Annotated in this window: 96 protein-coding genes, 1 tRNA gene and 2 pseudogenes (2 of these 99 running past the window's edge); 60 read left to right on the top strand and 39 right to left on the bottom strand. The window is 61.9% G+C overall.

The window, feature by feature from the left end; genetic code table 11:
- The 3 genes from L6D64_RS04320 to L6D64_RS04310 form a co-directional block, all read left to right on the top strand.
- A protein-coding gene (locus L6D64_RS04320) for a (2Fe-2S)-binding protein (protein ID WP_176508818.1) crosses the window boundary here: on the top strand, positions 1–340 show its 3' portion. 146 nt of this gene lie to the left of the window's left edge; the window shows 340 of its 486 coding nt (coding positions 147–486); its start codon lies off the left edge, out of view; its stop codon occupies positions 338–340.
- Positions 337–2,637 (top strand): xanthine dehydrogenase family protein molybdopterin-binding subunit, encoded by a 2,301-nt coding sequence (locus tag L6D64_RS04315; protein ID WP_176508819.1) that lies wholly within the window; start codon positions 337–339, stop codon positions 2,635–2,637. Before L6D64_RS04320 ends, L6D64_RS04315 begins: the two co-directional genes overlap by 4 nt.
- A gap of 765 nt (positions 2,638–3,402) precedes the next feature.
- The gene (locus L6D64_RS04310; protein WP_176508820.1) at positions 3,403–4,539 is read left to right on the top strand and encodes an XdhC family protein; all 1,137 of its coding nucleotides are present in this window, start codon (positions 3,403–3,405) and stop codon (positions 4,537–4,539) included.
- Positions 4,540–4,637: 98 nt separating this feature from the next.
- Here L6D64_RS04310 and L6D64_RS04305 read toward each other — a convergent pair whose 3' ends face one another.
- A complete protein-coding gene (locus tag L6D64_RS04305; RefSeq protein WP_176508821.1) occupies positions 4,638–5,588 on the bottom strand; it encodes a GlxA family transcriptional regulator in 951 nt (316 codons plus the stop codon).
- A gap of 398 nt (positions 5,589–5,986) precedes the next feature.
- Positions 5,987–6,970, bottom strand: a complete 984-nt coding sequence (acuI, locus tag L6D64_RS04300) for an acrylyl-CoA reductase (NADPH) (RefSeq protein WP_176508858.1) — start codon at positions 6,968–6,970, stop codon at positions 5,987–5,989.
- 232 nt (positions 6,971–7,202) lie between these two features.
- On the opposite strand from acuI, the gene L6D64_RS04295 reads away from it, so the two are divergent.
- The 4 genes from L6D64_RS04295 to L6D64_RS04280 all read left to right on the top strand — a co-directional run bounded on the left by L6D64_RS04295 (position 7,203) and on the right by L6D64_RS04280 (position 11,382).
- Complete coding sequence (locus tag L6D64_RS04295; protein WP_176508822.1) at positions 7,203–8,702, top strand: aldehyde dehydrogenase family protein; 1,500 nt, start codon at positions 7,203–7,205, stop codon at positions 8,700–8,702.
- Positions 8,703–8,764: 62 nt separating this feature from the next.
- Positions 8,765–9,889, top strand: a complete 1,125-nt coding sequence (locus tag L6D64_RS04290) for an alkene reductase (RefSeq protein WP_176508823.1) — start codon at positions 8,765–8,767, stop codon at positions 9,887–9,889.
- 64 nt (positions 9,890–9,953) lie between these two features.
- A complete protein-coding gene (locus L6D64_RS04285; protein WP_176508824.1) occupies positions 9,954–10,931 on the top strand; it encodes an LLM class oxidoreductase in 978 nt (325 codons plus the stop codon).
- 145 nt (positions 10,932–11,076) lie between these two features.
- Positions 11,077–11,382 (top strand): ArsR/SmtB family transcription factor, encoded by a 306-nt coding sequence (locus L6D64_RS04280; RefSeq protein WP_054571895.1) that lies wholly within the window; start codon positions 11,077–11,079, stop codon positions 11,380–11,382.
- Positions 11,383–11,454: 72 nt separating this feature from the next.
- On the opposite strand, the gene L6D64_RS04275 is transcribed toward L6D64_RS04280, so the two are convergent.
- Entirely contained in the window at positions 11,455–12,330 is an 876-nt protein-coding gene (locus L6D64_RS04275) for an SDR family oxidoreductase (RefSeq protein WP_176508825.1), read from the bottom strand.
- 101 nt (positions 12,331–12,431) lie between these two features.
- On the opposite strand from L6D64_RS04275, the gene L6D64_RS04270 reads away from it, so the two are divergent.
- Positions 12,432–13,268, top strand: a complete 837-nt coding sequence (locus L6D64_RS04270; protein WP_176508826.1) for a helix-turn-helix transcriptional regulator — start codon at positions 12,432–12,434, stop codon at positions 13,266–13,268.
- Between the two features lie 44 nt (positions 13,269–13,312).
- On the opposite strand, the gene L6D64_RS04265 is transcribed toward L6D64_RS04270, so the two are convergent.
- From L6D64_RS04265 to L6D64_RS04245, 5 genes are all read right to left on the bottom strand, one after another.
- Positions 13,313–14,212: an enoyl-CoA hydratase-related protein gene (locus tag L6D64_RS04265; RefSeq protein WP_176508827.1), complete on the bottom strand. Its 900-nt coding sequence runs from the start codon at positions 14,210–14,212 to the stop codon at positions 13,313–13,315.
- 50 nt (positions 14,213–14,262) lie between these two features.
- On the bottom strand, positions 14,263–15,510 hold the full coding sequence (locus L6D64_RS04260) for a CaiB/BaiF CoA transferase family protein (protein WP_176508828.1): 1,248 nt from the start codon (positions 15,508–15,510) through the stop codon (positions 14,263–14,265).
- Between the two features lie 24 nt (positions 15,511–15,534).
- The gene (locus tag L6D64_RS04255) at positions 15,535–17,202 is read right to left on the bottom strand and encodes a GMC family oxidoreductase (protein ID WP_176508829.1); all 1,668 of its coding nucleotides are present in this window, start codon (positions 17,200–17,202) and stop codon (positions 15,535–15,537) included.
- Positions 17,203–17,283: 81 nt separating this feature from the next.
- Positions 17,284–17,919: an acrylate utilization transcriptional regulator AcuR gene (acuR, locus tag L6D64_RS04250; protein ID WP_176508830.1), complete on the bottom strand. Its 636-nt coding sequence runs from the start codon at positions 17,917–17,919 to the stop codon at positions 17,284–17,286.
- 76 nt (positions 17,920–17,995) lie between these two features.
- On the bottom strand, positions 17,996–19,519 hold the full coding sequence (locus tag L6D64_RS04245) for a CoA-acylating methylmalonate-semialdehyde dehydrogenase (protein WP_176508831.1): 1,524 nt from the start codon (positions 19,517–19,519) through the stop codon (positions 17,996–17,998).
- Positions 19,520–19,597: 78 nt separating this feature from the next.
- Here L6D64_RS04245 and L6D64_RS04240 point away from each other — a divergent pair, with 78 nt between their 5' ends.
- On the top strand, positions 19,598–20,596 hold the full coding sequence (locus L6D64_RS04240) for a LysR family transcriptional regulator (protein WP_371870320.1): 999 nt from the start codon (positions 19,598–19,600) through the stop codon (positions 20,594–20,596).
- Between the two features lie 427 nt (positions 20,597–21,023).
- Here L6D64_RS04240 and L6D64_RS04235 read toward each other — a convergent pair whose 3' ends face one another.
- The 3 genes from L6D64_RS04235 to L6D64_RS04225 all read right to left on the bottom strand — a co-directional run bounded on the left by L6D64_RS04235 (position 21,024) and on the right by L6D64_RS04225 (position 23,673).
- On the bottom strand, positions 21,024–21,725 hold the full coding sequence (locus tag L6D64_RS04235; protein ID WP_176508832.1) for an inovirus Gp2 family protein: 702 nt from the start codon (positions 21,723–21,725) through the stop codon (positions 21,024–21,026).
- A 432-nt stretch (positions 21,726–22,157) separates the two neighbouring features.
- Positions 22,158–22,367, bottom strand: coding sequence for a helix-turn-helix transcriptional regulator (locus L6D64_RS04230; RefSeq protein ID WP_061304141.1), 210 nt, complete (start codon positions 22,365–22,367; stop codon positions 22,158–22,160).
- A 70-nt stretch (positions 22,368–22,437) separates the two neighbouring features.
- A complete protein-coding gene (locus L6D64_RS04225; protein ID WP_176508833.1) occupies positions 22,438–23,673 on the bottom strand; it encodes a helix-turn-helix domain-containing protein in 1,236 nt (411 codons plus the stop codon).
- A gap of 313 nt (positions 23,674–23,986) precedes the next feature.
- Between L6D64_RS04225 and L6D64_RS04220 the strand changes: the two genes are divergently transcribed.
- The 3 genes from L6D64_RS04220 to L6D64_RS04210 all read left to right on the top strand — a co-directional run bounded on the left by L6D64_RS04220 (position 23,987) and on the right by L6D64_RS04210 (position 27,649).
- Positions 23,987–24,658, top strand: coding sequence for a hypothetical protein (locus tag L6D64_RS04220; protein WP_176508834.1), 672 nt, complete (start codon positions 23,987–23,989; stop codon positions 24,656–24,658).
- A 483-nt stretch (positions 24,659–25,141) separates the two neighbouring features.
- A complete protein-coding gene (locus L6D64_RS04215; RefSeq protein WP_176508835.1) occupies positions 25,142–25,477 on the top strand; it encodes a helix-turn-helix domain-containing protein in 336 nt (111 codons plus the stop codon).
- Between the two features lie 123 nt (positions 25,478–25,600).
- On the top strand, positions 25,601–27,649 hold the full coding sequence (locus L6D64_RS04210) for a DUF262 domain-containing protein (RefSeq protein ID WP_176508836.1): 2,049 nt from the start codon (positions 25,601–25,603) through the stop codon (positions 27,647–27,649).
- A gap of 47 nt (positions 27,650–27,696) precedes the next feature.
- On the opposite strand, the pseudogene L6D64_RS04205 reads toward L6D64_RS04210, so the two are convergent.
- The 4 genes and pseudogenes from L6D64_RS04205 to L6D64_RS04190 all read right to left on the bottom strand — a co-directional run.
- Positions 27,697–28,042, bottom strand: a pseudogene (locus L6D64_RS04205) (phage tail protein); the annotation flags it as partial.
- A gap of 155 nt (positions 28,043–28,197) precedes the next feature.
- Positions 28,198–28,527 carry a type II toxin-antitoxin system RelE/ParE family toxin gene (locus L6D64_RS04200; RefSeq protein ID WP_176508837.1) on the bottom strand — a complete coding sequence of 110 codons (330 nt, stop codon included), beginning with the start codon at positions 28,525–28,527 and terminating at the stop codon, positions 28,198–28,200.
- Positions 28,524–28,760, bottom strand: a complete 237-nt coding sequence (locus tag L6D64_RS04195) for a type II toxin-antitoxin system ParD family antitoxin (protein WP_176508838.1) — start codon at positions 28,758–28,760, stop codon at positions 28,524–28,526. Before L6D64_RS04195 ends, L6D64_RS04200 begins: the two co-directional genes overlap by 4 nt.
- A gap of 186 nt (positions 28,761–28,946) precedes the next feature.
- Positions 28,947–29,034: transfer RNA gene (locus L6D64_RS04190), tRNA-Ser, on the bottom strand.
- A 132-nt stretch (positions 29,035–29,166) separates the two neighbouring features.
- Between L6D64_RS04190 and L6D64_RS04185 the strand changes: the two genes are divergently transcribed.
- The 8 genes from L6D64_RS04185 (at position 29,167) to L6D64_RS04150 (ending at position 34,937) form a co-directional block, all read left to right on the top strand.
- Positions 29,167–29,838 carry a Bax inhibitor-1/YccA family protein gene (locus tag L6D64_RS04185; RefSeq protein WP_027919754.1) on the top strand — a complete coding sequence of 224 codons (672 nt, stop codon included), beginning with the start codon at positions 29,167–29,169 and terminating at the stop codon, positions 29,836–29,838.
- Between the two features lie 196 nt (positions 29,839–30,034).
- Complete coding sequence (locus tag L6D64_RS04180; protein ID WP_054886803.1) at positions 30,035–31,414, top strand: nucleobase:cation symporter-2 family protein; 1,380 nt, start codon at positions 30,035–30,037, stop codon at positions 31,412–31,414.
- Positions 31,415–31,501: 87 nt separating this feature from the next.
- Positions 31,502–31,894 (top strand): sulfurtransferase complex subunit TusD, encoded by a 393-nt coding sequence (gene tusD, locus L6D64_RS04175; protein WP_176508839.1) that lies wholly within the window; start codon positions 31,502–31,504, stop codon positions 31,892–31,894.
- A gap of 1 nt (position 31,895) precedes the next feature.
- The gene (gene tusC / locus L6D64_RS04170; RefSeq protein ID WP_054886805.1) at positions 31,896–32,255 is read left to right on the top strand and encodes a sulfurtransferase complex subunit TusC; all 360 of its coding nucleotides are present in this window, start codon (positions 31,896–31,898) and stop codon (positions 32,253–32,255) included.
- Entirely contained in the window at positions 32,255–32,551 is a 297-nt protein-coding gene (tusB, locus tag L6D64_RS04165) for a sulfurtransferase complex subunit TusB (protein WP_176508840.1), read from the top strand. The genes tusC and tusB overlap by 1 nt, the downstream gene beginning before the upstream one ends.
- Positions 32,548–32,883 (top strand): TusE/DsrC/DsvC family sulfur relay protein, encoded by a 336-nt coding sequence (locus tag L6D64_RS04160; protein WP_176508841.1) that lies wholly within the window; start codon positions 32,548–32,550, stop codon positions 32,881–32,883. Before tusB ends, L6D64_RS04160 begins: the two co-directional genes overlap by 4 nt.
- Positions 32,880–33,884: a glycosyl transferase family protein gene (locus tag L6D64_RS04155; RefSeq protein WP_176508842.1), complete on the top strand. Its 1,005-nt coding sequence runs from the start codon at positions 32,880–32,882 to the stop codon at positions 33,882–33,884. Before L6D64_RS04160 ends, L6D64_RS04155 begins: the two co-directional genes overlap by 4 nt.
- Positions 33,885–33,977: 93 nt before the next feature.
- A complete protein-coding gene (locus tag L6D64_RS04150; protein WP_176508843.1) occupies positions 33,978–34,937 on the top strand; it encodes a glutathione S-transferase family protein in 960 nt (319 codons plus the stop codon).
- Positions 34,938–34,971: 34 nt separating this feature from the next.
- Here L6D64_RS04150 and cysG read toward each other — a convergent pair whose 3' ends face one another.
- The 6 genes from cysG to L6D64_RS04120 all read right to left on the bottom strand — a co-directional run bounded on the left by cysG (position 34,972) and on the right by L6D64_RS04120 (position 42,598).
- Positions 34,972–36,363 carry a siroheme synthase CysG gene (gene cysG, locus L6D64_RS04145; RefSeq protein WP_176508844.1) on the bottom strand — a complete coding sequence of 464 codons (1,392 nt, stop codon included), beginning with the start codon at positions 36,361–36,363 and terminating at the stop codon, positions 34,972–34,974.
- Entirely contained in the window at positions 36,364–37,644 is a 1,281-nt protein-coding gene (serS, locus tag L6D64_RS04140; RefSeq protein ID WP_176508845.1) for a serine--tRNA ligase, read from the bottom strand. It abuts the gene before it with no gap.
- Between the two features lie 30 nt (positions 37,645–37,674).
- Positions 37,675–38,049, bottom strand: coding sequence for a fluoride efflux transporter CrcB (gene crcB / locus L6D64_RS04135; RefSeq protein WP_176508846.1), 375 nt, complete (start codon positions 38,047–38,049; stop codon positions 37,675–37,677).
- A complete protein-coding gene (locus tag L6D64_RS04130) occupies positions 38,046–39,371 on the bottom strand; it encodes a replication-associated recombination protein A (RefSeq protein WP_176508847.1) in 1,326 nt (441 codons plus the stop codon). Before L6D64_RS04130 ends, crcB begins: the two co-directional genes overlap by 4 nt.
- A 12-nt stretch (positions 39,372–39,383) precedes the next feature.
- A complete protein-coding gene (lolA, locus tag L6D64_RS04125; protein ID WP_060511141.1) occupies positions 39,384–40,007 on the bottom strand; it encodes an outer membrane lipoprotein periplasmic chaperone LolA in 624 nt (207 codons plus the stop codon).
- A 62-nt stretch (positions 40,008–40,069) separates the two neighbouring features.
- The gene (locus tag L6D64_RS04120) at positions 40,070–42,598 is read right to left on the bottom strand and encodes a DNA translocase FtsK (protein ID WP_176508848.1); all 2,529 of its coding nucleotides are present in this window, start codon (positions 42,596–42,598) and stop codon (positions 40,070–40,072) included.
- Positions 42,599–42,960: 362 nt separating this feature from the next.
- On the opposite strand from L6D64_RS04120, the gene aat reads away from it, so the two are divergent.
- The 3 genes from aat (at position 42,961) to infA (ending at position 44,724) form a co-directional block, all read left to right on the top strand.
- A complete protein-coding gene (aat, locus tag L6D64_RS04115; RefSeq protein WP_054886816.1) occupies positions 42,961–43,641 on the top strand; it encodes a leucyl/phenylalanyl-tRNA--protein transferase in 681 nt (226 codons plus the stop codon).
- A 56-nt stretch (positions 43,642–43,697) separates the two neighbouring features.
- Positions 43,698–44,405 carry an arginyltransferase gene (locus L6D64_RS04110; protein WP_054886817.1) on the top strand — a complete coding sequence of 236 codons (708 nt, stop codon included), beginning with the start codon at positions 43,698–43,700 and terminating at the stop codon, positions 44,403–44,405.
- Positions 44,406–44,505: 100 nt separating this feature from the next.
- Positions 44,506–44,724 carry a translation initiation factor IF-1 gene (gene infA / locus L6D64_RS04105; RefSeq protein WP_002553999.1) on the top strand — a complete coding sequence of 73 codons (219 nt, stop codon included), beginning with the start codon at positions 44,506–44,508 and terminating at the stop codon, positions 44,722–44,724.
- A 149-nt stretch (positions 44,725–44,873) separates the two neighbouring features.
- Here the strand turns inward: infA and clpA are convergent, their stop codons facing one another.
- Positions 44,874–47,144 carry an ATP-dependent Clp protease ATP-binding subunit ClpA gene (gene clpA, locus L6D64_RS04100; RefSeq protein WP_054886818.1) on the bottom strand — a complete coding sequence of 757 codons (2,271 nt, stop codon included), beginning with the start codon at positions 47,142–47,144 and terminating at the stop codon, positions 44,874–44,876.
- Between the two features lie 30 nt (positions 47,145–47,174).
- On the bottom strand, positions 47,175–47,537 hold the full coding sequence (gene clpS, locus L6D64_RS04095; protein WP_016488124.1) for an ATP-dependent Clp protease adapter ClpS: 363 nt from the start codon (positions 47,535–47,537) through the stop codon (positions 47,175–47,177).
- Positions 47,538–47,767: 230 nt separating this feature from the next.
- On the opposite strand from clpS, the gene cspD reads away from it, so the two are divergent.
- On the top strand, positions 47,768–48,019 hold the full coding sequence (gene cspD / locus L6D64_RS04090; protein WP_176508849.1) for a cold shock domain-containing protein CspD: 252 nt from the start codon (positions 47,768–47,770) through the stop codon (positions 48,017–48,019).
- Between the two features lie 67 nt (positions 48,020–48,086).
- Here cspD and icd read toward each other — a convergent pair whose 3' ends face one another.
- The gene (icd, locus tag L6D64_RS04085; RefSeq protein ID WP_176508850.1) at positions 48,087–49,343 is read right to left on the bottom strand and encodes an NADP-dependent isocitrate dehydrogenase; all 1,257 of its coding nucleotides are present in this window, start codon (positions 49,341–49,343) and stop codon (positions 48,087–48,089) included.
- Between the two features lie 427 nt (positions 49,344–49,770).
- Here icd and L6D64_RS04080 point away from each other — a divergent pair, with 427 nt between their 5' ends.
- From L6D64_RS04080 to L6D64_RS04045, 8 genes are all read left to right on the top strand, one after another.
- Complete coding sequence (locus tag L6D64_RS04080) at positions 49,771–51,996, top strand: NADP-dependent isocitrate dehydrogenase (protein WP_176508851.1); 2,226 nt, start codon at positions 49,771–49,773, stop codon at positions 51,994–51,996.
- Positions 51,997–52,187: 191 nt separating this feature from the next.
- Positions 52,188–52,628: an NUDIX hydrolase gene (locus tag L6D64_RS04075; protein ID WP_176508852.1), complete on the top strand. Its 441-nt coding sequence runs from the start codon at positions 52,188–52,190 to the stop codon at positions 52,626–52,628.
- 59 nt (positions 52,629–52,687) lie between these two features.
- Positions 52,688–53,812, top strand: coding sequence for a tRNA 2-thiouridine(34) synthase MnmA (mnmA, locus tag L6D64_RS04070; protein WP_176508853.1), 1,125 nt, complete (start codon positions 52,688–52,690; stop codon positions 53,810–53,812).
- Positions 53,809–54,435, top strand: a complete 627-nt coding sequence (hflD, locus tag L6D64_RS04065) for a high frequency lysogenization protein HflD (RefSeq protein ID WP_176508854.1) — start codon at positions 53,809–53,811, stop codon at positions 54,433–54,435. The genes mnmA and hflD overlap by 4 nt, the downstream gene beginning before the upstream one ends.
- 233 nt (positions 54,436–54,668) lie before the next feature.
- Positions 54,669–56,039, top strand: coding sequence for an adenylosuccinate lyase (gene purB / locus L6D64_RS04060; protein ID WP_103448071.1), 1,371 nt, complete (start codon positions 54,669–54,671; stop codon positions 56,037–56,039).
- 81 nt (positions 56,040–56,120) lie between these two features.
- Positions 56,121–57,287 (top strand): ribosomal protein uL16 3-hydroxylase, encoded by a 1,167-nt coding sequence (locus tag L6D64_RS04055; RefSeq protein WP_054886826.1) that lies wholly within the window; start codon positions 56,121–56,123, stop codon positions 57,285–57,287.
- Entirely contained in the window at positions 57,280–57,708 is a 429-nt protein-coding gene (locus L6D64_RS04050; RefSeq protein ID WP_054886827.1) for a GNAT family N-acetyltransferase, read from the top strand. The genes L6D64_RS04055 and L6D64_RS04050 overlap by 8 nt, the downstream gene beginning before the upstream one ends.
- A 141-nt stretch (positions 57,709–57,849) precedes the next feature.
- Positions 57,850–59,802 (top strand): DNA topoisomerase III, encoded by a 1,953-nt coding sequence (locus tag L6D64_RS04045; protein WP_176510085.1) that lies wholly within the window; start codon positions 57,850–57,852, stop codon positions 59,800–59,802.
- A 45-nt stretch (positions 59,803–59,847) separates the two neighbouring features.
- Here L6D64_RS04045 and L6D64_RS04040 read toward each other — a convergent pair whose 3' ends face one another.
- From L6D64_RS04040 to L6D64_RS04030, 3 genes are all read right to left on the bottom strand, one after another.
- Positions 59,848–60,945, bottom strand: coding sequence for an extracellular solute-binding protein (locus L6D64_RS04040; protein ID WP_176510086.1), 1,098 nt, complete (start codon positions 60,943–60,945; stop codon positions 59,848–59,850).
- Complete coding sequence (gene aguA, locus L6D64_RS04035; RefSeq protein WP_176510087.1) at positions 60,945–62,054, bottom strand: agmatine deiminase; 1,110 nt, start codon at positions 62,052–62,054, stop codon at positions 60,945–60,947. Before aguA ends, L6D64_RS04040 begins: the two co-directional genes overlap by 1 nt.
- 93 nt (positions 62,055–62,147) lie before the next feature.
- Positions 62,148–63,035, bottom strand: a complete 888-nt coding sequence (locus tag L6D64_RS04030) for a LysR substrate-binding domain-containing protein (protein ID WP_176510088.1) — start codon at positions 63,033–63,035, stop codon at positions 62,148–62,150.
- Between the two features lie 240 nt (positions 63,036–63,275).
- Between L6D64_RS04030 and L6D64_RS04025 the strand changes: the two genes are divergently transcribed.
- From L6D64_RS04025 to L6D64_RS04005, 5 genes are all read left to right on the top strand, one after another.
- Entirely contained in the window at positions 63,276–64,565 is a 1,290-nt protein-coding gene (locus tag L6D64_RS04025) for an NAD(P)/FAD-dependent oxidoreductase (protein ID WP_176510089.1), read from the top strand.
- Positions 64,558–65,109, top strand: coding sequence for a helix-turn-helix domain-containing protein (locus L6D64_RS04020; protein WP_176510090.1), 552 nt, complete (start codon positions 64,558–64,560; stop codon positions 65,107–65,109). Before L6D64_RS04025 ends, L6D64_RS04020 begins: the two co-directional genes overlap by 8 nt.
- Positions 65,110–65,118: 9 nt before the next feature.
- Entirely contained in the window at positions 65,119–66,471 is a 1,353-nt protein-coding gene (locus tag L6D64_RS04015; protein WP_176510091.1) for a glutamine synthetase family protein, read from the top strand.
- A gap of 192 nt (positions 66,472–66,663) precedes the next feature.
- A complete protein-coding gene (locus L6D64_RS04010; protein ID WP_176510092.1) occupies positions 66,664–67,494 on the top strand; it encodes an alpha/beta fold hydrolase in 831 nt (276 codons plus the stop codon).
- Positions 67,495–67,640: 146 nt separating this feature from the next.
- Entirely contained in the window at positions 67,641–68,420 is a 780-nt protein-coding gene (locus tag L6D64_RS04005) for a TSUP family transporter (RefSeq protein WP_176510093.1), read from the top strand.
- Here the strand turns inward: L6D64_RS04005 and nudC are convergent.
- Together nudC and L6D64_RS03995 are read right to left on the bottom strand one after the other, a co-directional pair.
- Entirely contained in the window at positions 68,388–69,218 is an 831-nt protein-coding gene (gene nudC, locus L6D64_RS04000) for an NAD(+) diphosphatase (protein WP_176510094.1), read from the bottom strand. The genes L6D64_RS04005 and nudC overlap by 33 nt on opposite strands.
- 36 nt (positions 69,219–69,254) lie before the next feature.
- The gene (locus tag L6D64_RS03995) at positions 69,255–70,067 is read right to left on the bottom strand and encodes a crotonase/enoyl-CoA hydratase family protein (RefSeq protein ID WP_176510095.1); all 813 of its coding nucleotides are present in this window, start codon (positions 70,065–70,067) and stop codon (positions 69,255–69,257) included.
- Between the two features lie 161 nt (positions 70,068–70,228).
- Here L6D64_RS03995 and L6D64_RS03990 point away from each other — a divergent pair, with 161 nt between their 5' ends.
- From L6D64_RS03990 to L6D64_RS03980, 3 genes are all read left to right on the top strand, one after another.
- Positions 70,229–70,864, top strand: a complete 636-nt coding sequence (locus L6D64_RS03990) for a dihydrofolate reductase family protein (protein WP_236192340.1) — start codon at positions 70,229–70,231, stop codon at positions 70,862–70,864.
- A 390-nt stretch (positions 70,865–71,254) separates the two neighbouring features.
- A complete protein-coding gene (locus tag L6D64_RS03985; RefSeq protein ID WP_176507514.1) occupies positions 71,255–71,818 on the top strand; it encodes a lipocalin family protein in 564 nt (187 codons plus the stop codon).
- 60 nt (positions 71,819–71,878) lie between these two features.
- Entirely contained in the window at positions 71,879–72,841 is a 963-nt protein-coding gene (locus L6D64_RS03980) for a ribonuclease Z (protein ID WP_176507513.1), read from the top strand.
- 39 nt (positions 72,842–72,880) lie between these two features.
- Here the strand turns inward: L6D64_RS03980 and L6D64_RS03975 are convergent, their stop codons facing one another.
- Complete coding sequence (locus L6D64_RS03975) at positions 72,881–74,164, bottom strand: Zn-dependent hydrolase (protein ID WP_176507512.1); 1,284 nt, start codon at positions 74,162–74,164, stop codon at positions 72,881–72,883.
- 11 nt (positions 74,165–74,175) lie between these two features.
- On the bottom strand, positions 74,176–75,675 hold the full coding sequence (locus L6D64_RS03970; protein ID WP_176507511.1) for an NCS1 family nucleobase:cation symporter-1: 1,500 nt from the start codon (positions 75,673–75,675) through the stop codon (positions 74,176–74,178).
- Between the two features lie 618 nt (positions 75,676–76,293).
- Between L6D64_RS03970 and hydA the strand changes: the two genes are divergently transcribed.
- The 3 genes from hydA (at position 76,294) to preA (ending at position 80,500) form a co-directional block, all read left to right on the top strand.
- Positions 76,294–77,733, top strand: a complete 1,440-nt coding sequence (gene hydA, locus L6D64_RS03965; protein ID WP_176507510.1) for a dihydropyrimidinase — start codon at positions 76,294–76,296, stop codon at positions 77,731–77,733.
- 124 nt (positions 77,734–77,857) lie between these two features.
- Complete coding sequence (locus L6D64_RS03960; RefSeq protein WP_176507509.1) at positions 77,858–79,225, top strand: NAD(P)-dependent oxidoreductase; 1,368 nt, start codon at positions 77,858–77,860, stop codon at positions 79,223–79,225.
- The gene (preA, locus tag L6D64_RS03955; protein ID WP_176507508.1) at positions 79,226–80,500 is read left to right on the top strand and encodes an NAD-dependent dihydropyrimidine dehydrogenase subunit PreA; all 1,275 of its coding nucleotides are present in this window, start codon (positions 79,226–79,228) and stop codon (positions 80,498–80,500) included.
- A 164-nt stretch (positions 80,501–80,664) separates the two neighbouring features.
- On the opposite strand, the gene L6D64_RS03950 is transcribed toward preA, so the two are convergent.
- The 4 genes from L6D64_RS03950 to gnd form a co-directional block, all read right to left on the bottom strand.
- A complete protein-coding gene (locus L6D64_RS03950) occupies positions 80,665–81,285 on the bottom strand; it encodes a TetR/AcrR family transcriptional regulator (protein ID WP_176507507.1) in 621 nt (206 codons plus the stop codon).
- A 94-nt stretch (positions 81,286–81,379) separates the two neighbouring features.
- Entirely contained in the window at positions 81,380–83,176 is a 1,797-nt protein-coding gene (locus L6D64_RS03945; protein ID WP_176507506.1) for a glycoside hydrolase family 15 protein, read from the bottom strand.
- Positions 83,177–83,257: 81 nt separating this feature from the next.
- Entirely contained in the window at positions 83,258–84,763 is a 1,506-nt protein-coding gene (zwf, locus tag L6D64_RS03940; RefSeq protein WP_176507505.1) for a glucose-6-phosphate dehydrogenase, read from the bottom strand.
- Positions 84,763–85,743: a phosphogluconate dehydrogenase (NAD(+)-dependent, decarboxylating) gene (gene gnd, locus L6D64_RS03935; RefSeq protein WP_176507504.1), complete on the bottom strand. Its 981-nt coding sequence runs from the start codon at positions 85,741–85,743 to the stop codon at positions 84,763–84,765. The genes zwf and gnd overlap by 1 nt, the downstream gene beginning before the upstream one ends.
- Before the next feature lie 203 nt (positions 85,744–85,946).
- On the opposite strand from gnd, the gene L6D64_RS03930 reads away from it, so the two are divergent.
- The 9 genes from L6D64_RS03930 to L6D64_RS03890 all read left to right on the top strand — a co-directional run bounded on the left by L6D64_RS03930 (position 85,947) and on the right by L6D64_RS03890 (position 99,630).
- Positions 85,947–86,117: a DUF6026 family protein gene (locus L6D64_RS03930; RefSeq protein WP_219824750.1), complete on the top strand. Its 171-nt coding sequence runs from the start codon at positions 85,947–85,949 to the stop codon at positions 86,115–86,117.
- A 521-nt stretch (positions 86,118–86,638) separates the two neighbouring features.
- Positions 86,639–88,198, top strand: a complete 1,560-nt coding sequence (gene glgA, locus L6D64_RS03925) for a glycogen synthase GlgA (protein ID WP_176507503.1) — start codon at positions 86,639–86,641, stop codon at positions 88,196–88,198.
- A gap of 13 nt (positions 88,199–88,211) precedes the next feature.
- Complete coding sequence (treZ, locus tag L6D64_RS03920) at positions 88,212–89,954, top strand: malto-oligosyltrehalose trehalohydrolase (protein ID WP_176507502.1); 1,743 nt, start codon at positions 88,212–88,214, stop codon at positions 89,952–89,954.
- Positions 89,951–92,020: a 4-alpha-glucanotransferase gene (gene malQ, locus L6D64_RS03915; RefSeq protein WP_176507501.1), complete on the top strand. Its 2,070-nt coding sequence runs from the start codon at positions 89,951–89,953 to the stop codon at positions 92,018–92,020. The genes treZ and malQ overlap by 4 nt, the downstream gene beginning before the upstream one ends.
- Positions 92,017–94,791, top strand: coding sequence for a malto-oligosyltrehalose synthase (locus tag L6D64_RS03910; RefSeq protein ID WP_176507500.1), 2,775 nt, complete (start codon positions 92,017–92,019; stop codon positions 94,789–94,791). Before malQ ends, L6D64_RS03910 begins: the two co-directional genes overlap by 4 nt.
- 17 nt (positions 94,792–94,808) lie before the next feature.
- Positions 94,809–95,075: a DUF2934 domain-containing protein gene (locus L6D64_RS03905; RefSeq protein ID WP_152955953.1), complete on the top strand. Its 267-nt coding sequence runs from the start codon at positions 94,809–94,811 to the stop codon at positions 95,073–95,075.
- 152 nt (positions 95,076–95,227) lie between these two features.
- Positions 95,228–97,381: a glycogen debranching protein GlgX gene (gene glgX, locus L6D64_RS03900; RefSeq protein WP_176507499.1), complete on the top strand. Its 2,154-nt coding sequence runs from the start codon at positions 95,228–95,230 to the stop codon at positions 97,379–97,381.
- A 53-nt stretch (positions 97,382–97,434) separates the two neighbouring features.
- Entirely contained in the window at positions 97,435–98,229 is a 795-nt protein-coding gene (locus L6D64_RS03895) for an endonuclease/exonuclease/phosphatase family protein (protein ID WP_176507498.1), read from the top strand.
- 321 nt (positions 98,230–98,550) lie between these two features.
- Complete coding sequence (locus tag L6D64_RS03890) at positions 98,551–99,630, top strand: autotransporter domain-containing protein (RefSeq protein ID WP_176507497.1); 1,080 nt, start codon at positions 98,551–98,553, stop codon at positions 99,628–99,630.
- A gap of 98 nt (positions 99,631–99,728) precedes the next feature.
- Here L6D64_RS03890 and glgB read toward each other — a convergent pair whose 3' ends face one another.
- The 3 genes and pseudogenes from glgB to L6D64_RS03875 all read right to left on the bottom strand — a co-directional run bounded on the left by glgB (position 99,729) and on the right by L6D64_RS03875 (position 107,290).
- Positions 99,729–101,939: a 1,4-alpha-glucan branching protein GlgB gene (gene glgB, locus L6D64_RS03885; protein ID WP_176507496.1), complete on the bottom strand. Its 2,211-nt coding sequence runs from the start codon at positions 101,937–101,939 to the stop codon at positions 99,729–99,731.
- A pseudogene (gene treS / locus L6D64_RS03880) lies at positions 101,940–105,256 on the bottom strand (maltose alpha-D-glucosyltransferase).
- Between the two features lie 15 nt (positions 105,257–105,271).
- Positions 105,272–107,290, bottom strand: coding sequence for an alpha-1,4-glucan--maltose-1-phosphate maltosyltransferase (locus L6D64_RS03875; protein ID WP_176507495.1), 2,019 nt, complete (start codon positions 107,288–107,290; stop codon positions 105,272–105,274).
- Positions 107,291–107,441: 151 nt separating this feature from the next.
- Between L6D64_RS03875 and L6D64_RS03870 the strand changes: the two genes are divergently transcribed.
- The 4 genes from L6D64_RS03870 (at position 107,442) to L6D64_RS03855 (ending at position 108,696) form a co-directional block, all read left to right on the top strand.
- Positions 107,442–107,603, top strand: a complete 162-nt coding sequence (locus L6D64_RS03870) for a hypothetical protein (RefSeq protein WP_176507494.1) — start codon at positions 107,442–107,444, stop codon at positions 107,601–107,603.
- A gap of 96 nt (positions 107,604–107,699) precedes the next feature.
- Positions 107,700–107,936, top strand: a complete 237-nt coding sequence (locus tag L6D64_RS03865) for a hypothetical protein (RefSeq protein WP_236192339.1) — start codon at positions 107,700–107,702, stop codon at positions 107,934–107,936.
- A gap of 206 nt (positions 107,937–108,142) precedes the next feature.
- Positions 108,143–108,376, top strand: coding sequence for an acyl carrier protein (gene acpP / locus L6D64_RS03860; protein WP_176507518.1), 234 nt, complete (start codon positions 108,143–108,145; stop codon positions 108,374–108,376).
- Positions 108,377–108,435: 59 nt separating this feature from the next.
- On the top strand, positions 108,436–108,696 hold the full coding sequence (locus L6D64_RS03855; RefSeq protein ID WP_176507493.1) for a hypothetical protein: 261 nt from the start codon (positions 108,436–108,438) through the stop codon (positions 108,694–108,696).
- Between the two features lie 51 nt (positions 108,697–108,747).
- Here L6D64_RS03855 and L6D64_RS03850 read toward each other — a convergent pair whose 3' ends face one another.
- Positions 108,748–110,424, bottom strand: a complete 1,677-nt coding sequence (locus tag L6D64_RS03850; RefSeq protein ID WP_176507492.1) for an AMP-binding protein — start codon at positions 110,422–110,424, stop codon at positions 108,748–108,750.
- A 236-nt stretch (positions 110,425–110,660) separates the two neighbouring features.
- On the opposite strand from L6D64_RS03850, the gene L6D64_RS03845 reads away from it, so the two are divergent.
- The 4 genes in view from L6D64_RS03845 to L6D64_RS03830 are tightly spaced (at most 19 nt apart) and all read left to right on the top strand, a layout consistent with a single transcriptional unit that may run on beyond the window.
- A complete protein-coding gene (locus L6D64_RS03845; RefSeq protein ID WP_176507491.1) occupies positions 110,661–111,824 on the top strand; it encodes an isovaleryl-CoA dehydrogenase in 1,164 nt (387 codons plus the stop codon).
- A gap of 19 nt (positions 111,825–111,843) precedes the next feature.
- A complete protein-coding gene (locus L6D64_RS03840; protein ID WP_176507490.1) occupies positions 111,844–113,451 on the top strand; it encodes a carboxyl transferase domain-containing protein in 1,608 nt (535 codons plus the stop codon).
- Between the two features lie 3 nt (positions 113,452–113,454).
- On the top strand, positions 113,455–114,270 hold the full coding sequence (locus L6D64_RS03835; RefSeq protein ID WP_176507489.1) for a gamma-carboxygeranoyl-CoA hydratase: 816 nt from the start codon (positions 113,455–113,457) through the stop codon (positions 114,268–114,270).
- Positions 114,267–115,343: the 5' portion of an acetyl/propionyl/methylcrotonyl-CoA carboxylase subunit alpha gene (locus tag L6D64_RS03830; protein ID WP_176507488.1), read on the top strand. Its footprint extends 876 nt past the window's final position; 1,077 of the gene's 1,953 nt are visible here — the first part of the coding sequence; the start codon lies at positions 114,267–114,269; the stop codon falls past the right edge of the window. Before L6D64_RS03835 ends, L6D64_RS03830 begins: the two co-directional genes overlap by 4 nt.

Below are 115,343 nucleotides of genomic sequence, written 5' to 3'. Positions count from 1 at the left end.
TGTAGGAGAGTCCGCTGTTCGATCTTGCGTGTACCCACTCGCGATGGTTCGAAACCAGTATGTTACAACCATCGAAGGGCTCGGCGACCATCCCCTACAGCGGGCATGGGTGGAGCAGCAAACACCGCAGTGTGGCTATTGCCAGTCTGGCCAGATTATGCAGGCGGCGACATTGCTGAAGCAAATACCCCATCCCACAGAAGACGACATCATCAATCACATGAGTTCTAATTTGTGTCGTTGCATGACCTACCGACGCATCAAAGAAGCCATTAAGCACGCGGGCTCGATTCCGACTCGCTCCCAGGCTTCGGTTGATATGAGGGTGGAGAATAAATGAACATCAAAAAATCGATACTTCATTCCGAGCCGGCCACCTTGTCGCGCCGTAATTTCTTGGTGGGGACGGTGGCCGGAACTTTGATCATGGCTTTCACGTCTGACTTCTCAGTACAAACCGTATTCGCAAGTGAAGCGTTGGAAAAAAAACTGTTCTCCCCTACCGTTTGGTTCCAAATAAACGATGAGGGCGAGATTACTATTAATATTGCTAAGGCTGAAATGGGTCAACATGTGGGGAGTGCCCTTGCACGCATTGTTGCCGATGAGCTTGGAGCCAATTGGGAGCATGTCAAGATCGTCCATGTAGATACCCACCCAAAGTGGGGGTTCATGGTTACCGGTGGATCATGGTCGGTGAATACCTCCTTCGTAACACTCTCTCAGGCAGGAGCGGCGGGACGACAGGCCCTCATTGAGGCTGCGGCAAAGCTCAAAGGAATTCCACCGTCACAATGCGATACCCAAAACGGGTACGTGGTAACGCCTGCGGGTAATCTCGGTTTCGGCGAAGTCGTGCAAAGAGCAACTTTTAATCGTGCATTTACTGCTGAGGAATTGGCCAAGTTCAATCCAAAGCCAAAAAGCAAGCATGTGCTTATTGGGGCTGACCACAAAGCCTTGGACATTCCACAAAAAACTAATGGAACAGCTGTATACGGAATCGACGTCGAAGTCGAAGGCATGGTATACGCTCGCCCTGTCGTCCCGCCAACTCGGTATGGCAGCCGCGTGATCAGCGTCGATGATAGCCGCGCCAAGCCACTGTCAGGCTACTTAGGTCATGTCATTCTCAAAGACCCAAGCGGCCTTATTCAGGGGTGGGTTTCGGTCTTGGCTAAGGACTATCCCACCGCAATAAAAGCGGGCGACCTAATTGACGTGCAATACCAGGTAGGTCCCACAGCCACCGTCAGTGAAAACGATATATTGCAAGAGGGTGAACGCCAGGTTAAGGCCCCTAGTACAGGGTACCTGTTCGTCGACACTGGCGATGTCGATGCAGCGAAAAAGCAGAATCCAAACTCCATAGATGCAATCTACAAGACGCACACAGCAATGCATTTCGCGCTAGAGCCACTCAACACTACTGCGCTGTTCTCGGAAGGTATCTGGCACATTCATGGTGGTAATCAATGGCAGTCGCTCACTTTGCCATCTCTGGCCAAAGCGCTTGAGGTCGATGAAACTCAAGTCGTGATTCATCAGTATTACCTCGGCGGTGGCTTTGGCCGTCGTCTATGGGGGGACTACATGATCCCCGCCGCGCTGACCGCCAAGCAATTCGGGCAACCGGTTAAGTTGATTTTTACACGCGTGGATGACTCGCGGTTCGACCAAGTCAGGTCGGCCTCTGTCCAGCGTTTCCAGGCCAACTTCGACGAAACCAATCAGCTGGTGGCGCTCGATCACGCCTTCTCGGCCGGATGGCCAACTTTAACGATGGCGCCGGACCTGCTGGCTGACAGCATCGACAAACAAGGCAAGCTCGATCCGTTCTCTACCAGTGGCGCCGATCATTGGTACACACTGGAACACCATCGGGCTCGCGCCATCAATAACGCACTTGCACAGAAAACATTCCTACCGGGCTGGTTGAGATCCGTCGGACAGGGATGGATCGTCTGGGGCCTTGAATCCTTTATCGATGAGGCCGCTCATCGAGCCGGAGTTGATCCAGTGGCGTTCCGCTTGCAGATGCTGAATGGCGAGGGCAAGCAAGCGGGCATTCCCCCCGAAACCTCGGGCGGAGCGCTTCGGCTCAGACACGTACTTGAGGTACTCGCAAAGCAGGTCGATTATGGCTCAAAACTGGGGCCTAACGAAGGGCTCGGAATCGCATTGTCCTCCGGTCAAGAGCGTACCAATGCGACTTTGATCGCCACAGCTGCGCATGTTCGTGTCGACTCGGACACTGGGAAAATCCAGGTCAAAAAAGTTGTGATGGTAGTGGATGCGGGCGTCATCATTCACCCAGATGGTGCGCGCGCTCAATTGGAAGGAGCGGCCTTGTGGGGAGTCAGCCTGGCGCTTAACGAGCACACAGAATTTGCCAATGGCCAGGTCCGGGACGTGAATCTGAACACCTATACCCCGATTCGCATGAATGAAGTACCTGAGATCACCATCAAGCTCATCGATAGCGAAGAGTTCCCGACTGGGCTGGGTGAACAAGGCGTGATCGGAATAGCGCCGGCTATTGGAAATGCCATTTTCCAGGCGGTAGGCGTGAGGCTTCGCACGCTTCCGATGAAGCCGGAACATATTCTCAACTCATTGAAAAAGCAGGAGGTTTAATAATGGCTAGACCTCGTGCGGTTTTATGCGCGTTAGCGTTAGTTGGGCTTTCACGCGTAACCTTTGCTGACCCTTTTAAAGATTACGTGGACGCCCCGTCACCCGCGACAGCATTCAAATACATACACCAAGTGACTACACATCAGCGATGCGTGAATTGTCACGGAGTTATCAGCGGTGGTGTTCAACGTCCTACGGTGGGTGAAGAGGGTCGCTTGCACCCCATGAACATCTCCGTCATGCATAACCTTCGCTTGCGGGTCGAAGGCAAGAAGTTCGCTGAAATAGCCAACTCTTCCCAGCCTGTCAATTGCCGAAGCTGCCACCAGGACGTCAATGGTGATGCACCTGGAATGCCTCCCGGCGCCGCAAACGACTTGATGCCAGGATTCGTATGGCATATGCCTCCTCCGACGATGATTCTTAATAGAACCATGAGCGTGCAACAATTATGTGACCAATTCCTAGATCCCGCCAGAAATAGTTTTCTTGCGGTGAGGGGGGGACGAGATGACCTCGAAACCTTTAAGAAAGAGTTTGTTCACCACGTGAGCGACGACCCGCTCGTCCGATGGGCGTGGCAACCTGGCCCCGGACGAAGTCCCGCACCGGGGACTCACGCTCAACTGGTCGAAGCCATGAAGCTATGGACTAGTGCCGGAGCACCGTGCCCCGCTTCGTTAGGCAAGAAAATATAGTTCATCAACAAAAGTTTACGCTCCCAGATTTCAAAGAAGACATCTCTGAATATAGGAATGAGACACTATGCTAACTGGGATAAGTGCTCTGTTAGATGCAGTTGCCACCGTGACAAAATATAATCGCGAGGCCGTATTAGCCACATTGGTCAAGATCGAGGGCTCTTCCTATCGACAGCCGGGTGCTCGCATGCTTGTACCAATCTACGGTGCCTCTATCGGCACCATAAGTGGTGGCTGCTTGGAATCCGAGGTGGCAAAAAAAGCATGGTGGTTGACAGATAGGGCAGAAGCAGTAGTACGTCGGTACAGTACAGACGCTCAGGACGATGACGACGATTCGGCGCAAACCTTCGGTCTCGGCTGCAATGGCACTGTCCACGTGATGCTACAGCGTCATAGCGCGAAAAAACCGCTACCCGCATTCGAGTTGCTGCACCTAGTACGCAGAAGCGGCCGGCCTGGTGTACTGGCCAGCGTGATTGCCTGCCAACAAAACGCCAGCATCCGCGTTGGCGATCAATGGCTACTACACCCCGATCATTCTGGTAGAGCACGTCTGCTAGACTCTACCCTTGACGACCAGGTACAAGCAGACTTGACCGACACGTTGAGCCATGGCCGTTCGATTCTACGCGTTTACAGCACCTCCCAAGGCGAGGTCGAGATTTTCCACGAATACATTGCACCACAACAACGACTGGTGATATTCGGAGCAGGGCACGATGCTCAGCCTCTGGTACACATGGCAAAGTTGCTGGACTGGCACGTAACCGTAATCGACGGCCGCACACACTTTGCCCGCAGCGACCGTTTCCCCAACGCTGACGCCGTGCTGCAAGTGGATGCTCGTCCTCCTTATACCCTGCACAGACTTACCGACCACGCTCTCGTCGCAGTGATGACCCACAGCTATAGCCAAGATCGTCATTGGCTCGAGGGGCTGCTACAAGGTAATCCCACTTATATTGGTCAACTAGGCCCACGCGCTCGTACCGAGCGCTTGCTCGCAGAAATATGCACATCAACTGCCAAGTTATCTGCTTTGAAAAACTTCCACTACCCAATGGGTCTAGATATCGGAGGTGAAACACCAGAAAGTGTGGCCCTCGCCATCCTCGCCGAGATGACGGCAGTATTGAGCCAACGGAGCGGTGGCATGCTTAAGTATCGCAAGACAGACATCCACATATCCATCGAATGAAATTATGTGATTTCCGAAAACTATATCTTCGAACGGTCCTGCCATACCTATTCCGCTCCGCAAGCCTCGGCATCTTAGATTTTTTGTCACATAATTGTTCAGCTGCTGTCAGCGGCAGACTCACAAAGTGCACTACGCATTAATTGTGGAGGCTTGCCAAAGGCTCGAAGGAAAGCTTGTCGCATACGTTCACGATCCTTAAAGCCTGTTTCTCTAGCAATGACCTCTATCGGATGGCGACTTGTTTCCATCATCACTCGTGCAGACTCCACTCGTAGAATCTCGATGGCTTTCGCTGGACTCTTCCCCGTCTCCTCACGAAACACTCGACTAAATTGCCTTGGACTGAGCCTTGCTACTTTTGCAAGCACCGAGACGGAGAGATCACTACTGAGATGATCACGTGCGTAAGCCAACGCTTGTTGTATTCGGTCGGACTTCGGATCGAGATCCAGTAAGGCAGAATGCTGGGATTGTTTGGAGCCTCGCCGCTGAACGATGACCAGCTTACGCGCGATATCGCGGGCTAAAGTCGAACCCAGGTCATTCTCAACCATAGCTAATGCTAGATCCACACCAGCACTCATTCCTGCACCAGTCCAAATCTGGCCATCGACGACGAATAATCGATCCACTTCTAACTGGACCGCAGGATAACGCCTCTTGAACTCAGGTACATGTAACCAATGAGTGGTCACACGTTTTCCCGCAAGGAGCCCGGCTTCAGCTAATGCAAAAATTCCGGTGCATAAGGAAGCTATACGCCTTGATTTACGACTGACTTCCACAAGACTGCTTATCAGCCCTGGGCTGTGTACACCCATTCCAAGGAAGCCGGCGACGAAAATGGTGTCGTAACTGGACCTATCTAGTCGCAGGGTATTCACTGAAAAACCTTCGGAGGACACGACCGCCCCCCCCTCCTCTGATACTAGAGTGAAGACATAAATCGGCTCCCCATATAACAAGTTAGCGCATTCGAACACCGAGCTAACTGCGAGACTCATTGACTGAAACTGCGGGTAAACCACCAACGCCACGGTATGCATTCATTACCTCACTGGAGCTGTACCTCGAGAGTTTCTGAGGTAGTCAGGACACACGCAAGCTTGTAATACGCGTTTGTCCTGAATCATTGCGATAATGACCCTTAACCGACACCATTAATGTATTTCAGTGTGGCGTAAGGCGCAGCGAGCAATCAGCCCCCAAGGTGACAACACCCACATTAACTAAAACACCAACACTTATACCGAAGAGCCTCAATATCAGCCGAGTTTGGGAAACATATTAAGTGCACCAATAGAGAATCAAGATACATAACGCCCATCTTAAACTTACCCTATTTTCATGCACCCCTCAAAAAATAAATCAAGATAGAAATATATTGCTGAGAGTTATGTAACTCGACATTGTCCGGAGCTTCGCTGAAGGCCCGTAAGTAGGTCTAGTGGTTCACGTCAACCACTACACGACCCCTTACCTTCCCTTGCAATAAATCCCGCGCTACCTGAATGCTTTCCGCTAACGTGATCTCACGAGTCATATCGGTGAGTTTTTCCAAGTCCAGTTCGACGGATAGGCGTCGCCAAGCTTCAATCCGTCGTGAGTAGGGCTGCGTGACGCTATTAATACCGAGCAGGCTCACGCCCCGTAGGATAAAAGGTGCTACAGTGGCGGGCAGTTCCATTCCCTGGGCTAGACCGCAGGCAGCAACAGCACCTTCAGCTAAGGTGCCAGCACAGACATTAGCCAAAGTGTGGCTCCCCACCGAATCGATGGCAGCCGCCCAGCGCTCCTTACCCAACGGGCGACCTGGTTCAGATAATTCGGAGCGGTGGATGATCGTTTCCGCTCCCAGTTGCTTGAGGTAATCCGCCTCCTCAGGCCGGCCTGTCGCGGCGATAACTGAAAAGCCATTGCGCGCTAGAAGCGCGATCGCAAAGCTGCCCACCCCGCCGTTAGCCCCAGTGACCAGCACCTTACCCTGCTTTGGGTGGACACCATGGCGCTCAAGCGCCATCAAGCACAGCATGGATGTGTAACCTGCTGTACCGATAGCCATAGACTGGAGCTCGGTAATGCCGGTAGGCAGTGGGATCAACCAGTCACCCTTAACTCTGGCTTTCTGTGCTAGGCCTCCCCAGTGCCCTTCGCCAACACCCCAACCGTTGAGCAGCACCTTATCGCCCGGCTGGTAACGGCTATCAGCGCTCGACTCCACCGTACCGACTAAGTCGATCCCCGGCACCATTGGGAACTGTCGGACCACCGGGCCTTTGCCGGTGATCGCCAGTCCGTCCTTGTAATTGAGCGTGCTGTAGGACACACACACGGTTACGTCGCCATCGGGTAGTTGCTCCTCACTGAGGTCGGCCAGCTGGGCCAGGTACGCAGAAGCGTCCTTGTTAACCATGATTGCCTTAAACACATTCACCTCCATTTAGACCGTTCGTCTATGACATTTTTAGGCTTGCGGGGCCTTTTGGATCAATAATTAGACCGATCGTCTTTAAAGTCAAGCGGAAGCTTCCCTTGGACGGCATGGTGCTGAAGCACTGGGGAAAAATCGCAAGGAAAACCGAAAAATTAGATATTGACATATCTCAATATCGCAAATAATCTGTGCTCGAACTCACCCCTAGTGCCCTTGGAGGTACATCATGCAAGCGTCCAACGATATCCGTAAAAACTACCGCCCCGACAGCAGCTACGGCCTGTTCATCGACAACCAGTGGGTTGGCAGTGACAGTGGCGAAACACTCGATATTCTCAACCCCGCCAATGGCGAAGTTATCACCCAGATCCCGAATGCCAATGCCATCGATATCAACCGTGCAGTACAGGCCGCGCAACGCGCTTTCGAAACCTGGCGGGCCACCACTCCGATCGAACGCGCTAATGCCCTGCTGAAGATCGCCGACCTGATGGAGGCCGATGCCGAACGATTCTCTGTCCTGGAAACCTTGGACGTCGGCAAACCCATCCGCGAAAGCACCACGGTGGACATCCCGTTGGCGATAGATCACTTCCGCTATTTTGCCGGCGTGATCCGCAGCCACTCTGACGAAGCGGTGATGCTGGACGAGCAGACCCTCAGCATCGTGCTCAGCGAACCCTTGGGCGTGGTCGGCCAAGTGATACCGTGGAACTTCCCGTTGCTGATGGCGGCCTGGAAGATTGCTCCAGCAATCGCAGCAGGCAATACCGTAGTAATCAAGCCGTCGGAACTGACGCCAGTCAGCATTCTTGAACTCGCGAAGATCTTCGCCCAGGTACTGCCAGCGGGCGTGGTGAACATCGTCACCGGTACCGGCGCTTCAGCTGGCCAAGCGCTGCTTGACCACCCGAATGTGAGCAAGCTGGCCTTCACCGGCTCGACAGGTGTAGGTCAACGTGTAGCCGACGCAGCAGCGAAGAAGCTCATCCCTGCCACCCTTGAGCTGGGCGGTAAATCGGCCAACATTGTCTTCCCTGATGCGAACTGGGATAAGGCCGTGGAAGGCGCGGCCCTCGCCATTCTGTGGAACCAAGGTCAAGTCTGCGAATCCGGTGCCCGGCTGTTCGTGCATGAGTCGATCTACGAACGCTTCCTGGCTGAAGTCAAACAGAAGTTCGAAGCCGTGCGCGTCGGAAACCCACTGCACCCGGACACTATGATGGGCGCCCAAGTCAGCAAGACCCAGATGGAGCGCATCTTGGGCTACATCGATATCGCCCGGCAGGAAGGTGCCACAGTGCTGCTTGGTGGTGGACGCCTGACAGGGCCTGATTACGACAATGGCTTCTTCATCCAACCGACCATTTTGGTCGACGTGCGCAACGACATGCGTGTGGCTTACGAAGAAATCTTTGGCCCTGTTCTCTGCGTGATTCCATTCAAAGACGAAGCAGAAGTCATCGCTATGGCCAATGACTCCGAGTATGGACTGGCCGGCGCGGTCTGGACCCAGGATATCAACCGTGCGCTGCGGGTATCGCGAGCTGTGGAAACTGGACGGATGTGGGTCAACACTTACCATGAAATTCCTGCCCATGCCCCCTTCGGCGGCTACAAGAAATCCGGCCTGGGTCGTGAAACCCACAAGTCGATTCTGGAAGCCTATACCCAGAAGAAGAACGTCTACATCAGCCTCAACGAAGCGCCACTGGGCTTGTTCTGACCAGATACGGCTCATAGATTTGAGCTCAAATATCGATTATTTTAGATATGCAGGTATATGAGATGAAACAGTCCGCGTTGTTCAAGCCCACCCAACTGGGCCCTTACACTCTCAAGAATCGGATCGTCCTGCCACCGCTGACTCGTTCGCGCAGTTCCCAGCCCGGCAACATTCCGAACGATCTGATGGCCACTTATTACCGCCAACGTACCGGTGCCGGCTTCATGGTGACCGAAGGCACGCAGATCGAGCCCCGCGGCCAAGGCTACGCCTGGACTCCTGGCATCCATAGCGCCGAGCAGGTCGCCGGCTGGCGCAAGGTTACCGAAGCCGTGCATGCCGAAGGCGGAGTTATCTTCGCCCAGCTCTGGCATGTCGGTCGGGTGTCGCATACCTCGTTGCAACCTGGCGGTGCAGCGCCTGTCGCCCCCTCGGCCATCCAGGCGGACAGCGTCAAGGTGTTTATCGAGACTGCCCCAGGTGCCGGTGCGTTGGCCGAGCCATCGCCGCCACGGGAATTGACGAACGCTGAAGTGAAGGAACTGGTCCAACTTTACGCCCAGGCCGCTCGTAACGCCCTGGAAGCAGGCTTCGACGGGGTCGAACTGCACTGCGCGAACGGCTACCTGGTGAACCAGTTCATTTCCGCCCACACCAATCGGCGCGACGATGAATACGGCGGCTCGTTGCCCAACCGCCTGCGCTTCCTGCGTGAAATTACCGAGGCGGTCGCCGCCGTGGTGGGTAAGGAACGCATGGGCGTGCGTTTCGCTCCGCTGTTCGCCACCACCGATGAAGATCGCGTCTACCTGGGCTTGGTGGAGGAGGATCCACACCGCACCTACATCGAAGCGGTGAAGGTCCTGCAGGACGTGGGTATCGCCTACCTGTCGCTCGCCGAGGCCGACTGGGAAAACGCGCCCGAGCTGCCCGAGACTTTCCGCGAGGATGTCCGTAAGACCTTCAGCGGCAAGATCCTCTACGCCGGCAAGTACACCGCCGAACGTGGCAACCGGGTGATCCAGGCTGGCTGGGGCGACCTTATCGCCTTCGGACGCCCCTTTATCGCCAATCCCGACCTGCCCGCACGTCTAGCCAACGGTTGGTCGCTCAACCCGGTCGACCCAACCAGCATGTATGGCGGCACCGACAAAGGCTATACCGACTACCCCACCTACAGCGTTTGAGCGGACGAAGCCGCGCCCTGGACGCCCAAGGCGCGGCTCATGCCAACTAAGCAGGACAATCGCCATGTATCAACCCAGCACGGATTCTCACCACGAACATCTAGGCTTCAGACGAACCTTCAGGCAAGGCCATCTAAGTCTGGGTTTGTTCTTTCCCTTGGAAGCTTTCGAGGGCGACACCCCCAGCATGCTCGATCAGGTGACATTGGCCAAACGCGCAGAAGCTTTGGGCTTTTCCGCATTGTGGTTTCGCGACGTCCCTCTTAGGGATCCAAGCTTCGGAGATGTCGGCCAGGTTTTCGACCCTTGGGTATACCTGGGTTATATCGCCGCCCACACGAAGAACATTGCCTTGGGTACCGCCTCAATCGCCCTTCCGTTGCACCATCCCTTGCATACGGCCAAGGCTGCCGCGAGCATTGATCAGCTAAGCAAAGGACGGTTGCTTCTCGGTGTGGCTTCCGGTGACCGGCCAGTAGAGTTTCCGGCCTTCAACGTCGACCCCGAGAAGCGCGGCGAGCGCTTTCGAGAGTATTGCGAGGTGATACGCCAGGTCCATGGTCGCCATTTCGCCCCCCTCCATTGGAGCGAAGGTGAGTTGCTCGGCGCAGACGTGATTCCCAAACCCACGACGCGGGAGATCCCGCTGTTCGTGACCGGGCACAGCCGCCAGCCTCTCGACTGGATCGCTCGCGAAAGTCATGGTTGGATTAACTATCCACGGCCACCGAAGATACAGCGACTGATTGTGGAGGATTGGAAGGAAGCGGTCCTGCAGCAGTGCGGCTCAGTCTACAAACCCTTCGTGCAGTCGCTCTATATCGATCTGGATGCTCGCTCATCGACACCGCCGTCCCCCATACACCTTGGATTCCGCTTGGGCCGTACACACCTACGCGCATTATTGCAGACACTCCAGGATATCGGCGTGGACCACGTCATTCTAAATTTGAAATATGGCAGACGGCCCGCGGCCGAGGTGATCGAAGAGCTTGGCCTGTATGTTCTCCCCCATTTCCCAGGCCATGGATCACAAGCCTAAACGTGTACGTTGCAAGCCGAAAGATTCGCGCACGTTTGCTGCCGCTTTCGACAAGTGGCGCAGGGATGCTCCCTGGGGGCCTTCCAATTCCTCGTCAAGGCGAGGAGAATATTGCAATATCGCGAAAAATAGGTATGGCAACTTCATGAATACTGATATCAACGAGGTACTCAAGGCGCTGGCAAACCCAATGCGCCTTGACATCCTCAATTGGCTCAAGGATCCAAGAACGAACTTTCCTGAACAGGAAGTCGACCCGGGGACCGTCGGGGTGTGCGTCAGCATCATCCAGGAGCGCACCGGTTTATCGCAGTCCACGACTTCGCTTTACCTCACCGCTCTGCAACGCGCGCGGCTGGTAACTTCCCAGCGGATCGGTCCTTGGACGTACTACAAACGCCACGAGGAAAACATCGAGGCCTTTTTCAAGGCCCTAAAAGAAAAGATCTAGGCTGATTACCAATGAGTGGCCGAGCGGCCTCAGGTGCGTTCGCTCTGCTGGGCCGCCAGCTAAACTCGTGCCTCAACCTTGAAAATACTCCGACCCGTCAAGATCAGCCAACAAACCCGGCTGTTGTGGTGACCAACCAAGTATCTCGCGAGTAGACTTGTTGGAAGCCGGGAAGTCTCCACCAGCAAACCGGGCAAACCACCCGAAGTGCTCCGCCGAGCGAGCTTCCACCGGGAGCCCTAACCCTCGCCCGATGGCAGTCGCAAGGTCCTTGAAGGGGATGCCTTGCTCAGCAACGCCGTGGTAGGCGAAGCTTGGTTGAGCTGTTTCCAGGATCAATCGGTATAGCCGCGCAGCATCCAGACGGTGCACCGCCGGCCAACGGTTATTACCCTCACCGATATACGCCGATACACCGGTGCGGCGCGCCAAATCGATCAGTAAAGGCACGAAGCCCTTATCACCTCTACCGTGCACCGAAGGAGCCAGCCGAACGGCTGATACATGTAAGCCTGACTGCTGTTCGATCAGCGCTTGTTGCTCAGACTGGCGCGGGTGCGACCTATCTTCCTGCGACATGTCTTCCGTGATGACCCGCCCAGGGTTCACAACGGCAACACCAGAGGTCACGATCAATCGACGCCCGCCCTCAGCGAGACCGGCCGCCAATGCATGAATGGCTCGACGGTCCTGTTCAGCGTTTTCGACAAAGCGTGAGAAGTCATGATCAAAAGCGGTATGAATCACCGCATCGCATCGCTCTGCAGTACGCGTGAGCAAATCGAGGTCCTCAAGCGTTCCCTGCACCGCCCGCATCCCGCTATCCGCCAGCATGCCAGCTTTCTCGGGCGACCGCGCTAAACCGTATACCTCGTGACCTGCTTGAATCAAATCTTTGACAACGGCGGACCCTACCCATCCGGTAGCCCCAGTAACGAATACATACATGGCTAATGCCCTCCTGTTAAGAGGCAGCCACTGTCTATCACGCACTTACACCGGTAAAGTTGTGTCTTTATACTGGTATAAACAGTACCCGGATAACCGCTATGCCCAAGCCCGCGACCGTAGCCGATACCATGTCCCTAGGGGTTTATTTACGCAATTGCCGCAACCGGCTAGATCCCGCCGCACTCGGCTTATCCGATACCCGCAGGCGCACTCCTGGACTGCGCAGAGAAGAAGTCGCGCAACGCGCGAACATCAGCGCCACCTGGTACACCTGGCTAGAACAGGGCCGTGGTGGAGCACCTTCAGCCGAGGTGCTCCACCGGATAGCTGAGGCACTGATGTTGACAGAGGTAGAGCGTGAACATGCATTCATTCTCGCCCTTGGGCGCTCTCCGGAAATATGTTATCGCCCCGTCGAAGGCATCACGCCGAGACTACAGCGTGTCCTGGATTCCTTCGGCACGACACCTGCGATGGTGCGTAATGCGATGTGGGATGTCGTCGCCTGGAATCGTGCCGCAACCGTGGTGCTGACAGACTATCCAAGCCTGGAACCACGCGAACGCAACGTGCTTCGCCGCATGTTTCTGGACCCGAAAACCAAGGCAGCCCAATTGGATTGGGAGGCGGTGGCCGGCTTTATGGTCGCGGTATTTCGTGCCGATGCCTCGCGGGCGGGCGCCAATACGGACATGCAGGCGCTGGCGCAGGAACTGTGCGCGGCCAGCCCCGATTTCGCGCGGTTATGGTGCGACAATGTAGTTCAGCAATTAGGTGAGGGAATTAAGCAGATCCACCATCCTGTTGCTGGCCTCCTGGCATTGGAGTACTCCACCTTCATTGTCGACGGACGTCCGGACTTAGCGATGCTGGTGTATAGCCCAGCCAACGAAGAAGTCGCCGAGGCGATCGGCAAGCTCATGGCGGCCTCATAAGAGCTACGGGTAAACACCACGCTTACCCGCAGCATAAAGCGGCGTCAACGGTGGCGGAACACGGGGGCCCGCTTGCTGAGGAAGGCCTGCATGCCTTCTTTCTGGCCATCCGTAGCGAAAGCGGCCTGGAACAGGCGACGCTCGTAGCGCATGCCCTCCGTCAACCCGACTTCCTGGGAACGATTGACCGCCTCTTTGGCCATCCGTACCGCTGGGGCGTTATAGCCTGCGATCGTATGAGCCGCTTCCAGTGCAGTCTGCAATAGATCCGCTGGGGCTACGACGCGCGCTACCAACCCTGCTGCCTTTGCCTCGTAGGCATTGATGCTGCGCCCCGTCAGAATCAGATCCATCGCCAAGGCCTTACCGACCGACCGCGTGAGGCGTTGCGAGCCGCCAATGCCTGGAAGGATGCCCAGCTTGATTTCTGGCTGGCCGAAATGCGCGTCTTCCGAGGCGATGATGAAATCGCACATCAACGCCAGTTCGCACCCGCCACCCAATGCATAACCGCTGACCGCCGCGATGACCGGCTTGGCAATAGCCTGCACATCTGCCCAGGCCGCGAAGATATCGTGAGCCTGCAAGTCCACCAAGCGCTTGTCAGCCATTTCCTCGATATCCGCCCCGGCGGCAAACGCCCGCGGACTGCCAGCAATGACGATGGCACCGATAGTATCGTCAGCATCGAACGTCCGCAGCGCGCCAACGATTTCCTGCGACATGCGTATGTTCAATGCGTTGAGACTTTTTGGCCGATTCAAGGTGATCAAACCTACGCGTTCACGCCGCTCCACCAGGATCGTTTCGTAACGTGGAGTCGAGGCGTTCTCGACGGCCACGACCGGTTCCTTCTCGGCCTTCTCGGCCTTCGCCGCCTCAGCGGGCACACTGATATTCTTGGCCACCGAGGTTTTGGTGGTTGAAGCTTCGGGCGTTGACATCAAGATATCTCCTGTGGAGGGACCAGCCCGCAAGGGCGTAGACCAGGGGGTCATGGCAGATGGGTAACGGACGTCGGGGAGGTTTCGTTGGCGGACGATAAAGGTGCGTAGTCACCCGTTCTCGCCATCAATTGCGAAAGAATTTGCTCACGGTGCTCGTCGAGCGCCGGCGCGCGCAGGGGCACAGCGACGTCGATGTCGGCGTAAGCGCCCAGCTTGATGGGATTGCCGGCAGTACGGATGGCACGTCCGGCGGCACCTTGCACCTGGATGATCATGTTGCGTGCGTCCAGTTGCGGATGGTCGAACAACTGGTCGATCGTGTTTAGCGGGGAGCATGGTACGCCCGCAGCATTCAGGCGCTCGATCCACTGTGCCACAGGGGCGGTGCGAGTTACCGCCTCGATGGCCTTGACCAGCGCCGGCCGATTGCGGCAACGCAAGTCGTTGCTGATGAACTGCACGTCCAACGCCAACTGCGGAATGTCCAAGGCGTCGGCCATGAGCATGAAGAGCTGGTCGTTTCCTGCGGCGATGACGAAGCGGACATCCTGCGCGGCGAAGGTTTCGAAAGGTGCCAGCGAAGGATGGCAATCTCCAGTACGCGTGGGCACCTGCCCTTCCACGTCGTAGCGGGCGAAGGCGGTTTCCATCAGAGCCGCCTGGCAGTCCAGCATCGCAATGTCCACCCGCGTGCCTTGAGCATCCTGGGTGCGCTTGTAGAGCGACGAAAGGATGCCGATGACCGCGAATAATGCGGCGCTCAGGTCGCCAAAGCTCGTGCCGACTCGCGCTGGTTGGCCATCAGGCCAGCCAGTCAGGCTCATGATCCCCCCCATGGCCTGCACCACCATGTCATAGCCAGGTAGGTCGCTGAAGGGCCCGGTATGGCCAAAGCCGGAGATCGAAGCGTATACCAAGTGCGGATGGGTGCGCGCAAGCCGCTCGGCGCCATAGCCAAGGCGATCCATAACCCCTGGGCGGAAGTTCTCGACGAGCACATCCGCGTCGTCGAGCATTCGCTCCAACAGCGCTCGGTCACGTGGGCTCTTGATGTCCAGGGCGATGCTTTCCTTACCTCGGTTGAAGCACATGAAGTATGCAGACTCATGGTCGAGGAAAGGCCCGAAGGCCCGGGTATCGTCGCCGGTCGCAATGCGTTCGATCTTGATGACCCGCGCGCCCAGGTCGGCCAGGATCATCGTGCAATAGGGGCCGGCCAGGACACGCGAGAAGTCCAGGACGGTGATGCCTGCCAACGGGCCTTTTTTCGCGGGTACGCCGAGAGGGAGAGCCATATTGTTGATTCCGCTATTGGTGGTTTAGATACCCGCGATGATCCAGCGCGCGGCTTTCTCCGCAATCATCAAAGTCGGGCTGTTGGTGTTACCGCTTGTGATCGTCGGCATGACGCTAGCGTCGACTATGCGCAGACCGTGAATGCCCCGAACTCGCAAGTGGCTGTCCACCACGGCGTTGGGGTCGGAAGCACGCCCCATGCGAGCGGTACCCACTGGATGGAAAATCGTGGTGCCGATGTCCCCAGCCAGGCGCGCCAATTGTTCGTCCGTTTCGTATTGAACGCCCGGCTTGTATTCTTCGGGGTAGTAACGGGCCATGGCCGGCTGCGCGGCGATCCTGCGGGTGACCCGCAATGAATCGGCCGCAACCTTGCGATCTTCGTCGGTGCTCAGGTAGTTGGGGGCAATGATGGGCGCACTGCGGAAGTCGGCATTTTGAATGAAGACTTTGCCGCGACTGGTCGGGCGAAGGTTGCAGACACTGGCGGTGATGGCGGGGAAAGTGTGCAACGGTTGCCCGAATGCCTCCAGGCTCAGTGGTTGCACGTGATACTGGATGTTGGGCTGCTGATAGCTATCGTCGCTGCTGGTGAAGATACCCAGCTGTGACGGCGCCATGCTCATTGGGCCGCTGCGCTTGAGAGCATACTGCAACGCGATCGCGGCCTTCCCCCACAGGCTGGTCGCTTGGATATTGAGCGTAGGTGCGCCGTGGATCCTGTAGATAGAGCGAATCTGCAAATGGTCCTGCAGGTTTTCGCCCACCCCGGGTAGGTTACAAACGACCGGAATCTGGTGCCCGTTCAGCAACCGGGCATCCCCTACTCCAGATAGCTGAAGCAACTGCGGCGTTCCGATAGCACCCGCGCTAAGGATGACTTCGCGCCTGGCCTGTACCTTGTAGTGTTGACGGTACTGGACCAGATCCACGCCACAGCAAACCGGCTGGCCCTGCTCGTCCGGCTCGAACAGCAAACGCTGCACTTGCGACTCGGTCCAGATCGTCAGGTTCGGGCGCTTTTTTCGGATGGGCTTTAGAAACGCCTTGGAAGCATTCCAGCGCCAACCGCTGCGCTGGTTGACTTCAAAATAGCTGACGCCGCGGTTGTCACCCCCGTTGAAGTCATCGGTCGCAGGGATACCGGCCTGCTGCGCGGCCTCAGCAAAAGCATCGAGTATGTCCCAGCGCAGGCGCTGCTTCTCTATGCGCCATTCGCCCCCGGCCCGATGCAAAGCCTTGAACCGTTCGAGTTGGTTGCCCAGGCTACCAACCGCAGCGGCATCGAGACGGTAGTGATCTTCATGAGCACGGAAATCGTTGAGGCAGCTTTCCCAGTTCCAGGCGTCATCCCCGGTCACCTGCGCCCAGTGCTCATAATCGTGGGACTGACCGCGCATGTAGATCATGCCGTTGATGCTGGAGCTACCACCAAGGGTCTTGCCACGTGGGTATAGCAGTTCACGGCCGTTCAAACCTGGGGAAGCCGCGGTGCGAAAGCGCCAATCGGTTCGTGGATTATCAATGCAGTAAAGGTAGCCGACCGGAATGTGAATCCAGGGGTAGTTGTCTGGGCGACCGGCTTCAACAAGCAGTACCTGGCAGTTCGGGTCGGCGCTAAGACGGTTGGCAAGTAGGCAGCCCGCCGTGCCAGCGCCGACGATGATGTAATCGAAGATAGGCGTATTCATCGTGACACCCTGTAAATGACAAGCAGACAAGCCCGTCGATTAATTAGACCGATCGTATATTAATAAGCAAAAAAAATAGCCTCATAACCTCAGGCTATTCATGAATACCCTTGCGAATAATTGCAGCGGCTCAGCGTGACGCTCAAGCTTGGCGCGGAGCACGGCGCCTTCCCAACCGATCCAGAAAAAAGCCGCCCAGTGAGCGCAGTCGGTGGAAGCAGGAATCTCTCCCGCATCTTTGGCGAGCTCAAGGCAGCGTTCGAAACGCGCCTGCCAGTCAACCAGTACATCGGTAAGTTGGGCGCGGAACGACTCGGGGAGCGCGCCCATTTCCTGGCCAAGGTTACCCACCAAACAACCACGACTGAATTGGTAGCGAGCCATACCGCGCTCCGCGTCTTCACAGAACGCCTCGATCCGAGCCAGCGGAGCAAGGCTTTCATCGAGCAAGAAGCGATCCAGCTTGCGAACGAAGTATTGGGCGTACAGCTTGATCAATTCGGCGCCGAAGGCTTCCTTGCTTGCAAAGAAGTGATAGAAAGAGCCTTTGGGAACTCCCACCGACTTCAGTACCTCGTCGATACCAGTTGCCGAAAAACCCTTCTCGGTCAGCGCGGCCACACCGGCGCGACAAAGGGTTTCACGTGTTTCGCGGTAGTCGCCGGCGGCTTTCGCCGGGCGACCGCGTCTGCGGGGAGTAGCTAGTGATTTGTCCATGCCAGGATTATTAGACTGATCGTCTAGATAATCAAGTATTTTTTCGATGCCACTTCCTTGTGGCGACTGTGTACGTTTACTTCGAGGTGGGCATAGCGAATTCCGCACCCTTGGCGATGCTTTCTGGCCAGCGCTGCATGACCGACTTTTGTTTGGTGTAAAAGCGCACTCCCTCTTCGCCATAGGCGTGCATATCACCAAACAGGCTCTTCTTCCAGCCTCCGAAACCATGCCATGCCATGGGCACCGGCAGCGGCACGTTGATGCCTACCATACCGACCTGAATGCGCCGACTGAACTCACGCGCCACGTTACCGTCACGGGTGAAGCAAGCCACACCGTTGCCGAACTCATGGTCGTTGACCAACTGCACGGCGGTCCCGAAATCCGGTACGCGCACGCAGGCCAACACTGGGCCAAAGATCTCTTCTTTGTAGATACGCATATCGGGCGTAACATGATCGAACAGCGTACCGCCCATCCAGAAGCCGCCCTCACAGCCGTCGCCGGCTTGCTCGCTCTGGAAGTCTCGGCCGTCAGCCAGCAGTTGTGCACCATCCTTCACGCCCGACTCGATGTATTCGCAAATGCGCGCATGCGCGGCAGCCGTCACGATGGGCCCCATCTCAGCATCCAGGTTGGTGCCGTCAAGTACCTTCAAGTCCCGCGTGCGTTGCAGCAGCTTGGGCACGACCTTATCGGCGACATCGCCTACCAGTACTGCGACCGAGATCGCCATGCAGCGCTCGCCAGCAGACCCGTAACCTGCGCCGACGAGTGCATCAACTACCTGGTCGACATCTGCATCGGGCATGACCACCATGTGGTTCTTCGCACCACCCAGGGCCTGAACACGCTTGCCCTGGCGCGCGCCAGTCTCGTAGATGTAGTTGGCTATCGGAGTCGAGCCCACGAACGACACCGCTTTCACATCCGGGTGTGTCAACAGTGCGTCCACCGCTTCCTTGTCGCCCTGAACCACGTTGAAGACGCCATCCGGCAAACCGGCCTGCTTAAGCAGATCGGCCATGAACAGGCTGGCGCTGGGGTCGGTCGGGCTGGGCTTGAGGATAAACGTGTTTCCCGCAGCGATCGCGACTGGGAACATCCACATTGGTACCATCACCGGAAAATTGAACGGCGTGATACCAGCCACCACACCCAGGGGCTGTCGGATCGTCCAGTTATCCAGGTTAGTCGATACCTGGTCGGAGAAGTCGCCCTTGAGCAGTTGCGGGATGCCACAGGCGAACTCCACGATATCGATGCCACGTGCCACCTCGCCCATGGCATCGGTGAACACCTTGCCATGTTCGGCAGTGATCATGTGGGCCAGCGTCTCCTTGTGCTGGTTCAGCAGCTCGAGGAACTTGAACAGCACGCGCGCCCGTCGGATCGGCGGGGTGTCGGCCCACTTGGGGAACGCAGCCTGGGCCGATGCCACCGCGCTGGCGATGTCCTGGACACTGCCCAGGCGCACTTTCGCGGTGACCTGGCCGGTGGCCGGGTTGTACACCGGCTGGGTACGGATGCTATTGCCGGGGACAAGCTCCCCATGGATGTACTGGGCAATTTCTGGGATATGGCTGATGGCGGTCATGACGGCTCTCGCTTGAGGGGAAATCGGAGGTGCCGTTCGAGGTTATGGGATCATCTGTCGCCCAACAACGCCACAAACTTGAACTTATTGTTCAGTTTTGCAAACAATGAAGGCATGAAAGAAAAAAATATTGATGTGCTCTGGGCGCACCTGCATTGGTTGGTAATCCTGGAACAACAAGGCAGTTATACCGCCGCCGCTTCGCGCTTGGGCGTGAGCAAGGCCGCAATGAGCCAGAGGATCGCGGAACTTGAACGAGCCGTGGGCATGCCATTGGTTCGTCGCACTACGCGCAGCATGCGTCTAACCGAGGTGGGCCAGCGCCTCGTAGAGGAAGTACGCATGCCGTTCGAACGCATCGCCCACAGCTTCACAGGGGTGCGAGACCTGACTGGTGAGGCGACCGGTCTGCTGCGTGTGACCGCTCCGGTCGCCCTGGCCCGTCAGCAACTGGTGCCGCGCCTGGCCGAATTCTCGCGAGCCAATCCACAGGTGCGTCTGGAACTTGAGTTGTCCGACCGCATCAGTTCGCTGTCGATGGAAGGATTTGACCTGGCGATACGGCACGCTGCGTCGGTGCCCGATACGCATGTCGCGTGGCAGTTGTGCACTACGCGAACGATGCTGGTCGCCAGCCGCGATTATCTGCGCTGCCACAAGGCTCCGAGCATCCCGCAAGATTTGTCTGAACACGCGTGCTTGTACTACCCGCGCGCCCAGGAAACGCCGACTTGGGCGTTCGAGCCCGCCGTGGACCGGACCAACTCCGAACGCACCACTGTAGCGGTAAAGGGGCCATTCGCCGCCAACAACAGCGAGGCCCTTCGCGATGCGGCGATCGCGGGGCTGGGCATCGCCCTGTTACCCGACTTCAGCGCACAAGCCGCGCTACAGGCAGGTAACCTCGTGGAGGTACTTCCGGAGTGGGTGCCAGTGGGAACCTTTGCCGAGCGACTCTACGCAGTTCGGCCATATGCCCCCCATGTCCCGCTAGCGGTGTCTACGTTCGTGCAATTCCTACGTCAAGCCTGGGAATCCGGTTTTCCGTCGAGACAGCTCGCTAGTCCAACTCTATAGCTCTGGGCTCCGTATCTCGATCAGATTGGCTTTTAAAATCTGGGTTAATTCTCGTTCAACTTATCCAACATATATCCCGCAATTACACCAGCCACCTCCACAGCTGCTTCTGCCTCAGCTTTTGTGATATGTGCGGACCAAGGCCTACCGGGGGCGGTGCCTTATTTATTTCGAATAAAATTTACACCCACTGCAGTCTAATACATACCGTGTTTCATCATTCGGCACGCTGCCTCCTTCGATGACATAGGATCTTCGGGAGTGGCCGGACCGAGGGCGACAAACGCTTGGCCAAGCAGTGTAGAAAAATTTGCTTGGTGTAGTTAGGCGCCAAACTTAATTCTAATCACATGGGCCGCGGTCGCTTTTGGCAAACCTTTGCTCGTACCGGAGAGTTGAACGGCATCCCCTACTAACGACCTCAGGTCTACCCCCTACTGGTGTCGAACCCTCTCTGACGATCTCCGTAAGACTTCGTAGCCGCCTTGCACAGGTAGCTGGCACGGTGGAACAGTTGCGATAACTCGTCCACTTCATCCTCAGAGGTTTCCCGGAATATCCGGTATGTAGCACACTCAGGGATGTTCACCAGCCCATCCATCTGCTCCACAGACGAGCCCAGTGCACTGGCCCACGCCTCCTCCATTCGGCGGAGGTTGTTGGCCCTTCGGGAGAGTAACTTGCCAACCACATGGTAGGCATCATGGTTGAGCAAGATCAGTACGTGGTAATGCGGCCTCCCTCCCCGGCCATGCTCCCTGGACCAGACGTAACGAACTCTGCTTCCCCGAGAAAAACGACTGAGCCCACGTGCCTTGATCCGATCGTACTCGATCTTCGCCTTGAAGGACTCGAAGAACCTGCTGATGACCTCATTCGTATAGGCGTATTCAGGTAGATCGAGATCTCGAGGTAACCGTAGATCCACCCGGAATACCAACAGCCTCGGATACTCAGCCATAGCCAACTCGATGGTGTGTCGGAGGCGGGACAAATACTCTCGAATGAAGGGCCCCTTCTCGACCATCAGGGGAAAACCTTCAAAGGTGTCGTCGTAATACAGTCTGAGGTTTGCGTTGTCGGGATGACGAAGCAAGTGACGGTTAGAGGTATTGAGAACGCTAGACATGGTTATGATTCCTGGTGAGACTCATAACCTTTTTGACATTATGGATTTTTTTACTGTGATTTCGTCCTAGCTGCCTGGTGTACCGCGGTGAGCCTACCGGTAGTAAGCACTGTGTCTATAATGCCGGACATCAGAAATAGCTAGTAAAAGCATATTACCCACACCGCACATGATGCTCCCGGCCAAACCGTGGTCGGGAGGTGTTTTTCTTCGGCCACGCCGAGGAGTTTTCATCCTGAGTCATTCCGGAAATAAACCATCTATCGTCGAACCTGACACAGCCAGATCCATACCTCTTACCCTCCCGTTGGAACCACAATGAGGTGCAGCGCTGACGGCTCATCGAATGACAGTGGCTGCTAAGGCCTACCGTCTCACCTCGCATAATTGCCATGACCAGCCTCAGCCAGCCATGGCAATTATGATTGATGGTTAACCGACAACTCCCAGGCGGCTATCGGTCGAATCGCGCTCCTCAATCCTTGCCAGGATCCAGTCATGCACCTCACTTTCGACCCAGGCGACACGACGCTCCCCCAGTGGGACCGGCCTCGGGAAAGTGCCCTCCCCGATGTATTTGTAGATGGTCGACCGGGCCAAGCCGGTCGAGTCAATGACTTCTTTCAGGCGGATGATCCTCATGAACGGGCTCCTCGTATTCGTTCAGAGGATGGGCAAGGTCGGTATAAAAAAACGCTGCCTCCCCAACCGCTCAAGGCGGTGTAAGTAGCCCCGCCTTTTCACGAATGTCCAATTCGATATCCGCCTCTCTGGAGACTCTCGTAACCTCCGGATCCTCATACGCTCTAGTGACCAGCCAATGCTCCTGATCACGATCTGGCGGTCCTTTGAACAACATAGCAACGTGCTCGTGACCAATCGACACATGGACCGGCAACAGCATAAAGTCGACTTCATCAAAGGAAACGGCGGCTAATTCTGAAAAGCGCTTGGCGTACTCTCTTGCGACTCGAAACACCAGTCGCTCGAAAAAGTCGATAAGCTCGTCGTGATCCAAGGCCATCCCATTCTTCGGATCGACCATCGGCTGCCGAAAGAAATCAGCGATCTGCTGTTTCACCGCGAAATCAACACCACGCACCTTTCTCCACGCGGCTGGATCAGCACCAGCCCAGTGGCGCGAGAGGAAGCCTGATGCGCAGTCGCAGATAAAGAATTCAAGCTGATCAAATGCGTGCTTGGGCGCCTTCCTGAAAAGGCGCACCACGCTCTGACACACTTGGTACACCCCCCCCTTCAAGAAGGATTCCCGATCCCGCCGAACAGCCGTCACGTGATTACAGTCTCGATTTGGATCATCAAGGGCCTGATGCACAGCGGTGGATACCACATCACGCACCGGAGATAGCTGTAGGTGGTTCAAATTGAGCAAATAGATGCTGGTTAACTTCCTGGCAAAGACGGAGCTCGCAATCCCAGGGATATGCCTACGAATGAAGCCCAGCTCGATCAGTCTTCGCAAGCGTTGCTTCAAGCAGTTGCCCTCCATCCCAGCCATTGAACCGAGCTCTCGACTGCTTAGTCCCCTGACAACCCCGAACGGATCTGCTTGGCTGATCAAGATCATGAGTAGCAAACGATTCGCCAAACTGAGTTGTCCCAACCGCACAGGCGCCACTTGCTTTCCTTCCCGCGTACCAGGATTGGAGACTGATGTCGGGTCGAGGCCTTCCTTCCAACCGGCCCAAGTTGCCCTGATGCGCTCACCACTCAAAAGCCGCTCAAGCAACTCCGGATGCCCCAAATGCCTCACCTCAATTTCCCGTAGCTGAGATTGAGCGGCTTCACTTACCTCGAAGATGCATTTGGGTCTCCCCTTTCCTTCTGGTCGCGCGGATACCGTCAGCACCTTGGCCTCAATCAACTGAGACAACGACTCGGAGACAGCTTGCGCCGGAAGCCTCAGGTCTTCGACGAGTTGTTTCACCGAGCAGCTATGAGGAGTGACGAGCCCGTAGCATCTCCAGAACGCGAGTAGGAAGAACTTCGAATCGTGATCAACGAACCTTAGCTTTGCATCAAGAATCCTGGATAGCATCGAAAAACACCTCATTTTTACGACGTAAATATACCCTATATTCACGAAAGTAAATAACCGTAACGAAGCACGTAACGATTGCAGACGCAGCGCTAACGCGACAAAATCACCTCGAGAAACGTTGAGAAACGTTACAGTAACGAATATGCTCGCTGAGCGCAGAGGCCGTCACATGGCCGGTTTCCCCCGCTAGGAGGATGGAATGTCAGAAAATGAAAAACCATTGAAGTGGCTACGCGAGCCAGAAGGTGAGTGGCGGTGGGCTGCCGACTATCTCGTGCAAGCGCTCGGCCCTGAGGACATAAAGTCGTTAGAGTCCAATCCAATCAATCGCCTTGAGACCTACAAAAGCGTGGTTTCCGTTATCAGGAAACTCCAGACGAAACAGCCGGAGCTTGTTTTCAAACTGCAAGGGCACATTCGACAGCGCCGCTATCGCTCGGACAACAACGGCAGGAGACCGCTGACGCTCACCCTTAGCAAGGAGACAATCACCAAACTGACATCTCTCGCCAGACGACACAAAGTTAGCGAGGCAGCTCTGGTCTCTGCGCTCATAGTTCAAGAGGGTGAAGCCCTCGAAGCCCAAAAGAATTATGAGAAGCAGCTCAAGACCGCAGTCGCACTGGAACGCAAAAATGGTCAGCAGCGTGCTGCCTTCCTAACAGCTCAGTTGGATGAGGCACTGAAACACCTGGAACGATGTCTAGAGCTTCTTGCTCGCTGGGAACTGATGTGGCCGGACGATAAGCCACCTGCAGCCAACGATGATGACGTCAAAAAACTCGTTGCTCCCAGAATGAAGGAGGTCAAGGACGCCCTAGACTACATCGCCTTCAGAAATACCATAACAACCGAACGGGAGCATTCGTAATTGACCTTCCAATCTCAGGCGCTTCTGTTGCGCGCCCTATGAAACATGCTATAGACACGAATTGAAGACACGCTGTTGCACATTCACGCTGCCCAGGTAGGTGCATACAACGGCACTAACGACCTAACGCAGGTTTTCTAGAACGGGGTGATTCATGTTCTGGTTTCCTCCTTGAAGCCGGCAGCTTAACTTTTGGCTCGGCGTTCTTGATTCCGAGTAGCACAGCTGACCGGTGGACTCCCGCATAGACATTTCTTCTGTCCGTTCAGGTCCGCATAAAACGGTAGAGGGATGTTAGCCATTCTGGATAGCGAAGGCTTTGGCTCTGATCCTCCTTGCAGCTCCAGGCGTTTTCTAGCGGCCTCGCACGCTTGCTCGGGTGCATAGGTGGCGTGCATAGTTCAAATTCGTGTGATTTCGCGTAGTGATGAATCGATACCGGTTCAGATAATTGAACCAATCAATGCCTGAGGTTCAAAAAATATGACCATTGGCGATCGACTGAAGGAAGAGAGGTCGCGTCTGGGCCTAAGTCAAACAGACTTGGCCGCAGTAGCTGAAGTGGGAAAAACCACACAGATTAACTACGAGAAAGGCGCAGGCAGCCCAGACGCTCGCTACCTAGCGGCAGTGGCGAATCGTGGAGTAGATGTTCTCTATGTGGTCACTGGCACTCGCCAGCCTACGCCTGTGAATGAGCTCAGCTCAGAGGGGGCTGAGCTGCTGCATTTGAGTCAAAGGATTCAAAAGACGGATCTGGCCATTCTCCTACGAATGGCTTCAGCTTTTGCGGCTGTGAACGACCGGAGTCCGAGTTAAATAGGGCTTGGGCTGTAGTTTGCAGCGACGGGCAAAATAGGTAATTGAGCTTCGCGGTGTTGGTCAATTGTCTGTATTTCGCAGAATTGAATAATTAAGTAAGTTTTAGCTAATGGAGTAGTCATGCAGTCAGAGCTGAAGTCACTTTCCAAGATATTCACGGAAGTAATTTTCAGGATCCCTGATTATCAGCGAGGGTATTCTTGGGGCGAAAAGCAGCTCAAAGATTTCTGGAGCGATATAGAGCAGTTGGGTCAGTCCAAAAGTCACTATACCGGGGTTCTTACGCTGGAGCCTGTCGCCCAAGAAAGCTATCAGCGTTGGGATGATGATGTTTGGATTATCGAGTCTAAGCGTTACAGCCCGATGTATGTCGTGGATGGCCAGCAACGCTTAACAACTGCCGTTATACTTATACAGTCGATCCTTGACAAGATGCGAGAGGATCAGTTTGTAAACTTTACAGACAAGGACGAAATTCGCAAGAAATATATTTGTGAAATCAAAGGGCGGGGCATATCTAAGTCTTATCTTTTTGGCTACGAAAAAGACAATCCTAGCTATGAATTTTTAAAGCAAAATATATATGGCGATGAGTCTATTAATCATTCACTATGCGAGGAAACAATATACACAAAGAACTTAATTGCAGCCAAGAAGTTTTTTGAGGGCAAGCTGAAGGATCTTGATGACGAAGCGCTGAGCGCTATTTATACTAAGCTCACTCAACATTTGCAGTTCAATATCTTTTACATAGAAAAAGATCTTGATGTATTCATTACCTTTGAGACGATGAATAATCGTGGAAAATTGTTGTCTCACCTTGAACTGTTAAAAAATAGATTGATTTATCTTTCGACCAAGTTTGATGTGGAAAAACGGGAGAGCGAACACCTTCGGAAGGCGATAAATGAGAGCTGGAAGTCTGTATATCACTATCTCGGACTGGTAGATAGCGAGAAGTTTAATGATGATGTCTTCTTGCGCACGCACTATGTGATTTATTTTGGGCACAGATTTAAGAATGCTGATGGTGATGATTCGGAAATTAAACGACTGAGGCGTTATCTGCGCACAGAGCATTTTTATAAAGATCAGTTGCTGGAAAGTTTTTTCACGCCTAAGCGGCTACATGCAGATGCCGAAAATCCATTGAGCATTGAAGAGGTATATGACTACGCGTCAAGTATGAAAGCGGCAGTCAAGACCTTCTATCATGTTGCATACCCTGATGCCGCAGACTGGACCCCGGTAGAATCCAAAGCCTTAGCCCAGATCAATCGACTGGCAAACTACAATTTATTTTTGCTTATAGTGGTCGGCGCGGTAAATTTCAAAAAGTCTAAGGGGCGCGAAGAGTTATTCGTTGCGGCGGAAAGATTCGGGTTTGTTTCTCGCGCATTTTCCTATCATTTTGATATCGAACTTTTTGAGCTGGTTATTAGGGCCGTTACAAAGGAAGAGTCGCCCGAGAACCTGACGAAGGTGCTAGAGGAATTTGCCGACAAAATAATTAAGAATGCTGAATTCAAAGATACAATGCGGAATCTTGGGAAGGCCAGTAATGGATTTTATGGTTGGTTCCTTACGCGCTACTTTATGTATGAATATGAGCAGCATCTGCGTGAGCTTTCAAAAACGAGCAGGCAATTGCTTCCGTGGATTGAAGGGAATATCCGTGAGGCTTATGACGAAGATTTTAAAACTGTAGAGCATATTTACCCTCAGCGCGCGAATGATAATTATTGGAAGACTCAGTTTGCGAAGTATTCGGTACCGGAGCGAAATAAGTTAAGAAACTCTCTTGGAAATCTCTTGCCTGTCTCACATGGCAAAAATGCTTCGCTTAGTAATAGAGCGTTTCGCGTTAAGAAAGGCTCTGAGCGGAACCAAGTCGGATACAGTTACGGTTGTTTATCTGAGATTCAGGTAGCCATGTCGGAAGATTGGGGGGCTAGGCAGATTCTGCGTAGAGGTATTTATTTGCTAGAGTTTATGGAGAAGCGTTGGGGCTTGAAGATTGGTGATGTAGCAAAGAAAATCCAGTGGCTGGGATTGGAGTTTGTACTGGATAAAGAAGGTATAAGTGCGCAAGCCATCGTAGCTGACTCAATGGGGGTGCCGGAGCCACCGGCTGAGTTGGTTGAAGAGCGTGATGATATTATTTCCTAGCTAGACCTTACTCTAGACTCCTGTATGGAGTTATTTGGCCTTGGCTGCAGCAGCGCCCTCATGCCGGTGTATTTACTCTCGGCAGTGGTGGTGCCGATAAGCGCACTGGTGGTCTCGCCTCGGCTTCGCCTTCCTTGACGCGCACGACGATGACGTAGGGCTTGGTTTGGTCGGCGACCGCCTGCAGGCTGCTTTTCAGCCTGCCGGTGGTACCGGCCTTGCCGACCGTAGGCTGCACGTTGAACACCAGGACAGGGGTGTCGAAGGGGGAAAGTAGCTGCATCAGCATCGTCGCCGGAGCAGGCCAGGCCAATGACAGCGGTGGGAATGATGCGAATTGGGCGGGTGCTATCGGAAAGTTCGATGACTCGTACACCAAAGGTAGTCAGTCATGGGTTCACATCTTTACAATCAAGCACGACTGAATAGACAACCCGATAAGGCTCAACCAAATCAGAGCTGATGCGTCCCTAGCGACAGACTGCTTATCGAAACCAATTGAGCGCAAGCAGAAGACATCCACCATCCAAGCACAACCTCTACTGCCACTAATGGGAAGCGCTTTCAACCAACCATTCAGGAATATCCCGCATACCGTGTAAAACGCGCCAGACATCGATATGGTCATCGCGTTCAACATAGAACACCAAGTAGGGATAGCGCTTCAGCGGCCAATAGAGCAATCCCGGCAGATCCAACTCATGAGCGTACCGAGCTGAACCCAGGGCCGGATGCCGACTGATGTGGGTATAAGTCTTTTCCAAGGCATCGATAAAACCGAGTGCAGCCTGCTCGGCCTGCTCAGCAAGGTAATAGCTGATAGCGTCTTCTACGTCTTGGTTGGCAAGCGCTCGTGGAATGACGGGCTTAACCTTCATCCTCGAGCCTTACGAACCTTCGCGCGCAGAGATTCGAAATAGTCACCATCCGCAGGAGCAGCCTGGGCCGATTCAGCCCCAGCCAGTAGCAAGCTACGCAGATGCTGCCGATCCTGGTCCTTGCGAATCAGCTCCCGCACATATTCGCTACTGGTGCTGTAGCCTCGCTGGCTAACCTGATCATCGACAAAGGACTTGAGGGCATCCGGCAGGGAGATGTTCATGGTGCTCATGGTTTTATCCGAATTTGACAAAATTTGCCAAATTATACACCTCCAGCCCGCCCTCGTCAGGACACTTAGCTCGATTTCAAGCCTAAACCATTGCCAATGGCAGATTTTTTGAAATGGGTACAAACATGGGTAGAAAAACCGCCACTCACAAAAAAGCCCCATTTTCAGGGGCTTTAATGAGAAATGTGGCGGAAGCGTAGAGATTCGAACTCTAGGATAGTTGCCCATCGACGGTTTTCAAGACCGTTGCCTTAAACCACTCGGCCACGCTTCCAGCTCGTTTTGCGGCCGCCATAATACCGTAATGAAACAAGCTGTCAAACTCTCTGTGTCGCGGGTTGCGGAGCGTCTGTTAGACTGCCTGCATCTGAACGTCCAAAACCATGGATTCATAAGGAGTGTCGCCATGCGCGAACAGGATTATGCCGTACACCACGGCCAGCAAGCCGAGCAGCAGGAGGTCAGCAAGGTCCTGCGCAACACTTACAGCCTGCTGGCACTCACCCTCGCCTTCAGCGGTGTCATGGCCTTCGTTGCCCAGCAGATGCGCGTCGGTTACCCGAATGTGTTCGTCGTGCTGATCGGCTTCTACGGGCTGTTCTTCCTGACTGCCAAACTGCGTGATTCGGTCTGGGGCCTGGTTTCCACCTTCGCCCTCACCGGTTTCATGGGCTTCATTCTCGGCCCGATCCTCAACCGGTACCTGGGCATGGCCGGTGGTGCTGAAGTGGTCAGCTCGGCGTTTGCCATGACGGCGCTGGTGTTTGGTGGCCTGTCGGCCTACGTGCTGATCACCCGCAAGGACATGAGCTTCCTCAGCGGTTTCATTACCGCTGGTTTCTTTGTGCTGCTGGGTGCCGTGGTCGCGAGCTTCTTCTTCCAGATCAGCGGCCTGCAACTTGCGATCAGCGCCGGCTTCGTGCTGTTCTCGTCGGTCTGCATTCTGTTCCAGACCAGCGCGATCATTCATGGCGGTGAGCGGAACTACATCATGGCGACCATCAGCCTGTATGTGTCGATCTACAACCTGTTCATCAGCTTGTTGCAGCTGTTTGGCATCATGGGTCGTGATGACTGATTGATTGCTGATTGGGAAAGCCCGCTTCGGCGGGCTTTTCTTTGCGCGTTGGAAATGTTCTGGGCTAGTACGCTGACTTAAAAGTCAGGAAACAAGGGAAATGGTCGCCGATCATGCCGCCATCGTGCATTGCCCTACCGCAATCGCCCTTCTGCCCGTAGAATGCGCTCCTTTTTCTTCCGGGGCAGCTTCACTGATGAGCTCACACGAACACAGCCCAGGCGCGGCGGCGCCTGCCAACGAACTGGTACTTGGCCTTGAGGACAAGCCACGGCTGTTGATCGGCCTGCTGGCAGCCCTGCAGCATCTGCTGGCGATCATAGTACCGATCGTTACCCCCGGCCTGCTGATCTGCCAGGCGCTGGGCGTTTCGGCTCGCGATACCAACCTCATCGTTTCCATGTCGCTGGTGATCTCCGGTATCGCCACCTTCGTCCAGTGCAAGCGCTTCGGCCCGTTCGGTGCCGGGCTGCTGATCGTGCAGGGCACCAGCTTCAACTTCGTTGGGCCACTGATTGCCGGCGGCGCGTTGATGGTCAAGCAAGGTACGCCGGTGGAAAGCGTAATGGCGGCGATCTTCGGTGTGGTGATTGCCGGCTCGTTCGTCGAAATGGGCGTGTCGCGCATCCTGCCGTTCGTCAAACGCCTGATCACCCCACTGGTGACCGGCATCGTGGTGCTGATGATCGGCCTGACCCTGATCAAGGTCGGCCTGATCAGCATGGGTGGCGGCTTCGGCGCCATGGCCAATGGCACCTTCGCCAACGGCGAAAACCTGATGCTGTCGGGTGCCGTGCTGGCGGTGATCGTGATCCTCAACCGCATCCCGGTGGTCTGGATGCGCAGCTGCGCGATCGTCATTGCCCTGGCAGTCGGCTATGCCCTGGCCGGCTACCTCGGCCGCCTGGACTTCACCGGCATGCACGAAGCCGCGCTGTTCCAGGTGCCGATGCCGCTGCATTTCGGCCTGGGCTTCTCCTGGGCGCTGTTCATCCCGATGCTGGTGATCTACCTGGTGACTTCGCTGGAAGCCATCGGTGATGTGACCGCGACCAGCAAGGTTTCGCGCCAACCGGTCGAAGGCCCGCTGTGGATGTCGCGCATCAAGGGCGGGGTGCTGGTCAACGGCGCCAACTCGCTGTTGGCTGGCCTGTTCAACACCTTCCCCAGCTCGATCTTTGCCCAGAACAACGGCGTGATTCAGCTGACCGGCATTGCCAGCCGCCATATCGGTATCTGGATTGCCGTGATGCTGGTGCTGCTGGGGCTGTTCCCGAGCGTGGCCGGCGTGATCCAGGCGGTACCTGAGCCGGTGCTGGGTGGTGCCGCCATGGTCATGTTCGGCGCGGTGGCCGCGTCGGGCATCAATATTCTGGCCAGTACTCGCCTGGACCGTCGCGCCCTGCTGATCATCGCCGTGTCGCTGGCGCTTGGCCTGGGCGTGGCGCAGGTGCCGGAGTTCCTCGCGCACATGCCTGCTGCGATCCGCAATGTGCTGGAGTCGGGTGTGGCCACCGGGGGTATCTGCGCCCTGGTGCTCAACTGGTTCCTGCCGGAAAGCAAGGAAAACGCCTGAACCGCGCCTGCCCCGCCGACCAAGCCCGCGCCCACTTGCGCGGGCTTTTTGCTTTATCATGGCGGCATTCCTTTGCACGAGTTGTCCATGAAATTCGCTATCGCGGTTTTTTCCCCAGCCCATGCGCCCTCTTCGCGCCGCGCCTTGCGCTTCGCCGAGGCAGCGCTGGCTGGCGGGCATGAGATTGCCCGGCTGTTCTTCTACCAGGACGGGGTGCACAGCGCCTCGGCCAACGTGGTCGCGCCCCAGGATGAACAGGACATCGCCGCCCAATGGCGGACCTTCATCGAAATGAACCGCCTCGACGCAGTGGTGTGTATCGCCGCCGCGCTGCGCCGCGGCGTGCTCGATGACGCCGAAGCCAACCGCTACCAGCGCCCGGCGGTCAACCTGCCCAAGCCGTGGGAGTTGTCTGGCCTCGGCCAGCTGCACGAAGCCGCACAAACTGCCGACCGCCTGGTCTGCTTCGGAGGCGACTGAAATGGCCAAATCCATGTTGATCATCAGCCGCCAGGCCCCCTGGAACGGCCCGGCTGCCCGCGAAGCGCTGGACATAGCCCTGGCCGGCGGCGCCTTCGATCTGCCGCTGGCCATGCTGTTCCTCGATGACGGCGTGTTCCAGTTGGCACCCGGTCAGCAACCTGCCGCCGTGGAGCAGAAGAACCTCGCCGCCAACCTGCAGGCGCTGCCGATGTTTGGCGTCGAGGAGCTGTTTGCCTGCCAGCACAGCCTGGCGCGCCGCGGCCTGGCCGCCGATGGCCTGGAGCTGCCGGTGGAGGTGCTGGACAACGCAGCCCTGCAAGCCTTGATTGCCCGTTTCGACCAAGTGGTGACGCTCTGATGCCAACCCTGCACGTGTTATCCCACTCGCCGTTCGGCGACGAACGCCTGGACAGCTGCCTGCGCCTGTTGGGCGCTGACGATGGCGTGCTGCTGTGTGGCGATGCGGTCTATGCGCTGCGCGACGGCAGTGACAGCCAGCGCCAACTGCAGGCTGCCAACCTGGCACAGCGCCTGTTCGCCCTCGACGAAGACCTGCTCGCCCGTGGCATCAGCAGCGCGCTGGCCGAGGCCGTGAACTACCAGGCCTTCGTCGAGCTGTCACTGCACTACGACAAGGTCAACAGCTGGCTATGAGTACGCTGAACATTGGCGATCGCGCCATTGCGCTGGACAAGGACGGCTTCCTGGTCGACTTGCAAGACTGGTCGCGCCCCGTCGCCGAAGCCCTGGCCGAGCGCGAAAGCATCGCCCTGACCGCCGACCACTGGGAAATCCTCGAACTGCTGCGCCAGTTCTACAACGAATATCAGCTGTCGCCAGCCACTCGCCCACTGATCAAGTACGCCGCGCTCAAGCTGGGCACGGAAAAAGGCAACAGCCCGCACCTTAACCGCCTGTTCAATGGCACCCCCGCCAAACTCGCCGCCAAGCTGGCGGGCCTGCCCAAGCCGACCAATTGCATATGACCGACGCCCGTCCGCTGACCCTGGAAACACCGGCCGAACACCCGTTCGCCGAATTCGTGCGCATCCTTGGCAAAGGCAAACGCGGCGCCCGCGGCCTGACCCGCGAGGAAGCCCGCGCCGCCATGACCTTGTTGCTCGAAGGCAAGGTCGAAGACACCCAGCTCGGTGCCTTCCTGATGCTGCTGCGGCACAAGGAAGAGAGCGCAGAAGAACTCGCCGGCTTCACCGAAGCCCTGCGCGCGCACCTGCAAGCGCCGAGTATCGCCGTAGATGTCGACTGGCCGACCTACGCCGGCAAGAAGCGCCACCTGCCCTGGTACCTGCTGAGCGCCAAGTGCCTGGCCGCCAACGGTGTGCGTATCCTCATGCACGGCGGCGGCGCACATACCGCCGGGCGCCTGTACACCGAACAGCTGCTGGTGCTGCTGGAGATCCCGCTGTGCCGCGACTGGGCGGCGGTCAGCCAGGCCCTCGATCAGCAGCGCCTGGCCTTCGCCCCGCTGCATGACTGGGCGCCACAGCTGCAGCGGATGATCGACCTGCGCAACACGCTGGGCCTGCGCTCGCCCATCCATTCCCTGGCCCGAGTGCTGAATCCGCTGGCTGCGCGCTGCGGCCTGCAGAGCATCTTCCACCCCGGTTACCAGGCGGTGCACCGTGAAGCCAGCCGCCTGCTCGGCGACCATGCCGTGGTGATAAAGGGTGATGGCGGCGAAATCGAGATCAACCCCGATGTCATCAGCCACCTTTACGGCACCCGCGCAGGCGAAGCCTGGGACGACGAATGGCCGGCGCTGAGCGAACGCCGCCATGTAAAACCACCAAGCTTGCAACCCGAGCATTTACTCGCGGTCTGGCGCGGCGAGGCCGAGGACAGCTACGGCGAAATGGCCGTCGTGGCAACCATGGCCCTCGCGCTACGGGGCTTGGGCCAGGGCCGCGAACAGGCCTTCGCATCCGCACAGGGCTACTGGGCTGCACGCAACCAATCGAATAACTAGATAATCAAGGGGCGTTCTTTGCGCTAGTTATTCGAACGTTTTCCCCTAGACTGGGCTCCAACGCTTAACAACTTTGTTTCCGAGGAGCTCAACATGGGCCTTTTGATCGACGGCCGCTGGCACGACCAGTGGTATGAAAACGGCAAGGACGGCACCTTCAAACGCGAAAACGCCCAGCGTCGCAATCAGCTGCCCGCCGCGGAAGCCGGCCGCTACCACTTGTACGTTTCGCTGGCCTGCCCATGGGCCCACCGCACCCTGATCGTGCGCGCACTCAAGGGCCTTGAGCCATTGATCGACGTATCGGTGGTGAGTTGGCTGATGCAGGATCACGGCTGGACCTTCGACCAGCAGCAAGGCTCCACTGGCGACCACCTCGACGCCCTGCAATACCTGCACCAGCGCTACACCCAGGACGACCCGCACTACACCGGCCGCGTAACCGTGCCCGTGCTGTGGGACAAGAAAGAAAAACGCATCGTCAACAACGAATCGTCGGAGATCATCCGGATCTTCAACAGCGCGTTCAACGAACTGACCGGTAACACCTTGGACCTGTACCCCGAGCCGCTGCGCCCGACCATCGAAGCGCTGAACGAGCGCATTTACCCGGCAGTCAACAACGGCGTGTACCGCGCAGGCTTCGCCACTACCCAGGACGCCTACGAGGCTGCCTTCGATGACGTATTCAACGAACTGGACCATCTGGAACAGCTGTTGGGCCGCAATCGCTACCTGGCCGGCGAATACCTGACCGAGGCCGATGTGCGCCTGTTCACCACCTTGGTACGCTTCGATGCGGTGTACCACGGGCACTTCAAGTGCAATCTGCGCCGCCTGAGCGACTACCACAACCTGTCCAACTGGCTACGCGAGTTGTACCAGTGGCCGGGCATCGCAGGCACTGTGGATATGGAGCATATCCAGAAGCATTACTACATGAGCCACAAGACCATCAACCCGAACGGCATCGTGCCCAAGGGCCCGCTTCAGGACTTCAATCAGCCCCATGATCGGGAACGGTTGGCGGGCAAAGGGATTTATCAGGCTTGAGATAGCCGGGGCCGCTTTTGCGGCCCCAACGATTTCAGCTGTTTTGCGCGCCTTCGAACCAGGCCAGCTTGTCGCGCAGTTGCACCACTTCCCCAACGATCACCAAGGTCGGCGCATGCACTTCGTGCCGTGCCACCAGCTCCGGCAAATCTGCCAAGGTGCCGGTAAACACCCGCTGGTTGCGCGTAGTCCCCTGCTGCACCAGGGCCGCTGGCGTGCTGGCCGCCCGCCCATGGCGGATCAGCTCGGCACAGATGGTCGGCAACCCCACCAGCCCCATGTAGAACACCAAGGTCTGAGCCGGCGCCACCAGGTCATGCCAAGGCAGGTTGCTGGTGCCATCCTTGAGGTGACCGGTGACGAAGCGCACCGATTGTGCATAGTCACGGTGAGTCAGCGGAATGCCGCCATAGGCCGAACATCCGCTCGCTGCAGTAATCCCCGGCACCACCTGGAACGGGATACCGTGCTCGGCCAGCTCCTCGATCTCTTCGCCACCCCGGCCGAAGATGAACGGGTCGCCGCCTTTGAGGCGCAACACACGCTTGCCCTGCTGGGCGAGGTCGACCAACAGGCGGTTGATCTGGTCCTGGGGCACGGAGTGGTCGGCGCGGCGCTTGCCAACATAGATACGTTCGGCATCACGCCGGCACATCTCGATGATGGCCGGTGCCACCAGGCGGTCATACAGCACCACGTCGGCCTGCTGCATCAGGCGCAAGGCTCGGAAGGTCAGCAAGTCCGGATCACCCGGCCCCGCCCCCACCAGATACACCTCACCGCCCTGCTGCACCGGGGCACCTTCGACCATCGCCTGCAACAGGCGCTCGGCCTCGGCGCCCTGCCCGGCAAGCTGGCGCTCGGCAATCGGCCCCTGGAACACGGTTTCCCAGAAGCCTCGGCGCTGATTGACATCCGGGTACAGGGATTTGACCTTGTGCCGGAACCGCGCTGCCAGCCCGGCCAGCTCACCGTAAGCCGACGGAATCCAGGCCTCCAGCTTGGCGCGGATCAAGCGCGCCAACACCGGGGCGTCACCGCCACTGGACACCGCGATCACCAACGGGGAACGGTCGACGATGGCCGGGAAGATCACCGTGCACAAGGCCGGCGCATCCACCACGTTGACCGGCAGGCTCAGCGCCTGTGCGTCAGCCGACACCTGGGCGTTGAGCCCAGGGTCGTCGGTGGCTGCGATCACCAAACGGCAACCGACCAGGTCACCCGCCTGATAGCCACGCACCAGCACCTCACCGCCACCTTCCCGGGCCAACGCGGCCAGCTGACCGTCGATGTCCGGCGCCACCACGCGCAGCGCAGCGCCGGCATCCGCCAGCAGCCGCGCCTTGCGCAAGGCGATCTCACCGCCGCCGACGACCAGCACCCGGCCGCCCTGCAGCTTGTGGAACAGCGGCAGGTAATCCATTTAGCGGATGACCTCGACGCCGCCCATGTACGGCTTCAGCACGTCCGGTACGCGAATCGAACCGTCGGCCTGCTGGTAGTTCTCGAGCACGGCCACCAAGGTACGGCCTACGGCCAGGCCGGAACCGTTGAGGGTGTGCACCAGCTCTGGCTTGCCGGTTTCCGGGTTGCGCCAGCGAGCCTGCATGCGGCGTGCCTGGAAGTCACCGCAGTTGGAGCAGGAGCTGATCTCGCGGTACTTGTCCTGGCTCGGCACCCACACTTCGAGGTCGTAGGTCTTCACAGCGCCGAAGCCCATGTCGCCGGTGCACAGGGCCAGCACGCGGTAGGGCAGCTGCAGCAGCTGCAGGACGCGCTCGGCGTTGGCGGTCAGGCTTTCCAGGGCTTCCATCGACTTGGACGGTTCGACGACCTGAACCATCTCGACCTTGTCGAACTGGTGTTGGCGGATCATGCCACGGGTGTCACGGCCCGACGCACCGGCTTCACTGCGGAAGCAAGGGGTGTGGGCAACCAGTTTCAATGGCAGCTGCCTGGCGTCGAGGATCTGGCCGGCAACCAGGTTGGTCAGCGACACTTCGGCGGTCGGGATCAGGTAGAAGTCAGCTTCGCCTTCGCGGGTGATCTTGAACAGGTCTTCCTCGAACTTCGGCAACTGGCCAGTGCCCTGCAGGGCCGGGGCCTGCACCAGGTACGGGGTGTAGTGTTCCTCGTAGCCGTGCTCGCCGGTGTGCAGGTTGATCATGAACTGCGCCAGGGCGCGGTGCAGGCGGGCAATCGGCCCGCGCAGCACGGCAAAGCGCGCGCCAGACAGCTTGGCCGCGGCTTCGAAGTCCAGGCCGCCGCTGACTTCACCCAAGGCGACGTGGTCCTTGATCTCGAAATCGAAGGCGGTCGGCGTGCCCCAGCGGCGCACTTCGACGTTGTCGTCTTCGCTGGCACCGACCGGTACGCTGGCGTCCGGCAGGTTGGGAATGGTCAGCAGGATGCTGTCCAGTTCGGCCTGGATAGCATCCAGCTCCACCTTGCCAGCGGCCAGTTCATTGGCCATGCGCTCGACGTCCGCCATCAGCGGGGCAATGTCCTCGCCCTTGGCCTTGGCCTGGCCGATCGACTTGGAACGGGCGTTACGCTCGGCTTGCAGCTGCTCGGTGCGGGTCTGCACCGCCTTGCGGCGCTCTTCCAGTGATTCGATGCGCGCGACATCCAGGCTGAAGCCACGGGAGGCCAGGCGATCCGCCACTTCCTGAAGTTGGCCGCGTAACAGTTTGGAATCGAGCATATCGTTCTCTCGTTATGGATAAGTGTTGGTTCAGAATCGGGTCAGGGACAGGCCGGCCCAGGTGGCCAGGAGCCCGCCCACCACGCTGATACTGGTATAGCCCAAGGCGAGGGGCACTTGCCCACTTTCGATCAGGCGCACGGTATCGAGCGAGAAGGAGGAAAAGGTCGTCAGGCCACCGAGGAAGCCGACGATCAGGCCGGCGCGCAGTTCGACCGGCGCCAGCGGCTTGTGCAGGAACAGGCCGTAAAGCAGGCCGATCAGCAGGCAACCCACCAGGTTGACCGCCAGCGTACCGAGATAGAAGTGCCGTGGCCAGTTGGCCGCGACCCAATTGGCGGTGGCGAAGCGTAGCAAGGTCCCGGCAATACCACCGGCGCTGACTGCAGCGATCAGGGCAATCATGGTTTTCTCCGCTGTCGGGGGCTGTTGCGGTCAAGCTCGGCCAGGTGGCGCAGTTTCTCGCCGATCTTCAGCTCCAGGCCTCGCGGCACGGGCTGGTAGTACTGGCGTGGCTCAAGCGCCTCGGGGAAGTAATCCTCACCAGCGGCATAGGCATCGGGCTCGTCGTGGGCGTAGCGGTATTCTTCGCCATAGCCCAGTTGCTTCATCAGCTTGGTCGGCGCGTTGCGCAGGTGCAGCGGCACTTCCAGCGAGCCATGTTCGGCCGCCTCGCGCAAGGCGGTCTTGAAGCCCACATAGACGGCATTGCTCTTCGGTGCACAGGCGATGTAGGTGATGGCCTGGGCCACTGCCAGCTCGCCTTCCGGGCTGCCCAGGCGTTCCTGCACGTCCCAGGCGGCCAGGCACAGGCTCAGGGCCCGCGGGTCGGCGTTGCCGATGTCCTCGCTGGCCATGCGCACGACGCGACGGGCGATGTACAGCGGGTCGCAGCCGCCGTCGAGCATGCGCGCGAACCAGTACAGGGCGCCATCGGGGTTGGAGCCGCGCACCGACTTGTGCAGCGCGGAAATCTGGTCGTAGAACGCCTCGCCGCCCTTGTCGAAACGCCGCCGGCTGTCGCCGAGCAGGCTTTGCAGCATCTCGACGTCGATCTCGCTGCCATCTTCGGCAAGGTCGGCAGCGTTCTCCAGGAAGTTGAGCATGCGCCGGCCATCGCCATCGGCGGCAGCCATGAGCATCTTGAAGGCGTCGTCACCGACGCGCAGGTTGCGCTTGCCCAGCCCGCGCTCTTCCGTCAGCGCACGCTTGACCAGCTTGCGCAGCGCCGCTTCGTCCAGGCTCTTGAGCACGTAGACCCGCGCCCGCGACAGCAAGGCGTTGTTCAGTTCGAACGACGGGTTCTCGGTGGTGGCTCCGATGAACAGCAGCGTGCCGTCTTCCACATAGGGCAGGAAGGCATCCTGCTGGGACTTGTTGAAGCGGTGCACTTCGTCGACGAACAGGATGGTGCGTCGGCCATACTGGCCGGCCTGCTGCTTGGCCACTTCGACGGCCTGGCGGATTTCCTTGACCCCCGCCAACACCGCCGAGACCGTCTCGAAGTGCGCATCGCAGAAGTGCGCCAGCAGCCGTGCCAGGGTGGTCTTGCCCACCCCCGGCGGCCCCCAGAAGATCATCGAGTGCAGCGCCCCCTGCTCCAGCGCCTCGCGCAGCGGTTTGCCGCGCGCCAGCAGGTGCTCCTGGCCGACGTATTCGTCCAGGTTGGCCGGGCGCAGGCGGGCCGCCAGAGGCTGGGCGACGGGTTCGCTTCGAAACAGGTCCATGGCGAGCTCTGCTTACTCCTTGATGACGTCGGCGCCTTTGGGGATGTCGAACTTGAACTGGCTGTCCGGCACCGCCTGGTTGGCCTTGACGCCATTGAACAGGATGTTGGTGCGCTGGCCGACGCTGTCGATCAGCTGCATGTCATTGATCAGGCCCTTGCGGAACGACACGCGCAGCGAGTCGAACAAGGTGTCCTTGGTCTTCGGCTTGAGGGTGAAGTCCATCACGTCACCCTGCTCCTTGGAGGTGATGTCGAAGCTCTGGCTGATCTTCGACACGTCACCGGACAGCAGCAGTGCCGGGGTCTGGTTCAGGCGCTGGTCGAGCTTCTTGATGGTCGCCTGCTCCAGGTCCGGGTCCCACAGGGTGACGTTCTTGCCGTCGGACACCACTACCTGCTCCTGCGGCGCATTGGTGTGCCAGTAGAACAGGCCCGGGCGCTTCACCGTCATCTTGCCGGACGTTTCCTGCAGGCTGGTACCGCCTGCGTCCAGGGTCAGCTGGGAGAAGTTGGCCTCGATGGTCTGGGATTTTTCCAGCAACTGGGTCAGGCGTTGTACATCTTGCTCACCGGCATAAGCAGTAACCGAGCCCAGGGTCAGGGCAGAAACCAACAGCATGCGAATCGCGCGCATGGGAATCCTCATTGAGCATTGAAAAGGCCGGGCGCCACCGTTGGCGCCCGGCAGGGTGTTCATCAGTCGCGCGGGCCACCCGGGGCAATCACTTCCCGCGAGCCGTTGCTGTTCATCGGGGTGACCACGCCGGCCATCTCCATCGACTCGATCATCCGCGCGGCGCGGTTGTAGCCGATCTTGAGCTTGCGCTGTACGGCCGAGATGGAAGCGCGGCGGCTTTCCAGCACGAACTGCACGGCCTCATCATACAGGGCATCGGTTTCGGCATCGTCACCATCGCCACCGCCGCCGCCGCCATCGAAGCCGCTGCCAGCCTCTTCGACGCCATTGAGGATGTCATCGTTGTAGTCCGGCGCGCCACGCAGCTTCCACGCCTCGACCGTGCGGTGCACTTCATCGTCGGAGACGAACGCACCGTGCACACGGATTGGCAGGCTGGTGCCCGGCGGCATGTACAGCATGTCACCGTGGCCGAGCAACTGTTCCGCGCCGCCCTGGTCGATGATGGTCCGCGAGTCGATCTTGCTCGACACCTGGAACGCCATGCGGGTCGGGATGTTGGCCTTGATCAGGCCGGTGATCACGTCCACCGACGGGCGCTGGGTGGCGAGGATCAGGTGGATACCGGCGGCCCGCGCCTTCTGGGCGATACGGGCGATCAGCTCTTCGACCTTCTTGCCGACGATCATCATCATGTCGGCAAATTCGTCGACCACCACGACGATGGTCGGCAAGGTCTTCAGCGCCGGCGGCTCGTCGTCCATGCTCTCGCGGCGGTACAGCGGGTCGTGGATGATCTCGCCGGCTTCCTGGGCGTCCTTGATCTTGCGGTTGAAGCCAGCCAGGTTACGCACGCCCATGGCCGCCATCAGCTTGTAGCGCCGCTCCATCTCGGCCACGCTCCAGCGCAGGGCGTTGGCGGCGTCCTTCATGTCGGTGACCACCGGGCACAGCAGGTGCGGAATGCCCTCGTAGATCGACAGCTCGAGCATTTTCGGGTCGATCATGATCAGCCGCGCGTCTTCCGGGCTGGACTTGAACAGGATCGACAGGATCATCGCGTTGACACCCACCGACTTACCGGAACCGGTAGTACCGGCCACCAGCAGGTGCGGCATCTTGGCCAGGTCGGTGATCACCGGCTTGCCGCCGATGTCGTGGCCCAGGGCCAGGGTGACCGGCGATTTCTGCTCGTCGTATTCCGGCGTCGCGAGCACTTCCGAGAAGCGCACCATCTGCCGGTTTTCGTTGGGGATCTCGATACCCACGGTGGTCTTGCCGGGAATGACCTCGACCACCCGCACGCTGGTCACCGCCAGGGAACGCGCCAGGTCCTTGGCCAGGTTGGCAATGCGGCTGACTTTCACGCCAGCGGCCGGCTGGATTTCGTAACGGGTAATCACCGGGCCCGGGTGGATGGAGTCCACCGAGACTTCGACGCCGAACTCCTTGAGCTTGATTTCCAGCAACTGGCCGACACCGGCCAGGGACTCTGGCGAGTACTCGATCTTCTTCTGTTCGGCCGGGTCGAGGATGGAAATCGACGGCAAGGTCCCCTCCACGGCGCTGTCGACGAACAGCGGCGCCTGTTTCTCCTTCATGACCCGCTTGCTCGGCTCCGGCGCCCTGGCCGCGGCCGGGGCCACGATGGTCGGGGCCGCTGCTGGCTGCTCGCGGGAGACCACAGGCTCGCGCGGCACGACAGGTTCGCGGGCGAGGGTTGGTTCGCGAGGCACTACAGGCTCGCGGGCGAGTGTCGGCTCACGGGAAAGGGTCGGTTCACGCGGCTCGACGGGCTGGGCCGGGGCTTCCTCACGCTTGAAGATGCGCTCGCGCAGCGCCGGTTTGGCTGGCTCACGCTTGTCGCTGGCCTTTGCTCCCAGATCGAACACCGGGTCGTCCACTTCACGCAGTTGCGCCTCCAGGCGCTTGCGCTCGTTGCGTGCCTCCCACCAGCGGCTGGCCGCACCCTGTACCAGTTCGAACAGGTCGAGGGTGATCTTGCCGGTCATGTCCATCACCTTGAACCATGACAGGTCGGTGAACACGGTCAGGCCGAACAGGAACAGGGCAATGAACATCAGGGTGCTGCCCTGCACGTTCAGCAGGTTGCGCGCCAGGTCGCCGAGGCTCTCGCCCAGCGCACCGCCCGCGGAAAACGGCAGGCTCGCCGGCGGATGGAAATGGATATGCGCCAGCGCCGCGCCCGACAGCACCAGGAACACCAGGCCGATCAGCCGCCAGGAGAACAGCCAGCCGCTCCATTGCCACGGCTGGTGCCGTTCGCGGAAGATCTGCCAGGTCTTGATCGCCAGCAGCAGCGGGAAGATATAGGCGAAGTAGCCGAGCACCATGAACAGGATGTCGGCAAAGTACGCGCCGGCACGCCCGGCGGCATTCTGCACCTGGTCGACGTTGCTGGTGTGGCTGAAGCCCGGGTCCGACGTGTCGTAGGTCAGCAGTGCCATCCACAGGTACAGGCATAGGGCGCCGACAGCGATCAACGCACCTTCCTTGAGGCGGTAATGCAGCTGCTGCCGCCACAGGGGCACGGGCAAGGGAGCTGGAGTTGCGGTGGATTTCTTCAAAACGCGTCTATTCCTGCGCGTGCTGCGCGTCCAGTAGTGATCGGCCGGTGTCTGGCCAATGAACCACTACTTTTAACATTACTGCCCGCCAGCCGCCATGACGGCACGCCGTATGGAGCTCGAGTGGGGGCGACTTTCGTATAGGTGCAATTTGAGCATGCATTGCCTTCTGTGACAAAGGCTTATGCTGTGTTTTTGCACAGGTGTGACAGCAAATGTAGCGGATGGTGCCTATGCCTTCATGAATGTGTAGGAAATTGCCTATTCTGCTGCCAGCCAATCACTGTTGAGCCTGCCAGCATTGACCCCGCAAGCCCTGCAAGCCATGCTGCCCTCTCCCCTCCCCCACCGCACGATAGACCATGCTCACCTGGCTGACCCGCGACTCGCTGACCTTCCCGCCCCTGGAAAAGGCCCTGCACGACCCCAACGGTTTGCTCGCCGCTGGCGGCGACCTGAGCCCCGAGCGCCTGGAGCAGGCCTACCGGCATGGCTGCTTTCCCTGGTATCAGGACGGCCAGCCGATTCTCTGGTGGTCACCTGACCCGCGCACCGTGCTGTTCCCTGACGAGCTGCACGTCTCGCGCTCGCTGGCCAAACTGATGCGCCAGGGCCGCTACCAGGTCAGCTTCGACACCGACTTCCCTGCGGTGATCGCCGCCTGCGCTGCCCCGCGCGACTACGCCGACGGCACCTGGATCACCGACACCATGCGCAATGCCTACTGCGAACTGCACCGGCGCGGTATTGCCCATTCGGTAGAAGTGCGCGCAGACGGCGTGCTGGTCGGCGGCCTGTATGGCCTGGCCATCGGTCAGCTGTTCTTCGGCGAGTCGATGTTCAGCCGTGCCGACAATGCCTCCAAGGTCGGCTTCGTGACGCTGGTCGAACACCTGCGCCAGGCCGGCTTCGTGCTGATCGACTGCCAGATGCCCACCAACCACCTGCACAGCCTGGGCGCCCGGGCCATCAGCCGTAGCCGCTTCGCCGACTACCTGGCGCGCCACCTCGACCAGCCCAACAGTGCTACCTGGGTTTGCTAGGCGAGTTTTGCCAGCTGGCTTACACTTAAAGCAAAGTCTCACCGAGGGGGTTGATCATGACAGAGTTGGCGCGGTTGAAGTTCTATGCCACTCAACCCCACTCCTGCAGCTACCTGCCGGACGAACAGGCCACCACGCTGTTCCTCGACCCCAGCCAGCCGATGGACGTGCATGTGTATGCCGATCTCTCGGAAATGGGCTTTCGCCGCAGCGGTGACCACCTGTACCGCCCGCATTGCCAGAACTGCAATGCCTGCGTGCCAGCGCGCATCCCCGCCGCGCGCTTCATCCCCAACCGCCAGCAGCGGCGCATCCTCAAGCGTAATGCCGACCTGACCGTGACGGCGGCGCGCCCGGCGTTCAAGGAAGAATATTTCGACCTGTACCGGCGCTACATCGAGACCCGTCACGCCGATGGCGACATGTACCCGCCGAGCCGCGACCAGTTTTCCACCTTCCTGGTCCGCGACCTGCCGTTTTGCTGGTTCTACGAGTTCCGCCTCGAAGGCCGCCTGCTGGCAGTGGCCGTCTGTGACCTGCTGCCCAATGGCCTGTCGGCGGTATACACCTTCTACGAGCCGGAAGAAGAACGCCGCAGCCTCGGGCGTTTTGCCATCCTCTGGCAGATCACCGAAGCCTTGCGCCAGGATCTGGAAGCGGTGTACCTGGGTTACTGGATCAAGAACTGCAAGAAAATGAACTACAAGACGCAGTATCGGCCTATCGAGTTGTTGATAAACCAGCGCTGGGTCACCCTCAACTGAAAGCATTGGCTTGACACACAGTTTTCGGGCATAATCCACGCCACTTTTTTGCCCGGTGCGGTATGCGTCGGGCCAACACTGGATCCGAGGGCTCTACTGCATGTCGAAAGAAGACAGCTTCGAAATGGAAGGTACTGTCGTCGACACCCTGCCCAACACCATGTTCCGCGTGGAGTTGGAAAACGGGCACGTCGTAACCGCGCACATCTCCGGAAAGATGCGCAAGAACTACATCCGCATTCTCACTGGCGACAAGGTCCGCGTCGAACTGACGCCCTACGACCTGAGCAAGGGCCGCATCACTTACCGTGCGCGCTAAGCTCAAGCCATGAAAAAGCCCGGCCATGTGCCGGGCTTTTTTGTGTCTGCTGAAACCGCGTCGCGGCTAAAGCCGCTCCTGCAGGGATATCGCAATCCCCTGTAGGAGCGGCTTGAGCCGCGATGGGCCGCATAGCGGCCCCATACGATTTACGCAACCTCAGCCGTGGTCTCGAAGTCGAACACCAGTTCGCCATCGCGCAGGTCGACGTGCACCACGCCACCGTGCTCGGCCAGCTCACCAAACAGGATCTCCTCAGCCAGCGGCCGCTTGATCTTGTCCTGGATAAGCCGCGCCATCGGCCGTGCACCCATCTGCACGTCGTAGCCGGAAGCAGCCAGCCAGCCGCGGGCGGCATCACTGACTTCCAGCAGCACCCGCTTGTCTTCCAGCTGCGCCTGCAACTCGATGAGGAACTTGTCGACGATGCTCTTGATCGTCTCGGTGCTGAGGCGGCCAAACTGGATGATGGTGTCCAGGCGGTTGCGGAACTCCGGCGTGAAGCTCTTGCGGATGACTTCCATGGCATCGGACGCGTGGTCCTGATGGGTGAAGCCGATCGAGGCCCGCGCGGCAGTTTCGGCGCCGGCGTTGGTGGTCATGATCAGGATCACATTGCGGAAGTCGGCCTTGCGCCCGTTGTTGTCGGTCAGGGTACCGTGGTCCATCACCTGCAGCAGCAGGTTGAAGACTTCCGGGTGAGCCTTCTCGATTTCGTCGAGCAGCAGCACGCAGTGCGGTTGCTTGGTGATCGCTTCGGTCAGCAGGCCGCCCTGGTCGAAGCCAACGTAGCCAGGCGGCGCACCGATCAGCCGCGACACGGTGTGACGCTCCATGTACTCGGACATGTCGAAGCGCACCAGCTCGACGCCCAGCGCCTTGGCCAGCTGCCGCGCCGCTTCGGTCTTGCCCACACCGGTCGGGCCGGCGAACAGGAACGAACCGACCGGTTTGTCCGGCGACTTGAGGCCGGCCCGGGACAGCTTGATGGCGGTGGCCAGCGAGTCGATGGCCTGGTCCTGACCGAACACGGTCAGCTTCAGGTCGCGCTCGAGGTTACGCAGCAACTCCTTGTCGGAACTGGTGACGTGCTTCGGCGGAATCCGCGCGATCTTGGCGACAATGTCCTCGACCTGCGGCACATCGATACGCTTGACCCGGCTGGCTTCAGGCTGCAGGCGCTGATAGGCGCCCGCTTCGTCGATCACGTCGATGGCCTTGTCCGGCATGTGGCGATCGTTGATATAGCGCGAGGCAAGCTCGGCGGCGGCGCGCAGGGCTTCGTCGCTGTACTCGATGTTGTGGTGGCTCTCGAAGCGGCCTTTCAGGCCACGCAGGATACCGACGGTGTCTTCCACCGACGGCTCGCTGACATCGACCTTCTGGAAGCGCCGCGCCAGGGCACGGTCCTTCTCGAAGATGCCGCGGAATTCCTGGAAGGTGGTCGACCCGATGCAACGAATCTCACCGGACGACAGCAGCGGCTTGAGCAGGTTGGAGGCATCCATCACCCCGCCTGACGCCGCACCGGCACCGATGATGGTGTGGATTTCATCGATGAACAGAATCGCTTGCGGGCGCTTTTTCAACTCACCGAGCAGCGCCTTGAAGCGTTTTTCGAAATCACCGCGGTATTTGGTACCCGCCAGCAGCGCACCGAGGTCCAGCGAATAGACCACGCTCTGCGCCAGCAGGTCCGGCACCTGGCCGTCGACGATGCGTTTGGCCAGGCCTTCGGCGATGGCAGTCTTGCCGACACCGGCCTCACCGACCAGCAGCGGGTTGTTCTTGCGCCGCCGGGCCAGAATCTGCGCCACACGCTCGACTTCCTGCTCGCGCCCCACCAGCGGGTCGATTCGGCCGGCACGGGCCAGTTCGTTCAGGTTGCTGGCGTAGGCGTCCAGCGGGTTGCTCGAAGAGGAGGTTTCGCCGCCCTCTTCGTCCTGCATGTCCTGGTCGCTTTCGGAATGCGAGCCATGGCCCGGCACTTTGGAAATGCCATGGGCGATGTAGTTGACCACATCGATACGGGCCACGCTCTGCTGCTTCAGCAGGAACACGGCCTGGCTTTCCTGTTCGCTGAAGATCGCCACCAGCACATTGGCGCCGGTCACTTCGCGCTTGCCGGAACTCTGCACGTGGAACACGGCACGCTGCAGCACCCGCTGGAAGCCCAGGGTCGGCTGGGTTTCGCGGTCTTCGTCGTTGACGGGGATCAGCGGGGTAGTGGAATCGATGAACTCTTGCAGGTCGTGCTTGAGTTTGTCGAGATTCGCGCCACAGGCGCGCAGAACGGTCGCGGCAGCCTCATTGTCAAGGAGTGCCAGCAGCAGATGTTCGACGGTCATGAACTCATGACGCTTCGAACGAGCCTCCTTGAAGGCAAGATTGAGGGTGACTTCGAGCTCGCGGTTTAACATAGCTTCACCTCATACCCAAGTGGTCGGCGATTAACCGTCCTTCTCGATTTCACAGAGTAGCGGATGCTGGCTTTCCCTGGCGTATTGGTTGACCTGCATGGCCTTCGTTTCGGCGATGTCACGGGTAAACAATCCGCACACTGCCCGCCCTTCGGTGTGGACGGTCAGCATGATCTTGGTCGCCAGCTCGCGGTTCAGACTGAAGAACGTTTCGAGCACTTCGACGACGAAATCCATCGGCGTGTAGTCATCGTTGAATAAAACCACCTTGTACATCGGTGGCGCCTGCAGGATCGGCTTGGCTTCCTGTACCGCAAGCCCTGAGCCGTCGTCCTCATTCGTTTGCGGGCGATCCTGATTGAATGTTAGTCGAATCTCACTGGGTGCATGCATGGAAAGAATTTCATCATGAGCGTCAGGTTAAGGTTGTGGGTTGACTGCATTGGCGGCCGCTGGCGCACGCGCCACCTGACCTTGACTAACGGCAAAACGGTGTTACAACCAATAAGAACCCACCGTGGTCGATAAAGATCCGCGCAGTCAACCAGATTTTTCGCATGGTTCGTATGCGGATGAAGTGGATGATACTCCAGTGATGGAGTCCTTTGCAGAGGGACATAGGGATGGCAAGCGGTAAAGTCAAGTGGTTCAACAATGCCAAGGGCTACGGATTCATCAATGCTGACGGCGATAGCGAAGACCTCTTCGCCCATTACTCCGCCATCCAGATGGACGGCTACAAGACCCTGAAGGCCGGACAGGTGGTGGTGTTCGACATCGTGCAGGGCCCCAAGGGCAAGCACGCGGTGAACATTTCCGGTAACGCCAGCGTCAGGCCGGAGCCCGTTCCGGAGGTCGTCGTCGCCAACGCCTGAGCCATCCCGCTCTGCCGGCAAACGAACGCACCGGCCGCCCCTTGTGGAGCGGCCGGTTTTTATTGCATTACATGTGCTTGATCATTTCATCGCCAAAACCTGAGCTACTCACCAGCGTGGCACCCTCCATCAAGCGCTCGAAGTCGTAGGTCACGGTCTTGGCGGCAATCGCACCATTGGTGCCCTTGATGATCAGGTCGGCCGCTTCAGTCCAGCCCATGTGCCGCAGCATCATCTCCGCCGACAGGATGACCGAGCCCGGATTAACCTTGTCCTGCCCGGCATATTTCGGGGCGGTACCATGGGTAGCCTCGAACATGGCCACGGTGTCGGACAGGTTGGCGCCCGGCGCGATGCCGATGCCACCCACTTCTGCCGCCAGGGCATCGGACAGGTAGTCACCGTTCAGGTTGAGCGTGGCAATCACGTCGTACTCGGCAGGGCGCAGCAGGATCTGCTGGAGCATGGCGTCGGCGATGGCGTCCTTGACGATCACTTCACGGCCGCTCTTGGGGTTCTTGAACTTCATCCATGGGCCGCCGTCGAGCAGTTCGGCCCCAAACTCGTCGCGGGCCACTTCGTAGCCCCAATCCTTGAAGGCACCCTCGGTGAACTTCATGATGTTGCCCTTGTGCACCAGGGTCAGCGATTCGCGATCATTGTCCACCACATATTGCAGGGCCTTGCGCACCAGGCGCTTGGTGCCCTCGCGCGAGACCGGCTTGACGCCGATGCCGCAGTCCTGGTCGAAACGGATCTTGGTGACACCCATTTCCTCCTTGAGGAACTTGATCACCTTGTTCGCTTCAGGCGAGCCGGCCTTCCACTCGATGCCGGCATAGATGTCTTCGGAGTTCTCACGGAAGATCACCATGTCGACATCGCCGGGCTTTTTCACCGGACTGGGCACGCCCTGGAACCACAGCACCGGGCGCAGGCACACGTAGAGGTCGAGCTGCTGGCGCAAAGCCACGTTGAGCGACCGGATACCCCCGCCGACCGGCGTGGTCAGCGGCCCCTTGATCGAGACAACGTAGTCCTTCACCGCATCCAGGGTCTCCTGGGGCAGCCAGGTGTCCTGGTCGTACACCTGGGTGGCCTTCTCGCCGGCATACACCTCCATCCAGGCGATCTTGCGCTTGCCGCCATAGGCTTTCTGCACGGCGGCATCGACCACCTTGATCATCACTGGCGAGACGTCGACGCCAATTCCGTCACCTTCAATATAAGGAATGATCGGGTTGTCGGGCACGTTGAGCGAATGGTCGGCATTGACGGTGATCTTGGTGCCGTCGGTCGGAACCTTGATTTTCTGGTATCCCATGCTTGCACTACTCCGCTGTCGGGTGTGATTGGACATCATGCGATCCAATGAGCCTAAACCACATCCGTCGACCTGCAAGCGGTGCGTCATTACGCCACATTGCCCCTACGTCTTTGGTCTTATAAATGGCACCGATGTCACTTCGCCTTGCTGATTAGCCCGAATGGTTTGGTATACTCCGCCGCGACCGAAGGGTCATCGGGGCGAATCCCAGGAAAATGCGGACCGCCCTTGGCCAGGAATGGCCACCAGGCCTGGCCAGAAAAGTCTGGACTGTTACCGCAGCTCAGCATTGACGCTCGACTGATGCATCCACCATCACCGCTCGCAGCCTCTCGACTTTCCGCTCATGGCGTTGCCAGGGCGATGCGCCTACCCTGCGCACCACGAGACTCGAGCACGCTCAGCACACAGAGAGTTAACCCGCATGCCCACCCGTTCCAAGATCATCTATACCTTCACCGACGAAGCCCCCGCCCTCGCCACCTACTCGCTGCTGCCGATCGTCGAAGCCTTCACCGCTTCCGCTGACATCGCCGTCGAAACTCGCGACATCTCCCTGGCTGGCCGTATCCTTGCCGCCTTCCCGGAGCAACTGGGCGCAGAGAAGCAAGTAGGCGATCACCTGGCGGAACTGGGCCAGCTGGCCACCACTCCTGAAGCCAACATCATCAAGCTGCCGAACATCAGCGCCTCGGTACCGCAGCTCAAGGCCGCGATCAAGGAACTGCAGGGCAAGGGCTTCAACATCCCTGACTACGCCGACGAGCCATCCACCGAGGCCGAGAAAGAATCCCGCGCCCGCTACGACCGCATCAAGGGTTCGGCCGTGAACCCGGTGCTGCGCGAAGGCAACTCCGACCGCCGCGCCCCGCTTTCGGTCAAGAACTACGCCCGCAAGCACCCGCACAAGATGGGCGCCTGGGCCGCCGACTCGAAGTCGCACGTTGCCCACATGAACAACGGCGACTTCTACGGCAGCGAAAAAGCCGCACTGATCGAGGCTGACGACAACCTGCGCATCGAGCTGGTCGGCAAAGATGGCAGCACCACCGTGCTTAAAGCCAAGACTGCCGTCAAAGCCGCCGAAATCGTCGACTGCGCCACCATGAGCCGCAAGGCCCTGAAAGCCTTCATCACCGAACAGATCGCCGATGCCAAGGCCTCCGGCGTACTGCTGTCGGTGCACCTGAAAGCCACCATGATGAAGGTTTCCGACCCGATCATGTTCGGCGTCATCGTCGAAGCGTTCTACGACGAGGTACTGGCCAAGCACGCAGCAGCCCTGGCTGAAGTAGGCTTCAACGCCAACAACGGCATCGGCGACCTGTACGCCCGCATCAAGGACCTGCCAGCCGACAAGCAGGCCGAGATCGAAGCCGACATCCAGGCCCTGTACGCCGAGCGTCCAGCCCTGGCCATGGTCAACTCCGACAAGGGCATCACCAACCTGCACGTGCCGAGCGACGTCATCGTCGACGCCTCGATGCCAGCGATGATCCGCGACTCGGGCAAGATGTGGAACAGCGCCGGTGAACTGCAGGATGCCAAGGCGATCATCCCGGATCGTTGCTACGCCGGCATCTACCAGGCCACCATCGAAGACTGCAAGGCCAACGGCGCCTTCGACCCGACCACCATGGGCAGCGTGCCGAACGTCGGCCTGATGGCGCAGAAGGCCGAAGAGTACGGCTCCCACGACAAGACCTTCCAGATCCAGGCCGACGGCGTAGTACGCGTGGTCGATGGCAAAGGCAACGTCGTTCTGGAGCAGAACGTCGAAGCCGGTGACATCTTCCGCATGTGCCAGACCAAAGACGCGCCGATCCAGGACTGGGTCAAGCTGGCCGTCAACCGTGCCCGCCTGAGCAACACCCCGGCGGTGTTCTGGCTGGACCCGGCCCGCGCCCACGACGGCGTGATGATCGAGAAGGTACAGAAGTACCTGAAGGACCACGACACCACTGGCCTGGACATCCGTGTCCTGGCGCCGGTCGACGCGATCAAGTTCTCCCTGGCCCGCATCCGCGAAGGCAAGGACACCATCTCGGTGACCGGCAACGTGCTGCGCGACTACCTGACCGACCTGTTCCCGATCATGGAACTGGGCACCAGCGCCAAGATGCTGTCGATCGTGCCGCTGATGAACGGCGGTGGCCTGTTCGAAACCGGCGCCGGCGGTTCGGCTCCGAAGCACGTGCAGCAGCTGGTGGAAGAGAACTTCCTGCGTTGGGACTCGCTGGGTGAATTCCTGGCCCTGGCCGCTTCCCTGGAGCACCTGGGCAACACCTACGACAACCCGCGCGCCAAGGTCCTGGCCAACACCCTGGACCAGGCAACCGGCAAGTTCCTCGACACCAACAAGTCGCCTTCGCGCAAAGTCGGTGGTATCGACAACCGCGGCAGCCACTTCTACCTGACCCTGTACTGGGCCCAGGCGCTGGCTGCACAGAGCGATGACGCCGCCCTGCAGGCGCGCTTCGCCCCACTGGCCAAGACCCTGACCGAGAACGAGGAGACCATCGTCGCCGAGCTCAACGCCGTTCAGGGCAAGCCGGCCGACATCGGTGGCTACTACGCCCCGGATGCCGAGCTGACCGCCAAGGTGATGCGCCCAAGCCAGACCCTGAACAGCGCCATTGCCGCCCTGTAAGGTTCGCTTGAAGTAACCGCACAAACCCCGGCCACGCACCGGGGTTTGTGCTTTCTGGATAAATGATTTCTAACGGCGAACGCGAACTCTGTGGGAGCGGGTTTACCCGCGAATGCGTCATTTGCCTCGCCATCGCATTCGCGGGTAAACCCGCTCCCACAGGGTTCGTGCCAGCCCTTTTGGAGCTGTTCATGACCTGGCAACCGCACATCACCGTCGCCACCATCGTCGAACACGACGGCAAATACCTCTTCGTCGAGGAATTCAAAGCCGGCCAGCACGTCTTCAACCAACCCGCCGGCCACCTCGAACCCAACGAGACCCTGCCCCAGGCCGCCCTGCGCGAAACCCTGGAAGAAACCGCCTGGGAAGTCGAGCTCACCGGCGTGGTCGGCATCTACCTCTACACCGCCCCGAGCAATGGCGTGACCTACCAGCGCATCTGCTTCGCCGCCCGCCCGCTGCGCCAGCATGCCGACCTGGCCCTGGACAGCGACATCGTCCGCGCTGTGTGGCTGACCCGTGACGAACTGCTGGCCGACCCCACCCGCTGGCGCAGCGAACTCGTGCCGCGCTGCCTGGACGATTACCTCGCCGGCCCGCTGCACAGCCTTGACTTGCTGCGTGACTGACGCGCCGCGCCGGTTTTGCTAGAATCGGCGTTTTTCCCCCTTGATACACACCGGTACCCATGACCAGCCCAGCACTCAAAGACCCCGCCAAGACCCGCGTCATCGTCGGCATGTCCGGCGGCGTGGACTCTTCCGTCTCCGCCCTTCTGCTTCTGGAGCAGGGCTACCAGGTGGAAGGGCTGTTCATGAAGAACTGGGAAGAAGACGACGGCACCGAATACTGCACCGCCCGTGAAGACCTGGCCGACGCCCAGGCCGTGTGCGACCGCATCGGCATCAAGCTGCATACCGCCAACTTCGCCGCCGAATACTGGGACAACGTGTTCGAGCACTTCCTTCAGGAATACAAGGCCGGCCGCACGCCCAATCCGGACATCCTCTGCAACCGCGAGATCAAGTTCAAGGCGTTCCTCGACTACGCCCTGTCGCTGGGTGCCGACCTGATCGCCACCGGCCACTACGTGCGCCGCCGCGACACAGGTGATCTGACCGAGCTGCTCAAGGGCCTGGACCCGAACAAGGACCAGAGCTACTTCCTGCATGCAGTTGGCGGCAAGGAAATCGCCCGTACCCTGTTCCCGGTCGGCGAACTGGAAAAGCCCGAAGTGCGCGCCATCGCCGAAAAACACGGCCTGGCCACTGCCAAGAAGAAGGACTCCACCGGCATCTGCTTCATCGGCGAGCGCCGCTTCAGCGATTTCCTCAAGCAGTACCTGCCGGCCCAGCCCGGTAACATCGAGACCACTGATGGCGAAGTGATCGGCCGCCACCACGGCCTGATGTACCACACCATCGGCCAGCGCCAGGGGCTGGGTATCGGCGGCCTGAAGGACGCCGGCGACGAGCCGTGGTACGTGCTGCACAAGGACCTGACCCGCAATGTGCTGGTGGTCGGCCAGGGCAATGAACACCCGTGGCTGTTCTCCCGTGCCCTGCTCGCCTCGGAAATCTTCTGGGTCAACCCGGTCGACCTGAGCAGCCCACGCCGGCTGACCGCCAAGGTGCGCTACCGCCAGAGCGACCAGCAATGCACCCTGGAGCTGACCGCAACCGGCTACCGCGCCGTGTTCGACGAGCCGCAGCGCGCCGTGACCCCGGGCCAGTCGGTGGTGTTCTATGACGGCGAGGTGTGCCTGGGCGGCGGCGTGATCGAAACCGCCGAGCCGTGGAGCCCGCGCGCATGAGCAACCTGCAGGAGCAGCTGATTGCCTTGGGCGGCGTGTTCCAGGCCGCCGTGCTGGTCGACCGCATCGCCCGCACCGGCCAGGCCAGCGAAGCCAACATCGGCTGCATGCTGGGCAGCCTGCTGGTGCGCGACCCCAAGGACACCCTGGAGGTGTTCGGCGGCGACGACCTCAACCTGCGCGACGGTTACCGCGCCCTGGTCGGCGCCCTCGAGCGCGACCCCAGCAGCCTGCAACGCGAACCCCTGCGCTACGCACTGTCGATGCTGGGTCTTGAGCGTCAGCTGAACAAGCGCGGCGACCTGCTCGAGACCATCGGCAACCGCCTGCCGCAAATCCAGTCCCAGGCCGACCATTTCGGCCTGGTTCACGAAAACGTCATCGCTTCCAGTGGAGCCTTGTACCAGGACACCCTGAGCACCCTGCGCCAGCGCATCCAGGTGCATGGCGACATGCGCTTCCTGCAGCAGGCCAGCAACGCCTCGAAAATCCGCGCCCTGCTGCTGGCCGGTATCCGTGCCGCACGCCTGTGGCGTCAGCTGGGCGGGCATCGCTGGCAGCTGGTGTTCAGCCGGCGCAAGCTGCTCAACGAACTGTACGACATGATGCGTTCGCCGTCCTGACCCTGTGGGAGCGGCCTTGTGTCGCGAAAGGGCCGCAGCGCGGCCCCTGGGTCTCGAGCCTGACTCAAGATTGCTGGGGCTGCTACGCAGCCCCTTCGCGACGCAAGGCCGCTCCCACAAAGGCACGACCGCATTGATTTATTGAGCCGACCTTTGGTCAGCCACCCGACTCGGGCGCGAAATTCATGTATGATATGCGCCCTTCCAAAAGCCTGACTGTCCGAGAACACCCCATGCAGCTTTCTTCGCTCACTGCGGTTTCCCCTGTAGACGGCCGTTACGCCGGCAAAACCCAGGCCTTGCGCCCCATTTTCAGCGAATTCGGCCTGATCCGTTTCCGCGCCCTGGTCGAAGTGCGCTGGCTGCAGCGCCTGGCCGCGCACCCGCAGATCGGCGAAGTGCCGGCGTTCTCCGCCGAAGCCAATGCCCTGCTGGACAGCCTGGCCACCGATTTCAAGCTCGAGCACGCCGAACGCGTCAAGGAAATCGAGCGCACCACCAACCACGACGTCAAGGCGATCGAATACCTCCTCAAGGAGCAGGCCGCCAAGCTGCCTGAGCTGGCAAAGGTCAGCGAGTTCATCCACTTCGCCTGCACCAGCGAGGACATCAACAACCTGTCCCACGCCCTGATGCTGCGCGCCGGCCGTGACGATGTGCTGCTGCCGCTGATGCGCCAGATCGCCGACGCCATCCGCGCCCTGGCCCATGCCCATGCCGACGTGCCGATGCTCTCGCGCACCCACGGCCAGCCGGCTTCGCCGACCACCCTGGGCAAAGAGCTGGCCAACGTCGTGTACCGCCTGGAACGCCAGATCGCCCAGGTTGCCGCCGTGCCGCTGCTGGGCAAGATCAACGGCGCCGTGGGCAACTACAACGCCCACCTGTCGGCTTACTCGCAGATCGACTGGGAACAGAACGCCCGCGCCTTCATCGAAGACGAGCTGGGCCTGCAGTTCAACCCGTACACCACCCAGATCGAGCCGCACGACTACATCGCCGAACTGTTCGACGCGATCGCTCGCTTCAACACCATCCTCATCGACTTCGACCGCGACGTCTGGGGCTACATCTCGCTGGGCTACTTCAAGCAGAAGACCGTGGCCGGCGAGATCGGCTCGTCGACCATGCCGCACAAGGTCAATCCGATCGACTTCGAAAACTCCGAAGGCAACCTGGGCATCGCCAACGCGCTGTTCCAGCACCTGGCGAGCAAGCTGCCGATCTCGCGCTGGCAGCGTGACCTGACCGACTCCACCGTGCTGCGCAACCTGGGCGTGGGCTTCGCCCACAGCGTCATCGCCTACGAAGCCAGCCTGAAAGGCATCGGCAAGCTGGAAGTCAACGAAGCCCGCATCGCCGCCGACCTGGATGCCTGCTGGGAAGTCCTCGCCGAGCCGATCCAGACCGTGATGCGTCGCTTCAACATCGAGAACCCCTACGAGAAGCTCAAGGAGCTGACCCGTGGCAAGGGCATCACGCCAGAAGCGCTGCTGACCTTCATCGACGGCCTCGACATGCCGGCCGACGCCAAGGCCGAACTGAAGCTGCTGACTCCGGCTACCTACATCGGTAACGCGGCAGCCCAGGCCAAACGCATCTAAGCTGACCGTCGCGTTCAACGCCCGGCCTGGCCGGGCGTTTTTATTCGCGGACGAAAATTACGTTTTTTCAATAGGTTGAACATGAATCCTGATACTCCACTGCAGCTGCTCGGCGGCATCTCGGCCCGCGAATTCATGCGCGACTACTGGCAGAAGAAGCCGCTGCTGGTGCGCCAGGCCTTCCCGGACTTCGAAAGCCCGATCGACCCCGACGAGCTGGCCGGCCTGGCCCTGGAAGAGGAAGTCGAGTCGCGCATCGTCCTCGAACACGGCGCCCACCCGTGGGAGCTGCGCCGCGGCCCGTTCAGCGAAGACACCTTTGCCGAACTGCCAGAGAAGGACTGGACCCTGCTGGTGCAGGCCGTCGACCAGTTCGTACCGGAAGTCGCCGAGCTGCTCGAGCACTTCCGCTTCCTGCCGAGCTGGCGTATCGATGACGTGATGATCAGCTTCGCCACCCCAGGTGGCAGTGTCGGCCCGCACTTCGACAATTACGACGTGTTCCTGCTCCAGGGCCACGGCGAGCGCAACTGGAAGATCGGCCAGATGTGCAACAGCGACAGCCCGCTGCTGGAGCACGCCGACCTGCGCATCCTCGCCGAGTTCGAACAGAGCGGCGAATGGACCCTGGAGCCGGGCGACATGCTCTACCTGCCCCCGCGTCTGGCCCACTACGGCGTCGCCGTGGACAACTGCCTGACCTACTCGGTGGGCTTCCGCGCCCCAAGCGCCGCCGAAGTGCTGACCCACTTCACCGACTTCCTCGGCCAGTTCCTGCCGGACGAAGAGCGCTACAGCGACGCCGACGCACAACCTGCCAGCGACCCGCACCAGATCCAGCACGACGCCCTCGACCGCCTCAAGGCGTTGATCGACAAGCACACCAACGACAAGGACCTGCTGCTGACCTGGTTCGGCCAGTTCATGACCGAGCCGCGCTACCCGGAGCAGGTGGTCGGTGAGGAAATGGACGAAGACGAGCTGATCGAAGCGCTGGAAGACGGCGCCATCCTGATCCGCAACCCGAGCGCGCGGCTGGCCTGGTCCGAACTCGGCGACGACCTGATGCTGTTCGCCAGCGGCCGTAGCTGCCCACTGCCGGCCAAGCTGCGCGAGCTGCTGAAGCTGGTGTGCTCGGCCGATGCGTTACACATCGACAACCTCGAGCAGTGGTTGCAGGATGAAGATGGCCTTATGCTGGTCCAGCAGCTGATCAAACAAGGAAGCCTGGGATTCGCCAATGAATAAGATTCGTGTGCGTCTTGCCGACTGGCACAAGGACAACGCTGATATCCGCCGTATCCGCGAAGCCGTGTTCATTGCCGAGCAGCATGTGCCGCCAGAGCTGGAGTGGGACTCGGACGATCCGGGCGCCGCGCACTTCCTGGCGCTGGAAGGCGACTATCCGATCGGCACGGCTCGCCTGCTGCCTGACGGCACCATTGGCCGGGTCTCGGTGCTCAAGGACTGGCGTGGGTTGAAGGTCGGCGATGCACTGATGAATGCAGTGATCGTCGAAGCGCAGAACCGTGACCTGAAGCAGCAGATGCTCAGTGCACAGGTGCATGCCACGCCGTTCTACGAGCGCCTGGGCTTTCGCGTAGTCAGCGAGGAGTTCCTCGAAGCCGGCATTCCGCACGTGGACATGGTGCGCGACTCGCGCGCCTGATCCAGCAATTCGCCGCTCCCACAGGGATCGCGCTAACTTCCAGCAAAAATCAACCTGTACATCCATCCAGATAAAACTTGCCTCCGGGCCCCCGCTTGCGCATCCTAGTGCCCATCATTCCCCGATGAAGCGTTCCCGGCCATGCGCCTGTTCCTCTGCGAAAAACCCTCCCAGGCCAAAGACATCGCCAAGGTGCTCGGTGCCAACCGCAAGGCCGACGGCTGCTGGCAGGGCACTGACGTCTGCGTGACCTGGTGCATCGGCCACCTGCTGGAAACCGCCCCGCCCGACAGCTACGACGACCGCTACAAGCGCTGGAACCTGGCCGACCTGCCGATCATCCCGGCAACGTGGAAGATGCTGGTCAAGCCCAAGACCGCCAGCCAGTTCAAGGCGGTCAAGCGCCTGCTCGGCGAAGCCCGCGAACTGGTGATCGCCACCGACGCCGACCGCGAAGGTGAAATGATTGCCCGCGAGCTGGTCGAGCACTGCCGCTACCGCGGCCCGATCCAGCGCCTGTGGCTGTCGGCCCTGGACGACGCTTCGATCCGCAAGGCCCTGGCGCGCCTGCTGCCCGGCCAGGAAACCTTCAACCTCTACCATTCGGCCCTGGGCCGCTCCCGCGCCGACTGGCTGATCGGCATGAACATGAGCCGGCTGTTCACCCTGCTCGGCCGCCAGTCCGGCTACCAGGGCGTGCTGCCAGTGGGGCGGGTGCAAACCCCTACCCTGCGCCTGGTGGTCGACCGCGACCGCAGTATCGCTGATTTCGTGCCCGTGCCGTTCTGGGCCATCGATGTCCAGCTGGAAAGTGCCGGCCAGGCTTTCAACGCCCAGTGGCGCGCACCGCAAGACACCTGCGACGACCAAGGCCGCTGCCTGAATCAGGCGCTGGCCCGGCAGGCTGCTGGCGACATGCACGATGCCGGTACGGCGCGGGTATCGAAAGTCGCCACCGAGCGCGTGCGCGAGGCCGCACCGCTGCCCTTCGACCTCGGTACCCTGCAGGAGTTGTGCTCGAAAAAGTTCGGCCTCGGCGCCCAGGAAACCCTCGACATCGCCCAGGCGCTGTACGAGACCCACAAGCTGATCACCTACCCGCGCAGCGACTGCGGCTACCTGCCCGTCAGCCAGCACAGCGAGGCGCCCGCCATCCTCGCGGCGCTGCAGCGGGCGGACGCCAGCCTGGCGCCGCTGCAGGCTCACCTGGAGCCGCAGCGCCGCTCCCGCGCCTGGAACGACGCCAAGGTCAGTGCCCACCACGGCATCATCCCCACGGCACCCGCCAGCGACCCGGCACGCCTGCCGGCCAAGCACAAGGCGGTCTATACCCTGATCCGTGCCCGCTACCTGGCGCAGTTCCTGCCCAACCACGAGTACGATCGCACCCAGGCCGAGTTCGCTTGCGCCGGCCATGCCCTGCGCGCCGTCGGCAAGCAGATCGTCGAACCCGGCTGGCGCCGCGCCCTCCCCGAAGCACTGACCCCGGCCAAGGGCCGCGAGGCCCAGCCAGCCCAGGTGCTGCCGGCCCTGCGCGAAGGCCAGGACTGCAACGTGCATGATCTGCAACTGAAGGACCTGTGGACCCAGCCACCGAAACCGTTTACCGAAGGCGACCTGATCAAGGCGATGAAGAACGTCGCCAAGCTGGTGGACGACCCACGGCTGAAACAGAAGCTCAAGGAAACCACCGGCATCGGCACCGAAGCGACCCGTGCCAGCATCATCCAGGGCTTGCTCGACCGCGGTTATCTGGTGAAGAACGGCAAGGCCCTGTCTGCCACCCCGGCCGCGTTCAGCCTGATTGACGCCGTGCCCCGCGCCATTGCCGACCCTGGTACCACGGCCATCTGGGAACAAGCACTGGACATGGTGCAGAGCGGCGAGATGAGCCTGGAAGAATTCGTCACCCGGCAGTCGGCGTGGATGGGCAAGCTGGTGGAACGTTGCCGCGGGATGCGCATGACCATTACTGGCCCGGCGGTAGGCAAGGCGGCGCCGTGGAAGAAGAAGCGGCGCAGCGGTGCCACAAAAGGCAAGGCGGCCGAAGGCAAAAACACTGCCCGCAAACCAAGGCGCAAAGCTCCAAGCTGATGGGTTACCCGCGATGAGGCCAGCACGGGCAACACAACATGCCTGTCAGGTACCACTTTTCAACCGGCTGAACGCCCGGGTCAGCTCGCGGTTGAACGCCTTGCCATTGTCATTCTTGCCATACAACCGCGCCCGCACCTCAGCCGGCGGGTAGGTCCCCGGCGCATTGCGGATCTGCGCAGCCACCAGCTGATCCGCCGCCGTGATCGCATTGGCGTAGTGGATGGTGTCGGTAATCGGCGCGATCACATCCGGTCGCATCAGGTAATCCACCAGCTTCCACGCAGCGTCCGGGTGTGGCGCATCCTTGGGCACCACCAGTGCATCCAGCCAGATCAACGTGCCCTCCTTCGGGATGCTGTAGTCCAGCTCAAACGCCTTGCCCGCCTGCTGCGCCTGCCCCTGGGCGATGGCCACGTTGCCGTTCCACGACATTGCCACGCAGGTCTCGCCATTGGCCAAGTCGTTGATGTTGCGGTCATTGTCGAAGTAGCGAATGTACGGGCGCACCTTGCGCAGTTGCACCTCCGCCGCCTTCAGGTCTTCAAGACGCTGCTGGTTGATGTCCAGGCCCATATAGCGCATCACGGCGGCGAACACTTCATTGGGGTCGTTGAGCAGGCTCACCCCGCAATCGGCAAATTTCGCCACCACCTGCGGGTCGAACAGCATCGCCCAGCTGTCCAGCGGCGCATCGCCCATACGCGCAGTCACCGCCTGCTGCTGGTAACCCACCCCTGTGGTGCCCCAGGCATAGGTCCCGGCATAGCGGTTGCCCGGGTCGAACACGGCCATGTGCTGGCGGAACTCTTCACCCACCCCGGCCAGGTGCGGAAGTTGCGCCTTATCCAGCGGCTGCAGGGCGCCACTGGCAATGGCCCGGCTCAGGTGCTGGCCGGCGGTGAGCACCACGTCGTAGCCACTGCCACCGGTCAGCAGCTTGGTCTCGGCGGTTTCCAGCGAGTCGAAGTGGTCGGCCACCACACGAATGCCGGTTTCCTTTTCGAACCGGGTCAAGGTATCGGGGGCAAGGTACTCGCCCCAGATGTACAGGTTGACGGTCGGCTGTTGTGCGTCGGCAGCCTGGGCCGCAGTAGCGGCGCAGCCCAGGGCGAGCGCAAGGGTCAGTGCGCTCGGCTTCATCAGCGGCGGCCTCCAGCGTATTGCGGCATGGTGATGCACGCGACATTACCGCCACCCAGCAGGATTTCGCGGGAATTCTCGATGCCGATGATGCGGTGATCGGGGAACAGCTCGGCCAGGGTCGCCTGGGCAATGGCATCATTGCGGTCGCCGAACAGCGGTACGACGATGGCGGAATTGCCCGCGTAATAGTTGATGTACGAGGCACAGATCCGGGTACCGGCCTCACGCAGGTGAGTGCCTTCGACCTGATCCAGCCCCGCGGCCTCTTCGGCCGTCCATTGCAGCACGTCGGGTTGCGGCAGCTTGTGCACCTTCAGTTCACGGCCACGGGCATCGCGGGTGCTGCGCAGGATGTCGTAGGCCTCCTGGTAGATTTCCCACTGCGGGTCGTCACGGTTGTCGGTCCATTGCAGCACCACTTCACCGGGGCGCACGAAGCAGGCCAGGTCGTCGACGTGGCCATCGGTCTCGTCGAACTTGCAGCCACGCGGCAGCCAGATCACCTGCTCGGCTCCCAGGTAGTCTTCAAGGCGACGGGTCACCTCGGCCTTGCCCAGGTGGGCGTTGCGGTTGCGGTTCAGCAGGCATTGCTCGGTGGTCAGCAGGCTGCCCTGGCCGTCGCTCTGGATGCCGCCAAGCTCGGCGATCAGCGGCGCGCGATAGCGGTCCAGGCCTTCGATCTCGAGGATTTTCTGGGCGATCTGGTCGTCCTTGTCCCACGGGTAGTAGAGGCCGCCATCGAGGCCGCCATAGGCGTTGAATTCAAAGTCGACACCACGCACTTCACCCCTGTCGTCATTGACCACGAAGCATGGACCGCTGTCACGGAACCAGGTGTCGTTGCAGGTCATTTCCACCACCCGCACCTGCGGTGGCAGCAGGCGCCGGGCATTGGCGTACTGGCCAGCGGAAGCGCAGACCGTGACCGGCTCGCTGGAGGCGATTGCCGTGACGATCTCGACCCAGACCTTCTGCGCAGGCTTGGCGCCATTGCGCCAGACATCCGGGCGCTCTGGCCAGCCGAGCCAGCAACCCGCCTTGCGCTCGAATTCGCCGGGCAGGCGGAAGCCATCGGCCTTGGGGATGGTGGTGAGCGAACGTGCCATGGGTCAACCTCGTATCGGTGGGTGATGGCTGCACGCTACGCCGCCTCGCTTGCGGCATCCAACGATGAAAACTCAGCGATAGCTGAATTCAATTCAGCTATCGCCCAGCTGTTCGATGAACCATTCGATGAAGTCAGCCACCGGTGCCCGCTCAAGGCGCAGCCGTTCGCACACCAGCGCGTACTGCCCCTGGGCCGTGACGCTGGCACTGAACGGGCGTACCAACCGGCCGCTCTGCAGGTCGGCCTGGCAGGTCAGGTTGTCGCCCATCGCCACGCCCTGCCCCAGCAGCGCAGCCTCCAGCGCCAGCGCGGCATGGGGAAAATACAGCTGCCGGGTAGGCAAGGCGTCCTCGGCGTGAGTGGCCAGCCAGGTGGTCCAGGTGCGGCCGTCCTGGTCATCGTGCAACAGGCAATGGCGCACCAGGTCGCGTGGGCGCTTGAGCCCGCCCTGGTTGAACAGGCCGGGGCTGCACACCGGGAAGAACTGCAGCAGCGGCAGGGGCCGGACGAAATGGGTGCTGGCGTCCAGCGCACCGGTGCCGTAGGTGATGGCCAGGTCGACGTCCAGCGCCGGGGCGCCGGCATCGATCGGTTGATCGTGCAGGTGCAGGGTAATGTGAGGGTAACGGCTACTGAAGTCGGCCAGGCGCGCGACCAGCCATTTCTGCGCGAGCTCAGCTGTGACCGCCACCCTCAGTACCGCTTGCGATGCCGGGTCGCGCAGTTCGTCACAGGCCTTGCCGATCAGTTCGAAGGCCTGCTGCAGGTGATGCAGCAAGCGTTCGGCTTCGGCGCTGGGGCGCACCTGGCGGCCGACGCGCTCGAACAGGGCGACGCCAAGCTGCTCCTCGAGCTGACGAATCTGATGGCTGACGGCACTGTCGGTCACGCACAGCTCGGCAGCGGCGCGGCCGAAATGGCCATGGCGCGCGGCGCATTCGAAAGTGCGCAGGGCGGTCAAGGAAGGCAGGCGGCGCATTGTTTTTCCTGTCAGGGCCAAGGGGGCCGCTTTGCGGCCCTATCGCGACGCAAGGCCGCTCCCACATTGATCGGCGTTCACAGGTCCTTGTGGGAGCGGCCTTGTGTCGCGAAAGGGCTGCGCAGCAGCCCCCGGATCATATAGCCAACCCCACAGAAAAGACGAACGGCTCTGGCGCCATGAAAATTCACTGCTAGATTTTCATGAAAATAATCACAATAAATTTCACGAGGCCAAGGCATGTTCAAGCAATCCGCCCAACACGTCGCCAGTTACTACGCCCGGACCTACCCCTCCAGCATCCCCCTGCGCCCTACCCTGCAAGGCTCGCACGACACCGATGTGCTGATCATCGGCGCCGGTTTCAGCGGCCTGCACACCGCGCTGCGCCTGACCCTGGCCGGCAAGCGCGTGACCCTGCTGGAAGCCAGCCGGGTGGCCTGGGCCGCTTCCGGGCGCAACGGTGGCCAGGCGCTGCTGGGCTGGTCGTGCGATATGCCGCCCCTGGAGAAAGCGCTGGGCGTTGAACGCACCCGGCGCCTGTGGGACAGCATGTGCTGGGCCGCCGACGAAATGCGCGAGCTGCCCCTGCGCCATGGCTTCGACATCGATTACCGGCTCGGCAGCCTGTGGACCGCCGTGCTGCCCCGGCGCGTAAAGATGCTCGAAGAAGCCCTGCACGATGCCGAACACAAATGGGGCTACGACGCCCTGCGCCTGATCGGCCGCGACGAGCTGGCGCAATGGATCGACAGCCCGCGCTACCAGGCCGCGCTGTATGACGCCAAGGGTGCGCACCTCAACCCGCTGAAACTCGCCCAGGGCCTGGCCGCCACGATCGAAGCCCATGGCGGGCGCATCTTCGAGCAGAGCCAGGTGCTCGGCTATCAGCCCAGCGCCAACGGCTACGTGGCCCGCACAGCGCATGGCGAGGTGCGCTGCGGGGTGCTGGTACTGGCTTGCAATGCCTACATCGACCGCCTCGACCGCAGCCTGTCGCGCCGGCTGTTGCCAGTCGGGTCGTACCAGGTAGCTACCGCACCGCTGGATGCCGAGTTCGCCCGCTCGCTGCTGCCGCGCAACAGCTGCGTGATCGACAACCAGTTCGTGCCCGACTACTTCCGCCTCACCCCCGATCACCGCCTGCTGTTCGGCGGTGGCTGCACCTACCTGGGCGGCATTCCAAAGGACGTAGCCAGCGCCACGCGCCCCTACCTGGAACGGGTGTTCCCGCAACTGGCCGGGGTGGCCATCGACTATGCCTGGGGCGGCCACATCGACTGCAGCATCCAGCGCACCCCGGACGTCGGCCGCGAGGGCCAGCGCTATTGGCTGCAAGGCTTCTCTGGCCATGGCGTGCTGCCGACCCTGGCCGCCGCGCGGGCGGTCAGCGATGCCATTCTCGGCGACGACGGCCTGCTGGCGTTGTACCAGGGCATCGACAACGGCCGCTTCCCGGGCGGTGACCTGCTGGCCGCACCGCTGGAGGCAGCGGCCAAGGCCTGGTACAGGATGCGCGATCATGTCTGAAGACGCCCAGCGCCTGGCCCTGCTGATTCGCGACTTGCGCAAGCACCGCGGGCTGACCCTCGATGAGCTGGCGGGCAAGGTCAAACGCTCGCTGGGTTTCTTGTCCCAGGTCGAACGCGGCCTGTCGCAGCCGACCGTGGCCGACCTTACGGCCATCAGCGAAGCCTTGCAGGTGCCGACCACCTACTTCTACCAGGCCAGCCAGCCACCCGCGCTGGACTGGGTCACCCGCCCCGGCGAGCGGCGCACCCTCTACTACGCCGAAGGCATCAGCGACGTGCTGGTCTCACCGACCCTCAACGGCCGTTTCGCCATGCTCGAAAGCTACCTGGCGCCCGGCGCCAGCAGTGGCGAGGGGCACCTGGACGACAGCTCCGAGCAAGGTGGTTTCGTCCTCGAAGGTGAACTCACCCTCTGGCTTGCCGATGACGAACAGGCCGTGACCCTGGCGCCTAACGACAGCTTCCAGCTGCCGCCCAACCGCCACTTTCGCTACGCCAACCTGACCGACCAGACGACCCGCGTCCTCTGGGTCTTCCGATGAGAGCACAGCATGACCCTAACAACAGGCTTTCCCGATCTGCTCAGTGAAGTCCGCGCGTTCCGTGCCCGCCACCCCGACGTCAGCCATGTCGACCTGCTCAGCCTGGACATCCCTGGGCACTTCTACGGCAAGCGCTACCCGATTGACATGCTGGAAAAGGTTGCCGCCGGCAGCCCGCTGAAACTGCCGCAGAATTGCGTACTGCTGGGTGTCCAAGGTGGGCTGTTCCCGATCGGCGACTATTGTTTCAACGACGGCGACCCGGATGCCATCCGCCGCCTGATCCCTGGCACGCTCAAGCCGGTGACCTGGGAGCGCGAGCCACTGGGGCAGATGCTGATCAGCTCCGACGGTACTGCCGCGCCCATCGAATTCGAACCCCGCGAGGTCCTCGCCCGTGTGCTGCAGCGCCTCGAACGACGCGGCATTCGCCCGGTGGTGGCGTTCGAACTGGAGTTCTACCTGTTCGACCGCGCGCTCAAGCAAGGCTTGCCGCAGTTCCCGCGGGATCCGCTGAGCGATGACCCCGACGACCAGCCCAACATGCACATCGAACGGCTGTCGCGCTTCAGCGAGGTGTTGCGCGACATGGTCGCAACCGCCAATGCGCAAGGCGTGGACGCGAACGTGATCACTGCCGAACTCGGCCCCGGCCAGTTCGAGATCAACTTTGGCCACTGCGACGACGGCCTGCAGGCGGCCGACTGGGCCGCCCTGTTCTGCCGCAGCACCCGGGGTGTCGCGCTCAAGCACGGGCTGCGCGCCTCGTTCATGAGCAAGCCCTACCTGCAGGCGCCGGGCAGTGGCATGCATGTGCATGTGAGCCTTTACGACCCCGCTGGCAACAACCTGCTGGCCGCCAACCAGCAACGCCCGCTGCGCCACGCGGTGGCCGGCTGCCTGGCGCTGCTGCCGCACTGCATGCCGATCTTCGCTGCCAACCACAATGCATTCCGCCGCTATGGCGCCATGGTCAACGCCGCCAGCCGTGCGAGCTGGGGGTTCGAGGACCGCGATGCGTGCATTCGTATCCCCGAGTCGGATGCGCGCAACCTGCGTATCGAGCACCGGCTGGCGGGGGCGGATGCCAACCCGTACCTGGTGCTGGCGGCGATCCTGTGTGGCATGGAGCATGGGCTGGATGCCGCGCAGGAACCGATTGCGCCGCTGAACGAAGATCGCAGCAGCGGCATCGATTTCCCCAAGGACATGCTCGGCGCGGTCGCGGCCATGCGCAGCCACCCGGCAGTGAACGAAGGGCTGGGGGAAGAGTTCGTGATGGTGTACTGCGAGAACAAGCGCCAGGACCATCTGGCATTCATGCAGGAAGTCAGTGCGCGGGAGTACCGCTGGTTCCTGTGACACAGATTTTGGCTTCTTCGCGGGTAAACCCGCTCCCACAGGTATTGCACAGACCTTGAGGCAAGCGCAGGACCTGTGGGAGCGGGTTTACCCGCGAAGAAGCCGGTACTGCCACCACAAATTCCGATGCTGTGCGAAATCCCTCCTATTCTCAATAGCTCACTTCGGTTCGTGCACTGAGGAGAGACGACCATGAGCTACGTAACCACGAAGGATGGCGTTCAGATTTTCTACAAGGACTGGGGGCCGCGCGATGCGCAGGTCATCCACTTCCACCACGGCTGGCCGCTCAGCGCTGACGACTGGGACGCGCAGATGCTGTTCTTCCTCGCCAAGGGCTTTCGCGTGGTCGCCCATGACCGCCGCGGCCACGGGCGCTCCAGCCAGGTGTGGGACGGCCACGACATGGACCACTATGCCGACGATGTCGCAGCCGTGGTCGCCCACCTCGGCATCCAGGGCGCAGTGCATGTCGGCCACTCCACTGGTGGCGGCGAAGTGGTGCGCTACATGGCCCGGTATCCGGGTGACCCGGTGGCCAAGGCCGTGCTGATCGCCGCCGTGCCACCGTTGATGGTGCAGACGCCGGCCAATCCTGGCGGCCTGCCCAAGTCGGTGTTCGACAACTTCCAGGCCCAGGTCGCCAGCAACCGCGCACAGTTCTACCGGGATGTTCCGACGGGTCCGTTCTATGGCTACAACCGACCGGGTGTGCAAGCGTCGGAAGGCATCATCGGCAACTGGTGGCGCCAGGGCATGATCGGTAGCGCCAAGGCGCATTACGACGGCATCGTGGCGTTCTCGCAGACCGATTTCACCGAGGATTTGAAGGGCATCAAACAGCCGGTGCTGGTCATGCATGGCGATGATGACCAGATCGTGCCTTATGAAAACGCCGGCCCGCTGTCGGCCAAGCTGCTGCCCAATGGCACCTTGAAGACCTACAAGGGATATCCGCATGGCATGCCGACTACCCATGCCGATGTGATCAACGCGGATCTGCTGGCGTTCATCCAAGGCTGATGGGGTTTGCTGTACCGGCCTCTTCGCGGGCAAGCCCGCTCCCACAGAGGCCGGCACTGGCAACCGTTTGCGCCCAGGACTACCATGTCCCCCTTCTAGCGCGGCCTTTTGCCGCATGCCCTGCTCCCCCTGCCTGCCAGACACCCATGCCTTTCGAACTCACCGTAGAACCGCTCACCCTGTTGATACTTGCTTTGGTCGCCTTCGTCGCGGGCTTCATCGATGCCATCGCTGGCGGCGGCGGCCTGCTGACCACCCCGGCGCTGCTCACCGCCGGGATGCCGCCACACCTGGTACTGGGCACCAACAAGCTCAGCTCGACCTTCGGCTCGGCCACCGCCGGCTTCACCTACTACAGGCGCAAGCTGTTCCATCCGGCGCAATGGCGCCCGGCCCTGTTCGCAACGCTGGTCGGCGCCTCGATCGGCGCAGTGATCGCCCACTACATGCCGGCCGAATGGCTGAACAAGATGCTGCCGGTGATCGTCTTCGCCTGCGGTGTCTACCTGCTGTTCGGCGGCACGCCCAAGGCACCGCTGGATGTCGATGCGCCAATCAAAAAGAAATGGCAGTTTCCCCAAGGCTTCACCCTGGGCTTCTACGATGGCGTGGCCGGCCCCGGTACCGGTGCGTTCTGGACCGTGAGCACCCTGCTGCTCTACCCCATCGACCTGGTCCGCGCCAGCGGCGTGGCGCGCAGCATGAACTTCGTCAGCAACATCGCGGCGCTGACGGTGTTCGTCATTTCCGGGCAGGTGGACTACATCGTCGGCCTGTGCATGGGCCTGTCGGTGATGGTCGGCGCCTTCTTCGGCGCACGCACGGCGATCAGCGGCGGCAGCAAGTTCATCCGCCCCGTGTTCATCACCGTGGTGCTGGCGTTGACCGTGCGCCTAGCGTGGCAGCACTGGTTCGGGCAGGCCTAGCCGCCGCGCCACATACAGGTCGATCAGATAGCGGGCGATGGACCGCCCGGCCGGCAATGGCGGCAGGTCATGGACGCTGAACCATTTGGCATCCTCGATCTCGTCCGGCTGCATGACGATCTCGCCCCCGGCGTATTCGGCATGGAAGCCCAGCATCATCGAGTGCGGGAACGGCCAGCACTGGCTGCCGACGTACTGGATGTTCCGCACCTCCACCGCCACCTCTTCGCGCACCTCGCGCACCAGGCAGTCTTCGGCGGATTCACCCGGCTCGGCAAAGCCCGCCAGGGTGCTGTACACCCCCGTGACGAAGCGCGGCGAACGGGCCAACAGGATCTCGTCGCCACGGGTCACCAGCACGATCATGCTCGGCGAAATGCGCGGGTAACTGCGCAGGTCGCAGGGCTGGCAGTACATCGCCCGCTCCCAGCGGATCTGCGTCATCGCCTGGCCGCAGCTGCCGCAGAAGCGGTGTTCGCGCGCCCAGGTGCCGATCTGCGCGGCATAGCCGAGCACTTTATAGGTGTCGAAGTCGCCCTCCAGCATGAACGCGCGCAGGCCACGCCAACTGCAACCCGGCACTTCGGTCGCGGTGCGCAGTTCCAGCAGGAAGACCGGCTCGCCATCGAAATGGCCGATGCCGTGCTCACACAGTACGTCCAGGTCCTGGCGCTTGAGCCAGTCGCGGGGGAACAGCGCGCCGTTGGCGTCCACCAGGAACCCTTCCGGACTGCGGGCCACGGCCAGCCCCCCGGTGAGCTGTGGGTCGAGTACTGCGGTAGTCCAGCGAGCTGACATGTCGGGGGTTCCTTTACTGCGCGTCCCCCGGCCCGGTCAGTCGGCGAACGTCGGTTTCTGTTTGCTCATGTGCGCTGCCACGGCCACGCGCAGGTCTTCGGACTGCAGCATCGCGGCGTTCCAGGTGGCGATGTAATCCAGGCCATCGTCGATGCGATGGTCACGCATGTAGCTGAGCATTTCCTTGGTGCCGGCCACGGCGATCGGCGATTTTGCAGCAATCTCGCGGGCAATGGCAAAGACCCCGTCGAGCAATGCGGCCTGATCATCATAGACCCGGTTGACCAGGCCGATGCGCAGCGCCTCCTCGGCCTCCACATTGCGGCCGGTGAAGGCCAGCTCACGCATGATGCCGTCGCCGATGATGCGTGGCAAACGTTGCAAGGTGCCGACATCGGCGGCCATGCCCATGTCGATTTCCTTGATCGAGAATTGCGCATCGCGGCTGCAATAGCGCATGTCGCAGGCCGAGATCAGGTCGATGGCGCCGCCAATGCAGTAACCCTGCACCGCCGCCAACACCGGCTTGCGGCAGTTGTCCACGGCATTGAACGACCCTTGCAGGCGCTGGATGGTCTTGCGCAGGAAGCGGGCATTGCGGCCAACATCCTTGCCCATCTGCCCGGCCAGCGACGCCAGCATCATCAGGTCGATACCGGCGGAAAAATGCTTGCCGGCACCGCTGATCACCACTGCGCGCACGGCCTCGGTGTCGTCGATCCACTGGAAGACATCGACGATTTCCGTCCAGAAGGCCGCGTTCATGGCGTTGATCTTTTCCGGGCGGTTGATCTGCACATGGGCGATGTTGTCGGTCAGTTCGACCTTGAGCGCGGTGTATTCGGTCACGGGCGGCACTCCTGTGGGAAAAGGATTCACGGCATGGATGGTAACCCAGGCAGGTGACCGTGCTTGTGCCAAAAACGGGACTGCCTGCCCTGTCGAAATCGCCGCGCGCCGTTCGACCATAAGGTGGATCATCACATCGACAAGCCTTTCAGGAGAGCGCCATGCGCAAACTCATCGTAGCCGCCTTCGTCAGCCTCGACGGCGTCATGCAGGCCCCCGGAGGCCCACAGGAAGACACCAGCGGTGGTTTCACCTTTGGCGGTTGGCTGGTGCCCCATGCCGAGGAAGTGTTCGGCCAGGCGATGCAGGCGTTGTTCAGCCAACCGTTCGAATTGCTGCTGGGGCGGCGCACCTATGACATCTTTGCCGGCTACTGGCCGAACGTGAAAGACGATACCGAGGACTTCTCCATCGCCAGGCTGTTCAACAGCGTGGCCAAGCATGTCGCCACCCATGATCCGGACAGCCTCGAATGGCATGACAGCCATGGGCTGGGCGCGGATATTGTGTCAGCGGTGCGAGCCCTGAAGCAGCAGGACGGCGCTGATCTGCTGACCCAGGGCAGTGCCAATCTGGTGCAGCAACTGTTCGCCGCCGGGCTGGTCGATGAGCTTCAGTTGCTCATTCACCCGGTGTTGCTGGGGCATGGCAAGCGGTTGTTCAGTGATAATGCGGCGCCTGGGGTTTTCACCCTGAAACATTCGCAGGTAACGCCGAAGGGCGTGATCATTGCCCGTTATGTGCGTAAGGGGGAAGTCGAAACGGGATCGTTTGATTTGCCGCCGGAGAATGGGTGAGGGCTGACAGGTGCCTGCCGACAGATTTGCAGCGCCTATGAGATCGAGCGCCGCCCGCGCGGCGCATCGCGGATGAATCCGCTCCTACATCTGTTTCGGGCCAGTTTCTCCTGTGCCGCCAACAGGATCTGCCTTGGTGCATGACTGCAAATCGATGAAAAGCAGTAGCGCCACCACAATTTCAAATGGGACAAACAAGGCGGTCCCTGTTGGCTTCACAGGAGAGATTGGCCCGAAACAGATGTAGGAGCGGATTCATCCGCGATGCGCCGCGCGGGCGGCGCTCGATTTCATAGGCGCTAAAAATGCCAAGGCGAACCGATACAACTTTTACCCCCTACCTGCATCGAACAAGAGGTAAGCTCCACACTCGCTGACAGGAGATTCGCCATGGCGATGCGCACGGCCCTGATGCTTTCCTGCATGACCGTGGCCCTGATGGGCTGCGTCGGTTCCAACGACGATCACCACACCCCGCCGGCCACCGAACAGGTCGACCTGCAACGCTACCAGGGCACCTGGTACGAGCTTGCACGCCTGCCGATGTTCTTCCAGCGCAACTGCGTGCAGTCCGAAGCCCATTACGGCTTGCGCGAAGATGGCCGTATCGACGTGACCAACCGCTGCAAGGAAAAGGACGGCACCTTGAACGAAGCCCGTGGTATTGCCGAAGCCCAGGTGCCGGGCCGGACCGACAAGCTCTGGGTGCGCTTCGATAACTGGTTCAGCCGCCTCGCGCCGGGGCTGACCAAGGGTGAATACTGGGTGCTGTACCACGACAAGGACTATCGCGTGGCACTGGTTGGCCACCCCAACCGCGAATACCTGTGGCTGCTGTCGCGCACACCGGCAATTACCGACCAGACGCGTGACCAACTGGTTACGATTGCCCAGAAGCAGGGTTACGACACCAGCAAGCTGATCTGGCGGCAGGATACCCCCGCCGAGCCTTGAGCATCGACGCCCCGCAGCAATCGGTCTAAGGTGTGGCTCCCCCACGCATGGAGCAAAGCATTGGACCTGCAGTTTCTGGGCACCTCCTCCGGGGTGCCCACCAAAGCCCGCAACGTCAGCGCCACCGCCGTCATCGAAGCCAGCGGCAGACACTGGTACCTGGTCGATTGCGGCGAAGGCACGCAGCACCAGCTGCTGCACAGTTCGCTCTCGGTACGCGACCTGCGCGGCATCTTCATCACCCATGTGCATGGCGACCATTGTTTCGGCCTGCCGGGGCTGCTGGCCAGTGCCGGCATGGGCGGGCGCAGCGAACCCCTGGACCTGATCCTGCCCGCCGCCTTGCAGGACTGGGTGCGCCTGAGCCTGGCGGCCAGCGAAACCCACCTGCCGTTCGAACTGCGGCTGTTGCGTGTCGAGCACCTGGGGCAATGGCAAAGCGAGCACATCCAGGTCAGTACCGTGCCGTTGTCGCACCGGGTCCCGAGCGTTGGCTTCGTGTTCACCGAACTGAACCCTGAACCACGCCTGGACACCCAACGGCTGGAAGCCGAAGGGATTCCACGTGGGCCGTTGTGGGGTACCTTGGCCAAGGGGCTGGCGGCCGAGCATGACGGGCGGCAGCTTGCGCCGCGCGACTACCTGAAAGCCTCGCGACCGCCGCGGCGGGTGATCGTCTGTGGCGATAACGACAACCCGCCACTGCTCGCCGAGGTTGCCAGAGGCGCGGATGTGCTGGTCCATGAAGCGACCTATACCCAACCCATTGTCGAGCGTAGCGGCAATACGTTTGGCCATAGCACGGCGGCGGCAGTGGCGCAGTTCGCGGAAGCTGCGGGCGTGCGCAACCTGGTGCTCACGCATTTCAGTGCGCGGTACCAGGGGGACCCTGAGCGCAGCCCGTGCATTGATGATGTGCAGGATGAGGCGTTGGCCCACTACACCGGGCACCTGACGTTGGCGCGGGATCTGCAGCGCTACCATATCGGGCGTGATGGGCGCCTGGTGGCCGTTTCGTCTTGAGATTGCCGGGGCTGCCTTGCAGCCCCGTTCAGCGCGTTGCTATGCCGCCAGCCGCCCGCTGGCGATCGCCTCCGAGGCCGCCAGCATGGCCCGCAGCAGCACGGCACAGCCTGCCGCCAGGTCCTCTGGCGTGGCGTTCTCGATCTCGTTGTGGCTGATGCCATTCTCGCAAGGCACGAAAATCATCCCCGCCGGCCCCAGCTCGGCCAGGAAGATCGCGTCATGCCCTGCTCCGCTGACGATGTCCATGTGCGGCAAGCCCAGGGCCTGCGCCGACTGGCGTACGGCATCGACGCAACCGCGGTCGAAGTACAGCGCCGGGAAGTCCGCCGTGGGGACCAGTTCATGGCTCAAGCCATGCTTGGCACAGGTCGCCTCGATCACCGTGCGCACATCGGCGATCATCGCTTCCAGCTGGCCGCCCTCCAGGTGACGGAAGTCCAGGGTCATGCGCACCTCGCCAGGGATCACGTTGCGCGAGCCGGGGTAGGCCTGCAGGCACCCGACTGTGCCGCAGGCGTGGGGCTGATGCGCGTGGGCGGTGCGGTTGACCGCTTCGACCACGGCTGCGGCGCCCACCAGGGCGTCCTTGCGCAGGTGCATCGGTGTCGGCCCGGCATGGGCTTCGACGCCGCGCAGGGTCAGGTCGAACCACTTCTGGCCCAGGGCGCCGAGCACCACACCAATGGTCTTGGCCTGGTCCTCGAGGATCGGCCCCTGTTCGATATGGGCTTCGAAGTAGGCACCCACCGGGTGGCCAAGCACTGCACGCGGGCCGGCATAGCCGATGGCGTCCAGCGCCTCGCCGACCGAAACGCCCTGGGCGTCGCGCTTGGCCAAGGTTTCTTCCAGGGTGAACTTGCCGGCGAACACACCCGAGCCCATCATGCAGGGCGCGAAGCGCGAGCCTTCTTCGTTGGTCCACACCACCACTTCCAGCGGTGCCTCGGTCTCGATGCCCAGGTCATTGAGGGTACGCAGCACCTCCAGCCCGGCCATCACGCCAAAACAGCCATCGAACTTGCCGCCGGTTGGCTGGGTGTCGATATGGCTGCCGGTCATCACCGGTGGCAGCTTGGGGTTGCGCCCTGGGCGACGGGCGAAGATGTTGCCCACCGCATCGATACTGACGGTGCAACCGGCGGCCTCCGTCCACTGAACGAACAGGTCGCGCGCCTGGCGGTCGAGGTCGGTCAGTGCCAGCCGGCACACCCCGCCCTTGGCCGTGGCGCCGAGGCGGGCAAGGTCCATCAGCGACTGCCACAGGCGGGCGCTGTCGACGTGGCGCTCGGTGGATTTCAAAACATGCTGGGATTGGCTCATGGTGTTTCTCCTCAGGCATTCTTATTGGTGTGTACTGGCGCAATCGCCGGCCCGCGCACCGCCACGCCACCCAGGGCGTAGTACAGCACCCCGCCCAGCAGCGACCCGGTGAACCAGCCATAGTCGTAGAACCAGCTGAAACGGCTGTTGCCGATGGCCAGCACGGTCAGCGCCACCGGCACGGCGAAAGCGGCGAAGCCCGCCCAGTTCCATGCCGGGTACACGTCGTCGCGGTACAGCCCGGCCAGGTCCAGGTGCTGGCGGCGGATCAGGAAGTAGTCCACCACCATGATCCCGGCGATCGGCCCGAGCAGGCTGGAATACCCCAGCAACCAGTTGGAATACACGCTCTCCAGGCTCAGGTCGGAAACGATCCAGCCGAGCTTCTTCAGTAACTCGTGGCTCATCAGTGCCAGGCCGATGAAGCCTGTCAGCCACACCGCGCGGCTACGCCCGATCAGGCGCGGGGCGATGTTCTGGAAGTCGTTGGTCGGCGAGACAATGTTGGCGGCAGTGTTGGTCGACAGCGTGGCGATGACGATCAACGCCATGGCCAGCGCGACCCAGCCAGGGCTATGGATCTTGCCGATCAGGCTGACCGGGTCGGACACCGTCTCGCCCACCAGCGAGGCGGACGCCGCCGTCATGACCACCCCCAGCGAGGCGAACAGGAACATGGTCAGCGGCAGGCCGAAGATCTGCCCGAGGATCTGGTCCTTCTGGCTCTTGGCGTAGCGGCTGAAGTCGGGAATGTTCAGTGACAGCGTGGCCCAGAAGCCGACCATGGCGGTAAGCCCGGCGCAGAAGTAGCCGACCACGCTGGCCCCTTCCGGGCGCTTGGGCGGCTGCGCCAGCAATTCACTCATCGACATGTGCGGCAAGGCCCAGAACAGCAGGCCGAAACCGACCGCGACCAACAGCGGTGCCGACAGCGTTTCCAGCCACTTGATCGACTCGGCACCGCGCAGCACCACCCACAGGTTCAGCGCCCAGAAGATCATGAAGCCAACCACCTCGCCGGTACCGCCCAGCGCTTTCCAGCCGTCGAAGATCGAGCCGAGGAACAGGTGGATGGCCAAACCGCCGAACATCGTCTGGATGCCGAACCAGCCACAGGCGACCACCGCGCGGATCAGGCACGGCACATTGGAGCCCAGGATGCCGAACGACGAGCGCAGCAGCACCGGGAACGGGATGCCGTACTGGGTGCCAGGGAAGGCATTGAGGGTCAGCGGGATCAGCACGATCAGGTTGGCCAGCAGAATCGCCAGCAGCGCCTCACCCACGCTCAGGCCGAAATAGGCCGTGAGCACGCCGCCGAGGGTGTAGGTCGGCACGCAGATGGACATGCCCACCCACAGCGCGGTGATGTGCCATTTGTTCCAGGTGCGCTGGTGCACCTTGGTCGGCGCGATGTCGTGGTTATAACGCGGGCTGTCGAGGACGTCACTGCCTGCGGACAGCTCGAACAGGCCTGCCTGCTCGATCACTTGCGATCTACTCTGTTGCATGGGGCCTTCTCCAGATTTCTTCTAGTTGTTTGCTCATCGGGCTAACGCGATGGCCGGAGTACACACACCACCAGTAATGCTCCTCCGGTCCGGCCTGGCGGTTGTGGCCGTACTCAAATTGCGTGCCGGGTTGGCCTGCGCCAACCCGGCCGGCCGCCGCCGACCGGAGGTAATTAACTGATCTGCAAAGCATTGTTGCGCGGCAGGTGGGGGCACGGTTGTTCCCTCGCCTGCCGCTTGCGCCACCCTGGGCCGGCCCTGGCCCCTGCATCAGGTTTCAAACTGGTGCAGCCTGTTTTTTCAACGGCGCGGCGTGCGCCTCGAAGCCAGGAATCAAGCAGCTGATTTTGCATGGAAAATCTTGACCAATTTGGCTTCTTGTCAAGTGAGTCAAAATGGTGAAAGGCCTCACCATTTTGGGGATCTTGATAAATTATCCTTATTTATCAATAAGATATAAACGATATAAGCCTATAATATTTTTTCTTGAACAATCCTGAAAACGCATCTAGATTCCAATCTTGTCAGGACTGACAGGATTAAAACCCCTCCTTCAGCCACTGGCGCATAACAATTCCAAAAGCCGGCTCAGACCGGTCAGCCTGCGAGGAAGACGGCATGTCCCTGTTGATCCGTGGCGCCACCGTAGTTACCCATGAAGAGCGCTATCTCGCCGATGTCCTGTGTGTCGACGGCCAGATCCGTGCCATCGGCAAAGGCCTCGAAGCCCCTACCGACTGCGAGATCCTCGACGGCAGCGGCCAATACCTGATGCCTGGCGGCATCGACCCGCACACCCACATGCAGTTGCCCTTCATGGGCACGGTCGCCAGCGAGGACTTCTTCAGCGGCACCGCTGCAGGGCTGGCCGGTGGCACCACCTCGATCATCGATTTCGTCATCCCCAACCCGCAGCAGTCTCTGCTCGAGGCCTTCCACACCTGGCGCGGCTGGGCGCAGAAGAGTGCCTGCGACTACGGTTTCCACGTTGCCATCACCTGGTGGAGCGAGCAGGTCGCCGAAGAAATGGGCGAGCTGGTCAGCCAGCACGGGGTCAACAGTTTCAAGCACTTCATGGCCTACAAGAACGCCATCATGGCGGCCGACGACACGTTGGTGGCCAGTTTCGAACGCTGCCTGCAACTGGGCGCCGTGCCCACGGTGCACGCCGAGAACGGCGAGCTGGTCTACCACCTGCAACAAAAACTGCTGGCCCAGGGCCTGACCGGGCCTGAAGCGCACCCGCTGTCGCGCCCTTCGCAAGTCGAAGGCGAAGCCGCCAGCCGTGCCATCCGCATTGCCGAAACCATTGGTACGCCGTTGTACGTGGTGCACATCTCCAGCCGTGAGGCGCTGGACGAAATCACCTACGCGCGGGCCAAGGGCCAGCCGGTCTACGGTGAGGTGTTGCCGGGCCACCTGCTGATCGATGACAGCGTCTACCGCAACCCAGACTGGGCAACCGCCGCCGGTTATGTGATGAGCCCGCCGTTCCGCCCGCGCGAGCATCAGGAGGCCCTGTGGCGTGGCCTGCAATCGGGCAACCTGCACACCACCGCCACCGACCACTGCTGCTTCTGCGCCGAGCAGAAGGCCATGGGCCGCAACGACTTCAGCCGCATCCCCAACGGCACGGCCGGCATCGAGGACCGCATGGCAGTGTTGTGGGATGCCGGGGTCAACAGCGGTCGCCTGTCGATGCACGAGTTCGTCGCCCTGACTTCGACCAACACCGCGAAGATTTTCAACCTGTTCCCGCGCAAGGGCGCCATCCGCGTCGGCGCCGACGCCGACCTGGTGCTGTGGGACCCGCAGGGCACGCGCACCATTTCCGCCCAGACCCACCACCAGCGGGTCGACTTCAACATCTTCGAAGGCCGCACCGTGCGCGGCATCCCCAGCCACACCATCAGCCAGGGCAAGGTGCTCTGGGCCGATGGCGACCTGCGCGCCGAGCCTGGCGCCGGTCGTTACGTGGAGCGCCCGGCCTATCCCTCGGTGTACGAGGTGCTGGGCCGACGCGCCGAGCAACAGCGCCCGACCCCCGTTCAGCGCTGAGGCCTTCGGGGCTGCTAGGCAGCCCCTGTGGCAGCGGCCTTGCGTCGCGATGGGGTGCGCAGCACCCCCAGAATCCACCGCGATTCAGCCGCCTGCATACATAAAAGAAGAGAGGCTATCCCCTGTGATCGATGCCCTGAACCACTTGCCGCGCCCGCGTGCCGGCAGCGACCAACTGGCCGAGCGCTTCACCGACCTGGCCCCGCCGCTCACCGCCCGCCAGGCTGCCGTCGAGAGCGCCCGCTGCCTGTACTGCTACGACGCCCCCTGCGTGAACGCCTGCCCGAGCGAAATCGACATCCCGTCGTTCATCCACCGCATCAGCGACGAGAACCTGCAAGGCGCCGCCGAGCGCATCCTGTCGGCCAATATCCTCGGCGGCAGCTGCGCCCGCGTGTGCCCCACCGAGATCCTCTGCCAGCAAGCCTGCGTGCGCAACAATGCTCAAGAATGCGCCCCGGTGCTGATCGGCCAGTTGCAGCGCTACGCCCTGGACAATGCCCATTTCACCGAGCACCCGTTCAAACGTTCGCCGGCGACCGGCAAGCGCATTGCCGTGGTCGGCGCCGGCCCTGCCGGGCTGTCGTGCGCCCACCGCCTGGCCATGCACGGCCATGACGTGGTGGTGTTCGAAGCCAGCGAAAAGGCCGGTGGCCTCAATGAATACGGCATCGCCCGCTACAAACTGGTGGACGACTATGCCCAGCGCGAAGTGGAATTCCTGCTCGGCATCGGTGGTATCGAGATCCGCCACGGCCAGCGCCTGGGCGCCAACCTTGGCCTGGGCGAGTTGCGCGAGCAGTTCGACGCGGTGTTCCTCGGCCTGGGCCTGAACGCCGTGCGCGAGCTTGGCCTGGATGACGAACAAGCCCCCGGCCTGCTCGCCGCCACGGCCTACATCCGCGAACTGCGCCAGGCCGACGACCTGGCGCAACTGCCGCTGGCCGACCGCTGCCTGGTGATCGGCGCCGGCAACACCGCCATCGACATGGCCGTGCAGATGAGCCGGCTGGGCGCCCGCGACGTCAACCTGGTGTACCGTCGCGGTTACCCCGACATGGGCGCTACCGGCCATGAGCAGGACATCGCCAAGGCCAACCAGGTGCGCCTGCACACCTGGGCCCGCCCCGACGGCGTACTGCTCGATGACCATGGCCGCGTGCGTGGCATGCGCTTCATGCGCACCGAACTGGCCGACGGCCGCCTGCGCGACACGGGCGAGACCTATGAACTGGCTGCTGATGCCATCTTCAAAGCCATCGGCCAGCGCTTCGACGACGCCAGCCTCGGCGACCCGGTTGCCGCACAACTGGCGCGAGACGGCGAACGCATCCGCGTCGACGACAACCTGCGCACCAGCCTCCCGGGCGTGTACGCCGGAGGCGACTGCACCGCCCTGGGCCAGGACCTCACCGTCCAGGCCGTGCAACACGGCAAGCTGGCCGCCGAAGCCATCCATGCCCAACTCATGCTCAACGTGGAGGCAGCGTAAATGGCCGACCTGTCCATCGAATTCGCCGGCATCAAGGCGCCCAACCCCTTCTGGCTGGCTTCCGCGCCACCGACCGACAAGGCCTACAACGTGGTCCGTGCCTTCGAGGCCGGCTGGGGCGGCGTGGTCTGGAAGACCCTGGGCGAGGACCCGGCGGCGGTCAACGTGTCGTCACGTTATTCCGCGCACTACGGCCCCAATCGCCAGGTGCAGGGCATCAACAACATCGAACTGATCACCGACCGCTCGCTGGAGATCAACCTGCGGGAAATCACCCAGGTGAAGAAGGACTGGCCCGACCGCGCACTGATCGTGTCGCTGATGGTGCCGTGCGTGGAGGCGTCGTGGAAATTCATCCTGCCGCTGGTGGAAGCCACCGGCGCCGACGGCATCGAGCTGAACTTCGGCTGCCCGCACGGCATGCCTGAGCGCGGCATGGGCGCGGCGGTCGGCCAGGTGCCGGAATACGTCGAGATGGTCACCCGCTGGTGCAAGATGCACTGCTCGCTGCCGGTGATCGTCAAGCTCACGCCGAACATCACCGACATTCGCCAGTCGGCCCGGGCCGCCCACCGCGGCGGCGCCGATGCGGTGTCGCTGATCAACACCATCAATTCGATCACCAGCGTCGACCTGGACCGCATGGTCGCCCACCCCATCGTCGGCGACCAGAGTACCCACGGCGGCTACTGCGGCTCGGCGGTCAAGCCGATTGCCCTGAACATGGTCGCCGAGATCGCCCGCGACCCGGAAACCCGCGGCTTGCCGATCTGCGGCATCGGCGGGATCGGCAACTGGCGCGACGCCGCCGAGTTCATCGCCCTGGGCAGCGGTGCGGTGCAAGTGTGCACGGCGGCGATGCTGCATGGCTTCCGCATTGTCGAAGAAATGAAAGATGGCCTTGCGCGCTGGATGGACCAGCACGGCCACCGCAACCTGCAAGCCTTCCGCGGGCAGGCCGTGGGGCATACCACCGACTGGAAGTACCTGGACATCAACTACAAGTCGGTGGCGCATATCGACCAGGACGCCTGCATTGGCTGTGGCCGCTGCCACATCGCTTGCGAGGACACATCGCACCAGGCGATTGCCAGCACCTTGAAAGCTGACGGGACCCATGCCTACAGCGTGATCGAGGACGAATGCGTGGGCTGCAACCTGTGCCAGATCACCTGCCCGGTGGAGGGCTGCATCGAGATGGTCGCGCAGGACACCGGCAAGCCTTACCTGAACTGGACCCAGGATCCGCGCAATCCCTACCGCGAGGCCAGTTGAAGCTGATTGCTACCTGACCTTGTGGGAGCGGCCTTGTGTCGCGAAAGGGCTGCGCAGCGGCCCCAGTTTTCAGCTTCGCCGCATAAATTGCCGGGGCCGCTGCGCGGCCCTTTCGCGACACAAGGCCGCTCCCACAAAGGGCCGCGGTAGCCTGCAACGCCGCTTCAAGGTTCCAGCCCGATCCCGCGCAAGATCACACAGGTCACCGTCTGCACCGCCCTTTCGAACGCCCTGTCGGACAATGGCTCACCTTCGTTCAGCAAGGCCACCTGATAGCCGAAGTCGGCATAGTGCTGCGTCGACGCCCAGATCATGTAGAGCAATGCCGAAGGCTCCACCGGCAGGATGCGCCCCTCCGCCACCCAGCGGCGGATCTTGTCCTCCTTGAGCTTTGCCCACGGCACCAGGCTCTCACTGAGGTTCACCCCTAGCACCGGCGCCCCGTGCAGCATCTCTTCGGCCCAGATCTTCGAGCCCAGCGGCCGTGACCGCGAATGGCCCATCTTGGCGCGGATGTAGCTGGTCAGCACCACCCGCGGGTCTTCGAAGTTCTCGAAGCACAGCGCATCCTGCTTCCACACATCCAGCAGGTCCTGCAGCACTGCGCGGAACAACTCATCCTTGGTGCTGAAGTAGTAATGCAGGTTGGAACGCGGCAGCTCGGCCTGTTCGGCGATGTCACCCATCGAGGTGGCGCCATAACCCTTTTCGGCGAACACCTTTTCTGCTGCGACCAGAATCTTCTCGATATTGCGACGGCGGATTTCGATCTTGTGGTTGGCCATCAGGCTTGGGTCTCTCGATCATGGCCACTGACGTTCATGCCTACTCCTTGCCGAATGGGTTTGCCCTAGTCTACTCCGGGACTTGACGACGCCCCTAGTCACATCGTGCCCGATCACGCACTGGGCTCCGTGCCCGGTGCAGGTTCAGCGCCGTGTTGATGATGCCGATGTGGCTGAACGCCTGGGGGAAATTGCCGAGCATGCGCTTGCCGGCAGGGTCGTACTGCTCGGCCAGCAGGCCGACGTCGTTGCACAGCCCGGTGAGCGTTTCGTACAGCGCCTGGGCCTCGGCCTCGCGCCCCAGCAGCACGTACACGTCGGCCAGCCAGAACGAGCACACCAGGAACGTGCCCTCCCCTGGCGTCAGCCCGTCGCTGCAGCTGTCGCTGTCGTAGCGCAACAGCAGGCCGTTCTTCAGCAGGCGTTGCTCGATCTGCACCAGGGTGCGCTGAAAGCGCGGATCCTCGGCCGGCAGGAAGCCGGTCAGGGCGATCTGCAACAGGCTGGCGTCCATCTCGGTCGAGCCATAGGCCTGGACGAAATGCTGGCCGCTGGCATCGAGCCCGCGGGCGCAGACCTCCTGATGAATGTGGTCGGCCACCTGCCGATAGTGACGGCCCTGCTCGCGGCCTTCTTCGGTGGTGTCGGCCAGCCCCGCGGCACGGTCGAAGGCGACCCAGGCCATGACCTTGGAATGGACGAAATGCTGACGGCCTCCGCGCACTTCCCAGATGCCTTCGTCCGGGTCACGCCAGATCCGCTCGACATAGGGCAGGATCAGCCGGGAGATCGCTGCGCTGCGCGGGTGACGCGGCAAACCGCCCTTGATCGCCTGGGCCATGGCATCGGCCAGTTCGCCATAGATGTCCAGCTGCCTCTGCTCAGCAGCCGCGTTGCCCACCCTTACCGGCTGCGAGCGCTCGTAGCCGGCCAGCCAGGGCAAGGTGTATTCCTGCAGGTCACGCTCGCCAGCCAGACCGTACATGATCTGCATCTGTTCAGGGTTGCCAGCCACCGAGCGCAACAACCATTCACGCCAGGCCTGGGCTTCATCGAAGTAGCCGAGGTTCATGAACGCCAGCAATGTCATGGTGGCGTCGCGCAGCCAGCAGAAGCGGTAGTCCCAGTTGCGTTCGTGGCCGATGCGTTCGGGCAGCGAGGTGGTGACCGCTGCGACGATACCGCCGGTGGGCGCATAGGTCATGGCCTTTAGGGTGAGCAGCGAACGGCGCACCAGGCCGGTGTAGGGACCGACCTCAGGGCAACGGTCGGCGAATGCCTGCCAATGCGCGAGGGCGTATTGCAGCGCCTGGTCGATGCCGCAGTCGGGCTGCACCGGCAGATGCGAAGACTGGTGACGCAGGCTGAAGACCTGCCGCTCGCCGGCACCCACGCGAAAACGGGCGGCGGTGTGATGGTCCAGGCCATGGGGCTCCACGCTGCTGCTCAAGATCAGGCGGTCGGGGCCGGCCACCGCAGTGAGGGTCAGCGGGTCGAGTTTTTCTACCCAGGGCACACTGCGGCCGTAGTCGAAGCGCAGCACCAGGTCCATTTCGAAGTGGGTTTCACCGGTGACGCCCTCGACGATGCGCACCACCGAATTGACTTCGCCCAGCGGCATGAAGTCGAGCACCCGGGCGCGGCCGCTGGCAGTGACCCAGGTGGTTTCCAGCACCAGCGTGTCGCCCAGGTACTGGCGACTGCTGTGTTCGATGGGGTCGCTGGGGGCCAGGCGCCAGCGGCCATTCTCTTCGTTGCCCAGCAATGCAGCGAACACGGCCGGGGCGTCGAAACGCGGCAGGCAGAGCCAGTCGATCGAACCGTCGCGGCTGACCAGGGCGGCGCTGCGGCAGTTGCCGAGCAGGGCGTAGTCTTCGATAGGGGCGGGCATTGCACCTCCTTGATGGGTTGCCTGTGCCGGCCTCTTCGCTGGTAAACCCGCGAAGAGGCCGGCACAGGCAACAAGGCTCTTTCAACCCAGCTTGTGCCACTCACGCTTGTCGCGGGTCAGCAATTCAGTGCCTGCCTCGGGGCCATCCTCACCCGCACGGTACTCATGCACCTCGCCGCCCTGGGCCCAGGCATCGAGAAATGGCTGTACCGCGCGCCAGCCGTTCTCGATGTTGTCGGCCCGCTGGAACAAGGTCTGATCGCCAGTCAGGCAGTCGTAGATCAGCGTTTCATAGCCGGTGGCCGGGGTCATCTTGAAGAAGTCCTTGTAGGCAAAGCCCAGCTCGATGTTCTCCATCACCAGTTCCGGCCCCGGCCGCTTGGCCTGCAGGTCGAACCACATGCCTTCGTTGGGCTGGATCTGGATCTTCAGGTAGTTGGGCTTGGGCCGCTCCAGCTCCGACTCGCGAAACTGCGCGTACGGCGCGGGCTTGAAGCAGATGGCGATCTCGGTGTCGCGCACGCTCATGCGCTTGCCGGTGCGCAGGTAGAACGGCACCCCGGCCCAGCGCCAGTTGTCGATCATCACCTTGAGCGCCACGTAGGTCTCGGTCTGGCTGTCGGCAGCGACGTTGTTTTCCTGCCGATAGCCCGGCAGCTGCTTGCGGCCCTGCTTGCCCGCCGTGTACTGGCCACGCACCGAGTTCTTCAGGGCCATTTTTGCCGACCAGGGGCGGATGGCACCGATCACCTTGGCCTTCTCGCCTCGCACGGCATCGGCGGCAAACGCCGCCGGTGGTTCCATGGCCACCATCGCCAGCAGCTGGAACAGGTGGTTGGGCACCATGTCGCGCAGCGCGCCGGTGTTGTCATAGAACGCACCGCGGGTTTCCACTCCGACTGTCTCGGCGGCAGTGATCTGCACATGGTCGATGTAGTGGTTGTTCCAGAACGACTCGAACAGGCCATTGGAGAAGCGGCTGACCAGAATGTTCTGCACCGTTTCCTTGCCCAGGTAATGGTCGATACGGTAGATCTGCCGCTCGCTCATCACGTTCAACAGGCAGGCATTGAGCGCCTCGGCACTGGCCAGGTCAGTGCCGAAAGGCTTCTCCACCACCACGCGCCGGAAGCCACCGGCCGACTCGTCGAGCAACCCGGCGTCGCCCAGGCGCTGAGCCACCTCCGGGAAGAAACGTGGCGAAGTGGCCAGATAGAAAATGGCATTGCCATGGCTGGTTTTCTCGATGCGCCTGGCCAATGCCGCATAGGTCGCCGGGTCAAGGAAGTCGCCGGTCTGGTAGTCCAGGCGCTTGGCCAGCCGTGCCCAGAGCTTTTCGTCGAGGCACTTGGCAGCGCCCTCGCCGCCTTTGTCGCGCGCCTGCATGAAGCCATGCAGGCGCTCGGCGAATTCAGCGGCCGTGGCGGGGTTGTGGTCGACGCCGACGATGCGCAGGTTGCGGTCGAGCAAACCGTCACGGCTGAGGTTGTAAAGCGCCGGCATCAGCAGGCGCTTGACCAGATCACCGTTGGCGCCAAACAGGAATAGCGTGCAGGGCGGAGCAGCAGGAATGGTCTGTTGGGTCATCAGTCTTTTTTCTCGACGTGGCCACCGAAGCCCAGGCGCATGGCCGACAGGATCTTGTCGCCATAGGTGCCCTGCTGCTGGCGGGAGCGGAAGCGGGCGAACAGCGCACTGGACAGCACCGGTACCGGCACCGCCTGTTCGACGGCGGCGTCGATGGTCCAGCGGCCTTCGCCACTGTCGGACACCGAGCCACTGAACTGCGCCAGCTGCGGGTCGGCCACCAGCGCATCGGCAGTGAGGTCAAGCAACCAGGAGGTGACTACGCTGCCACGGCGCCAGACTTCGGCGATCTCGGCCACGTTGAGGTCGAAGCGCTGGTCTTCCGGCAGCTCGGTGCCGCCTTTGCTGCGCAGCAGGTCGAAGCCTTCGGCATAGGCCTGCATCAGGCCGTACTCGATACCGTTGTGCACCATCTTCACATAGTGCCCTGCGCCAGGCGGGCCGGCATGGATATAGCCGTGCTCGGCACGTTCGTGCTCACCGCTGCGGCCGTGGGTACGCGGAATGTCGCCGACGCCCGGTGCCAGTGCCTTGAACAGCGGTTCGAGGCGCTCGAACACCGCCTTCTCGCCACCGATCATCATGCAGTAGCCGCGGTCCAGGCCCCACACACCGCCGGAGGTGCCGACATCCAGGTAATGAAGCCCGCGCTTGCCCAGTTCGGCCGCTCGGCGCATGTCATCCTTGTAGAACGTGTTGCCCCCGTCGATGATGGCATCGCCGGGTTCCAGCAGCTCGGCCAGCTGAGCGATGGTCTGCTCGGTAGGCTCGCCGGCTGGCAGCATCACCCACACCGCCCGGGGCGCCTTGAGCTTCTGCACCAGTGCGCCAAGGTCGTGGGCACCTTGGGCGCCTTCGCCTTCCAGCCCGACCACGGCTTCACGGTTACGGTCATGGACCACGGTGCGGTGGCCGGCGCGCATCAGCCGCCTTGCGATATTGCCGCCCATGCGGCCCAGCCCGACGATTCCCAATTGCATGAGCCGATGCTCCCCTTACCCAATAAATGACAACCACAGTTCAGCTTTTCAGATTAGTCCAGCACGGCGCCTGAGGGTTCAGCGACGAACGGCGTGACAACGTTAAACAAAAAAGTTCCCTTAGGCAGAGAAAGAATTCAGAATGCGCGCCGCGTGAAGCGACTACGCTTTAACTGTCACCAGCCAAAACCGCGAGGTGTGCCATGGGTACCTTGATGCCTGCTACTCCAACCCAGACCCTCTATGTCTCCGTGCGCCGCGACGAGCTGCGCCAGTTGAAGGACGAACGTGACCAGCTGCGCCAGCAGGTCGCTCAATTGCACATGCTGCTGGAACAGGCACGTAGCGACGACGGCAAGACCGTCGGCTTCTGATTCATCCCCCTCTCCCGGTGGGAGCTTCGCGCTCCCACAATGCTGTAACCCCGCCCCATTCTAGTGCGCTTCACGTCGCTCGGTTACCTGATGGCGCACGCGTGAGCCAGCCCTGCCCCACCCTCGAACACCCCTGTTCATATCCGGTCACACTCGCCAACGTTTGCGTCTATCTCGGTCATAACCGAAGTGACCAGTGGGTCACCTTTTTATCTCCCTCTCTCCTACACTCAGGTTTCGGCCCGCCATTTGCTCAGAGGAAGAGCGACGTAAAAAAGTCGAACTTTTGGAAATGGTGGCGGGTCAGCAACTAAGTAGGCCAATCGCAAAGGACTTCCTTCGCACGGCCGACCTACCCCAACCAGTCCAAGCGCCTTCGGCCGGAATGCTGATCGCGTTGTGCCTGCACGCACGACTTCGGGGCATGGATAGCATCACGCAATTGCCGAATCAGAGAGAACCCGCACGAGATAACACCAAGGGTGCCAGCACCCTGCCAACACTTAGGGACGGAGAGAAGTATGATCAGTGCCGCTGTCGAGCCTCACGTAGAGTCATTCAAACCGGACAACCGCGAGCCGCTTACCCCGGATTTCGCCAAGACAGGCACGGCACCCGGCGCCCAGCGCCAGCACAACCCCAACAAGCGCAAGATCCTGTTCGTCACCTCGGAAATCGCCGACCTGGTCAAGACCGGCGGCCTCGGCGACGTTTCCGCGGCCCTGCCACGCGCCCTGGCGCACTTGCATGATGTCCGCGTGTTGATCCCGGGTTACCCGCAGGTGGTGGAAAGCGACAATCCCATCCACATCGTCGGCGAGCTCGGCGGCCACGCTGCCCTGCCGCCTTGCAAGATCGGCCGCATGGACATGGCCGACGGCTTGGTCATCTATGTGCTGATCTGCCCCGAGCTGTACCAGCGCGACGGCACCCCTTACGGCGCCAACAACGGTCGCGACTGGCCGGACAACCACATCCGTTTCGCCCGCCTGGGCCTGGCCGCGGCGGAGATCGCCGCCGGCGAAGGCATGATCCACTGGAAGCCCGAAGTGGTGCATGCCCACGACTGGCCCGCCGGCCTGGCGCCGGCCTACATGCATTGGCGCGGGCTGAACACACCGACCCTGTTCACCATCCACAACCTGGCCTATCAGGGCGTCTACAGCCGCGGCTGCAGCCCGGAGCTGGCGATACCCGACCATGCCATGCAGCAAGAAGGCATGGAGTTCTACGGCAAGCTGTCGTTCCTCAAGGCCGGCCTTGCCTACTCCAGCCACATCACCACGGTCAGCGCCACCTACGCCCAGGAGATCACCACCCCGGAATTCGGCTGTGGGCTCGATGGCTTCCTGGCTAGCAAGGCCCAGCAAGGCCTGCTCGGCGGCATCCCCAATGGCATCGACGAAAGCTGGGACTCGGCCACCGACAAGCACCTGGAGCACAACTTCAGCATCAACGACTGGGAAGGCAAGGCACGCAACACTGACGCCGTGCGCAAGCTGTTCGGCCTGCAACCTTCCGAAGGGCCACTGTTTGCCGTGGTTTCGCGGCTGGTCTACCAGAAAGGCCTGGACCTGACCTTGGGCGTTGCCGACTACATCGTCGAGCAAGGCGGCCAGATCGCGATCATCGGCCGCGGTGAGCCGGAAGAAGAACAGGCCATGCGCGAGCTGGCCCTGCGCTACCCTGGCCGCATCGGGGTACGCATCGGTTTCAACGAAACCGACGCCCGGCGCATGTTCGCGGGCAGCGACTTCCTGCTGATGCCTTCGCGCTACGAGCCTTGCGGCCTGAGCCAGATGTACGCGCAGCGCTTCGGTTCGCTGCCGGTGGCACGCAACACCGGCGGCCTGGCCGACACCATCGAGAACGGCGTTACCGGCTTCCTGTTCGATGAATCGACCGTCGACAGCTACCGCGAAGCGTTGAGCCGAGCCTTCTATACCTACGGCAAGAAGGACCTGCTCAATGCCATGCGCTGCCTGTCGATGACCCAGCCGTTCAACTGGTGCCAGGCAGTGGAACCCTACGCGCGCCTCTACGAGGACCTGGTCAAGCAGGCCCACCTGAGCCACTACTGAGCGGGGTTGGAAGATGCACAGGCATGGCGCACACCTGATGGACGCCACGTCGGCGCGCTTCGCCCTGTGGGCGCCCGATGCGCGCAGCGTGAGCTTGGAACTGGAACAGCAGCCGGCGATCGAGCTGCTGCCCGAAGACGGCGGCTGGTACACCGGGGTCGCCCCGTGCCGGGCCGGTGACCGTTATCACTATCGTATCGACGGCGAGCTGCAAGTGCCTGACCCGGCGTCGCGCTATCAACCCGAAGGGGTGCACGGGCCGAGCCAGGTCGTGGATGTCGGCGCCTTCGACTGGCAGCACCCCTGGCAGGGGCGGCCCTGGCACGAAGCGGTGATCCAGGAACTGCACGTCGGCGTGCTCGAGGGCTACCAGGGGGTCGCCCGGCGGCTGCCGAGGCTGGCCGAGCTGGGCATCAGCGCCATCGAGCTGATGCCCCTGGGGCAGTTCCCTGGTGAGCGTAACTGGGGCTACGACGGTGTACTGCCCTTTGCGCCACAACACAGCTACGGCAGCCCGGAGCAGCTGTGCGCGCTGGTAGATCAGGCCCATGGCCACGGGCTGATGGTGATGATCGATGTGGTCTACAACCACTTCGGCCCGGACGGCAACTACCTGCACCAGTACGCCAGCCCGTTCTTCAGGGAAGACCGCCAGACACCCTGGGGCGACGCCATCGATTTCCGCCGCCCAGAGGTGCGCGAGTACTTCATCCAGAACGCCCTGATGTGGCTGTGCGACTACCGCTGCGATGGCCTGCGCCTGGACGCGGTGCACGCCATCGACCAGCCGGACTTTCTGGTGGAACTGGCGCAACGGGTGCGCACGGCGGTGGAACCGGGACGGCACGTGTGGCTGGTGCTGGAGAACGAGCACAACCAGGCCTCGCTGCTGCAGCAGGGCTTCGATGCCCAGTGGAACGACGATGGCCACAATGCCTTGCACGTTCTGTTGACCGGGGAAACCGAAGGCTACTACGCCGATTACCAGGAAAAACCCATCGAAAAACTGGCCCGCTGCCTGTCCGAAGGCTTCGTCTTCCAAGGTCAGGCCAACCGCCACGGTACGCCCCGCGGCGAACCCAGCGGGCACCTGGAACCCTCTTCGTTCGTGTTGTTCCTGCAAAACCATGACCAGATCGGCAATCGCGCCCTGGGCGAACGCCTGACTCGCCTGTGCGCACCAGCGGCCTTGCGTGCGGCCACCGGCCTGCTGCTGCTGGCGCCGATGATCCCGCTGCTGTTCATGGGCGATGAAGATGGCAGTTGCCAGCCGTTCCTGTTCTTTACCGACTTCCACGACGAGCTGGCCGATGCCGTGCGCGAGGGCCGGCGCGGCGAGTTCGCCCACTTCAAGGCGTTCGCCGACCCTGAGCAACGCGAACACATACCCGACCCTAACGCCGAGCAGACCTTCGAGGCATCGCGGCCGCAGTGCAAGCAGGTCATCGCGGGCTGGCACGGCCTGTATCAGCAGCTGCTCGACGTGCGCCAGCGCCATGTCATCCCACACCTGCCCGGCAGCCGTGCATTGGGCGCCGTGGTGCTGGGCGACCAGGCCCTGACCGCACGCTGGCGCCTGGGCGACGGCCGTATCCTGCGCATCGACCTTAACCTGGCCGCGACGCCGCAGGTCGTTGAACTGCCCGCCGCACCCTGGCGCCTGTTCGACAGCAGCGACACCCGCCACCCCGATACCGCGCTATCCGCCTACAGCTGCGTGGTCAGCCTGCTTCCACCTGGCCAGGAGCTCCCATGAGCGAAACCGCCCTGCACCGACTGGCCGCCCGCGTAGGGCTGGCCCGCGACTGGATCGACGCCAACAACCGGCCGCAGCAGGTCAGCGACGAGGTCCTGCGCAAGGTCCTCGACGGCCTGGGCCACCCTGCTGGCGACGAGTCTGCCATCCAGGCCAGCCTGCGCGCCGTGGACGCCGCCGAAGACGCCGAGCACCTGCCGCCGCTGATCACTGCCGAGCTTGACCAACCGCTGCCCCTGGGGCGCTACTTCCCGCCAGGCAGCGCCGTGCGCTGTACCCTGGAAAGCAACCGCCTGCAGTACCTGACCCTCGATGCCCAGGGCAACCTGCCCGGCGGCTTGCCGGTGGGTTATCACCTGCTGCAGGTCAACGACCGCAGCTTCACCATCGCCGTGGCACCGCCGCGTTGCTGGAGCCTGGCTGACGCCGTCAGCGAACCACCGCCGCGCTGCTGGGGCCTGGCCGTGCAGCTTTACAGCCTGCGCCGCCCAGGCGACGGCGGGTATGGCGATTGCCTGGCCCTGGAGCAGTTGGCACGCAGCGCCGCCGAGCGCGGCGCCGACGCCCTGGCGATCAGCCCCATCCATGCCCTGTCAGCCATCGACCAGCAACACTACAGCCCCTACTCGCCGTCCAGCCGCCTGCTGCTCAATACCTTGTATGCCAGCCCCGCCGCGCTGCTGGGCGAGCGCGCCGTGCGCATGGCGATCGAGGCCTGCGGCCTGGAACAGGTACTCGAAGACCTGGAACAACGCCCACTGGTCGACTGGCCCCGCGCCGCCGACGCCCGCCTGCGGCTACTCGAAGCGCTTTACCTGGACTTCAGCCAGGCCGACCACCCGCTGCGCAAAGACTTCGACAGCTTCCGTGAGGCCCGTGGCCAGGCCCTGGAGCACCACTGCCGCTTCGAAGTGCTGCAGGCGCACGCCGTCGAGCATGGCCTGGGCGCCGACTGGCGCAACTGGCCCAGCGCCTGGCACGACCCGTACCACCCGGAAGTCGAAGCCTTTGCCAACGCGTATCCGGCCAGGATCGAGTTCCACGCGTTCTGCCAGTGGTTGACCGAACGCAGCCTGCAACGCGCCCAGCACGCCGCACGCAGCAATGGCATGGCCATCGGCCTGATCGCCGACCTGGCCGTGGGTGCCGATGGCGCCGGTAGCCAGGCCTGGAGCCGCCAGGACGAGCTGCTGGCCAACCTCAAGGTCGGCGCGCCACCCGACATCCTCAACCGCTCGGGCCAGGACTGGGGCATTTGCGCCTTTTCACCCGAAGGCCTCAAGCGCAACGGCTACCGCGCCTTCATCGAGATGCTGCGAGCCAACCTGGCCCATGCCGGCGGCCTGCGCATCGACCATGTGATGGGGCTGCGCCGGCTGTGGCTGATCCCGCGTGGCTGCAAGCCCGACCAGGGCGCCTACCTCGACTACCCGGTGCAAGACCTGCTGCGCCTGCTGGCCCTGGAGTCGGTGCGCCACCAGGCGATCATTCTGGGTGAAGACCTCGGCACCGTGCCCGAGGGCCTGCGTGAGCAGCTGGCGGCCAAGGCCATACTGGGCATGCGCGTATTGCCGTTCGAACAGACCCAGCCCGGCCACTTCAAACCGATCCTCGACTGGCCGGACGATGCCCTGGCCACCACCGGCACCCATGACCTGGCGCCACTGGCCGGCTGGCTGCAAAGCCGCGACATCGACTGGAGCCAGCGCCTGAACCTGATCGACGCCGCCACCGAGCTGCACTGGCGCCACTATCGGCAAAAGGAACGCGAAGGCCTGCGCCGCACGCTGGAGGCCAACTATGGCCCGCAAGCGGACAATGACGCGCTGATCGATGCCGCCATCCGCTACGTCGGCCACACCCGCGCCCCGTTGGTGCTCATCCCACTGGAAGACCTGCTGGGCAGCGACGAGCAACCCAACCTGCCCGGCACCACCAGCGGCCACCCCAACTGGCGCCGGCGCTTCGCCGCTCCGGTGCACGAACTACTCGACGACGAAGACGCCGCACGGCGCCTCGAACTGCTGGCCCAGGCCCGCGAACAAGCCTGGGAGCGTGACCGATGAAACCACTGACCGCGACGCTACGCCTGCAATTTCACAGCGACTTCAGCCTCGATGACGCGGTGCCACTGGTACCGTACTTCGCCCGGCTGGGTATCAGCCACCTGTACGCCTCGCCGATCCTCAAGGCCCGCGCCGGCTCGCGCCACGGTTACGACGTGGTCGACCCGACCTGCGTCAACCCCGAACTGGGTGGCGAGGCTGCGTTGCAACGGCTGGTGGCTGCGCTGCGCCAGCATGGCATGGGGCTTATCCTCGATACCGTGTCCAACCACATGGCCGTGGGCGGCGCCGACAACCCGTGGTGGCAGAGCCTGCTGGCCTGGGGCCGGCGCAGCCCCTACGCGGAGTTCTTCGACATCCAGTGGCACTCCAGCGACCCGCTGCTGGCGGGGCAGTTGCTGCTGCCGTTTCTCGGCAGCGACTACGGCGTGGCGCTGAAGAACGGCGACATCCCGCTGCAATTCGACGCGCAATCGGGCGTGCTGCAGATCGCCCACTATCAGCATCGCTTCCCGATCTGCCCGCTGGACTATGGCTGGATCCTCGCACAGAGCCCCGAGCCTGCTCTCAAGGCCCTGGCGGAGCATTTCACGGCCTTGCGCGAATCCCCCGAACCCGTGGCAAACGCCTTGCCACTGCACGCCGAACTGGCGCGCCTGGTCCGTGAAGGCGCGGACTTGGAGTCGGCCTTGATTGCCTTCGACAGCCGCAGCGAAAGCGGCTTCAAGCGCCTGCACCTGCTGCTCGAACGCCAGACCTACCGCCTCGCCAGCTGGCGCACTGCCGCCGATGACATCAACTGGCGGCGCTTCTTCGACATCAACGAACTGGGCGGCCTGCGGGTGGAGCGTAGCGCAGTGTTCGAAGCCACCCACGCCAAGCTGTTCGAACTGATCGAGCGCGGCCTGGTGGACGGCCTGCGCATCGACCATATCGACGGCCTGGCCGACCCGCGCGGCTATTGCCGCAAGCTGCGCCGCCGGGTCGACGGCCTGCTCGCCAGGCGCCCGTTGCAGGCTGCGCTGGAACACTTCCCGATCTACGTGGAAAAGATCCTCGGCACCGACGAACACCTGCACCGCGACTGGCTGACCGACGGCACTACCGGCTACGAGTTCATGAACCAGGTCTCGCTGCTGCAACACGACCCGGCCGGTGAAGCGCCGCTGACCGAGTTGTGGGCGGCGGTCAGCGAGCGCCCTGCTTTCCCCGAGGAAGTGCGGCTGGCGCGCCACCTGGTGCTCAATGCCAGCCTTGCCGGCGATTGCGAATCCGTCGCCCAGGCGTTGTTGCAGGTCGCCCGTGACGACCTGATGACCCGCGACCTGACCCTAGGCGCGATTCGCCGCGCACTGCAAGCGCTGGTTGCGCATTACCCGGTGTATCGCACCTACTTCAATGCCTGCGGGCGCCCGGCCGAGGACGAGCGCTTCTTCCAGCAAGCCCTGGCCAATGCCCGCCAGGACCTTGGCGAAGCCGACTGGCCGTTGCTCGACCAGCTCGAGCAATGGCTCGGTGGCCAGCCCTGGCGCCAGCTGCCACCGGGCCGGCCACGCAAGCACCTGCGCCATGCCTGCGTGCGCTTCCAGCAGCTCACCGCACCCAGTGCCGCCAAGGCTGTGGAAGACACCGCCTTCTACCGCTCGGCACGGCTGCTGTCGCGCAACGATGTCGGCTTCGAGGCCGAGCGCTTCAGCGCAGGCGCCGAGCATTTCCACAACGAGGCTCAGCGCCGCCTGCGCGACTTCCCCGACAACCTGCTGGCCACCGCCACCCACGACCACAAGCGCGGCGAGGACAGCCGTGCTCGCCTGGCCGTGCTGAGCGAGCGTGGGCCCTGGTTCGCCAGCCGCGTGGAACACTGGCGCGAGCTGGCCGCCCCGCTGCGCGAGCAACTGGATGACGGCGTGGCCCCCAGCCCCGGCGACGAGCTGCTGCTGTGGCAGACGCTGCTGGGCAGCTGGCCACTCGCGCTCGACCTGCAGGATGACAACGCACTGCGCCAGTACGCCGAACGTATCCGCCAATGGCAGCAGAAGGCCCTGCGCGAAGCCAAGCTGCGCAGCAGCTGGAGCGCGCCCAACGAAGCCTATGAAGCGGCCTGCGCCGCCTATGTCGACGGGGTGCTGCTGGACCGGGAGAACCAGCAGTTGCGCCAGTCACTGGCCGATGCCGCACAGCTGATCGCCTGCCCCGGCGCGCTCAACGGTCTGGTCCAGAGCCTGCTGCGCATGACCGTGCCGGGCGTGCCCGACTTGTACCAGGGCAACGAATACTGGGATTTCAGCCTGGTCGACCCGGATAACCGCCGCGCCGTGGACTACGCTTGCAGGCGTCGCACCCTGGACGATGCCAGCACGCCCGGCGAGCTGCTGGCGCACTGGCGTGACGGCCGCATCAAGCAGGCCCTGATCGCACGCGTGCTGGACTGCCGCCAGGCCCACGCCGAGCTGTTCCGGCGCGGGGCCTACCTGCCGCTGCAGGTGCAGGGCCGGCATGCCGATCAGGTCATTGCCTTCGCCCGCCTGGGTGAAGGCCAACGCGCCATTGTCGTCGCCCCGCGGCTGGCCTGCGGCCTGCTCGGCGGCGCCACTACACCGTTGATCCCGGCACAGAACTGGGACGATACCCGGGTGATCCTGCCGTTTGCCTTGTCGCCTGCCACTTGGACTGGACTTTTCGGCGGCGCCGCTGTCAGCCCTACAAGGGAGCTGATGTTGAGCGCGGTCTTGGCGGAATTCCCAGTCAATTTGTTGATTGAACATGCATAGCATTCAGGAGCGTCGTGATGAGTGTCGAAGAAAAACGAGTACGCGAATTCGCTTACCAGATCTGGGAGTCGGAGGGTAAGCCGGAGGGTCAGGAGGAACGCCACTGGGACATGGCACGCAAGCTTGCCGAGGCCGAAGCGCTGGCGCCGAAGGCGGCACCGCGCAAGCGGGCGCCGGCCAAGCCCAAGGTGGCGGCTGAGCCGAAGGCGGCGGCGTTGCCTGGCGCCAGCAAACCGGTGGCTGCCAAGAAGCCTCGGGCGGTGAAAAAGCCAACTGCTGGTTGAGCCCGGCCGGCCCTCTCGCGGCTAAAGCCGCTCCCACGGGTTCTCCACTGCCTTTGAGGGCAATGCAATTGCTGTGGGAGCGGCTTTAGCCGCGAAGAGGCCGCTGCAGGTCTGCGCTACATACCCTCCACAACGGCCAATCGAGGATTGCCATGAGCCCGCGCACCCCAAAGAAAACCCGCTCCGTCGCCCCAACGCGCATCCGCGAAGGCCTGCCCTTCCCCCTCGGCGCGACGTGGGACGGCCTGGGGGTCAATTTCGCCCTGTTCTCGGCCAATGCCACCAAGGTCGAGTTGTGCCTGTTCGACTCCACCGGCGAGCACGAGCTCGAGCGCATCGAGCTGCCCGAGTACACCGACGAGATCTACCATGGCTACTTGCCTGATGCGCATCCCGGACTGGTCTACGGTTACCGCGTGTACGGGCCCTACGAGCCGGAAAACGGCCACCGCTTCAACCCGAACAAATTGCTGATCGACCCCTATGCCAAGCAATTGGTCGGCAGCCTGAAATGGTCCGAGGCACTGTTCGGCTACACCATTGGCCACCCGGATGGCGACCTGTCGTTCGACGAACGCGACAGTGCGCCATTCGTACCCAAGTGCAAGGTCATCGACCCGGCCTTCACCTGGGGCCGCGACCAGCGCGTGCAGGTCCCTTGGGAGCGCACGATCATCTATGAAGCCCACACTCGCGGCATCAGCATGCGCCACCCTGCCGTGCCGGAAGAGCTGCGTGGCACCTTCGCCGGCCTTGCCAACGACGAACTGCTCAAGCACATCAAGGACCTGGGCGTGTCGAGCATCGAGCTGCTGCCGATCCATGCCTTCGTCAACGACCAGCATTTGCTGGACAAGGGCCTGAACAACTACTGGGGCTACAACAGCATCGCCTTCTTCGCACCGCACCCACGCTACCTGGCCAGCGGCAAGATTGCCGAGTTCAAGGAGATGGTCGCCCACCTGCATGACGCAGGCCTGGAAGTGATCCTCGACGTGGTCTACAACCACACCGCCGAGGGCAACGAACGCGGCCCGACCCTGTCGATGCGTGGCATCGACAACGCCTCTTACTACCGCCTGATGCCCGACGACAAGCGCTACTACATCAACGATTCCGGCACCGGCAACACCCTCGACCTCAGCCACCCGTGCGTACTGCAGCTGGTCACCGACTCGCTGCGCTACTGGGCGGGCGAAATGCACGTCGACGGTTTCCGCTTCGACCTGGCGACCATCCTTGGCCGCTATCACGACGGCTACAGCGAGCGCCACGGCTTCCTGGTCGCCTGCCGCCAGGACCCGATGCTCAGCCAGGTCAAGCTGATCGCCGAACCCTGGGACTGCGGCCCAGGTGGCTATCAGGTCGGCAATTTCGCGCCGGGCTGGGCCGAGTGGAACGACCGCTTCCGTGACACGGCGCGGGCCTTCTGGAAGGGCGACGAAGGCCAGCTGGCCGATTTCGCCGCACGTATCACCGCTTCGGGCGACCTGTTCAACAACCGCGGGCGGCGGCCGTATTCCTCGGTCAACTTCATTACCGCCCACGATGGCTTCACCCTGCGCGACCTGGTGTCGTACAACGGCAAGCACAACGAAGACAACGACGAGAACAACCAGGACGGCACCGACAACAACCTGTCGTGGAACTGTGGTGCCGAAGGCCCGACCGACGACCCTGAAATCAACGCCCTGCGCATGCGCCAGATGCGCAACTTCTTCGCCACGCTGCTGCTGGCCCAGGGTACGCCGATGATCGTCGCCGGCGATGAATTCAGCCGCACCCAGCATGGCAACAACAACGCCTATTGCCAGGACAGCGAGATCGGCTGGGTCAACTGGGACCTGGATGACGAAGGCAAGCAACTGCTGGCCTTCGTCAAGCGCCTGACCCGCCTGCGCCTGGCCTACCCGGTGCTGCGCCGCTCGCGCTTTTTGGTCGGCGATTACAACGAAGCGATCGGGGTCAAGGACGTGACCTGGCTGGCGCCCGATGGCAACGAGATGAGCGTGGAGCAGTGGGAAGACCCGCACGGCCGTTGCCTGGGCATGCTGATCGATGGCCGCGCCCAGGTCAGTGGTATTGCCCGCCCTGGGTCTGAGGCGACCATGCTGTTGATCGTCAATGCGCACCACGATGTGGTGCCGTTCTTGCTGCCGGCGGTTCCGGAAGGTGACTACTGGAGCTGCCTGATCGACACCGACCGGCCGGAGCTGCGCAAGCCGCAGCATCTGCAGTTCGACAGTACCTTCGAGGTCAAGGGGCGGTCGTTGCTGCTGTTGGCATTGCAGCGCGAGGAAGAGTGAGCCGGAACCGGCTCACCCTGTTTTATCTGTATCGGTAGCCTTGAGGAGCCACTGTGAACCTCGAAGCCGGCAGCCCAGGTTTCGCCAGCACCCGTCAGGCCCCGCCCGTCGACCGCCTGCGGGTGCTGACGGTGAACACCCACAAGGGCTTCACCGCCTTCAACCGGCGCTTCATCCTGCCTGAGCTGCGCGAGGCGGTGCGCAGCACCCAGGCAGACGTCGTGTTCCTCCAGGAAGTGCTCGGCAGCCACGACCGCCATGCCGCGCGCTACCCCGGCTGGCCGCAGACCTCGCAGTACGAATTCCTTGCCGACAGCATGTGGAGCGACTTCGCTTATGGCCGCAACGCGGTCTACCCCGACGGCCACCACGGCAATGCGCTGCTGTCCAAGTACCCGATCATCGAGCACCGCAACCTCGACGTGTCGATCACCGGCACCGAGCGGCGCGGCCTGCTGCACTGCATCCTCGACGTCCCCGGCCGGCACAACGTGCATGCCATCTGCGTGCACCTGTCATTGCTGGAAAACCATCGACAGAAGCAGCTCAAGCTGCTGCGTCAGTTGCTGGATTCCTTGCCTGCCGAGGCACCGGTGATCATTGCCGGCGATTTCAACGACTGGAAGTCCCATGGCAACCGCACCCTTGGCCTGCAGCGCGACCTGCACGAGGCCTTCGAACGCCACCATGGCCACCTCGCCCGCACCTACCCGGCGCGCCTGCCCCTGCTGCGCCTGGACCGTATCTACCTGCGCAACGCCGATAGCCATGCGCCGCAGATACTGGGGCACAAACCTTGGACGCACCTTTCCGACCACTTGCCACTGGCCGTGGAGGTCAGGTTGTAACAATGATTCGGCATAGCCAGCGCCGCAGAAATAGCGATCATCGCTATATACGGAAAATTTATTCGGCTAATCAAAGGTTTACTGTCGTCCACAGGGCTTGAACAGACCTTTCACGTTTTCTTGACGCAAGCGCCTGACTCTCCTTAGCTGAACACTATCACTAGATGTAAGAACTCGCGCCGGGCCTCTAGCTCGCGCCTTTGTGCGCGCCTGCGAACGCCGACGTGCTGGTTTGGGTCGCCCTCTGTTTTTGTCGTACAGCTCGTGACAACAGGCCAGGTCCTTGGGCTTTACACCAAAAAAAAACAGAGGAGATCCGCCATGAAAAGAACCTCGAATCCCCTGCGCTTCGAACCTATTTTCTATGCGGTTTCCACGTCGATGCTTCTGGCAACCCCAGTGGAAACCTTCGCGTTCGAACTGCAGGAAGATCCGATCTCGCCCAGCTACCTGCAGCAAGCGACGGTGCCGACGATATCGCTAGACCCGGTTACTGCCAGCGGCCTGAACATGGGGACGCTGAACGCCTTCAGCGAGAAAATGGGCGAGCGCCACAACCTGCCGGCCCCCGAACGGGTAGGCGGCCAGTGGGCACAGTTCTTCCCTGGCACCACGCCTAGGCCTGGAGCGCGAGCACCAGAGCAACTGGAAGCGCCCAGCCAGCAGTTGATGATCGGCCCGGATCTGTTCGTGCGGGAAACCGCCGAGGGCAATGTCCACCGTGCGGGAATTTTCGTCGGCCACAACAACCTGCAAAGCAGCTTCAATGGCGTACGGCCGCTGCTGGGCGACAAGCAGCGCAACGCAGTCAACCTCAGTGGCGAAAGCCTGGGGGTATTCTGGAGCATGACCCATGAGCGAGGCTGGCACCTGGATGCCGTGGCCATGGGCTCACGCATCGAGGTGATGGGCCGCGGCGACAGTGGCCAACGCCTGAATGACAGCGGCCATGCGATGACGTTTTCGGTAGAAGGCGGTTACCCGATAGGCCTGGGTGGCGGCTGGGTGATCGAGCCCCAGGCGCAATTGATCAACCAGCAGTTCTTCCCGGGTAACCAGGTGCAGGCAGAGACCTTGCAGGCCTTCGATAGCCAGCCGAGCTGGAGCGGCCGGGTCGGTGCCAAGCTGTCCGGGCGCTACGAAGTGAAAGGCATGCCGATCGAGCCCTATGTGCGGACCAACGTCTGGTATGACTTCAACGACGCCAGCGATGTCAAGCTGGACCAGGTCGACAAGATCTCCAGCTCGCGATACTCGACCACGGTAGAACTGGGATTGGGCTTGGTGGCACGGGTCACACCCAAGGTGGCGCTGTTCGTCAGTGCCGACTACAGCAGCGATGTGGATGGCAACGACCTGAATGGGCTGATAGGCAGCCTCGGGGTGCGGATGCGGTGGTAGGCAGGTCTGGCCCTATCGCGGATAAATCCGCTCCTACACGGACCATGCGATCCTTGTAGAAGCGGATTCATCCGCGATGAGGCCAGCACAAGCATCGATCAAGCCGGCTTCATCACCAATACGCCAAGCGGCGGCAAGTTCAGCGCCAGTGACAGTGGCTGCCCATGGCTGGCCACCTGATCACTCGCCACCGCTCCCAGATTGCCCACGTTCGAGCCGGCATACAGCTCGGCATCGCTGTTCAGCAACTCCTGCCAGCGCTCGCCAAACGGCACACCGATCCGGTAGCCCTCGCGCGGCACCGGGGTGAAGTTGGCCACCACCAGCAATGGCTCACCCTGGCTGCTCCAGCGCAGCCAGGCGTACACGCTGTTGTGCGCGTCATCGCCGATCAGCCACTGGAAACCCTGGGGCTGGCAATCCTGCTCATGCAGTGCCGGCAGCTCTCGGTACAGGCGGTTGAGGTCGCCTACCAGGCGCTGTACGCCTTGGTGCTCGGGATACTGCAGCAGGTACCAGTCCAGCTGGTGGTCATGGTTCCACTCCCGCCACTGGCCGAACTCGCAGCCCATGAACAGCAGCTTCTTGCCCGGGTGGGTCCACATGAAGGTCAGGTAGGCGCGCAGGTTGGCGAACTTCTGCCAGCGGTCGCCGGGCATCTTGTCGATCAGCGAGTGCTTGCCGTGCACCACCTCGTCGTGAGAGATCGGCAGGATGAAGTGCTCGGAATAGGCATAGATCAGGCCGAAGCTCATCTCATTGTGGTGATAGGTGCGGTGCACCGGATCGTTCTGGATGTAGTGCAGGGTGTCGTGCATCCAGCCCATGTTCCACTTGTAGGCGAAGCCCAGGCCGCCCTGCTCGGTCGGCTGGCTCACGCCCGGCCAGGCCGTGGATTCCTCGGCGATGATCAGTGCGCCCGGTGCCTCGTGGGCAGCGATACCGTTGAGGTGGCGGATGAAATCGATGGCCTCGAGGTTTTCGCGCCCACCGTGGCGGTTGGGCACCCATTCGCCCGGCTTGCGCGAGTAGTCGCGGTACAGCATCGAGGCCACCGCATCGACGCGCAAACCGTCGATGTGGAAGTGTTTGAGCCAGTGCAGGGCCGACGCCATCATGAAACCACGCACCTCGTTGCGGCCGAGGTTGTAGATCAGCGTGTTCCAGTCCTGATGGTAGCCTTCGAGCGGGTTGTCGTACTCGTACAGTGCCGTCCCGTCGAAGCGGGCCAGGCCGTGTTCGTCGGTGGGGAAATGCGCCGGTACCCAGTCGAGGATCACGCCAATGCCACCCTGATGGCAGGCATCGATGAAGGCCGCGAAGTCCTCAGGGCTGCCGTAGCGCGAGGTCGGCGCGAACATCGACAGCGGCTGGTAACCCCAAGACCCTCCGAACGGGTGCTCCATGATCGGCAGCAGCTCGATATGGGTGAACCCCAGTTGCTGCACGTAAGGCACCAGGCGTTCGGCCAGCTCACGCCAGTTGTAGTAGCGCGACACTTCACCCAGCTCGTCAAGCTCGCATTGCCAGGAGCCGGGGTGCAGTTCGTAGATCGACAACGGGGCGCTGTAGGCGTGGCGCTGGGCGCGGTGCGCCATCCAGTCGTGGTCCTGCCAGGCATGGCTCAGCTCGGCGGCCACCTTGGACGCGGTGCTCGGCGGCAGCTCGGTGGCGCGGGCCAGCGGGTCAGCCTTCAGCGGCAGTATGCCGTCCTTGCCGAGCACTTCGAACTTGTAGGTTTCGCCCACACCCAGGCGCGGCACGAACAGCTCCCACACGCCAGCGCTGTGGCGCAGGCGCATGGGGTGGCGGCGGCCGTCCCAGTTGTTGAAGTCGCCGACCACCGACACCCGCCGCGCATTCGGTGCCCACACCGAGAAGCACACGCCATCGACACCCTCGACCTGGGTCGGCTGAGCGCCGAAGCGCCCGGACAAGTCGCGGTGGTTGCCTTCGGCAAACAGGTAGAGGTCCATGTCGCCGAGTTGCGGGCCGAAGCTGTAAGGGTCTTCGGTCACCTGCTCGCCACCGGCCCAGCCGATTTGCAGCAAGTACGGGTGTGCCTCATCGAGGTGCGCAGTGAACAGCCCAGGCAGGCTGCCCTGCACCATGTCGGCAAGGATGCGCCCGTCATGGCGCGCCAGCACCCGCACGCTCAGGGCATTGGGCAGGAAGGCGCGGACCAACAAGCCGCCCTGCCCGTCGCCGTGGGGGCCCAGCACTGCAAATGGATCGGCGTGCTCGGCGCGGGCCAGGGCATCCAGGTCCCGTTGCCGAAGGCCGCCGTTTTCACGCGTGGTTGCGTTCATCTATGACTCTCCCCAGGTACTGATCAGTCCATGCAGGCCATGCAAAGGTACGGCCAGCCAACTTGGACGGTTTTCGGCTTCGTAAGTGATTTCGTAGGCGGCTTTTTCCAGGCAGAACAACTCCAGTGCGGCGCGCTCGCCCTCGGCCTGTTGCCAGGCGTGGGGCATGGCGGCGGTGGCCAGGCCGTAGGCTTCGACGAAGGCATGCCGCGACTGGTGCAGGTACTGCCGGGCAACCCGTTGCCGGGCTTGCCGGGCCGGGTCGGAAAGGTCTACGGCAGACGCGCTGCGCAAGATCATCGCAGCAGCATAGTCGAAGGATCGCAACACGCCGCTGACATCCTTGTACGGGCTGTGTCTGGCCCGGCGTTCGTCCAGCGGACGGGCAGGTTCGCCCTCGAAATCGATCAGGTAGGCATCGCCCTGCACCACCAGCACCTGGCCCAGGTGCAGGTCGCCGTGCACGCGCATCAGCAGGCCACCCTGGGCCTGTTCGGCGAGCCTGGCGACGTGCTGGGCGAGGCCGTCACGCTGCTGTTGCAGGTCGTCGACCAGGGCCTGGCTGTCGCTGTCGAGGTGTTCGCGGTGCTGCGCCAGCAGGTCGAGGGCATGGTCCAGTTCGGCGCTGATCTGCGCGCTCCAGCGTTGGCTGTCGTCGGCGTCGCTGGGGCGCGGCCGGAAAGCGTCGTCGTTGCTCGGCGCTGCGAGCAGCTGGTGCATCTCGCCCAGGCGCTGGCCGAGCAAGGCGGCGAAGCCGGTGAGTTCGGCCAGCGCGTCGGTATGCACTTCTGGATCGGCAGTGCCGGGTTCCATCTCGTCGCGGATGGCCCGCTCCAGGGTATTCTGGGTCCAGGCCCAGGCATCGCCCTGGTTGCTGAGGTAGCCTTGGGCGATCATCAACAGGTGCGGCGCGCCCTGCTCATCAATGCGGCTGACCCAGGCCAGCAGCGGCGAGATGTTGGCGAAGCCGGCGGCGGTGAGATAGGCGCTCATTTCCAGCTCGGGGTGAATGCCTGGGTTGACCCGGCGAATCAGCTTGAGCACCACCCGGTCGCCAACCACCACCGAGCTGTTGGATTGCTCGGCGCTAAGGTAGCGCACCTGGCTTTCCTCGTTCAGTTCAAGCCCGGCCAGCTGAGCGGTGCAGGCGAAGCGCAACTCGCCTTGGCCATTGCCGCAGGGCAGCTGCGTGCCGTCCTGGCAAGCACGCAGTACCGCACGGATGAACGGTTCGAGGACGAACGCATCGGTAATCAGGCCGACCTGACGGCCACGGCGCACCCGCGACAGCGCCAACTGCTGTGGCAGCGCCGAGTTGATCTGCTCTTCCGGAAGCAGGCCGAACGGCAACTGGTAGCGGGTGGCTACGCCATCGCTGAGCACTTCGATCTCGCTGAGCAGCACCGGGGTGGTAGCGGTGCCGAAACGCACGCCGTAGCGCAGGCGCACCTGGTCGATCGGGCCCTCCTTGCCGGCGAACCAGCGGCGCTTGGGCAGGTATTGCGGCAGGATGGTGTCGTTGAGGGTGTCGCTGGAAGGCGCTTCCAGCAGTTCTTCCATGCGTTTGCGCAGCACTAAAGTGGTCAATTCCGGCAACCCCTCGGTGGCTTGGATGTGCCAGCTGGGCATGCGGTCATGGGCAGCCAGCAGGAACCAGTAGAAGGCGTACGGCGGCAACGTCAACAGGAACGGCAGTTGGCCGATCGGCGGGAAGGCGCTGCCACCGAGCATCTCCACCGGCACTTTGCCCGCGTATTGCGACAGTTCGAGCTCCGCCGCCTGGGCGGCGCGGGAAACGTTGGCGACGCAGAGGATGACTTCGGTATTGCCGTCGGCGTCGGTGTACTCGCGGATATAGGCCAGGATGCGCCGGTTGCTCGGCGTAAGCGTACGCAGGCTGCCGCGGCCAAAGGCCTTCTGCTGCTTGCGCACTGCCAGCAGCCGGCGGTTCCAGTTCAACAGCGAGTGCGGGTCGTGGGCCTGGGCCTCGACGTTGACGGTCTGGTAGCCGTACAACGGGTCCATGATCGGCGGCAATACCAGGCGTTGCGGGTCGGCTCTGGAAAAACCGCCGTTGCGGTCCGGTGACCATTGCATCGGCGTGCGCACACCGTCGCGGTCACCGAGGTAGATGTTGTCGCCCATGCCCAGTTCATCGCCGTAGTACAGCGTCGGCGTGCCTGGCATCGACAGCAACAGGCTGGTAAGCAGCTCGATGCGCCGCCGGTCACGTTGCAGCAACGGCGCCAGACGCCGGCGGATACCGAGGTTGATGCGGGCGCGACGGTCCTCGGCGTAGTAGTTCCACAGGTAATCGCGCTCGCGGTCGGTGACCATTTCCAGGGTCAGCTCATCGTGGTTGCGCAGAAAGATCGCCCACTGGCAGTTGGCCGGGATGTCCGGGGTCTGGCGCAGGATGTCGGTGATCGGGAAGCGGTCTTCCATGGCCAGCGCCATGTACATGCGCGGCATCAGCGGGAAGTGGAAGGCCATGTGGCATTCGTCGCCATCCCCCTCGCCGAAATACGGGCGGGTGTCTTCGGGCCACTGGTTGGCCTCGGCCAGCAGCATGCGGTCAGGGTAGTTGGCGTCGATCTCGGCGCGGATTGCCTTGAGCACCGTGTGGGTCTCGGCGAGGTTCTCGTTGTTGGTGCCGTCGCGCTCGATCAGGTACGGAATGGCGTCCAGGCGCAGGCCATCGACGCCCAGGTCGAGCCAGAAACGCATCACCCGATCACCGCCTTGAGCACCTGCGGATTGTCGAAGTTGAGGTCCGGCTGGTGCGAATAGAAGCGGTGCCAGAAGTACTGCCCGGCGACCGGGTCCCAGGTCCAGTTGGACTTTTCGGTGTCGAGGAAGATGATCCGCGTGCCGTCGTACTTCTGGTCGTCGTCCGACCACACGTAGAAGTCCCGCGCCTTGCTGCCGCGCTTGGCGTGGCGGGCGCGCTGGAACCACGGGTGCTGGTCGCTGGTGTGGTTGATGACCAGTTCGGTGATCACCCGCAGGCCGCGCTTGTGCGCCTCGGCGATGAAGCGGCGGGCGTCGGCCATGCTGCCGTAGTCCGGATGCACGGCTTTGTACTCGGCGATGTCGTAGCCATCGTCACGCCGTGGCGACGGGTAGAACGGCAGCAGCCAGAGGGTGTTGACGCCCAGCTCGGCAATGTAGTCGAGCTTGCTGATCAGGCCAGCGAAGTCGCCTATGCCGTCGTTGTTCGAATCGAAGAACGACTTGATATGCAGCTGGTAGATCACGGCATCCTTGTACCACAGCGGGTCATCGATGAAGGCTGCCGGGCGGGACCGCTTGGCCATGTGCGACTCCTTGCCCTATCGGGCCTTGCTGATGCGCCAGATGCCGAACGGCAGGTTCCAGGGTTCGATGCGCATCCACTGGGTCTTGCCGTACCAGGACCAGCGATGGCCGGTCATCAGGTCTTCGCCATGGGTTTCGGCATTGTCATCCAGGCCCAGTTCCCACAGCGGCAATTCGAAATGCGCCTCCTGGGCGTTGTGCGGATCGAGGCTCACCGCAACCAGGATGAAGTTTTCGCGCGCTGGCGTGCGTTTGGCGAAGTACAGGATGTTGTCGTTCCAGCAGTTGAAGAACGCCACCCCAAGGTGGGTCTGCAGCGCGGGGTTCTGGCGACGGATGCGATTGAGCTGGGCGATCTCGGCGATGATGTTGCCAGGTTGGGTGAAATCCCGGGGGCGGATTTCGTACTTCTCCGAGTCCAGGTATTCCTCCTTGCCCGGCAGCGCTGCGCTTTCGCACAGCTCGAAGCCGCTGTACATGCCCCACAGCCCCGAGCCCATGGTCGCCAGCGCCGCCCGGATGAGGAAACCGGCGCGGCCATTATGCTGCAGGAAGTATGGGTTTATGTCTGGCGTGTTGACGAAGAAATTCGGCCGGTAGCATTGGCTCCACGGCGGCTGGTTGAGCTGCTCGAAATACTCGCGCAACTCTTGCTTGGTATTGCGCCAGGTGAAGTAGGTATAGCTCTGGGCGTACCCGACCTTGCCCAGGCGCGCCATCATCGCGGGCTTGGTGAAGGCTTCGGCGAGGAAGATCACGTCGGGGTATTGAGCACGCACATTGGCGATCAGCCATTGCCAGAAGGGCAACGGTTTGGTGTGCGGGTTATCGACACGAAAGGTCTTCACCCCCTCCTCGACCCAGCCGATGATCACGTCACGCAGGGCCAGCCACAGGCTGGGTACCGCGTCGGGCGCATAGAAATCGACGTTGACGATGTCCTGATATTTCTTCGGCGGGTTTTCCGCGTAGCGAATGGTGCCGTCCGGTCGCCAGCTGAACCAGCCCGGGTGCTCGGTGAGCCACGGGTGGTCCTGGGAGCACTGGATGGCGAAGTCCAGGGCGATCTCCAGGCCATGCTGGGCGGCGGCAGACACCAGGCGGCGGAAGTCGTCACGGCTGCCCAGCTGCGGATGGATCGCGTCGTGACCACCGTCCGGGCTGCCGATGGCATAGGGGCTGCCCGGGTCACCGGGCTCGGCCTGCAGTGCATTGTTGCGGCCTTTGCGGTGCTTGCTGCCGATGGGGTGGATCGGCGGAAAATACAGCACATCAAAACCCATGTCGCGAATCATCGGCAGGCGCTGGTGCACGTCGTTGAAGGTGCCGTGGCGCTCCGGGCTGTCGGTGATCGAACGCGGGAACAGTTCGTACCAACTGGCGAACTGCGCCGCCGGCCGGTCGACGTCCAGCGGGAATTCGATGCTGCGGGTCAGGTAGCTACGGTGCTCGACTTCGGCCATCAGCCGCGACGCTTCGGCGCCCAGCAACAGGGCTACCTGATCATCGGTGTGCAGCTCGCCCAATTGCTGTTGCAAGCGTTGCAGTTCGTCGCGAAGCACGCCTTCACTGAGTTCGATGCCTTTGCCGAGCATCAGCCGGCCTTCTTCGAGCTCCAGCTTGACGTCGACGCCGGCGTGGTACTTCTTCTCCAGGTCATGGCAATAGGTGGCGAACGGGTCGATCCAGGCCTCGATGCTGAACACGTGCGGGCCGATCTCGGTGGGCGTGAACTCGGCCAGCCACAGGTCATTGCCTGGCGACTGCATGGGCACGCAGTGCACCCGGCGGCTTTGCGACTGGCGCCAGGTCAGCACCACGGCCATGCGGTCATGGCCATCGGTGTAGACCTTGCTGCTGACCGCCACAGGCTGGCCGCTGATGGCCTTGGCCGCGAAGCTGCCGGCGTCGAGCACAGGCTGGGTGTCTTCGATGACGATGCGTGGCGCCATTAGCGCCTGGGACAGGCTGATGGCCTGGTCCGGGTGATCATTCGCCGTGGGCGCACTTTCAAAGGGCTCGTTGCGTGACATCGACCTTGCTCCCTCAGCTGATGGCGGTAAGGGTTCAGAGCCGGGCGCACGTCAAGGGGTTCAAAAAAATTGGAGCGAATGGCTACTGCCAGCGGTCAGAGCCTGCAGGACCTCTTCAATTCCACCCACGCGCATCTACACGAGCCCGGCCATGAACATTCCCATTCCACCGGAAACACCCGACCCCAACGTCGACGACCCGAGCCTGCCACCGCCCGTGCCGGAGGACGACCCGGACGAGCTGCCGATCAAGCCGACCATGCCGCCGACGGTGGGTGACCCGCCGAGTGACGAACCACCGGTGAAGGCTTAAGGGTAGACGACGGCGGACTGACATTTTTGCCAGTAGCGCAATTGCCGGCGGTGTTGAAAATTGGGGCTCCCTATTTATGCCAAGGAGCCCCCCATCGTGCCTATCGCGACCCGTTGGCTGCGCATGGAATTCGAGCGGCAAGTGATCGACTACTTGCAGGATGCCGGGGTAGTCGATCCGTGGCCGGGGACCTGGCTCGCGCATCAGGACAGGGATAAATGCGAGTTCGCCCTGATGGGGCTGGAGGCACGTTACGGCGTGCAGCTGCGCCGTGACTACCAGACCGTTGCCGAGCTTGCCGCCGGGCTTTGCAAGGCCATGGAGCTGCTCTGAGCATGCTGACCTCTTCGCGGGTAAACCCGCTACCACAGTATTCGGCGCAGCACCTGCCGGAGCGGTTTACCCGCGAAAGGGCGGGTAGCCCGAATACTTCAATATGCAAGCACCCAATGGGCCTTCGACAACTGTCATTTTTACCAGTTTCGGTACTTTCTCCTGCGCGCTATACAAGGCACACCAGCCATCAGCGGGAGCATGAGATGAGCACCATTGAGGAACGCGTAAAGAAAATCGTTGCAGAGCAATTGGGCGTCAAAGTTGAAGCGGTCACGCTCTCTTCATCATTCTCCGAGGACCTCGGTGCAGACTCGCTCGACACCGTAGAGTTAGTCATGGCGCTGGAAGAAGAGTTCGAGATGGAAATACCCGACGACGACGCGGAAACACTCTCCACCGTGCAAGACGCAATCGACTACATCATCAGCGCCCAATAGGCCAGAAGTCCGCCCATGCGACCTCAAACCAAGCCTTCGCGCCCTCCGGAGACGCCATCATGTATCAATATCGCAAGCTCGTAGTCAGAAGCCTTCAGAAGATGCTGTCCAACAAACTGCTGCAACACACCAGAGCCTATGGCGTCAGCGAGTTATTGCAGGATTTCAAGGTTCACGATGAACTGCTGCTAAGGGAAGCACTCGGCGAGAAGACACTACGCTTGTACTTGAAAGCGCTTCGGGTGGCCACCCGCAAACCTTTAATTTATAGCGATGCGATGACCGTTGGCGATGTGATCGAAACGCTCTGCACGCCTTGAGGTATTGCTTGACAGGAAACAGGCCGGAACACCGACCTGTTTCCATCGTCATCATTCCCGCAAGGAGAGGCTCTCGATACTGATCTCCCGCATGCGAAACTTCTGCACCTTCCCGGTCACCGTCATTGGAAATTCGTCAACGAAGCGGAAATACCGTGGCACCTTGAAGTGCGCAATACGTGCCTTGCACCAGTCCTGCAGCTCCTCAGCCGTGGCGCTGTGCCCCGGGTGCAGCTTGATCCAGGCCACGATCTCTTCGCCATAACGGTTGCACGGAATGCCCACCACCTGTGCGTCGGCCACTGCCGGGTGGGTGTAGAAGAACTCCTCCAGCTCGCGTGGGTAGATGTTCTCGCCACCGCGAATGATCATGTCCTTGTTGCGCCCGACAATGCGCACATACCCGTGCTCATCCATCACCGCCAGGTCGCCCGAATGCATCCAGCCAGCCGGGTCGATGGCATCTGCCGTGGCCTCGGGGTTGCCCCAGTAGCCAAGCATCACGCTGTAGCCGCGAGTGCAAAGCTCACCGATCTCACCCCGGGCGACGATGCAGCCATCGGCGTCCACCAGCTTGGTTTCCAGCTGCGGCTGAGTGCGGCCAACAGTGGTCACGCGCAGCTCCAGTTCATCGTCCGGGCCGGTTTGCAGGGATACCGGGCTGGTTTCGGTCATGCCGTAGGCGATCTGCACTTCGGCCATGTGCATGTGGTCGATGACCCGGCGCATCACCTCGATCGGGCAGGTGGCGCCGGCCATGATGCCGCTGCGCAGGGTCGACAGGTCCAGTTGCGTGCGCGATGGGTGGTCGAGCATGGCAATGAACATGGTCGGCACGCCATACAGGATGCTGGCACGTTCTTCGGCGACGGCGCGCAAGGTGAGTTCGGCGTCGAAGGCGTCATTGGGGTAGACCATGGTACTGCCGTGGGTGATGCAGCCGAGGTTGGCCATGACCATGCCGAAGCAATGGTAAAGCGGCACCGGGATCACCATGCGGTCGCGGTCGCTCAGGCCGAGGCTTTCACCGACCATGAAGCCGTTGTTGAGGATGTTGTAGTGGCTGAGCGTGGCCCCTTTGGGCGCACCGGTAGTGCCGGAGGTGTACTGGATATTCACTGGTTGGTCGAACTGCAGGCTGTGCTGGCGAGCCACGTAGGCTTCCACCGGCGTTTGCCCTGCCCGCTCGGCCAGCGCTTGCCAGGGCAGGAAGCCGCTGGGGGGGTTGGCCGCCAGGCTGATCACCCCGCGCAGTTCGGGCAGGCGTTCACTGGCCAGCTCGCCAAGGTTGGCGGTCGCCAGCTCCGGCACCAGCGCTTGGACCATGGCATGGTAATCAGAGGTCTTGAACGCATCGGCACACACCAGCCAGCGGCAGCCAGACTGGCGTAGCACGTACTCCAGTTCACCCACGCGATAGGCCGGGTTGATGTTGACCAGGATCGCACCGACCTTGGCGCTGGCCAATTGCAAGATGCACCACTGGGCGCAGTTGGGCGACCAGATGCCGACCCGGTCGCCAGTGTTCACGCCCAGGGCCATCAGGGCGCGGGCATGGGTGTCGACCTGTTCGGCCAGCTGCCGCCAGCTGTAGCGCAGGCCCTGGTGGCGCGCCACCAGCGCTTCGCCGTCGGCGCAACGGGCCACGGTGGCATCGAAGGCCTGGCCGATGGTCAGGGTCAGCAACGGTTGGTCCTGGCGACCGCGGGTGTAGCTTGGTTGACTCATGGGTGTCCCTTCTTGTGGTTGTTCTGGGCACGGCTGAAGTGAGCTGGGAATACTGTGGCGCAGATTTACGTTTACGTAAAGGTGACGAGCGGATTGACAGTGACCGAATGCAGGTTTACGTTAACGTAAAGGTGATGAACGACACCTGCCCCGGCTTGACACCGCTCCCACAGGGTCCGGCGCAAGATCCTCGGCTACGGTGTAACCCAATTTCAAGAACAACAAGGTGCCCCAGCATGCATTACCCCTCCCTGAACTTCGCCCTGGGCGAAACCATCGACATGCTCCGCGACCAGGTGCGCACCTTCGTTGCCGCCGAACTGGCCCCGCGCGCTGCACAGATCGACCACGACAACCTGTTCCCTGCCGACATGTGGCGCAAGTTCGGCGACATGGGTCTGCTGGGCATCACCGTTGCCGAGGAATACGGCGGCGCCGGCCTGGGTTACCTGGCCCATGTGGTGTCGATGGAAGAGATCAGCCGCGGTTCGGCTTCGGTCGCCCTCTCCTACGGTGCCCACTCCAACCTCTGCGTCAACCAGATCAACCGCAACGGCACCCACGAGCAGAAGCTCAAGTACCTGCCCAGGCTGATCAGCGGCGAGCACATCGGCGCCCTGGCCATGAGCGAACCCAACGCCGGTTCCGACGTGGTATCGATGAAACTGCGCGCCGAAAAGCGCGGCGACCACTACGTGCTCAATGGCAGCAAGACCTGGATCACCAACGGCCCTGACGCCAACACCTATGTGATCTATGCCAAGACCGACCTGGACAAGGGGCCGCATGGCATCACCGCGTTCATCGTCGAGCGTGACTGGAAAGGCTTCAGCCGCAGCAACAAGTTCGACAAGCTGGGCATGCGCGGCTCCAACACCTGCGAGCTGTTCTTCGACGGCGTCGAAGTGCCGGAAGAGAATATCCTCGGCCAGCTCAACGGCGGCGTGCGCGTGCTGATGAGCGGCCTGGACTACGAGCGCGTGGTGTTGTCCGGCGGCCCGACCGGCATCATGCAAAGCTGCATGGACCTGGTGGTGCCGTACATCCACGACCGCAAGCAGTTCGGCCAGAGCATCGGCGAGTTCCAGCTGATCCAGGGCAAGATCGCCGACATGTACACCCAGCTCAACGCCAGCCGCGCCTACCTGTATGCCGTGGCCCAGGCCTGCGACCGTGGCGAGACCACCCGCAAGGACGCCGCCGGGGTGATCCTCTACACCGCAGAACGTGCCACGCAGATGGCCCTGGAAGCGATCCAGATTCTCGGTGGCAACGGCTACATCAATGAATTCCCGGCTGGCCGCCTGCTGCGCGACGCCAAGCTGTACGAGATCGGTGCCGGCACCAGCGAAATCCGCCGGATGCTGATCGGCCGCGAACTGTTCAACGAAACCCGCTGAGCACAAGGGACGGGCGCACATGGCTACCTTGCACACCCAGATCAACCCGCGTTCGGCGGAGTTCGCCGGCAACCGCGCGGCCATGCTCGAACAGGTCCAGGCCCTGCGCGGGCTGCTCGCCCAGGTGGCCCAGGGCGGCGGGCCCAAGGCCCAGGAGCGGCATACCTCGCGTGGCAAGCTGCTGCCGCGCGAGCGCATCGACCGGCTGCTCGACCCGGGCTCGCCGTTCCTCGAGATCGGCCAGCTGGCGGCCCATGAGGTGTACGGCGAAGACGTGCCGGCCGCCGGGGTAATCGCCGGCATCGGCCGCGTCGAAGGCGTGGAATGCATGATCGTCGCCAACGACGCCACGGTCAAAGGCGGTTCCTACTACCCGCTGACAGTGAAGAAGCATTTGCGCGCGCAGACCATTGCCCTGCAGAACCGCCTGCCGTGCATCTACCTGGTGGATTCCGGTGGCGCCAACCTGCCGCGCCAGGACGAAGTGTTCCCCGACCGCGAGCACTTTGGGCGGATTTTCTTCAACCAGGCCAACATGAGCGCGCTGGGCATCCCGCAGATCGCCGTGGTGATGGGCTCGTGCACGGCGGGCGGCGCCTATGTGCCGGCCATGGCCGACGAGGCGATCATGGTGCGCGAGCAGGCGACCATTTTCCTCGCCGGGCCGCCATTGGTGAAAGCCGCCACCGGTGAAGTGGTCAGCGCCGAAGACCTCGGCGGCGCCGATGTGCATTGCCGCACCAGCGGCGTTGCCGACCACTACGCCGACAACGATGAACACGCCTTGGCCATCGCCCGGCGCAGCGTGGCCAACCTCAACTGGCACAAGCTCGGCAAGCTGCAATGCCAGGCACCGGTGGCTCCCCTGTATGCCGCCGACGAGCTGTATGGTGTGGTCCCGGCCGATGCCAAGCAGCCGTTCGACGTGCGCGAAGTGATCGCGCGGCTGGTCGACGGTTCGGTGTTCGATGAGTTCAAGGCCCTGTTCGGCACCACCCTGGTGTGCGGCTTCGCCCACCTGCATGGCTACCCGGTGGCGATCCTGGCCAACAACGGCATCCTTTTCGCCGAAGCCGCGCAAAAAGGCGCGCACTTCATCGAACTGGCCTGCCAGCGCGGCATCCCGCTATTGTTCCTGCAGAACATCACCGGCTTCATGGTCGGCAAGAAATACGAAGCAGGCGGCATCGCCAAGCACGGCGCCAAGCTGGTCACCGCCGTGGCCTGTGCCCAGGTGCCGAAGTTCACGGTGATCATCGGCGGCAGCTTCGGCGCGGGCAACTACGGCATGTGCGGCCGCGCCTACGACCCACGCTTCCTGTGGATGTGGCCCAACGCGCGGATCGGCGTGATGGGCGCCGAGCAGGCCGCCGGGGTGCTGGCCCAGGTCAAGCGCGAGCAGAGCGAGCGCAGCGGCCAGGCCTTCAGCGCAGAAGACGAGGCCAGGCTCAAGCAGCCGATCCTCGACCAGTACGAGCACCAGGGCCATCCCTATTACTCCAGCGCCCGGCTGTGGGACGACGGTGTCATCGACCCGGCGCAAACCCGCGACGTGCTCGGCCTGGCGTTGTCAGCCGCACTGAACGCCCCGATCGAACAGAGCCGCTTCGGCATTTTCCGGATGTGATCCATGAGCGATTTCAGCACCCTCGAAGTGATCCGCGACCCTCGCGGCTTCGCCACCCTGTGGCTGAGCCGCGAGGACAAGAACAACGCCTTCAACGCGCTGATGATCCGCGAACTGATCGTTGCCCTCGACCAACTGGCCGAAGATGCCAGCCTGCGCTTCCTGCTGCTGCGCGGCCGCGGCCGGCACTTCAGCGCCGGCGCCGACCTGGCCTGGATGCAGCAATCGGCGCAGCTGGACTTCAACACCAACCTCGATGACGCCCGCGAGCTCGGTGAACTGATGTACGCCCTGCACCGCCTCAAGGCGCCGACCCTGGCCGTGGTGCAAGGCGCGGCCTTCGGCGGCGCGCTGGGCCTGATCAGCTGCTGCGACATGGCCATTGGCACCGAAGACGCGCAACTGTGCCTGTCGGAAGTGCGCATCGGCCTGGCCCCGGCGGTGATCAGCCCGTTCGTGGTCAAGGCCATCGGCGAACGCGCCGCACGCCGTTATGCCCTCACCGCCGAGCGTTTCAGCGGCGTGCGGGCCCGCGAGCTGGGCCTGCTGGCCGAGGTGTACCCGGCCAGTGAACTGGACGCGCAGGTCGAAGCCTGGGTGAACAACCTGCTGCAGAACAGCCCGCAAGCGCTGCGCGCCACCAAGGACCTGCTGCGCGAAGTGGACGACGGCGAACTCAGCCCGGCCCTGCGCCGCTACTGCGAAAACACCATCGCCCGCATCCGCGTCAGCGCCGAAGGCCAGGAGGGCCTGCGCGCCTTCCTGGAAAAACGCCGCCCCGCCTGGCAAACCGACGACAAGAAGGAGCCGCGCCCATGAGCCGCCCCGCTTTGACCACCCTGCTGGTCGCCAACCGTGGCGAGATCGCCTGCCGGGTCATGCGCACCGCCAAGGCCATGGGCCTGACCACCGTTGCCGTGCACAGCGCCACCGACCGTGACGCCCGTCACAGCCGCGAAGCGGATATTCGCGTCGACCTGGGCGGCAGCAAGGCCGCCGACAGTTATCTGGTGGTCGACAAGATTCTCGCTGCGGCCAAGGCCAGCGGCGCCCAGGCCATCCACCCGGGCTATGGCTTCCTGTCCGAGAACGCCGGCTTTGCCCGCGCCGTCGAACAGGCCGGGCTGATCTTCCTCGGCCCACCGGCCAGCGCCATCGATGCCATGGGCAGCAAGTCGGCGGCCAAGGCCTTGATGGAAGCGGCCGGGGTGCCACTGGTGCCCGGTTACCACGGCGAAGCCCAGGACCTGGACACCTTCCGCGCCGCCGCCGAGCGCATCGGCTACCCGGTGCTGCTCAAGGCCAGCGCCGGTGGCGGTGGCAAGGGCATGAAAGTGGTCGAGGACGAAAGCCAGCTGGCCGACGCCCTGGCCTCGGCCCAGCGTGAGGCGCAGTCGTCCTTTGGCGATGCGCGCATGCTGGTGGAGAAGTACGTGCTCAAGCCACGCCATGTGGAAATCCAGGTGTTCGCCGACCAGCACGGCAACTGCCTGTACCTCAACGAGCGGGATTGCTCGATCCAGCGTCGCCATCAGAAGGTCGTTGAGGAAGCCCCAGCGCCGGGCCTGTCCGCCGCGTTGCGTCAGGCCATGGGCGAAGCGGCGGTACGCGCGGCCCAAGCCATCGGCTATGTCGGCGCGGGTACCGTCGAATTTCTGCTGGACGCCCGTGGCGAGTTCTTCTTCATGGAGATGAATACCCGCCTGCAGGTCGAGCACCCGGTCACCGAAGCCATCACCGGCCTCGACCTGGTGGCCTGGCAGATCCGCGTGGCCTGCGGCGAGCCGCTGCCGATCACCCAGGCACAGGTGCCGCTGATCGGCCATGCCATCGAGGTGCGGCTGTATGCCGAGGACCCGGCCAATGAATTCCTGCCGGCCACCGGTACGTTG

The organism is Pseudomonas urethralis (genome assembly GCF_021602465.1).
In the GTDB taxonomy this organism is placed as follows: Bacteria; Pseudomonadota; Gammaproteobacteria; order Pseudomonadales; family Pseudomonadaceae; genus Aquipseudomonas; species Aquipseudomonas vlassakiae.
Note: the sequence above shows the minus strand (reverse complement) of the source record. Positions and strands in the feature narration are given on the sequence as shown.

What these genes read in the sequence shown, in the direction of transcription:
- L6D64_RS04315 (WP_176508819.1), top strand. Translation starts at nt 337, where the DNA reads ATGAACATCAAAAAATCGATACTTCATTCCGAGCCGGCCACCTTGTCG.
- L6D64_RS04310 (WP_176508820.1), top strand. Translation starts at nt 3,403, where the DNA reads ATGCTAACTGGGATAAGTGCTCTGTTAGATGCAGTTGCCACCGTGACA.
- L6D64_RS04305 (WP_176508821.1), bottom strand. Translation starts at nt 5,588, where the DNA reads ATGCATACCGTGGCGTTGGTGGTTTACCCGCAGTTTCAGTCAATGAGT.
- L6D64_RS04295 (WP_176508822.1), top strand. Translation starts at nt 7,203, where the DNA reads ATGCAAGCGTCCAACGATATCCGTAAAAACTACCGCCCCGACAGCAGC.
- L6D64_RS04290 (WP_176508823.1), top strand. Translation starts at nt 8,765, where the DNA reads ATGAAACAGTCCGCGTTGTTCAAGCCCACCCAACTGGGCCCTTACACT.
- L6D64_RS04285 (WP_176508824.1), top strand. Translation starts at nt 9,954, where the DNA reads ATGTATCAACCCAGCACGGATTCTCACCACGAACATCTAGGCTTCAGA.
- L6D64_RS04280 (WP_054571895.1), top strand. Translation starts at nt 11,077, where the DNA reads ATGAATACTGATATCAACGAGGTACTCAAGGCGCTGGCAAACCCAATG.
- L6D64_RS04275 (WP_176508825.1), bottom strand. Translation starts at nt 12,330, where the DNA reads ATGTATGTATTCGTTACTGGGGCTACCGGATGGGTAGGGTCCGCCGTT.
- L6D64_RS04270 (WP_176508826.1), top strand. Translation starts at nt 12,432, where the DNA reads ATGCCCAAGCCCGCGACCGTAGCCGATACCATGTCCCTAGGGGTTTAT.
- L6D64_RS04265 (WP_176508827.1), bottom strand. Translation starts at nt 14,212, where the DNA reads ATGTCAACGCCCGAAGCTTCAACCACCAAAACCTCGGTGGCCAAGAAT.
- L6D64_RS04260 (WP_176508828.1), bottom strand. Translation starts at nt 15,510, where the DNA reads ATGGCTCTCCCTCTCGGCGTACCCGCGAAAAAAGGCCCGTTGGCAGGC.
- L6D64_RS04255 (WP_176508829.1), bottom strand. Translation starts at nt 17,202, where the DNA reads ATGAATACGCCTATCTTCGATTACATCATCGTCGGCGCTGGCACGGCG.
- acuR (WP_176508830.1), bottom strand. Translation starts at nt 17,919, where the DNA reads ATGGACAAATCACTAGCTACTCCCCGCAGACGCGGTCGCCCGGCGAAA.
- L6D64_RS04245 (WP_176508831.1), bottom strand. Translation starts at nt 19,519, where the DNA reads ATGACCGCCATCAGCCATATCCCAGAAATTGCCCAGTACATCCATGGG.
- L6D64_RS04235 (WP_176508832.1), bottom strand. Translation starts at nt 21,725, where the DNA reads ATGTCTAGCGTTCTCAATACCTCTAACCGTCACTTGCTTCGTCATCCC.
- L6D64_RS04230 (WP_061304141.1), bottom strand. Translation starts at nt 22,367, where the DNA reads ATGAGGATCATCCGCCTGAAAGAAGTCATTGACTCGACCGGCTTGGCC.
- L6D64_RS04220 (WP_176508834.1), top strand. Translation starts at nt 23,987, where the DNA reads ATGTCAGAAAATGAAAAACCATTGAAGTGGCTACGCGAGCCAGAAGGT.
- L6D64_RS04215 (WP_176508835.1), top strand. Translation starts at nt 25,142, where the DNA reads ATGACCATTGGCGATCGACTGAAGGAAGAGAGGTCGCGTCTGGGCCTA.
- L6D64_RS04210 (WP_176508836.1), top strand. Translation starts at nt 25,601, where the DNA reads ATGCAGTCAGAGCTGAAGTCACTTTCCAAGATATTCACGGAAGTAATT.
- L6D64_RS04200 (WP_176508837.1), bottom strand. Translation starts at nt 28,527, where the DNA reads ATGAAGGTTAAGCCCGTCATTCCACGAGCGCTTGCCAACCAAGACGTA.
- L6D64_RS04195 (WP_176508838.1), bottom strand. Translation starts at nt 28,760, where the DNA reads ATGAGCACCATGAACATCTCCCTGCCGGATGCCCTCAAGTCCTTTGTC.
- L6D64_RS04185 (WP_027919754.1), top strand. Translation starts at nt 29,167, where the DNA reads ATGCGCGAACAGGATTATGCCGTACACCACGGCCAGCAAGCCGAGCAG.
- L6D64_RS04180 (WP_054886803.1), top strand. Translation starts at nt 30,035, where the DNA reads ATGAGCTCACACGAACACAGCCCAGGCGCGGCGGCGCCTGCCAACGAA.
- tusD (WP_176508839.1), top strand. Translation starts at nt 31,502, where the DNA reads ATGAAATTCGCTATCGCGGTTTTTTCCCCAGCCCATGCGCCCTCTTCG.
- tusC (WP_054886805.1), top strand. Translation starts at nt 31,896, where the DNA reads ATGGCCAAATCCATGTTGATCATCAGCCGCCAGGCCCCCTGGAACGGC.
- tusB (WP_176508840.1), top strand. Translation starts at nt 32,255, where the DNA reads ATGCCAACCCTGCACGTGTTATCCCACTCGCCGTTCGGCGACGAACGC.
- L6D64_RS04160 (WP_176508841.1), top strand. Translation starts at nt 32,548, where the DNA reads ATGAGTACGCTGAACATTGGCGATCGCGCCATTGCGCTGGACAAGGAC.
- L6D64_RS04155 (WP_176508842.1), top strand. Translation starts at nt 32,880, where the DNA reads ATGACCGACGCCCGTCCGCTGACCCTGGAAACACCGGCCGAACACCCG.
- L6D64_RS04150 (WP_176508843.1), top strand. Translation starts at nt 33,978, where the DNA reads ATGGGCCTTTTGATCGACGGCCGCTGGCACGACCAGTGGTATGAAAAC.
- cysG (WP_176508844.1), bottom strand. Translation starts at nt 36,363, where the DNA reads ATGGATTACCTGCCGCTGTTCCACAAGCTGCAGGGCGGCCGGGTGCTG.
- serS (WP_176508845.1), bottom strand. Translation starts at nt 37,644, where the DNA reads ATGCTCGATTCCAAACTGTTACGCGGCCAACTTCAGGAAGTGGCGGAT.
- crcB (WP_176508846.1), bottom strand. Translation starts at nt 38,049, where the DNA reads ATGATTGCCCTGATCGCTGCAGTCAGCGCCGGTGGTATTGCCGGGACC.
- L6D64_RS04130 (WP_176508847.1), bottom strand. Translation starts at nt 39,371, where the DNA reads ATGGACCTGTTTCGAAGCGAACCCGTCGCCCAGCCTCTGGCGGCCCGC.
- lolA (WP_060511141.1), bottom strand. Translation starts at nt 40,007, where the DNA reads ATGCGCGCGATTCGCATGCTGTTGGTTTCTGCCCTGACCCTGGGCTCG.
- aat (WP_054886816.1), top strand. Translation starts at nt 42,961, where the DNA reads ATGCTCACCTGGCTGACCCGCGACTCGCTGACCTTCCCGCCCCTGGAA.
- L6D64_RS04110 (WP_054886817.1), top strand. Translation starts at nt 43,698, where the DNA reads ATGACAGAGTTGGCGCGGTTGAAGTTCTATGCCACTCAACCCCACTCC.
- infA (WP_002553999.1), top strand. Translation starts at nt 44,506, where the DNA reads ATGTCGAAAGAAGACAGCTTCGAAATGGAAGGTACTGTCGTCGACACC.
- clpA (WP_054886818.1), bottom strand. Translation starts at nt 47,144, where the DNA reads ATGTTAAACCGCGAGCTCGAAGTCACCCTCAATCTTGCCTTCAAGGAG.
- clpS (WP_016488124.1), bottom strand. Translation starts at nt 47,537, where the DNA reads ATGCATGCACCCAGTGAGATTCGACTAACATTCAATCAGGATCGCCCG.
- cspD (WP_176508849.1), top strand. Translation starts at nt 47,768, where the DNA reads ATGGCAAGCGGTAAAGTCAAGTGGTTCAACAATGCCAAGGGCTACGGA.
- icd (WP_176508850.1), bottom strand. Translation starts at nt 49,343, where the DNA reads ATGGGATACCAGAAAATCAAGGTTCCGACCGACGGCACCAAGATCACC.
- L6D64_RS04080 (WP_176508851.1), top strand. Translation starts at nt 49,771, where the DNA reads ATGCCCACCCGTTCCAAGATCATCTATACCTTCACCGACGAAGCCCCC.
- L6D64_RS04075 (WP_176508852.1), top strand. Translation starts at nt 52,188, where the DNA reads ATGACCTGGCAACCGCACATCACCGTCGCCACCATCGTCGAACACGAC.
- mnmA (WP_176508853.1), top strand. Translation starts at nt 52,688, where the DNA reads ATGACCAGCCCAGCACTCAAAGACCCCGCCAAGACCCGCGTCATCGTC.
- hflD (WP_176508854.1), top strand. Translation starts at nt 53,809, where the DNA reads ATGAGCAACCTGCAGGAGCAGCTGATTGCCTTGGGCGGCGTGTTCCAG.
- purB (WP_103448071.1), top strand. Translation starts at nt 54,669, where the DNA reads ATGCAGCTTTCTTCGCTCACTGCGGTTTCCCCTGTAGACGGCCGTTAC.
- L6D64_RS04055 (WP_054886826.1), top strand. Translation starts at nt 56,121, where the DNA reads ATGAATCCTGATACTCCACTGCAGCTGCTCGGCGGCATCTCGGCCCGC.
- L6D64_RS04050 (WP_054886827.1), top strand. Translation starts at nt 57,280, where the DNA reads ATGAATAAGATTCGTGTGCGTCTTGCCGACTGGCACAAGGACAACGCT.
- L6D64_RS04045 (WP_176510085.1), top strand. Translation starts at nt 57,850, where the DNA reads ATGCGCCTGTTCCTCTGCGAAAAACCCTCCCAGGCCAAAGACATCGCC.
- L6D64_RS04040 (WP_176510086.1), bottom strand. Translation starts at nt 60,945, where the DNA reads ATGAAGCCGAGCGCACTGACCCTTGCGCTCGCCCTGGGCTGCGCCGCT.
- aguA (WP_176510087.1), bottom strand. Translation starts at nt 62,054, where the DNA reads ATGGCACGTTCGCTCACCACCATCCCCAAGGCCGATGGCTTCCGCCTG.
- L6D64_RS04030 (WP_176510088.1), bottom strand. Translation starts at nt 63,035, where the DNA reads ATGCGCCGCCTGCCTTCCTTGACCGCCCTGCGCACTTTCGAATGCGCC.
- L6D64_RS04025 (WP_176510089.1), top strand. Translation starts at nt 63,276, where the DNA reads ATGTTCAAGCAATCCGCCCAACACGTCGCCAGTTACTACGCCCGGACC.
- L6D64_RS04020 (WP_176510090.1), top strand. Translation starts at nt 64,558, where the DNA reads ATGTCTGAAGACGCCCAGCGCCTGGCCCTGCTGATTCGCGACTTGCGC.
- L6D64_RS04015 (WP_176510091.1), top strand. Translation starts at nt 65,119, where the DNA reads ATGACCCTAACAACAGGCTTTCCCGATCTGCTCAGTGAAGTCCGCGCG.
- L6D64_RS04010 (WP_176510092.1), top strand. Translation starts at nt 66,664, where the DNA reads ATGAGCTACGTAACCACGAAGGATGGCGTTCAGATTTTCTACAAGGAC.
- L6D64_RS04005 (WP_176510093.1), top strand. Translation starts at nt 67,641, where the DNA reads ATGCCTTTCGAACTCACCGTAGAACCGCTCACCCTGTTGATACTTGCT.
- nudC (WP_176510094.1), bottom strand. Translation starts at nt 69,218, where the DNA reads ATGTCAGCTCGCTGGACTACCGCAGTACTCGACCCACAGCTCACCGGG.
- L6D64_RS03990 (WP_236192340.1), top strand. Translation starts at nt 70,229, where the DNA reads ATGCGCAAACTCATCGTAGCCGCCTTCGTCAGCCTCGACGGCGTCATG.
- L6D64_RS03985 (WP_176507514.1), top strand. Translation starts at nt 71,255, where the DNA reads ATGGCGATGCGCACGGCCCTGATGCTTTCCTGCATGACCGTGGCCCTG.
- L6D64_RS03975 (WP_176507512.1), bottom strand. Translation starts at nt 74,164, where the DNA reads ATGAGCCAATCCCAGCATGTTTTGAAATCCACCGAGCGCCACGTCGAC.
- L6D64_RS03970 (WP_176507511.1), bottom strand. Translation starts at nt 75,675, where the DNA reads ATGCAACAGAGTAGATCGCAAGTGATCGAGCAGGCAGGCCTGTTCGAG.
- hydA (WP_176507510.1), top strand. Translation starts at nt 76,294, where the DNA reads ATGTCCCTGTTGATCCGTGGCGCCACCGTAGTTACCCATGAAGAGCGC.
- preA (WP_176507508.1), top strand. Translation starts at nt 79,226, where the DNA reads ATGGCCGACCTGTCCATCGAATTCGCCGGCATCAAGGCGCCCAACCCC.
- L6D64_RS03950 (WP_176507507.1), bottom strand. Translation starts at nt 81,285, where the DNA reads ATGGCCAACCACAAGATCGAAATCCGCCGTCGCAATATCGAGAAGATT.
- L6D64_RS03945 (WP_176507506.1), bottom strand. Translation starts at nt 83,176, where the DNA reads ATGCCCGCCCCTATCGAAGACTACGCCCTGCTCGGCAACTGCCGCAGC.
- zwf (WP_176507505.1), bottom strand. Translation starts at nt 84,763, where the DNA reads ATGACCCAACAGACCATTCCTGCTGCTCCGCCCTGCACGCTATTCCTG.
- gnd (WP_176507504.1), bottom strand. Translation starts at nt 85,743, where the DNA reads ATGCAATTGGGAATCGTCGGGCTGGGCCGCATGGGCGGCAATATCGCA.
- L6D64_RS03930 (WP_219824750.1), top strand. Translation starts at nt 85,947, where the DNA reads ATGGGTACCTTGATGCCTGCTACTCCAACCCAGACCCTCTATGTCTCC.
- glgA (WP_176507503.1), top strand. Translation starts at nt 86,639, where the DNA reads ATGATCAGTGCCGCTGTCGAGCCTCACGTAGAGTCATTCAAACCGGAC.
- treZ (WP_176507502.1), top strand. Translation starts at nt 88,212, where the DNA reads ATGCACAGGCATGGCGCACACCTGATGGACGCCACGTCGGCGCGCTTC.
- malQ (WP_176507501.1), top strand. Translation starts at nt 89,951, where the DNA reads ATGAGCGAAACCGCCCTGCACCGACTGGCCGCCCGCGTAGGGCTGGCC.
- L6D64_RS03910 (WP_176507500.1), top strand. Translation starts at nt 92,017, where the DNA reads ATGAAACCACTGACCGCGACGCTACGCCTGCAATTTCACAGCGACTTC.
- L6D64_RS03905 (WP_152955953.1), top strand. Translation starts at nt 94,809, where the DNA reads ATGAGTGTCGAAGAAAAACGAGTACGCGAATTCGCTTACCAGATCTGG.
- glgX (WP_176507499.1), top strand. Translation starts at nt 95,228, where the DNA reads ATGAGCCCGCGCACCCCAAAGAAAACCCGCTCCGTCGCCCCAACGCGC.
- L6D64_RS03890 (WP_176507497.1), top strand. Translation starts at nt 98,551, where the DNA reads ATGAAAAGAACCTCGAATCCCCTGCGCTTCGAACCTATTTTCTATGCG.
- glgB (WP_176507496.1), bottom strand. Translation starts at nt 101,939, where the DNA reads ATGAACGCAACCACGCGTGAAAACGGCGGCCTTCGGCAACGGGACCTG.
- L6D64_RS03875 (WP_176507495.1), bottom strand. Translation starts at nt 107,290, where the DNA reads ATGTCACGCAACGAGCCCTTTGAAAGTGCGCCCACGGCGAATGATCAC.
- L6D64_RS03870 (WP_176507494.1), top strand. Translation starts at nt 107,442, where the DNA reads ATGAACATTCCCATTCCACCGGAAACACCCGACCCCAACGTCGACGAC.
- acpP (WP_176507518.1), top strand. Translation starts at nt 108,143, where the DNA reads ATGAGCACCATTGAGGAACGCGTAAAGAAAATCGTTGCAGAGCAATTG.
- L6D64_RS03855 (WP_176507493.1), top strand. Translation starts at nt 108,436, where the DNA reads ATGTATCAATATCGCAAGCTCGTAGTCAGAAGCCTTCAGAAGATGCTG.
- L6D64_RS03850 (WP_176507492.1), bottom strand. Translation starts at nt 110,424, where the DNA reads ATGAGTCAACCAAGCTACACCCGCGGTCGCCAGGACCAACCGTTGCTG.
- L6D64_RS03845 (WP_176507491.1), top strand. Translation starts at nt 110,661, where the DNA reads ATGCATTACCCCTCCCTGAACTTCGCCCTGGGCGAAACCATCGACATG.
- L6D64_RS03840 (WP_176507490.1), top strand. Translation starts at nt 111,844, where the DNA reads ATGGCTACCTTGCACACCCAGATCAACCCGCGTTCGGCGGAGTTCGCC.
- L6D64_RS03835 (WP_176507489.1), top strand. Translation starts at nt 113,455, where the DNA reads ATGAGCGATTTCAGCACCCTCGAAGTGATCCGCGACCCTCGCGGCTTC.